At 64.0% G+C, this 115,343-nt stretch carries 102 protein-coding genes and 1 riboswitch (2 of these 103 running past the window's edge); of the genes, 58 read left to right on the forward strand and 44 right to left on the reverse strand.

The window, feature by feature from the left end; all coding sequences use genetic code 11:
• The 3 genes in view from AC1D08_RS06320 to AC1D08_RS06330 are tightly spaced (at most 16 nt apart) and all read left to right on the forward strand, a layout consistent with a single transcriptional unit that may run on beyond the window.
• Nucleotides 1–572: the 3' portion of a quaternary amine ABC transporter ATP-binding protein gene (locus tag AC1D08_RS06320; protein ID WP_457153779.1), read on the forward strand. Its footprint begins 508 nt before the window's first position; 572 of the gene's 1,080 nt are visible here — the last part of the coding sequence; the start codon falls outside the window, past its left edge; it ends in the stop codon at nt 570–572.
• A complete protein-coding gene (locus tag AC1D08_RS06325) occupies nt 569–2,551 on the forward strand; it encodes an ABC transporter permease (RefSeq protein WP_457153780.1) in 1,983 nt (660 codons plus the stop codon). Before AC1D08_RS06320 ends, AC1D08_RS06325 begins: the two co-directional genes overlap by 4 nt.
• A gap of 16 nt (nt 2,552–2,567) precedes the next feature.
• Nucleotides 2,568–3,374 (forward strand): hypothetical protein, encoded by an 807-nt coding sequence (locus AC1D08_RS06330; RefSeq protein WP_457153781.1) that lies wholly within the window; start codon nt 2,568–2,570, stop codon nt 3,372–3,374.
• A gap of 15 nt (nt 3,375–3,389) precedes the next feature.
• Here the strand turns inward: AC1D08_RS06330 and AC1D08_RS06335 are convergent, their stop codons facing one another.
• Nucleotides 3,390–4,748, reverse strand: a complete 1,359-nt coding sequence (locus AC1D08_RS06335) for an NAD(P)-binding domain-containing protein (RefSeq protein WP_477422766.1) — start codon at nt 4,746–4,748, stop codon at nt 3,390–3,392.
• Nucleotides 4,749–5,061: 313 nt separating this feature from the next.
• On the opposite strand from AC1D08_RS06335, the gene AC1D08_RS06340 reads away from it, so the two are divergent.
• A complete protein-coding gene (locus tag AC1D08_RS06340) occupies nt 5,062–5,787 on the forward strand; it encodes a helix-turn-helix domain-containing protein (RefSeq protein ID WP_457153361.1) in 726 nt (241 codons plus the stop codon).
• On the opposite strand, the gene AC1D08_RS06345 is transcribed toward AC1D08_RS06340, so the two are convergent.
• Genes AC1D08_RS06345 through AC1D08_RS06360 form a run of 4 tightly spaced genes read right to left on the reverse strand, consistent with a single transcriptional unit; the run spans nt 5,784 to nt 9,567 of the window.
• Nucleotides 5,784–6,824: a heme-dependent oxidative N-demethylase family protein gene (locus AC1D08_RS06345; RefSeq protein WP_457153360.1), complete on the reverse strand. Its 1,041-nt coding sequence runs from the start codon at nt 6,822–6,824 to the stop codon at nt 5,784–5,786. The two genes, AC1D08_RS06340 and AC1D08_RS06345, sit on opposite strands and share 4 nt — an antisense overlap.
• A 9-nt stretch (nt 6,825–6,833) precedes the next feature.
• Nucleotides 6,834–7,799 (reverse strand): PDR/VanB family oxidoreductase, encoded by a 966-nt coding sequence (locus AC1D08_RS06350; RefSeq protein WP_457153359.1) that lies wholly within the window; start codon nt 7,797–7,799, stop codon nt 6,834–6,836.
• Nucleotides 7,796–8,392, reverse strand: coding sequence for a dimethylamine monooxygenase subunit DmmA family protein (locus AC1D08_RS06355; protein WP_457153358.1), 597 nt, complete (start codon nt 8,390–8,392; stop codon nt 7,796–7,798). The genes AC1D08_RS06350 and AC1D08_RS06355 overlap by 4 nt, the downstream gene beginning before the upstream one ends.
• 41 nt (nt 8,393–8,433) lie before the next feature.
• On the reverse strand, nt 8,434–9,567 hold the full coding sequence (locus AC1D08_RS06360) for an aminomethyl transferase family protein (protein ID WP_457153357.1): 1,134 nt from the start codon (nt 9,565–9,567) through the stop codon (nt 8,434–8,436).
• 287 nt (nt 9,568–9,854) lie between these two features.
• On the opposite strand from AC1D08_RS06360, the gene AC1D08_RS06365 reads away from it, so the two are divergent.
• The 17 genes from AC1D08_RS06365 (at nt 9,855) to AC1D08_RS06445 (ending at nt 28,472) form a co-directional block, all read left to right on the forward strand.
• Nucleotides 9,855–10,142, forward strand: a complete 288-nt coding sequence (locus tag AC1D08_RS06365) for a hypothetical protein (RefSeq protein WP_095088227.1) — start codon at nt 9,855–9,857, stop codon at nt 10,140–10,142.
• A 13-nt stretch (nt 10,143–10,155) separates the two neighbouring features.
• Complete coding sequence (locus AC1D08_RS06370) at nt 10,156–10,533, forward strand: hypothetical protein (protein ID WP_095088224.1); 378 nt, start codon at nt 10,156–10,158, stop codon at nt 10,531–10,533.
• 32 nt (nt 10,534–10,565) lie between these two features.
• Nucleotides 10,566–10,727: a hypothetical protein gene (locus tag AC1D08_RS06375; RefSeq protein WP_095088222.1), complete on the forward strand. Its 162-nt coding sequence runs from the start codon at nt 10,566–10,568 to the stop codon at nt 10,725–10,727.
• 14 nt (nt 10,728–10,741) lie between these two features.
• The gene (locus AC1D08_RS06380; RefSeq protein ID WP_095088220.1) at nt 10,742–12,136 is read left to right on the forward strand and encodes an APC family permease; all 1,395 of its coding nucleotides are present in this window, start codon (nt 10,742–10,744) and stop codon (nt 12,134–12,136) included.
• Between the two features lie 45 nt (nt 12,137–12,181).
• The gene (locus tag AC1D08_RS06385; protein WP_457150335.1) at nt 12,182–12,871 is read left to right on the forward strand and encodes a hypothetical protein; all 690 of its coding nucleotides are present in this window, start codon (nt 12,182–12,184) and stop codon (nt 12,869–12,871) included.
• A complete protein-coding gene (locus AC1D08_RS06390) occupies nt 12,868–13,197 on the forward strand; it encodes a hypothetical protein (RefSeq protein ID WP_477413725.1) in 330 nt (109 codons plus the stop codon). The genes AC1D08_RS06385 and AC1D08_RS06390 overlap by 4 nt, the downstream gene beginning before the upstream one ends.
• Before the next feature lie 85 nt (nt 13,198–13,282).
• The gene (locus AC1D08_RS06395) at nt 13,283–14,179 is read left to right on the forward strand and encodes a class II glutamine amidotransferase (RefSeq protein ID WP_457150333.1); all 897 of its coding nucleotides are present in this window, start codon (nt 13,283–13,285) and stop codon (nt 14,177–14,179) included.
• Nucleotides 14,180–14,183: 4 nt separating this feature from the next.
• Nucleotides 14,184–14,915, forward strand: a complete 732-nt coding sequence (locus tag AC1D08_RS06400; RefSeq protein ID WP_095088211.1) for a GltB/FmdC/FwdC-like GXGXG domain-containing protein — start codon at nt 14,184–14,186, stop codon at nt 14,913–14,915.
• A gap of 6 nt (nt 14,916–14,921) precedes the next feature.
• Nucleotides 14,922–16,250, forward strand: a complete 1,329-nt coding sequence (locus tag AC1D08_RS06405) for an FMN-binding glutamate synthase family protein (RefSeq protein WP_027023053.1) — start codon at nt 14,922–14,924, stop codon at nt 16,248–16,250.
• Nucleotides 16,251–16,315: 65 nt separating this feature from the next.
• Nucleotides 16,316–17,623 carry a type III glutamate--ammonia ligase gene (gene glnT, locus AC1D08_RS06410; protein WP_457150331.1) on the forward strand — a complete coding sequence of 436 codons (1,308 nt, stop codon included), beginning with the start codon at nt 16,316–16,318 and terminating at the stop codon, nt 17,621–17,623.
• Nucleotides 17,624–17,658: 35 nt separating this feature from the next.
• Nucleotides 17,659–18,912 carry a sarcosine oxidase subunit beta family protein gene (locus tag AC1D08_RS06415; protein ID WP_457150330.1) on the forward strand — a complete coding sequence of 418 codons (1,254 nt, stop codon included), beginning with the start codon at nt 17,659–17,661 and terminating at the stop codon, nt 18,910–18,912.
• 14 nt (nt 18,913–18,926) lie between these two features.
• Nucleotides 18,927–19,202: a sarcosine oxidase subunit delta gene (locus tag AC1D08_RS06420; RefSeq protein WP_477422770.1), complete on the forward strand. Its 276-nt coding sequence runs from the start codon at nt 18,927–18,929 to the stop codon at nt 19,200–19,202.
• Nucleotides 19,203–19,443: 241 nt separating this feature from the next.
• Nucleotides 19,444–22,425 (forward strand): sarcosine oxidase subunit alpha, encoded by a 2,982-nt coding sequence (locus AC1D08_RS06425; RefSeq protein ID WP_457150328.1) that lies wholly within the window; start codon nt 19,444–19,446, stop codon nt 22,423–22,425.
• Nucleotides 22,418–23,047, forward strand: a complete 630-nt coding sequence (locus AC1D08_RS06430; RefSeq protein ID WP_457150327.1) for a sarcosine oxidase subunit gamma — start codon at nt 22,418–22,420, stop codon at nt 23,045–23,047. Before AC1D08_RS06425 ends, AC1D08_RS06430 begins: the two co-directional genes overlap by 8 nt.
• Nucleotides 23,048–23,176: 129 nt before the next feature.
• Entirely contained in the window at nt 23,177–25,546 is a 2,370-nt protein-coding gene (locus tag AC1D08_RS06435) for a DUF1989 domain-containing protein (protein WP_457150326.1), read from the forward strand.
• 168 nt (nt 25,547–25,714) lie between these two features.
• Nucleotides 25,715–26,044 carry a hypothetical protein gene (locus AC1D08_RS06440; protein ID WP_457150325.1) on the forward strand — a complete coding sequence of 110 codons (330 nt, stop codon included), beginning with the start codon at nt 25,715–25,717 and terminating at the stop codon, nt 26,042–26,044.
• A 718-nt stretch (nt 26,045–26,762) separates the two neighbouring features.
• Nucleotides 26,763–28,472, forward strand: coding sequence for an APC family permease (locus tag AC1D08_RS06445; protein ID WP_457150324.1), 1,710 nt, complete (start codon nt 26,763–26,765; stop codon nt 28,470–28,472).
• A gap of 66 nt (nt 28,473–28,538) precedes the next feature.
• On the opposite strand, the gene AC1D08_RS06450 is transcribed toward AC1D08_RS06445, so the two are convergent.
• The 4 genes from AC1D08_RS06450 to AC1D08_RS06465 all read right to left on the reverse strand — a co-directional run bounded on the left by AC1D08_RS06450 (nt 28,539) and on the right by AC1D08_RS06465 (nt 35,519).
• The gene (locus tag AC1D08_RS06450) at nt 28,539–31,685 is read right to left on the reverse strand and encodes an efflux RND transporter permease subunit (protein ID WP_477422773.1); all 3,147 of its coding nucleotides are present in this window, start codon (nt 31,683–31,685) and stop codon (nt 28,539–28,541) included.
• 204 nt (nt 31,686–31,889) lie between these two features.
• On the reverse strand, nt 31,890–33,029 hold the full coding sequence (locus tag AC1D08_RS06455; protein ID WP_457150322.1) for an efflux RND transporter periplasmic adaptor subunit: 1,140 nt from the start codon (nt 33,027–33,029) through the stop codon (nt 31,890–31,892).
• Nucleotides 33,030–33,082: 53 nt separating this feature from the next.
• Complete coding sequence (locus AC1D08_RS06460) at nt 33,083–33,691, reverse strand: TetR/AcrR family transcriptional regulator (RefSeq protein WP_457150321.1); 609 nt, start codon at nt 33,689–33,691, stop codon at nt 33,083–33,085.
• A 187-nt stretch (nt 33,692–33,878) separates the two neighbouring features.
• Nucleotides 33,879–35,519 (reverse strand): acyl-CoA synthetase, encoded by a 1,641-nt coding sequence (locus AC1D08_RS06465; protein ID WP_477422775.1) that lies wholly within the window; start codon nt 35,517–35,519, stop codon nt 33,879–33,881.
• Nucleotides 35,520–35,710: 191 nt separating this feature from the next.
• On the opposite strand from AC1D08_RS06465, the gene AC1D08_RS06470 reads away from it, so the two are divergent.
• Both AC1D08_RS06470 and AC1D08_RS06475 read left to right on the forward strand, forming a co-directional pair.
• The gene (locus AC1D08_RS06470) at nt 35,711–36,676 is read left to right on the forward strand and encodes a sugar-binding transcriptional regulator (protein WP_457150319.1); all 966 of its coding nucleotides are present in this window, start codon (nt 35,711–35,713) and stop codon (nt 36,674–36,676) included.
• Nucleotides 36,677–36,768: 92 nt separating this feature from the next.
• The gene (locus AC1D08_RS06475; protein ID WP_477422777.1) at nt 36,769–38,823 is read left to right on the forward strand and encodes a bifunctional aldolase/short-chain dehydrogenase; all 2,055 of its coding nucleotides are present in this window, start codon (nt 36,769–36,771) and stop codon (nt 38,821–38,823) included.
• A gap of 41 nt (nt 38,824–38,864) precedes the next feature.
• On the opposite strand, the gene AC1D08_RS06480 is transcribed toward AC1D08_RS06475, so the two are convergent.
• From AC1D08_RS06480 to AC1D08_RS06495, 4 genes are all read right to left on the reverse strand, one after another.
• A complete protein-coding gene (locus AC1D08_RS06480) occupies nt 38,865–39,713 on the reverse strand; it encodes an acyl-CoA thioester hydrolase/BAAT C-terminal domain-containing protein (RefSeq protein ID WP_457150318.1) in 849 nt (282 codons plus the stop codon).
• A 142-nt stretch (nt 39,714–39,855) separates the two neighbouring features.
• Complete coding sequence (locus AC1D08_RS06485; protein ID WP_457150317.1) at nt 39,856–40,908, reverse strand: substrate-binding domain-containing protein; 1,053 nt, start codon at nt 40,906–40,908, stop codon at nt 39,856–39,858.
• 47 nt (nt 40,909–40,955) lie between these two features.
• Nucleotides 40,956–41,951 carry an ABC transporter permease gene (locus AC1D08_RS06490; protein WP_095088174.1) on the reverse strand — a complete coding sequence of 332 codons (996 nt, stop codon included), beginning with the start codon at nt 41,949–41,951 and terminating at the stop codon, nt 40,956–40,958.
• Between the two features lie 79 nt (nt 41,952–42,030).
• The gene (locus AC1D08_RS06495) at nt 42,031–43,542 is read right to left on the reverse strand and encodes a sugar ABC transporter ATP-binding protein (protein WP_477422779.1); all 1,512 of its coding nucleotides are present in this window, start codon (nt 43,540–43,542) and stop codon (nt 42,031–42,033) included.
• A 135-nt stretch (nt 43,543–43,677) separates the two neighbouring features.
• On the opposite strand from AC1D08_RS06495, the gene mtnK reads away from it, so the two are divergent.
• Nucleotides 43,678–44,949 (forward strand): S-methyl-5-thioribose kinase, encoded by a 1,272-nt coding sequence (mtnK, locus tag AC1D08_RS06500; RefSeq protein WP_477422781.1) that lies wholly within the window; start codon nt 43,678–43,680, stop codon nt 44,947–44,949.
• A complete protein-coding gene (mtnA, locus tag AC1D08_RS06505) occupies nt 44,946–46,040 on the forward strand; it encodes an S-methyl-5-thioribose-1-phosphate isomerase (RefSeq protein ID WP_457154924.1) in 1,095 nt (364 codons plus the stop codon). Before mtnK ends, mtnA begins: the two co-directional genes overlap by 4 nt.
• A 122-nt stretch (nt 46,041–46,162) precedes the next feature.
• Here the strand turns inward: mtnA and AC1D08_RS06510 are convergent, their stop codons facing one another.
• Nucleotides 46,163–46,702 (reverse strand): Lrp/AsnC family transcriptional regulator, encoded by a 540-nt coding sequence (locus AC1D08_RS06510; RefSeq protein WP_477422783.1) that lies wholly within the window; start codon nt 46,700–46,702, stop codon nt 46,163–46,165.
• Between the two features lie 48 nt (nt 46,703–46,750).
• Here AC1D08_RS06510 and AC1D08_RS06515 point away from each other — a divergent pair, with 48 nt between their 5' ends.
• The 3 genes from AC1D08_RS06515 to fba all read left to right on the forward strand — a co-directional run bounded on the left by AC1D08_RS06515 (nt 46,751) and on the right by fba (nt 50,121).
• Nucleotides 46,751–47,926: an MFS transporter gene (locus AC1D08_RS06515; protein WP_457152213.1), complete on the forward strand. Its 1,176-nt coding sequence runs from the start codon at nt 46,751–46,753 to the stop codon at nt 47,924–47,926.
• 202 nt (nt 47,927–48,128) lie between these two features.
• A riboswitch (FMN riboswitch) is annotated at nt 48,129–48,343 on the forward strand.
• 76 nt (nt 48,344–48,419) lie between these two features.
• Nucleotides 48,420–48,893 carry a 6,7-dimethyl-8-ribityllumazine synthase gene (locus AC1D08_RS06520; RefSeq protein WP_111546962.1) on the forward strand — a complete coding sequence of 158 codons (474 nt, stop codon included), beginning with the start codon at nt 48,420–48,422 and terminating at the stop codon, nt 48,891–48,893.
• Between the two features lie 163 nt (nt 48,894–49,056).
• Complete coding sequence (gene fba, locus AC1D08_RS06525; RefSeq protein ID WP_477225929.1) at nt 49,057–50,121, forward strand: class II fructose-bisphosphate aldolase; 1,065 nt, start codon at nt 49,057–49,059, stop codon at nt 50,119–50,121.
• A gap of 65 nt (nt 50,122–50,186) precedes the next feature.
• Here the strand turns inward: fba and AC1D08_RS06530 are convergent, their stop codons facing one another.
• From AC1D08_RS06530 to ftsZ, 6 genes are all read right to left on the reverse strand, one after another.
• Entirely contained in the window at nt 50,187–51,410 is a 1,224-nt protein-coding gene (locus AC1D08_RS06530; protein WP_457152211.1) for a VWA domain-containing protein, read from the reverse strand.
• On the reverse strand, nt 51,403–53,652 hold the full coding sequence (locus tag AC1D08_RS06535; RefSeq protein WP_457152210.1) for a DUF5682 family protein: 2,250 nt from the start codon (nt 53,650–53,652) through the stop codon (nt 51,403–51,405). Before AC1D08_RS06535 ends, AC1D08_RS06530 begins: the two co-directional genes overlap by 8 nt.
• 4 nt (nt 53,653–53,656) lie before the next feature.
• On the reverse strand, nt 53,657–54,736 hold the full coding sequence (locus tag AC1D08_RS06540) for an ATP-binding protein (RefSeq protein ID WP_457152209.1): 1,080 nt from the start codon (nt 54,734–54,736) through the stop codon (nt 53,657–53,659).
• A 17-nt stretch (nt 54,737–54,753) separates the two neighbouring features.
• Nucleotides 54,754–56,193 carry a DUF5691 domain-containing protein gene (locus AC1D08_RS06545; RefSeq protein WP_477422785.1) on the reverse strand — a complete coding sequence of 480 codons (1,440 nt, stop codon included), beginning with the start codon at nt 56,191–56,193 and terminating at the stop codon, nt 54,754–54,756.
• Nucleotides 56,190–57,572: an SWIM zinc finger family protein gene (locus tag AC1D08_RS06550; protein WP_457152207.1), complete on the reverse strand. Its 1,383-nt coding sequence runs from the start codon at nt 57,570–57,572 to the stop codon at nt 56,190–56,192. The genes AC1D08_RS06545 and AC1D08_RS06550 overlap by 4 nt, the downstream gene beginning before the upstream one ends.
• A 192-nt stretch (nt 57,573–57,764) precedes the next feature.
• Entirely contained in the window at nt 57,765–58,802 is a 1,038-nt protein-coding gene (ftsZ, locus tag AC1D08_RS06555; protein ID WP_457152206.1) for a cell division protein FtsZ, read from the reverse strand.
• Nucleotides 58,803–59,175: 373 nt separating this feature from the next.
• On the opposite strand from ftsZ, the gene AC1D08_RS06560 reads away from it, so the two are divergent.
• Nucleotides 59,176–59,874 (forward strand): GntR family transcriptional regulator, encoded by a 699-nt coding sequence (locus tag AC1D08_RS06560; RefSeq protein ID WP_095081134.1) that lies wholly within the window; start codon nt 59,176–59,178, stop codon nt 59,872–59,874.
• Nucleotides 59,875–59,946: 72 nt separating this feature from the next.
• Here AC1D08_RS06560 and AC1D08_RS06565 read toward each other — a convergent pair whose 3' ends face one another.
• A complete protein-coding gene (locus AC1D08_RS06565; protein WP_477422787.1) occupies nt 59,947–60,759 on the reverse strand; it encodes a class I SAM-dependent methyltransferase in 813 nt (270 codons plus the stop codon).
• Between the two features lie 342 nt (nt 60,760–61,101).
• Between AC1D08_RS06565 and AC1D08_RS06570 the strand changes: the two genes are divergently transcribed.
• On the forward strand, nt 61,102–62,457 hold the full coding sequence (locus tag AC1D08_RS06570; protein ID WP_379016972.1) for a glutamine synthetase family protein: 1,356 nt from the start codon (nt 61,102–61,104) through the stop codon (nt 62,455–62,457).
• Between the two features lie 6 nt (nt 62,458–62,463).
• Here AC1D08_RS06570 and AC1D08_RS06575 read toward each other — a convergent pair whose 3' ends face one another.
• Entirely contained in the window at nt 62,464–63,324 is an 861-nt protein-coding gene (locus AC1D08_RS06575) for a MurR/RpiR family transcriptional regulator (RefSeq protein ID WP_477422789.1), read from the reverse strand.
• 131 nt (nt 63,325–63,455) lie between these two features.
• On the opposite strand from AC1D08_RS06575, the gene murA reads away from it, so the two are divergent.
• From murA to AC1D08_RS06620, 9 genes are all read left to right on the forward strand, one after another.
• Complete coding sequence (murA, locus tag AC1D08_RS06580; RefSeq protein WP_457152841.1) at nt 63,456–64,712, forward strand: UDP-N-acetylglucosamine 1-carboxyvinyltransferase; 1,257 nt, start codon at nt 63,456–63,458, stop codon at nt 64,710–64,712.
• Entirely contained in the window at nt 64,709–65,587 is an 879-nt protein-coding gene (locus AC1D08_RS06585; protein ID WP_457152840.1) for a glucosamine kinase nucleotide-binding domain-containing protein, read from the forward strand. The genes murA and AC1D08_RS06585 overlap by 4 nt, the downstream gene beginning before the upstream one ends.
• 180 nt (nt 65,588–65,767) lie before the next feature.
• A complete protein-coding gene (gene murQ, locus AC1D08_RS06590; RefSeq protein ID WP_457152839.1) occupies nt 65,768–66,706 on the forward strand; it encodes an N-acetylmuramic acid 6-phosphate etherase in 939 nt (312 codons plus the stop codon).
• A gap of 152 nt (nt 66,707–66,858) precedes the next feature.
• Nucleotides 66,859–68,379 carry an ABC transporter substrate-binding protein gene (locus AC1D08_RS06595; protein WP_457152838.1) on the forward strand — a complete coding sequence of 507 codons (1,521 nt, stop codon included), beginning with the start codon at nt 66,859–66,861 and terminating at the stop codon, nt 68,377–68,379.
• Between the two features lie 31 nt (nt 68,380–68,410).
• A complete protein-coding gene (locus tag AC1D08_RS06600) occupies nt 68,411–69,370 on the forward strand; it encodes an ABC transporter permease (RefSeq protein ID WP_457152837.1) in 960 nt (319 codons plus the stop codon).
• Nucleotides 69,370–70,209, forward strand: coding sequence for an ABC transporter permease (locus AC1D08_RS06605; protein ID WP_477422792.1), 840 nt, complete (start codon nt 69,370–69,372; stop codon nt 70,207–70,209). Before AC1D08_RS06600 ends, AC1D08_RS06605 begins: the two co-directional genes overlap by 1 nt.
• Nucleotides 70,206–71,954, forward strand: coding sequence for an ABC transporter ATP-binding protein (locus AC1D08_RS06610; protein WP_457152835.1), 1,749 nt, complete (start codon nt 70,206–70,208; stop codon nt 71,952–71,954). Before AC1D08_RS06605 ends, AC1D08_RS06610 begins: the two co-directional genes overlap by 4 nt.
• A gap of 229 nt (nt 71,955–72,183) precedes the next feature.
• A complete protein-coding gene (locus AC1D08_RS06615; protein ID WP_457151408.1) occupies nt 72,184–73,191 on the forward strand; it encodes a serine hydrolase domain-containing protein in 1,008 nt (335 codons plus the stop codon).
• 10 nt (nt 73,192–73,201) lie between these two features.
• Nucleotides 73,202–74,317: an anhydro-N-acetylmuramic acid kinase gene (locus AC1D08_RS06620; protein WP_477422795.1), complete on the forward strand. Its 1,116-nt coding sequence runs from the start codon at nt 73,202–73,204 to the stop codon at nt 74,315–74,317.
• Here AC1D08_RS06620 and AC1D08_RS06625 read toward each other — a convergent pair.
• The 3 genes from AC1D08_RS06625 to AC1D08_RS06635 all read right to left on the reverse strand — a co-directional run bounded on the left by AC1D08_RS06625 (nt 74,314) and on the right by AC1D08_RS06635 (nt 78,013).
• Complete coding sequence (locus tag AC1D08_RS06625; protein WP_457151410.1) at nt 74,314–74,736, reverse strand: GNAT family N-acetyltransferase; 423 nt, start codon at nt 74,734–74,736, stop codon at nt 74,314–74,316. The two genes, AC1D08_RS06620 and AC1D08_RS06625, sit on opposite strands and share 4 nt — an antisense overlap.
• A 68-nt stretch (nt 74,737–74,804) precedes the next feature.
• A complete protein-coding gene (locus AC1D08_RS06630) occupies nt 74,805–76,196 on the reverse strand; it encodes a sigma-54-dependent transcriptional regulator (RefSeq protein ID WP_457151411.1) in 1,392 nt (463 codons plus the stop codon).
• Nucleotides 76,193–78,013, reverse strand: coding sequence for a sensor histidine kinase (locus AC1D08_RS06635; RefSeq protein WP_457151412.1), 1,821 nt, complete (start codon nt 78,011–78,013; stop codon nt 76,193–76,195). Before AC1D08_RS06635 ends, AC1D08_RS06630 begins: the two co-directional genes overlap by 4 nt.
• Before the next feature lie 322 nt (nt 78,014–78,335).
• Between AC1D08_RS06635 and AC1D08_RS06640 the strand changes: the two genes are divergently transcribed.
• Nucleotides 78,336–79,664 carry a dicarboxylate/amino acid:cation symporter gene (locus tag AC1D08_RS06640; protein WP_477422796.1) on the forward strand — a complete coding sequence of 443 codons (1,329 nt, stop codon included), beginning with the start codon at nt 78,336–78,338 and terminating at the stop codon, nt 79,662–79,664.
• Nucleotides 79,665–79,738: 74 nt separating this feature from the next.
• On the opposite strand, the gene AC1D08_RS06645 is transcribed toward AC1D08_RS06640, so the two are convergent.
• Genes AC1D08_RS06645 through AC1D08_RS06690 form a run of 10 tightly spaced genes read right to left on the reverse strand, consistent with a single transcriptional unit; the run spans nt 79,739 to nt 89,243 of the window.
• A complete protein-coding gene (locus AC1D08_RS06645; RefSeq protein WP_457151414.1) occupies nt 79,739–80,833 on the reverse strand; it encodes an ABC transporter ATP-binding protein in 1,095 nt (364 codons plus the stop codon).
• Complete coding sequence (locus AC1D08_RS06650) at nt 80,826–81,848, reverse strand: ROK family protein (protein WP_457151415.1); 1,023 nt, start codon at nt 81,846–81,848, stop codon at nt 80,826–80,828. Before AC1D08_RS06650 ends, AC1D08_RS06645 begins: the two co-directional genes overlap by 8 nt.
• Nucleotides 81,845–82,567, reverse strand: a complete 723-nt coding sequence (locus tag AC1D08_RS06655) for a ribulose-phosphate 3-epimerase (RefSeq protein ID WP_457151416.1) — start codon at nt 82,565–82,567, stop codon at nt 81,845–81,847. Before AC1D08_RS06655 ends, AC1D08_RS06650 begins: the two co-directional genes overlap by 4 nt.
• Entirely contained in the window at nt 82,564–83,394 is an 831-nt protein-coding gene (locus AC1D08_RS06660) for an alpha/beta fold hydrolase (protein WP_457151417.1), read from the reverse strand. Before AC1D08_RS06660 ends, AC1D08_RS06655 begins: the two co-directional genes overlap by 4 nt.
• Nucleotides 83,394–84,212: a sugar phosphate isomerase/epimerase family protein gene (locus AC1D08_RS06665; protein ID WP_457151418.1), complete on the reverse strand. Its 819-nt coding sequence runs from the start codon at nt 84,210–84,212 to the stop codon at nt 83,394–83,396. Before AC1D08_RS06665 ends, AC1D08_RS06660 begins: the two co-directional genes overlap by 1 nt.
• Entirely contained in the window at nt 84,212–85,288 is a 1,077-nt protein-coding gene (locus AC1D08_RS06670) for a Gfo/Idh/MocA family protein (RefSeq protein WP_457151419.1), read from the reverse strand. The genes AC1D08_RS06665 and AC1D08_RS06670 overlap by 1 nt, the downstream gene beginning before the upstream one ends.
• 11 nt (nt 85,289–85,299) lie before the next feature.
• Complete coding sequence (locus tag AC1D08_RS06675) at nt 85,300–86,121, reverse strand: sugar phosphate isomerase/epimerase family protein (RefSeq protein WP_477422800.1); 822 nt, start codon at nt 86,119–86,121, stop codon at nt 85,300–85,302.
• Between the two features lie 5 nt (nt 86,122–86,126).
• A complete protein-coding gene (locus AC1D08_RS06680; protein WP_457151421.1) occupies nt 86,127–86,963 on the reverse strand; it encodes a carbohydrate ABC transporter permease in 837 nt (278 codons plus the stop codon).
• Complete coding sequence (locus AC1D08_RS06685) at nt 86,960–87,892, reverse strand: carbohydrate ABC transporter permease (RefSeq protein WP_477225902.1); 933 nt, start codon at nt 87,890–87,892, stop codon at nt 86,960–86,962. Before AC1D08_RS06685 ends, AC1D08_RS06680 begins: the two co-directional genes overlap by 4 nt.
• Nucleotides 87,893–87,896: 4 nt before the next feature.
• The gene (locus AC1D08_RS06690) at nt 87,897–89,243 is read right to left on the reverse strand and encodes an ABC transporter substrate-binding protein (protein WP_457151423.1); all 1,347 of its coding nucleotides are present in this window, start codon (nt 89,241–89,243) and stop codon (nt 87,897–87,899) included.
• A 187-nt stretch (nt 89,244–89,430) separates the two neighbouring features.
• On the opposite strand from AC1D08_RS06690, the gene AC1D08_RS06695 reads away from it, so the two are divergent.
• Nucleotides 89,431–90,567, forward strand: coding sequence for a Gfo/Idh/MocA family protein (locus AC1D08_RS06695; protein ID WP_457151424.1), 1,137 nt, complete (start codon nt 89,431–89,433; stop codon nt 90,565–90,567).
• 10 nt (nt 90,568–90,577) lie between these two features.
• On the forward strand, nt 90,578–91,546 hold the full coding sequence (locus AC1D08_RS06700) for an alpha/beta hydrolase (protein WP_477422802.1): 969 nt from the start codon (nt 90,578–90,580) through the stop codon (nt 91,544–91,546).
• Here the strand turns inward: AC1D08_RS06700 and AC1D08_RS06705 are convergent.
• Nucleotides 91,534–92,568, reverse strand: coding sequence for a LacI family DNA-binding transcriptional regulator (locus AC1D08_RS06705; protein WP_457154525.1), 1,035 nt, complete (start codon nt 92,566–92,568; stop codon nt 91,534–91,536). The two genes, AC1D08_RS06700 and AC1D08_RS06705, sit on opposite strands and share 13 nt — an antisense overlap.
• Before the next feature lie 426 nt (nt 92,569–92,994).
• Here AC1D08_RS06705 and rsgA point away from each other — a divergent pair, with 426 nt between their 5' ends.
• Complete coding sequence (gene rsgA, locus AC1D08_RS06710) at nt 92,995–94,005, forward strand: ribosome small subunit-dependent GTPase A (RefSeq protein ID WP_457154524.1); 1,011 nt, start codon at nt 92,995–92,997, stop codon at nt 94,003–94,005.
• 25 nt (nt 94,006–94,030) lie between these two features.
• Here rsgA and AC1D08_RS06715 read toward each other — a convergent pair whose 3' ends face one another.
• A complete protein-coding gene (locus tag AC1D08_RS06715) occupies nt 94,031–94,564 on the reverse strand; it encodes a sterol desaturase family protein (RefSeq protein ID WP_457154523.1) in 534 nt (177 codons plus the stop codon).
• A 189-nt stretch (nt 94,565–94,753) separates the two neighbouring features.
• On the opposite strand from AC1D08_RS06715, the gene AC1D08_RS06720 reads away from it, so the two are divergent.
• Nucleotides 94,754–95,224: an NUDIX hydrolase gene (locus AC1D08_RS06720; RefSeq protein ID WP_477422805.1), complete on the forward strand. Its 471-nt coding sequence runs from the start codon at nt 94,754–94,756 to the stop codon at nt 95,222–95,224.
• Nucleotides 95,225–95,518: 294 nt separating this feature from the next.
• Nucleotides 95,519–95,917, forward strand: a complete 399-nt coding sequence (locus AC1D08_RS06725) for a GFA family protein (RefSeq protein WP_095080944.1) — start codon at nt 95,519–95,521, stop codon at nt 95,915–95,917.
• On the opposite strand, the gene pobA is transcribed toward AC1D08_RS06725, so the two are convergent.
• The 6 genes from pobA to pcaD are packed head-to-tail and all read right to left on the reverse strand — an operon-like array spanning nt 95,914 to nt 100,719.
• The gene (gene pobA, locus AC1D08_RS06730) at nt 95,914–97,086 is read right to left on the reverse strand and encodes a 4-hydroxybenzoate 3-monooxygenase (protein ID WP_457150960.1); all 1,173 of its coding nucleotides are present in this window, start codon (nt 97,084–97,086) and stop codon (nt 95,914–95,916) included. The two genes, AC1D08_RS06725 and pobA, sit on opposite strands and share 4 nt — an antisense overlap.
• Entirely contained in the window at nt 97,086–98,138 is a 1,053-nt protein-coding gene (locus tag AC1D08_RS06735; RefSeq protein ID WP_457150961.1) for a 3-carboxy-cis,cis-muconate cycloisomerase, read from the reverse strand. The genes pobA and AC1D08_RS06735 overlap by 1 nt, the downstream gene beginning before the upstream one ends.
• Before the next feature lie 12 nt (nt 98,139–98,150).
• Nucleotides 98,151–98,765, reverse strand: coding sequence for a protocatechuate 3,4-dioxygenase subunit alpha (gene pcaG / locus AC1D08_RS06740; protein WP_457150962.1), 615 nt, complete (start codon nt 98,763–98,765; stop codon nt 98,151–98,153).
• Nucleotides 98,765–99,520, reverse strand: a complete 756-nt coding sequence (pcaH, locus tag AC1D08_RS06745) for a protocatechuate 3,4-dioxygenase subunit beta (RefSeq protein ID WP_457150963.1) — start codon at nt 99,518–99,520, stop codon at nt 98,765–98,767. Before pcaH ends, pcaG begins: the two co-directional genes overlap by 1 nt.
• Nucleotides 99,510–99,917 (reverse strand): 4-carboxymuconolactone decarboxylase, encoded by a 408-nt coding sequence (gene pcaC, locus AC1D08_RS06750; protein ID WP_095080935.1) that lies wholly within the window; start codon nt 99,915–99,917, stop codon nt 99,510–99,512. The genes pcaH and pcaC overlap by 11 nt, the downstream gene beginning before the upstream one ends.
• Nucleotides 99,910–100,719, reverse strand: coding sequence for a 3-oxoadipate enol-lactonase (gene pcaD, locus AC1D08_RS06755; protein WP_457150964.1), 810 nt, complete (start codon nt 100,717–100,719; stop codon nt 99,910–99,912). The genes pcaC and pcaD overlap by 8 nt, the downstream gene beginning before the upstream one ends.
• A gap of 93 nt (nt 100,720–100,812) precedes the next feature.
• On the opposite strand from pcaD, the gene pcaQ reads away from it, so the two are divergent.
• The 8 genes from pcaQ to AC1D08_RS06795 all read left to right on the forward strand — a co-directional run bounded on the left by pcaQ (nt 100,813) and on the right by AC1D08_RS06795 (nt 108,931).
• Complete coding sequence (gene pcaQ, locus AC1D08_RS06760; protein ID WP_457150965.1) at nt 100,813–101,730, forward strand: pca operon transcription factor PcaQ; 918 nt, start codon at nt 100,813–100,815, stop codon at nt 101,728–101,730.
• Between the two features lie 142 nt (nt 101,731–101,872).
• The gene (locus AC1D08_RS06765; protein WP_477422808.1) at nt 101,873–103,189 is read left to right on the forward strand and encodes an ABC transporter substrate-binding protein; all 1,317 of its coding nucleotides are present in this window, start codon (nt 101,873–101,875) and stop codon (nt 103,187–103,189) included.
• A gap of 21 nt (nt 103,190–103,210) precedes the next feature.
• Nucleotides 103,211–103,954, forward strand: coding sequence for an ABC transporter ATP-binding protein (locus tag AC1D08_RS06770; protein WP_457150978.1), 744 nt, complete (start codon nt 103,211–103,213; stop codon nt 103,952–103,954).
• Nucleotides 103,951–104,679: an ABC transporter ATP-binding protein gene (locus AC1D08_RS06775; RefSeq protein ID WP_457150967.1), complete on the forward strand. Its 729-nt coding sequence runs from the start codon at nt 103,951–103,953 to the stop codon at nt 104,677–104,679. Before AC1D08_RS06770 ends, AC1D08_RS06775 begins: the two co-directional genes overlap by 4 nt.
• The gene (locus tag AC1D08_RS06780; RefSeq protein ID WP_457150968.1) at nt 104,676–105,566 is read left to right on the forward strand and encodes a branched-chain amino acid ABC transporter permease; all 891 of its coding nucleotides are present in this window, start codon (nt 104,676–104,678) and stop codon (nt 105,564–105,566) included. The genes AC1D08_RS06775 and AC1D08_RS06780 overlap by 4 nt, the downstream gene beginning before the upstream one ends.
• Complete coding sequence (locus AC1D08_RS06785) at nt 105,563–106,621, forward strand: branched-chain amino acid ABC transporter permease (RefSeq protein WP_457150969.1); 1,059 nt, start codon at nt 105,563–105,565, stop codon at nt 106,619–106,621. Before AC1D08_RS06780 ends, AC1D08_RS06785 begins: the two co-directional genes overlap by 4 nt.
• A gap of 2 nt (nt 106,622–106,623) precedes the next feature.
• Entirely contained in the window at nt 106,624–107,409 is a 786-nt protein-coding gene (locus tag AC1D08_RS06790) for a coniferyl-alcohol dehydrogenase (RefSeq protein ID WP_457150979.1), read from the forward strand.
• Nucleotides 107,410–107,485: 76 nt separating this feature from the next.
• Nucleotides 107,486–108,931 (forward strand): aldehyde dehydrogenase, encoded by a 1,446-nt coding sequence (locus AC1D08_RS06795; RefSeq protein ID WP_457150970.1) that lies wholly within the window; start codon nt 107,486–107,488, stop codon nt 108,929–108,931.
• A gap of 29 nt (nt 108,932–108,960) precedes the next feature.
• Here AC1D08_RS06795 and AC1D08_RS06800 read toward each other — a convergent pair whose 3' ends face one another.
• The gene (locus tag AC1D08_RS06800; protein ID WP_457150971.1) at nt 108,961–109,878 is read right to left on the reverse strand and encodes an aldose 1-epimerase; all 918 of its coding nucleotides are present in this window, start codon (nt 109,876–109,878) and stop codon (nt 108,961–108,963) included.
• A 61-nt stretch (nt 109,879–109,939) separates the two neighbouring features.
• Between AC1D08_RS06800 and AC1D08_RS06805 the strand changes: the two genes are divergently transcribed.
• The 5 genes in view from AC1D08_RS06805 to AC1D08_RS06825 are tightly spaced (at most 52 nt apart) and all read left to right on the forward strand, a layout consistent with a single transcriptional unit that may run on beyond the window.
• A complete protein-coding gene (locus tag AC1D08_RS06805; protein WP_477225883.1) occupies nt 109,940–110,731 on the forward strand; it encodes a FadR/GntR family transcriptional regulator in 792 nt (263 codons plus the stop codon).
• The gene (locus AC1D08_RS06810; protein WP_477225882.1) at nt 110,728–112,455 is read left to right on the forward strand and encodes an IlvD/Edd family dehydratase; all 1,728 of its coding nucleotides are present in this window, start codon (nt 110,728–110,730) and stop codon (nt 112,453–112,455) included. Before AC1D08_RS06805 ends, AC1D08_RS06810 begins: the two co-directional genes overlap by 4 nt.
• Nucleotides 112,456–112,468: 13 nt before the next feature.
• On the forward strand, nt 112,469–113,245 hold the full coding sequence (locus AC1D08_RS06815) for an SDR family NAD(P)-dependent oxidoreductase (protein ID WP_457150974.1): 777 nt from the start codon (nt 112,469–112,471) through the stop codon (nt 113,243–113,245).
• 31 nt (nt 113,246–113,276) lie between these two features.
• Nucleotides 113,277–114,275 (forward strand): AraD1 family protein, encoded by a 999-nt coding sequence (gene araD1, locus AC1D08_RS06820; protein ID WP_457150975.1) that lies wholly within the window; start codon nt 113,277–113,279, stop codon nt 114,273–114,275.
• A gap of 52 nt (nt 114,276–114,327) precedes the next feature.
• On the forward strand, nt 114,328–115,343 hold the 5' portion of the coding sequence (locus tag AC1D08_RS06825) for an ABC transporter substrate-binding protein (protein WP_457150976.1). The gene runs 10 nt beyond the window's last position; 1,016 of the gene's 1,026 nt are visible here — the first part of the coding sequence; the start codon lies at nt 114,328–114,330; its stop codon lies beyond the right edge, outside the window.

The following is a 115,343-nucleotide window of genomic DNA, read 5'->3' on the forward strand; positions in this document are numbered from 1 at the left end:
GTGGCCGCGAACATTTCTACCCGCGCGAACTTTCCGGCGGCCAGCAGCAGCGTGTCGGCATCGCCCGCAGCCTGGCGACCAAACCGGAAATCTGGTTCCTCGATGAGCCGTTCTCGGCGCTCGACCCATTGATCCGCCGCGAGATGCAGGACGAGTTGATGAGGCTGCAGACCATGCTGCACAAGACCATCGTCTTCATCACCCATGATTTCGACGAAGCGATCCGGCTGGCCGACCGCATCGCCATCATGAAGGACGGCGAGGTCATCCAGATCGGCACGCCGGAAGAGCTGGTGGTCAACCCGGCGACCGACTATGTCGCCGAGTTCACCCGCGACGTCGACCGCGCCAAGGTGATCTCGGCGCGCAGCCTGATGCGGGCCTGCGACGGCACCGCGCATGGCGGCACCGTTGCGCCAGATGCCAAGATCGCAAGCTTTTCAGCGGAGATCGTATCCGCCGGCAAGCCGTTCGCGGTGGTCAACGGCACCGGCAAGCCGATCGGCGAGGTGACGCCGCAAGCGGTGATCGACCTGCTGGCCGGCATCGATCGCTCGAGGGCCGGCGCATGACGGTGACGGCTGGCGCCAGCGAGGCAAGGGCGCGTCCGGTTCAGGTCTGGCTGATCGTCTGGGCCTCGGCGCTTGCCGCCGTGCTTGTCGTGTTCCTGCTGCGGGACAGCCTGCCCTGGGCCGTCAATTATCCCGCCAGCGCAATCGTGCCGGTCGCCGACTGGGTCGGCGCCTTGATGGGCTGGATCAAGTCGAACCTGTCGTGGCTGACGCGCTCGATCACCGCGGTGCTGGGCGTGCCGCTCGACTTCGCACTCAACCTGCTGGCCAAGAATTTCAAGATCGGTCACGGTGCCGACGGCTATGTCTTGCCGCGCTTGTCCTGGGTCGGCGTCTGCGCCGCCGCCTTCCTTGCCGGGCATGCCGCCGGTGGCCGGAATCTCGGCATGCTGGTCGGCGGCTGTTTCCTCTACATCGCACTGTTCGGCCAATGGACCAGCGCCATGCTGACGCTGGCGCTGATCTCCATCGCCGTGCCGTTCTGCATCGTCACCGGCCTGTTCGCCGGCATCTGGGCGTGGCGCAAGCCATGGGCGGAAAGGCTCATCGTCTCCCCTGCCCTTGACCTGATGCAGACGATCCCGACCTTTGCCTATCTGATCCCGATGCTGCTCCTGTTCGGCAACAGCCCGGTTTCGGCGATGATCGCGACCGCCATCTTCGCCACGCCGCCTATGGTGCGGGCGACGATGCTTGGGCTGTCGCGGGTACCCTCCGAGATCGACGATTTCAGCGAGATGGCCGGCTGCACGGCGCGGCAGAAACTGTGGCGGGTGCTGTTGCCCTCGGCGCGGCCGACGCTGATGGTCGGCGTCAACCAGGTGATCATGCTGGCGCTGAACATGGTGATCATCGCTTCGATGATCGGCGCCGGCGGGCTCGGCTACGACGTGCTCTTGGCGCTACGCGCGCTGAAGGTCGGCGAGGCGATGGAAGCCGGTCTCGCCATCGTCGCGCTGGCGATCGCGCTCGACCGGCTGAGCCAGGCGATCGCGCACAAGCAGGCAATGGGCCATGTTCATCGGGAATTGAGCCCCAGCTTCTGGCGGCGCTATCCCAATTTGACGCTGGCTATCGCCATCCTTGTCGTCACCACGCTGCTCGGCCTGTTCGTGCCGGCCTTCGCGGCGGTGCCGAAGGCGATCACCTTCACCACCGCGCCGCTGTGGAAGGCAGCGGTGAACTGGATCACCATCAACTTCTTCGACACGATCGAGGCGTTTCGCGTGGCGCTGATCCTCAACGTGCTGAACCCGCTGCGCGCCTTCTGCGAAGGCTTTCCGTGGCTGGGCGCGGTGTGCCTGCTCGGCCTTGCCGGCTATCAGCTCTCCGGCCTGCGGCTCGCGGCCCTGGTTGCCGCACTCACCGCTTTCTGCGCCGTCACCGGGCTGTGGGAAAAGACCATGGCGACGGTCTATCTCTGCGGCATCTCGGCCTTCATCGCTTGCCTGATCGGCATCCCCATTGGCCTGATGGCCTCACGCAGCGACCGTTTCGAGAAGATCGTCACGCCGATCATCGACACGCTGCAAGTGCTGCCATCCTTCTGCTTCATCATCCCCGTGGTGATGCTGTTCCGGGTCGGCGACGTCACGGCGATGATCGCAACGGTCGCCTTCGCCGTAGTGCCGGCCATCCGTTACACCAATCACGGCATCCGCCAGGTGCCGCCAGCGCTGATCGAGGCGGCAAAAGTGTCGGGTTGCACGCCGCGCCAGACCTTCTTTCGCGTGCAGCTTCCGCTGGCGCTGCCCGAAATTATGCTGGGCGTGAATCAGACGATCCTGATGGCGCTGGCGATGATCATCATCTGCGCCATGGTTGGCACCCGCGACCTCGGCCAGGAAGTGTTCATCGCGCTGTCCAAGGCCGATTCCGGCCGCGGCATCGTCGCCGGCCTCGCCATCGCCTTCATCGGCATCGTCGCCGACCGGCTGTTCAACGCGTGGACGGCGAAGGCGCGGGCAAGGCTGGGTTAGTCCAATTTGGTGCCGAATGTCTGAGCCAGGCGATCCGCCCTTTACCGTCCTCGTTTTCGACATGGCCAGAACCGGCGAGCCGGACGGCGAACATCTCGTCCCGGGCTTCGGCACGCTGGAGGCGGCGACGGCCTATGCCGTCGCGCGGGTTCGCGCCTCGGTGGAGGAACTGCGCAAACCCGGCATCGCGGCCGCTGAGTTGCGCCAGCTCTGGCATCTCTACGGCGAAGACTGCTCGGTATTGAGCAATCCGGTGCGCGGCAGCGATCTTCTCGACGAGTTCATCGCAACGCCGGCGACGCCTGCCGAATGCGACTGGCAGGCGCTGGCGCCAAGGCTGCGCCGCTTCCACGCCACCCTGTTGATCTCCAACGACAATGACGAGTCGGTCTGGGCCGGAGGCTTTTTCCGCGAGCCGTACAGGCTGTCGGGGCAAGGCCTGCTCGACCGGTTCCGTGACGACGCCATCGCCGCCTTCAATCGCCAGCGCATCGTGCCGGCGGTGCCGACCAAAATCCTTGTCGCCAATCATTTCGAGCTTCCCGACCCGCCGCATCCGCCACTTGGCGACACACCGCCGCTGAGATCCTGGAAGATCGAGATCGAATTCGTCTGCCACGATGTGAAATTCGGCGCCAACGCCGACGGCATCTTCGCATGGCCAGAGGAGCCGGGCGGACCAACCCTCGCCGCCATGACATTCCTGCTGATGGCCGACACGCTGGCAGTGCGCGGCGATGGCCCCGACTTTGCCAACACCAGCGACGTGCTGTCGGTCAAGGTGACGGAGACCGACGCTCCGCCCGACTATCCGCTGGATTGAAGTCGGCGCGCCTTGCTACTCCGCCGCGACGCCTTTCACCTCGAGATAGCTCTCCATCGAATCATCCAGCGCCTGCAGCCAGGGTGTATGGTGCAGCGGCGCCATGGTGCCGGTCATCAGCGAGCGATAGGCGTGGTCGCGGAAGCTCATGATGTCTTCGCCCTTGTGGTGCTCCCACTCCATGAAGGTCTTGTTGACCGCCTCGACGTCGAAGCCGGGATAATCGGTCTGGTCCATCAATTCCTTGGTGTAGTCGCCCTGGAACCAGATCATCTGTTCGGCGTCCTCCAGCGTTTCCTCGCGCGCCCGCCATTTTGCGCCATGCGCGGCCATCGCCTCGGCCGACGGCAACTTGATACGGCCCATGATGACATCGCGGGCGAACCAGGCCTGCGCGTCGAACATGTTGAAGGTGTAGAACTGATCCTGCATGCCAATGAAGGACAGCTTCGGGTTCTTCTCCCAGACGACGCCCTCATAGAGCCCGTCCGGCCACATGCGGTTGGCGGTCTTGAGCTTCAGATCCTCGGTGAGGAAGGGGAAGGAGTGGAGATAGCCGGTGCACAGGATGATGGCATCGACATCCTTGGTGCTGCCGTCCTTGAAATGGGCGGTCTTGCCGACGACCTTTTGCAGCAGCGGCACCTCTTTCCAGTTCTCCGGCCATTTGAAACCCATCGGCTTCGAGCGGTAGCTGGAGGTGATCGATTTGGCGCCGTATTTGTAGCACTGCGAACCAATGTCCTCGGCCGAATAGGAGCGGCCGATGATCAGAATGTCCTTGCCCTTGAATTCCATCGCATCGCGGAAATCATGGCTGTGCAGGATGCGGCCGTTGAAGGTCGAAAATCCCTCGAAATAGGGCACGTTGGGCACCGAGAAATGCCCGGAGGCGACGACGACATTGTCGAACTCTTCCGAATAGGTGATGTCGTTGGTGCGGGCATGCGCAGTGACGGTGAATTTCTTCGTCGTCTCGGAGAAGGTCACCATGCGCACCGGGCTGTTGAAGCGCACCCATTTGCGCACGCCGGATTTCTCGACGCGGCCCTTGATGTAATCCCACAGCACGGCGCGCGGAGGATAGGAGCCGATCGGCCGGCCGAAATGCTCCTCGAACGTGTAGTCGGCGAATTCCAGGCATTCCTTCGGTCCGTTCGACCAGAGGTAGCGGTACATCGAGCCGTGCACGGGATCGCCATGCTCGTCGAGGCCGGTGCGCCAGGTGTAGTTCCACAGGCCGCCCCAGTCGGACTGCTTTTCGAAGCAGACGATCTCGGGAATGTCGGCGCCCTTGTCGGCGGCCGACTTGAAGGCCCTGAGCTGTGCCAGGCCGGACGGCCCGGCTCCGATAACGGCAACGCGACTTTTCATTGCAGGCCTCCCGATCTGATTTCGACTTTTTGTTTGACGCAATCCCGGACGGAAAACCGTTTCACACTTTTCCTGGAATTGCTCTTACGAAACAAATTTCACTCACAGGACAGTAATTGGCCCGTTCGTGCTGTCAACAGTTCCTGTGTCGAAACAGCGTTTCGGCTGTGAGGATTTCGCGCAAAACCTCGCGCGACCAAACACCGGATGGGTGCATGCGCCTTCAGGCGACTTGCCGTCGCGGTTGCGCTCATGTATCGGCACCTGACATGTTCACCTAGAGTGAAATAAATCCGCAGAGTCCGAGGGCGACATGGCCAACAAGATTTCCGATCCCAACCCTGGTGCCGGCCCTGCCGGCGCAAAGGCCAAGCCGCTGCCCAAGGTTTCGTCGGACGGCAAGACCATCCGGGCGCCGCTGACGCAGAACCCGCACGCCATTCGCGACACCCGCGAAAAAGTGCTGGAGGTCGCGATCGGCCGCGAGGTACGGGCGTTCCGCAAGAAGCTCGGCATCACCGTCGCCGATCTGGCGGTCGCCACCGACATTTCGCTGGGCATGCTGTCCAAGATCGAGAACGGCATCACCTCGCCGTCGCTGACCACCTTGCAGGCGCTGTCGCGGGCGCTCGGCGTTCCGGTCACCGCCTTCTTCCGCCGCTTCGAGGAGGAGCGCAGCGCCGTCTTCGTCAAGGCCGGCGAAGGGCTCGACGTCGAACGTCGTGGCACGCGCGCCGGTCACCAGTACAATCTGCTCGGCCATATCGGCTCCAACACCAGCGGCGTCGTCGTCGAACCCTATTTGATCACGCTGACCGAGGATTCGGACGTCTTCCCGACCTTCCAGCATGAGGGCATGGAGTTTCTCTATATGCTCGAAGGCGAGGTCGTCTACCGGCACGGCAGCAACCTCTATCCGATGAAGCCCGGCGACAGCCTGTTCTTCGACGCGGACGCGCCGCACGGGCCCGAACAGCTAACGCAGCTGCCGATGCGCTACCTCTCGATCATTTGCTATCCGCAGAACAGCGCGGGTTAGTCCGGCCCGAAGCCTGGCGATGTCGGGCTGCCGTCGTCGAGCTTCGACAGCCACTCGACCAGCGTCGGGCGATAGCGCGTCAGGCCCTTGTAGTTGGCGAGTTCGTCCGGAAGGTCTCGGATGACGCGGTGCAGGCGGCGTGCCCATTTCGGCTGCGTCACCAGTTCGTCCATCTTGATCAGATAGCAGCGAATCGGAAAGACGATGCCGTTCGAGCGCGGCAGCCGCCAGAAACTCTGCAGCTCGACGCGCAGGTGCACCTTGTCGCCGACATTCTCCGGCGTCACCGTGGTCCGGTCCGGACCCCATTTGTGATAATTTTCCGGGCTGGTATCGAGGCGCGGATTGATGGTCATCGTCCAGTTTAGGCGCCGCGCCGGCTTGCCTTGCTGGATGTTGGTGAGGAATTTCAGCGCCCGGGTGAAAATCCCCTTTTCATGCGCCAGCGGCACCGGCGCGTGCCACTCGAAGAAGTTCATGCCGATGTCGAAATCGAGCGACCAGTCGGCCTGGGTGGTGACCATGCCGGCATCCATCCACAGATTGCCGTCGCGCTGGTCGAGGATGCAGAAATCGCCTTGGCTCTGCCGGGTGATGTACTCCATCGGCCCGTAGGGCAGCGTCGAGGTGTCGCCGAAAGTGAAGGTGTCGTCGATGCCGAGCGGCCGGTTGATCCAGCGCCAGCGATCGCCGTCGCGGGTCAGCGTGAAATGCTCGGGATAACCCAGCGCCTGCTGCTCCATCAGGAGCTCCAGCAGGTCCCAGCCGGCCAGCGTCATGTGTGGCAGCGACTGGCAGCGCAGCGGATCCTCGGCCAGCACCAGCGCGCGGTCCTGCATCTCGGCGACATAGTGCTCGTCGACGTCGATCAGGTTTTCCAGCACGCTGCCCTTGGGTCCGACGACATGCGGCTCGATGTTGACCGCATACATGTAGGCGTCTTCGTGGAACGGGAACGGGAACCGCCGAATGTGCTCCGGGCTGTTCTTGAAGGTGAAATCGTCGCGGAACGTTTCCTTGCGAAAAGTGATTCCCAAGCTCGCCTCCTATCTTTCCAACACCAGCGACCGGCCCTCGAAGCGCGACACGCACGGCATGATCTTGCAGCCCGAGCGGTGGTCTTCCTCACTCAGCCAGTGGTCGTTGTGGATGAACTTGCCGTCATACGAGATGACATTGGTTTCGCACTGGCCGCAGACGCCGCCACGGCAGAGATAGGGCGGATCGACGCCGGCCGCCTCGATCGCTTCGAGCAGGCTCTGCTGTTCGTCGACCCTGATCGTCTTGCCAGTTACGGCAAGCGTCACGTCGAACGGCAGGCCGGGCTGGGGCGCCGCGAAATGCTCGAAATGCACGGTTTCGGACGGCCAGCCCAGGGTGGCTGCGCGCTCACGCACCCAGTTGATCATGCCGGCCGGACCGCAGACATAGAGATGCGTGCCGAGCGGTTGCGACGACAACAGCCGGTCGAGCTCGATGCGCTCGTCAAGGTCGTCATGATAGAGCCTGACCCGTCGGTCGTAGCGCTCGCGCAGCACATCGGCATAGGTGCCGAGCGAAGCGGTGCGGCAGGTGTAGTGCAGTTCGAAATTGCCGCCTTCCGCCGCCAGCTGCGCGGTCTGCGCCATGAACGGCGTGATGCCGATGCCGCCCGCCAGCATCAGGTGCTTTCTGGCGCGCAGGTCGAGCGAGAACAAATTGACCGGATAGCTGACCACCATTTCATGGCCAGGCCGGACATTCCTGTGCATGAACAGCGAGCCGCCGCGGCCGACATCGTCGCGGCGCACGCTGATCGTGTATTCGCGCGTGTCGAGCGGCGAGCCCATCAGCGAATAGGGATTGAGCCGGGTGCGCTCGCCGTCGCGCATCTCGACCACGACATGGGCGCCCCCGGAAAAGGTCGGCAAGAGCTGGCCGTCGCGGCGGCGGAAATGGAAGCGGGTGACCAGCTCATTGACCGGCACCACATCGCTGACCACGACATCGAGTTTTGTCGTTCCGGTGCTCATCGAAAAATCTCCTCCATCGGAGGAATCTCGCTGCGATCCTCAGCGTTGATGCAGACACCCTGGAACGCCGCGATGCGCCTGGAATAATGGTCGCGCACCAGAAGCAGCAGGCCGCAATGCGCGCAGGTCGCCGGCTGCGTCGTCACGTTCTCGGTGATACCCTTGCAATGCACGCACTGCATGCGCCGTGCCAGCGAGCCGCGATGCTCGGTCTGGATCGAGGTGTGATCGATGCCGGCTTCAAGGGCGGCCTGCATCGCCTGGCCGATCAGGCCTTCGGTGCCGGAGAGATAGAGGCGCAGGCCCATATGCGCATTGGCCAGCGTCTGCCTGAGCCGCGGCAGCAGGCTGGCAAAGGACGGCGCCTCATGAAACTGCGCCGGCTTCAGCGCTTCGAGCGCTGCGGCGTGCTTGCCGTCAGGGCCAGGGATGAAGACGATTTCGGCGCCGTCGAAAAACCCTGGCGGGGTCCGCTCGGCCATCTCCGCTATCGCCAGCGCGCCCTCCGCATCCGCCACGAAAAGATGGTGCTTGCCGGGCTGTGGAGACAGCGTTCCGTAAACGGGCCGGCTGATGATGCTTTTGGCTGCCATTTAAGTCTTCGTGCCTCGAACCCCTCGCTGTTGACTATGCCTCAACCTTTGGCCGTGCGCTTGGTCTTCTTGGGATCGTCGAAGGGGAGCGGCTGCGCCGTCGCCTTGATCGAACCGCTTTTGTTGCGAATCTCGAGCTTGGTGTCCTTGACCGCGCAGTCGACGTCGAGCCGGGCGATGCCCATCGACTTCTTCACCAGCGGCGAATACATCGCGCAGGTCACCACGCCGACCTTCTTGCCGTCGCGATAGACCGGCGCGCCCTCGTCGGCCGGCTCCTTGCCGTCGAGCAGAACGCCATAAATCTTGAAGCGTTCCTTGCCCTTGAGGCGGTAATGCTCCTCGGCGCCACGGAAGCCAGTCTTGCCGGGGCTGACGGTGAAGTCGAGGCCGAGCTCCCACAGCGTGTCGCCGGGACCTTCATTGTCGAACGGGTATTTCTGCGAATTGTCGTAGGGATAGAACAAGAGGTAGCTCTCGACGCGCAGCATATCGAGCGTGGTGAAGCGGCACGGAATGATGCCGGCGCTCTTGCCCTCGTCGAGAATCCTGTCCCAGATCGTGCCGGCATCCTGGCCACGGCAGAAGATCTCGTAGCCGCGCTCGCCGGTGTAGCCGGTGCGTGAAATCATCACCGGAAAGCCGAACAGCTGCGTCTGCATGTGATGGAAATAGTTGAGATCGCGAATAGCAGGCACATGCTTGGCCAGATAATCGACGGCGGTCGGTCCCTGCAGCGACAGGTCATGCAGATTGTCATCGAAGCGCAAGGAGACGTCGCGCCCGACGGAAGCGCGCTGCAACTCCTCATGGCCGGTGCCGGAGCCATGCACGACCATCCAGGAATTCGGTCCGGTGCGGTAGAGGATGCAGTCGTCGGTGAACTTTCCCGCCTCGTTCAGCATGCAGGCATAGGCCGACTTGCCGGGATAGATCTTCTCGACGTCACGCGTGGTGGCCAAATCGATCAGGTGCGAGGCGTGTGGCCCGGTGATGTGGACCTTCTTGAGGCCCGAAACATCCATCAGCCCGGCCTTGGTGCGGATGGCGACGTACTCTTCGTCGGCGTCCTTGTCGTAGGTCCAGGCAGTCCCCATGCCGCTCCAGTCTTCGAGCTTCGAACCAAGGGCGCGATGGCGATCCGCCAGGGTCGAAAATCTCCAGGATGCCGTCATCCGCTCGTCCTCCGTTTCGAAAAATCGTTTGCTGTTCCCTGCCCCCTGCACAGTGGCGGGGGCTTTGGCCGAATATTGACCGCAAACATTCGAGCGCCGCAATACCCATAAGCAATTAATTTCATTGTCAGGCAAAATCCGTCGCACGAAGCAAACGGTTAACCCAACGTAAAATCGGCTTGACAATTGCGGAAATCGGACGGAATTTATGAAAAAAATTTCACTCTCTTGAAAGAGGGCGACGCGCGGTGGATTCGGAACCGTGCGTCGGAAAAAGGGGAAAACCGATGTCAGACATGCAGCAGCGCATTGAAGCGCTGTACCGTTCCGACGTGCGCGGATCCGTGCTCCTGATCGTCTGCCTGTGGGCGACGATCCTCTTCGTCCTCCTCATGACGTGGCCATACATCCCCGATAGCGGCATCAAGGTCGTCGTCGCGATCGCGGCGGCCGCCGTGCTGATCTTCAACACGGCCGCCATCCTGGCGATGGTCAAGCACTACAAGGAAGACAAGGACTTCATCTACGGGCTCGACATCAAGAACGCCGACGCGTTCCGCAACCGCAAGTCCTGAAGGGGTACAAGATATGTCGCGCTACAAACCGCCGGAGCAGAGCAAGGCCGGACAGATTTTCGATATCGTCGTCGTTGTCGTCGCCATCTTCGTCGCCCTGTGGCTGCCGCTGAAACTCGGGCTGGCGGGTGCGGCGAAATCGATCGACGCACTCGATACCAAGACCTGGGAGGCGCTCGGCCAGAACGCGACCATGGCCTCGATCTGGGAAAAGCTCGGCTACACGCCCGAGACCGCGCACGACATCATCCGGAACCGCTTCCACTATGTCATCGACTGGCCGACGCTGATCATCATGGCCGCGGTGCTTATCGGTTATTTCGTCTTCCTGTTCCGCGCCTCCGACCGCGAATATCGCGAAGTCATCAACGAAAAGTTCGACGACAAGTAAAAACTTTCCACGCACAATCGGGGGACACGATCATGTGGATGGCACTCTCCTACGCATGCTGGGGCATCTCGATCGTGCTTGCCCTGTGGATGCTCTACGACTGGTTCAAGGTCGACACGACCTTCTCAGAAGAGGTGCTGACCTCGTCGCGCGAAGGCGAATTGGAAGCCGTTTCCGAAAAACACCGGATTTGAGTGGGGATTGAACAATGACGATCACACTTGAACCGGTAATCCACGGGGACAGGGTCTCACTGCTGCGCGTGCTCGGCCCGGCCCATGTCTGGGCGCTCGGAGTCGGCATCGTGCTGGTCGGCGAATTCACCGGCTGGAATTTCGCCGCCGACAAGGGCGGCGCACTCGCCGCGCTGATCGTCTGCTGGCTCGTCGGACTGCTCTACACCTCGGTCGCGATGATCGATTCCGAAGTGACATCGACCGTCGCCGCCGCCGGCGGCCAGTATGCGCAGGCAAAGCACATTGTCGGGCCGCTGATGGCCTTCAATGTCGCCCTGTTCCTGGTCTTTGCCTACACCATGCTCGAAGTGTCCGACGCGATCCTGCTCGGCGACACCATCGTCGCCAAGGCGGGGGTCGAAGGGCTCACCCACAATTCCTTCATCGCCGCCACCATCGTGGTGCTGGCTTGGCTGAACTATCGCGGCGTGCTGATGACGCTCAACGTCAACTTCGTCATCACCGCAATCGCCTACATCTCGATCGTCATCCTGTTTTTCTCGGTCAGCCCGTGGACGCAGGGCGCCGTGCTGAAGCTCAACGAACTGGTCACACCCGACAACGCCCTGCCCTATGGCTGGATCGGCGTCATCGCCGCCTTCCAGTTCGGCATCTGGTACTATCTCGGCATCGAGGGCACGACGCAGGCGGCCGAGGAAGTGCGCTCGCCTGCGCGCTCGCTGCCCTACGGCACGATGGCCGGCATGATCACGCTTTTGATCGCCGCCGCCATGACCTGGTATGTCTGCGCCTCGATGATGCCGTGGGAATATCTGGGCATCACCTATTACCCGCTGTGGGACGCCGGCAAGCTGACCGGCAGCCCGTTGCTTGAGAACCTGTTGTTCATCGCGACGCTGCTTGCCGCGCTGGCCTCCGCCAATGGCTGCATCAACGATGCGGCGCGCGCCTGGTTCTCGCTCGGCCGCGACCGCTACCTGCCGACATGGTTCTCGGCCGTGCATCCGAAATACCGCACGCCCTATCGCTCGATCCTGTTCCTGCTGCCGATCGCGCTGGCCTTCGCCTTCATCGCCGACCTCAACCAGGCGATCACTTTCTCGATCCTGTCGGGTGTGCTGCAATACACGTTCATGAGCATCAACATCGTCATGTTCAGGAAGAAATGGCCGCTCGGCTCGATCCGCCGCGGCTATACGCATCCGTTCCATCCTCTGCCGGCGATCGTGCTGTTCTGCCTGTGCGTGGTGACCTTCTTCGCCATCTTCCTCGGCTTCGGCTCACAGCTGATCGCCATGGTCGCCTTCTATTTCCTGATCTCGCTATGGTTCCATTTCTACCGCTACAAATTCGTGCGGCGTGGCGATCAGTTCACCATGCCGTGGCCGAAGCCGCAGGGTTATTGATGGGAGTAGGCCCGTCCGGATCCTGGACGGGCCTGGCATGACAAAATGTCCGAGGTGACGTCAGCACTCTTTGCCGGAGCAATTGTCCTGGCCCTCGTCCTTCATCTTGCCTGGCTGGCGCGCGCCAGCCGCAACAGGGCGTCAGTGGCGCTCGCCATCGAGCATGCCAGCGTTCGTACCGTCATTGCCGACGCTGCCGATGTTTCGGACGGCACCGCCGGTGTCATCACATGGGAAGGTTCCTGGAACGGCCGACGCGTCCAGGTGCGCACGATCGTCGATACGCTGGCAACACGAAAACTTCCGGCACGCTGGCTGAGCGTCTCGATCACCGAGCCCGTGTCGGTGCCCGGCACCTTCGACATGATGATGCGGCCGGGCTCGCCGACGACCTTCTCCAATTTCGATCATCTCGACCATACGCTGCCGAAGGCTCCGGGATTTCCAGCCGAGGCAGTGCTGCGCACCGATCGCAGGGGCGCGCGTTTTCCCCAAGGCATCATCGCCAGCCATGTCGAGATCTTCTCCGAAGGGCGCGCCAAGGAACTGCTGATCACACCCAAGGGCATACGCATCGTCTGGCTGCTGGCCGAGGCCGAGCGGGCACGCTACGGCGTGTTCCGGCAAGCCGAATTTGGGGATGCCACACTTGACCCAGTGCTGATCGAAAGACTGCTGGTGTCGGTGTCGGCACTTCGCGACGCCATCAACAAAAGCGATCGGCAGGCCGCATGACCAGTTCCGTCACTGTACCCGCCCCTCCCAACCCGTATCTGGTGCTCGGCGCGGCAATCGTTCTGCCGGCGAGCGGACACGTCATTCTGGGCGTGCCGGTGCGCGGCCTGCAATTTCTTTTCTTCATGGTGATCCTGGCATGGGTCACCGCCAAGATCGCACCGCCGGACGCCAGCTTTGTCGGCCGTCATGCCGGCGGCTTCCTGATTTATGCGTTGTCGATCCTCGACGCCTACAGGATAGCCCGCATCCGCACCGCCAAATGGGTTCACAAGGTCCGACGAGACAATGATGGCGCGCAGACCGGCATTGAGAAACATACGTAACTGGAGGAATATTTTTTTCATACGATTGAATTCAGGGGACTCATTCGGTACATCATCTCAGAGCTGCAAACACCGGGAGGCTGACATGTGTGGAATTGTCGGACTGTTTTTGAAGGACAAGTCGCTGGAACCCCAGCTTGGCTCGATGCTGTCGCAGATGCTGATCTCGCTCAGCGATCGGGGTCCGGACAGCGCCGGCATCGCCATCTATGGCGCGCCTTCCAGGAATGAGGCCAAGATCACCATCCAGTCGGCCAAGCCGGAACGCGATTTCCGCGGCCTCGATGCCGAACTCGCCAAGGCCATCGGCACGCCAGTGACGATCACTGTCAAATCGACCCATGCGGTCGTCAGGACCACGCCTGACAAGATCGACGAGGCGCGCGAGGCGATCCAGGCGCTGCGCCCCGACATCCGCATCATGGGCGCCGGCGACGTGGTCGAAATCTACAAGGAGGTCGGCCTGCCCGAGGCGGTGGTCGACCGCTTCGACGTCCGCAGCATGACCGGCACGCATGGCATCGGCCATACCCGCATGGCGACGGAATCTGCGGTGACGACGATGGGCGCGCATCCGTTCTCGACCGGGGCCGACCAGTGCCTGGTGCACAATGGTTCGCTGTCCAACCACAACAATGTCCGCCGCGAACTGATCCGCGAAGGCATGACCTTCGAGACCGAAAACGACACCGAGGTCGCAGCCGCCTATCTCTCCTCGCAGATGGCGCATGGCAAGAATCTCGGCGAAGCGCTGGAGGGCACGCTCTCCGACCTCGACGGCTTCTTCACCTTTGTCGTCGGCACCAAGAACGGCTTTGGCGTGGTGCGCGATCCGATCGCCTGCAAGCCCGCCGTGATGGCCGAGACCGACCAGTATGTCGCCTTCGGCTCGGAGTATCGTGCGCTGACCAAACTGCCCGGCATAGACAATGCGAGGGTCTGGGAACCCGAGCCCGCAACCGTCTATTTCTGGGAGCATTGAGTTCATGCCGGCAACCAAACTTTCAAAGACGGCGGCGCACGACCACGCTTCCCGGGTCTTCGACCTCGACCAGATGTCGTTGCGCGAGCTCAACCAGGCGCTGCATAATCTGGCGCCCGGCTCGAATGAAACGGCGTGGGAAGTGCTGAACCCGAAAGGCAATCATTCGGTCGCCGTCGGCGTCGACCAGCCTGTTACCATCGATGTGCGCGGCAGCGTCGGCTATTATTGCGGCGGCATGAATTCCGGCAGCGCCATCACTGTGCATGGCTCGGCCGGGCCCGGCGTCGGCGAGAACATGATGTCGGGTTCGATCACCGTGAAGGGCGATGCCAGCCAGTATGCCGGCGCCACCGGCAAGGGTGGCCTGCTGGTCATCGAAGGCAATGCCTCGTCGCGTTGCGGCATTTCGATGAAGGGCATCGACATCGTCGTGCACGGCAATATCGGCCACATGTCGGCCTTCATGGCGCAGTCCGGCAATCTGGTGGTGCTGGGCGATGCGGGCGATGCGCTGGGCGATTCCATCTACGAGGCGCGACTGTTCGTGCGCGGAAAGGTCGACAGCCTCGGTGCCGACTGCATCGCCAAGGAGATGCGGGCCGAACACCTGGAGTTGCTGCAAGGCCTGCTCGACCGTGCCGGCGTCACCGGCGTCAAGCCGTCGGACTTCAAACGCTACGGCTCGGCGCGCACACTCTACAATTTCAATATCGACAACGCCGACGCGTATTGAGGCAGCATGACCTACAGGAACCCGCCGACGACGCCGCGCAAATCCGCGACCTTCGACGACTACACGCTTTCTGAAATCCGCCGCGCCGCGGCGACGGGGATCTACGATATCCGTGGCGCCGGCGCCAAGCGCAAGCTGCCGCATTTCGACGACCTGCTGTTCCTCGGTGCTTCGATTTCGCGCTATCCACTGGAAGGCTATCGCGAGCGCTGCGACACCAGCGTCGTGCTCGGTTCACGCCATGCCAAGAAGCCGATCGAACTCAAGATCCCGATCACCGTCGCCGGCATGAGCTTCGGCTCGCTGTCCGGCCCGGCCAAGGAAGCGCTCGGACGCGGCGCGACCCTGTCGGGCACCTCGACCACCACAGGCGATGGCGGCATGACCGAGGAAGAGCGCGGCCATTCGAAGACGTTGGTCTACCAATACCTGCCATCGCGCTACGGCATGAACCTGCGCGACCTGCGCCGTGCCGATGCCATCGAAGTCGTCGTCGGCCAGGGCGCCAAGCCCGGCGGCGGCGGCATGCTGCTCGGCCAGAAGATTTCCGACCGCGTCGCCGAAATGCGCACGCTGCCGAAAGGCATCGACCAGCGCTCGGCCTCGCGCCATCCCGACTGGACCGGGCCCGACGATCTCGAGATCAAGATCCTCGAACTGCGCGAAATCACCGACTGGGAAAAGCCGATCTACGTCAAGGTCGGCGGCGCCCGCCCCTATTACGATACGGCGCTTGCCGTGAAAGCCGGCGCCGATGTCGTCGTCGTCGACGGCATGCAGGGCGGCACGGCGGCCACGCAGGAAGTGTTCATCGAAAATGTCGGCCAGCCGACGCTTGCCTGCATCAGGCCGGCGGTGCAGGCACTGCAGGATCTCGGCATGCACCGCAAGGTGCAGCTGATCGTCTCCGGCGGCATCCGCAACGGCGCCGATGTCGCCAAGGCGCTGGCGCTGGGCGTCGATGCGGTCTCGATCGGCACGGCTGCCCTTGTCGCGCTCGGCGACAACGACCCACGCTGGGAGGCCGAGTACAACGAGCTCGGCACCACGGCGGGCGCCTATGACGACTGGCACGAGGGCCGCGACCCGGCCGGCATCACCACGCAGGACCCGGAACTGATGAAGCGCGTCGACCCGGTCGCCGCCGGGCGCCGGCTGGCGAACTACCTCAAGGTGATGACACTGGAAGCTCAGACTATCGCCCGCGCGTGCGGCAAGAACAGCCTGCACAATCTCGAACCCGAGGACCTTGTCGCGCTGACGATCGAGGCCGCCGCCATGGCCGGCGTGCCGCTGGCCGGCACCAACTGGATACCGGGGAAGAACGGCTTCTGATCAACGAAGGGCCGAAGCCCACACGCTCTGGGGCCACCAATCGACAAAAAAATGGGGAAACTTCCGTGACAGCTGATCTTGCAGACTTCGCAAGGGCGAAAAACGTCAAATATTTCATGATTTCCTACACCGACCTGTTCGGTGGCCAGCGCGCCAAGCTGGTGCCGGCGCAGGCCATCGCCGACATGCAGAAGGACGGCGCCGGCTTTGCCGGGTTCGCCACATGGCTTGATCTCACGCCGGCCCATCCCGATATGCTGGCGGTGCCGGATCCGGATTCGGTGATCCAGCTGCCGTGGAAACCGGAAGTTGCCTGGGTCGCCGCCAATTGCATCATGGACGACAAGGAGGTCGACCAGGCACCGCGCAACACGTTAAAGCGACTGATCGCCGAGGCGGCCAGCGACGGCATGCACGTCAAGACCGGCGTCGAGGCCGAGTTCTTCCTGATCTCGCCGGACGGCAAGACGATCTCCGACGAATATGACACCGCGTCGAAGCCCTGCTACGACCAGCAAGCGGTGATGCGCCGCTATGACGTGATTGCCGAGATCTGCGACCATATGCTGGCGCTCGGCTGGGGCGCCTACCAGAACGACCACGAGGATGCCAACGGCCAGTTCGAGATGAACTGGGCCTTCGACGATGCGCTGGCGACCGCCGACAAGCATTCCTTCTTCAAATTCATGGTCAAGTCGATCGCGGAAAAGCATGGCCTGCGCGCGACATTCATGCCGAAGCCCTTCCAGGGCCTGACCGGCAATGGCTGCCATGCGCACATCTCGGTGTGGGACAAGGCCGGCAAGACCAACGTCTTTGCCGACAATGCGATGGAACTCGGCCTGTCGGCCAAGGGCAAGAATTTCCTCGGCGGCATCATGAAGCATGCATCCGCGCTTGCTGCGATCACCAACCCGACGGTCAATTCCTACAAGCGCATCAACGCACCGCGCACCATTTCGGGCGCGACCTGGGCGCCGAACACGGTGACCTGGACCGGCAACAACCGCACCCACATGGTGCGCGTGCCCGGCCCCGGCCGTTTCGAACTGCGCCTGCCCGACGGCGCGGCAAACCCCTATCTCCTGCAGGCGGTCATCATCGCCGCCGGCCTCGACGGCATCCGCTCGAAGGCCGACCCCGGCAAGCGCTACGACATCGACATGTACCAGCACGGTCACACCGTGAAGGGCGCGCCGAAGCTGCCGCTCAACCTGCTCGACGCGCTGCGCGAGTTCGACAAGGACAAATCGCTGAAGGCGGCGCTGGGTGAGGAATTCTCGTCGGCCTACCTAAAGCTGAAGCACCAGGAATGGAATTCCTATGCTTCGCACTTCACGCAATGGGAGCGCGACCACACGTTGGATATCTAACTCCCAGCGAATGCGAGCGACCTCGGAATGAACTGATGAAATACTCGATCTTCTCGCTCGCCCGCGCCGCCCTGTCCGGCCACAAGAACTGGCAGCGCACCTGGCGCGACGCCACGCCGAAGGATCGCTACGACGTGGTGATCATCGGCGGCGGCGGCCATGGCCTGGCCACCGCATGGTTTCTCGCCAGCGAGTACGGCATCAAGAATGTCGCCGTGCTGGAAAAGGGCTGGATCGGCTCCGGCAATGCCGGCCGCAACACCACCATCATCCGCTCCAATTATGGCCTGCCCGGCAACACCGGCTTCTACGAACTGTCGATGAAGCTGTGGGAACGGATGGAGCAGGACCTCAACTACAACACGATGGTCAGCCAGCGCGGCGTCATCAACCTCTACCATTCCGACGCACAGCGCGACGCCTATGCGCGGCGCGGCAACACCATGCGCATCAATGGCATCGATGCCGAACTGCTCGACCTCGCCGCGGTCAAGAAGATGATCCCGTTCCTGAACTTCGACAATGCGCGCTTTCCCGTGCAAGGCGGGCTCTTGCAGCGGCGTGGCGGCACGGCGCGCCACGATGCCGTGGTCTGGGGCTATGCCCATGCGGCGAGCGCGCTCGGCGTCGACATCATCCAGAACTGCGAGGTGACCGGCTTTACCCGCGACGCCAACGGCAAGGTGACCGGCGTCGAGACCTCGCGCGGCAAGATCGGCGCCGGCAAGGTCGGCATGGCGGTCGCCGGCAGTTCCTCGCGCGTCGCGGCGATGGCGGGCCTGCGCCTGCCGATCGAAAGCCATGTGCTGCAGGCCTTCGTCTCCGAAGCGATCAAGCCGCTGATCCCCGGTGTCATGACCTTCGGTGCCGGCCATTTCTACGTCAGCCAGTCGGACAAGGGCGGGCTGGTCTTCGGCGGCGACATCGACGGCTACAATTCCTACGCCCAGCGCGGCAACATGCCTGTGATGGAGGATGTCTGCGAGGGCGGCATGGCGCTGATGCCGATGATCGGCCGCGTGCGCCTGCTGCGCCAGTGGGGTGGCATCATGGACATGTCGATGGACGGCTCGCCGATCATCGACAAGACGCCGATCGACGGGCTCTACCTCAACGCCGGCTGGTGCTATGGCGGCTTCAAGGCGACGCCGGGATCGGGCTTTGTCTTTGCCCATCTGCTGGCTCGCGACACGCCGCACGAAGAAGCCGCACGGTTCCGCCTCGACCGCTTCCGGACTGGTGCGATGATCGACGAAAAGGGCCAGGGCGCCCAACCGAACCTGCACTGAGGACGGACGGAACCATGCGCATTGTCTGTCCCTTCTGCGGCGAACGCGAACTCGGCGAATTCACCTATCTGGGCGACGCCAAGCCGGTGCGGCCGGTGGCCGGCGCCTCGGAAGACGAGGTCTTCGACTACGTCTATCTGCGCGACAATGTCGCCGGCGAGACCAGCGAATACTGGTACCATGGCGGCGGCTGCCGGACCTGGCTGAAGATCGGCCGCAACACGCTGACGCACGAGATTTCTTCGGTTGAGCCGGCGGGGGGCGCCGGTGCTAGGCAGGCCGCGAAATGAATTCTTCTGTTCAGGTCAGCGCCGCCCCTCACCTGCCTGCCGGCATCCTCTCCCCGTATAGCGACGGGGAGAGGAAGGCTGGCCGCAACCTCGGCGCCCTTTCTGCAACGTCGATGATTGGCGAAATCTTCGGCGGCGGCGTCCTTCTCCCCGTGACTATATGGGGAGAAGTGCCCGGCAGAGCGATGAGGGGCAGCGCAACCCCCTCGCGTTTCATCGAACTCACGGAAGGCCGGCACTCGTGACGTTCAGCCAATCCCATCGCCTCACGTCCGGCGGCCTGATCGACCGCTCCGCGCCGCTGAATTTTCGTTTCGACGGCAAGACGTTCTCCGGCTTCCAGGGCGACACGCTCGCCTCGGCGCTGATCGCCAATGGCGTCAAGCTTGTCGGCCGCTCGTTCAAATACCATCGCCCGCGCGGCATCCTCACCGCTGGCTCGGAAGAGCCGAACGCGCTGGTCGAATTGCGCACCGGCGCGCGGCGCGAACCGAACACCAAGGCGACCACGGCCGAGCTCTATGAAGGGCTAGAGGCCGCTAGCCAGAACCGCTGGCCATCGCTGCGCCACGATGTGATGTCGGTCAACCAGCTGTTCGCGCCGATCTTCGTCGCCGGCTTCTACTACAAGACCTTCATGTGGCCGGCGAAATTCTGGGAAGCGATCTACGAACCGGCGATCCGCCGCGCCGCCGGACTTGGCCGCGCCGCGGGCGTCGCCGATCCCGACCATTACGACAAGGCGTGGGCGCATTGCGATGTGCTGATCGGCGGCTCGGGCCCGGCCGGACTGGCCGCGGCCTTGGCAGCCGGACGCTCGGGTGCCCGTGTCATCCTGTGCGAGGAGGATTTTTCGCCGGGCGGCCGCCTGCTGGCGGATGGCGGCACGATCGATGGCCTGCCGGCAGCGGAATGGCTTTCGCGGACGCTGGCTGAGCTTGCTACCCTGCCAGACGTCCGCATCATGACCCGCACGACGCTGTTCGGGGTCTATGACGGCGGCACCTATGGCGCCATCGAGCGGGTCAACGACCATCTGCCCTCGCCGCCGGAGCATCAGGTGCGCCAGCGGCTGTGGCGGATCGTGGCCAGGCGCTGCGTGGTCGCGGCCGGCGCCATCGAACGGCCGATCGTCTTTGCCGGCAACGACACGCCTGGCGTGATGATGGCTTCCGCCATGCGGACCTACGTCGCGCGCTACGCGGCAGCGCCGGCCAAACGCATCGCGCTGTTCACCAACAATGAGGATGGCTGGCGCACGGTCGAGATCGCACTCGGCGCCGGGTTGCAGATCGCGGCGGTCATCGACGCGCGGCCTGACGTATCGCCCGCCCATCGTTCGCTGGCGTCCAAGGGCGGCTTCCCGGTGCTGCACGGTTCGGTCAGTGGGGTCGATGGCGGCAAGGATGGCGTCAGGAAGATCGCTGCGTCACTCACCGGTGGCGCGCGCGCCGAGGTCGAAGCCGACGGGCTTGCCGTTTCCGGCGGCTGGAACCCGGCTGTCGGGCTGACCTCCTATCATCGCGGCCGGCCGAAATGGCTGGATAACATCGCCGCCTTCGTGCCGAATGGCGCGCCTCCCGGAATGGTGGCCGTGGGCGCCGCCAACGGTGCCTTCGGGCTCGGCGCCTGCTTGGCTCAGGGCTTTGCCGCGGGTAGCGCAGCCGCGCATGACACCGGGCACGGCGGCAAGGCAGGCACCGCCCCTGTCGCCGACGACGAGGCGTTCTCGCTCAAGCCGCTCTGGCACGTTGCCGGCAAGGGCAAGGCCTTTGTCGACTACCAGCACGACGTCACCGCCTCCGACATCGAACTGGCGCAGCGCGAAGGCTTTGAATCGGTCGAGCATCTGAAGCGATACACAACGCTCGGCATGGCGACCGACCAGGGCAAGACCTCCAATGTCGCCGGTCTCGCCATCATGGCCGCGGTCAGCGGCCGGTCCATTCCCGAGACCGGCACGACGATCTACCGCCCTCCTTACGTGCCCGTCGCGATCGGCGCCTTTGCCGGCCATCATCGCGACGAGACGTTCCATGCGACGCGGCTGACACCGTCGCATCACTGGGCCGCCGAACAAGGTGCTGTTTTCGTCGACACCGGGCTGTGGAAGCGCGCGCAGTGGTATCCGCGCGCCGGCGAGAAGGACTGGCTGGAATCGGTGACCCGCGAGGTCAAGGCGGTGCGCGGCGGCGTCGGCTTCTGCGATGTCTCGACGCTCGGCAAGATCGACGTGCACGGCCCGGATGCCGGCGCTTTCCTGGACCGCGTCTATGTCAACACCTTCTCCAATCTCGCCGTCGGCAAGGCCCGCTACGGATTGATGCTGCGCGAGGACGGCATGGTCTATGACGACGGCACCACGTCGCGGCTGGCCGAGGATCATTATTTCCTGACCACCACGACGGCCAAGGCCGGACTGGTGATGCAGCATCTCGAATTCTGCCGGCAGGTGCTGTTTCCCGAACTCGACGTGCAACTGACTTCGGTCTCGGACCAGTGGGCACAGTTCTCGATCGCCGGGCCGAAGACCCGTGACCTGCTCAAGGAGATTGTCGATCCGGCGGAAGACCTTTCCAATGAAGGTTTCCCGTTCATGGGCGCGCGCGAAGTCCGCTTGCGCGGCGGCATCAAGGCGCGGCTGTTCCGCATCTCGTTCTCCGGCGAGATGGCGTTCGAGATTTCGGTGCCGGCACGCTTTGGCGATGCCATGGCGCGCAATCTGATGCTGGCCGGCGCGCCATTCGGCGTCACGCCTTACGGCACCGAGGCGCTCGGCGTTATGCGGGTTGAAAAGGGTCACATCGCCGGACCGGAACTGAGCGGTACGACGACGGCGGCGGATCTTGGTCTCGGCAAGATGATGTCGACCAAAAAGGATTTCATTGGCCGCGTCATGGCCGGGCGCGAGGCGCTGGTTGCACCGGACCGTCAGGTCGTGGTCGGCATCAAGCCGGTCGACAAGGCGCGCAGGCTGCGCTCCGGCGCGCATATCATTCCGAAGGGGCAGACACCTGGCCCGGGCAACGACCAGGGCTATGTCACCTCGGTCTGCTTCTCGCCGACAGCAGACCAATGGATCGGGCTCGGCCTGGTCGAGCGCGGCCGCGAACGCATCGGCGAGATCGTCCATGCACATGATCCGTTGCGCGGCGAGGACTATGACGTCGAACTGTGCAATCCCGTCTTCTACGATCCGGATGGAGGGCGCCAGCGTGGCTGAGTTTTCCTGGTCTTCCCGCAGTCCGCTCGAGCATGCGCTTGCCCCAGGCGCGCATGGCGCACGCGGCATCGAGGCCGGCGTCTCGCTGACGGAAATCCGCAATTTCGACCTGATCCAGGTGATGGCGCGGCGCGGCAAAGCGGCCGAACTGGCGCGGGTGGCCAACGGCCGTTTCGGCGTGGCGGCTCCCAATGCGCCCACGGTGGTACAGGCTCAAGACGCCACGCTGATCTGGTCCGGGCCGGATCAGTTCTTCGTCCTGTCTAAGGGCGGCAAGCACACGATGGACACGCTGGCGCCGGCATTGTCCGGCCCTGCCTCCCTGTCCGACCAGTCGCATGCGCGCGCCCTGGTCCGCATTTCCGGGGCCAAGGCCCGCACCGTGCTGGCCAAGCTGTCGTCGATCGATCTTCACCCGTCGGCTTTCCCGATTGGCGCCGCCGCCGCAACTTCGATCGATCACACCAGCGTCACGCTCTGGCGCGGCGGCGACCGGCCGGATGGGCAGGCCGTGTTCAACCTGCTGGTGTTTGCGACCTTCGCCGGAAGCCTGTGGCACACGATGCTCGACGCGGCGGCTGAGTACCGCGTGACGATCGCGCATTCGGAGGAGTTGGCGTAGCGCGGAACAGACAAGAAGGGCCACGTTCGCTTGCCAAATCCGGCCTTGCCGCCTATTCTTCCTGCTAAAATAATTTCACGTACAGGCAAACTTGTTTCTCGAACCGATGTCTCGAAACGCAAGGCTGAGATGAGCCAGTCGCCCTACCCTGCCGTTGCTGCCGGACCACCACGGCCGAGCCTCATCCTGAGGCCCGGCCAGATCGCGCTGCCGCCGGGCATGGAGCGCTATACCATCCAGGGCAACGGCGCCGTTCTCATCGAAGTCGAAGCCGGCGATACACTGACCGTGCGCAATGTCGAAGGCGGCCAGGCCTGCGAGCTGCTGGCGTGGGACAGGAGCGGCGTGACCGACCCCGGCATTTTTGGCGAAACGTCGAACAGCAATGCTGCCGGCATCAAGGCGCTTTTGGCCGAGGGTGACGACAGTCTGGGCGCATTGCGGCGCGGGCTTGCGCGGCGGCAGGTGCAGTTGGATCAGGCCAAGGCAGTGCGTGTTTTCGGTGGCACCACGCCGGCCGGCACCGAGCAGGGTTTCAATATCGTGCGCGACGGCGCGATGGTCATCGCCGCGCCCGGTGGGCCGATGCTTGTCGATGGCCACGACACGGCGACGCCGCTCAGCGTCATCGTCCGACGCGCCACGATCCGTCCGGCGGCGAAGTCGCAATTGGCCGACCCGCTCGCCGATCCGGTGCTCGACCTGCGCGTCAACTCGGCGACGGCGGAATCCTACTTCGTCAAGGCCGGCGACTATCTGCAGATCATCGACGTCGACGGGCGCCAATGCACCGACTTCCAGTGCTTTTCGGCACGCAAGCTGGATAAGGGTCGCGACCATCCGCTCGACGTGACGACGACCCGCACGCTGATGGGCGCGAGCTATCCGATGCCCGGCCTGCATTCGAAATACTACGACCAGGACATGGAGCCGCTGGTCGAGGTCGTGCAGGACACGTGCGGCCGGCATGACGCCTTCGCGCTCGCCTGCGCGGCCAAATATTACGACGACATCGGCTATCCCGGCCACACCAACTGCTCGGAGAATTTCAATCGCGCGCTGTCGGACAAGGGCGTCACGCCACGTGCCGGCTGGATGGCGATCAACTTCTTCTTCAATACGGCGATCGACGCGCATGGCGTCATGGTGTCGGACGAGCCGTGGTCGCGGCCGGGCGACTATGTGCTGCTCAAGGCGCTGACCGACATCGTCTGCGTTTCCTCGGCCTGCCCCGACGACACGACGCCGGCCAATGGCTGGAACCTGACCGACATCCATGTGCGCACCTATTCCGGCCAGCACAAATTTTCGCGAGCGATCGCCAGACGCATGACGCCTGATTCGGAACCGAAAATGACCCGCGAGACCTCCTTTCATTCGAGCTTTGCCAAGCACACCCGCAACTTCGTCGAGTACAGGGGCTACTGGCTGGCCAATTCCTTCGCCAGGCAAGGGCCCATCGACGAATACTGGGCCTGCCGGCAGGCCGCGGTCATCATGGACCTGTCGCCGCTGCGCAAGTTCGAGGTCACCGGGCCGGACTCGGAGGCGCTGCTGCAATACACGCTGACCCGCGACGTCAAGAAGCTTGGCGTCGGCCAGGTCGTCTATTCCGCCATGTGCTACGAGCATGGCGGCATGATCGATGACGGCACGCTGCTGCGGCTCGGGAGGGACAATTTCCGCTGGGTCGGCGGCGACGATCTGTCCGGCGAATGGCTGCGCGAAACGGCGAAAAAGCTCGGCCTCAACGTCCTGGTCCGCTCGTCGACCGACCAGATGCACAATATCGCCGTGCAGGGCCCGAAAAGCCGCGACATCCTGAGGGAGGTTATCTGGACCTCACCGCTGCAGCCGTCGATCGACGAGCTCGAATGGTTCCGTTTCGCCGTCGCCCGCATCGGTGGGGGCAACGGCATCCCGGTCGTCGTCTCGCGCACCGGCTACACCGGCGAGCTCGGCTACGAGATCTGGTGCCATCCGCGTGACGCCGAAAAAGTGTTCGACGCCATCTGGGAGGCCGGCCAGCCGCACGGGCTGAAGCCGATGGGGCTGCAGGCGCTCGACATGGTGCGCATCGAGGCCGGGCTGATCTTCGCCGGCTACGAGTTTTCGGACCAGACCGACCCGTTCGAGGCCGGCATCGGCTTCACCGTGCCGCTGAAGAGCAAGACCGACGACTTCATCGGCCGCGAGGCGTTGATCCGGCGCAAGGAAAACCCGCAGACAAAACTGGTCGGCCTCGACATCGACGCCAATGTCGATGTCGGCCATGGCGATTGCGTGCATGTCGGCCGCGCCCAGATCGGCGTGGTCACGTCAGGCATGCGCTCGCCGGTGCTGAACAAGAATATCGCGCTGGCGCGGCTCGACGTCACCCACGCTGCGATCGGCACCGAGGTCGAGATCGGCAAGCTCGACGGCCACGCCAAACGGCTGCCGGCGCGGGTCGTCGCCTTTGCCCATTACGATCCGCAGAAGACCAAACCGCGCTCCTGACCGCGCTTCACTCACAAGACATTGAAAGCTGCGCCGGGCAGTCTGAGCGATCGCCGTGGTTGGGGGTTGTGGGTCAGTTGAAGGAAGCCGAGACGCGGCCCTTGCAAAAGGCGTCTTGGAGAATAGGGCGGCATTGGACATATTGTTTCGTCATGCTAATTCAGTTAGATGTTTTTTCTGATCTTGTCTTTTGTAGCAGTCGCCATCCCGTATGGCCTTGAACGACTTTATTTTGCGAGAAACTTTGGGTTCTTTGCAGTTCTATTCTGGCTGTTTGTCTTTCAATTTGGCGTTTTATTCGGCTGTGAAATCATCCTTGAAAATCACCTAGGCCAATCGTTGCCCAATTGGGTTAGAACACTCGGCTTTGCGATTGGAGCATTCGCCTACATGACGATTGGCATGACGTCTTTCGCTGCCGTCGTAGCCGCATTGGGATTCGGGACAGTGATCGCAGCCAGCTGGTTCTTGAGAAAGCTAGGGGAAAATTCAAACTGAGACATTCCCGGACGTCGGCGTGTCTAAGACGCTCTGGTCGACGGAAGACCTTTGCGAGAAAGTGGACGCAGTTGCGCGAAGCCAGGCAAGCGCGGCCCTTACAAAAAGGGAATGGTCAACGCTAATGCCGACGCAGGAAGCTAGCGATGGGGAGTGGAAGCGCTGCGACGAGTGCCGCAGCAATTATCGTGCTTCGTCCTCCGCAATGGCATTTCTTTGTCCCGAGTGCGCTCACGTTATCTATGGATATGAAAACTGCCACCACGAGTTCGACGGAACTCGCTGCAAGCTTTGCGGTTGGAATGGTCGACGTTCGCGCTACGTGCGATCCCTGCTTGGAAATGGCGACTAGTCGTCGTCATTTCAAACTGAGAGACACTACCCGATCGACAAGTGCCGGCAGTTGTGCTGTCGATTTGGGGATGGTGCTGGTTTGCGCCGCGACCCGCCTCAGGCGGGTTTTTCATTTCAGGCCCCTGGTCCTTCTTTCGAACAATCCCGCCCACAGCAGTGCGAAGCTGACATGTTTCGCAAGCGTTTTGTGCATGGTTTCACAAAACGCTTGACGTGCAAGCGCGCCGGATCAATCTTCACTGCTAAGAAAAAAATGCGACTGAGTGGAAACACCGGCAGCCGCCCAAAGCGTGCGTCGATGACGAAGCCGCGCGAAGTCGCGGCCGTCACGGACGGGGAATATCAAAAAGGGGAACCCAAACACATGAGCACGATAAGCACTACGATGGAGCCGCTTGCCGAGAGCAAGCTGCACCGGAATATCGACTGGCGCGGCGCCTTCTGGGTGGCCAGCGGAGTCCCTGCCCTTGTCCTGTTTTCGATCGGCGGCATTGCCGGCACGACCGGCACGCTGGCTTTCGCGATCTGGATCGCCTCCATGATCATGGGCTTCCTGCAATCCTTCACCTATGCCGAGATCGCCGGCCTGTTCCCGAACAAGTCGGGCGGCGCCTCGATCTATGGCGCCACCGCCTGGCTGCGCTATTCCAAGTTCATCGCGCCGCTGTCGGTGTGGTGCAACTGGTTCGCCTGGTCGCCGGTGCTGTCGCTCGGCTGCTCGATCGCCGCCGCCTATATCCTCAACGCGCTGGCGCCAGTGCCGTTGTTCACGGAAACCTCGCCCGATGTCGTCGCCTATATCGCGGCCCATGCCGGCACCAGCGCCGCCGATGCGATCACGGCGGTGACCGCTGCCGCGACGCCGGCGATCCGCAACTGGACGCTGTACAGCCACACGCTGGGCCCGGTCTCCTTCACCTTCAATGCCACCTTCTTCATCGGCGCGGTGCTGATGCTGATCATCTTCTCGATCCAGCATCGCGGCATTCTGGGCACCGCCAATGTGCAGAAATATATCGGCCTGCTGGTCATCATCCCGATGCTGATCGTCGGCGTCGTGCCGATTTTCACTGGCCAGATCAACTGGGCGAATTTTTCGCCGCTGGTGCCGCTGGCGGCCGCCTACGCGCCGGAGCCCGGCGCCTGGAACATCGCCGGCTGGACGCTCGTGCTCGGCGGCATGTTCATCGCCGCCTGGTCGACCTACGGTTTCGAGACCGCCGTCTGCTACACCTCCGAATTCAAGAACCCCGGCACCGACACGTTCAAGGCCATCTTCTATTCCGGCCTGCTCTGCATGCTGCTGTTCATCCTGGTGCCGTTCACCTTCCAGGGCGTGCTCGGCTTGAACGGCATGCTGGCCACGCCGATCGTCGACGGCTCCGGTGTCGCCGATGCGCTGGCCGGGATGGTCGGTGGCGGAGCGCTGATCCACAGCCTGCTGGTGATGCTGATGATCCTGGCTCTGGTGCTGTGCATCATGACGGCGATGGCGGGTTCTTCGCGCACGCTCTACCAGGGCTCGGTCGACGGCTGGCTGCCGCGCTATCTCAGCCACGTCAACGAGCATGGCGCACCGACGCGGGCCATGTGGACCGACCTTTGCTTCAACCTGATCGTGCTGGCCATCGCCTCGGCCGACGCGACGAGCTTCTTCTTCATCCTCGCCGTGTCAAACTGCGGCTACATCATCTTCAACTTCCTCAACCTCAACGCCGGCTGGATCCATCGCATCGACAACGGCCATATCGCGCGGCCATGGAAGGCGCCGAGCTGGCTGCTCGGGGTCGGCGCCATCTTCGCCTATGTCAACGCGATCTTCATGGGCGCCGGCGCCAAGGTCTGGAACCCGATGGCACTGTGGGCCGGACTAATCACCGCGGCCTTTATCATCCCGGTGTTCTGTTTCCGCCACTACATCCAGGACGGCGGCAAGTTCCCCGACCATATGCTGGCCGACCTCGGCATGAGTTCGTCCGATCTGGCGGTCAAGAAGGCGGGCATGCTGCCCTACCTGACACTGGTCGCGGGCGTGGTGGTGATGCTGCTCGCCAACTGGTATTTCGTCATCTGACCTCGGAAATGAAAAGGATCGGGCGCGCTTCGGCGCGCCCGATCCTTTTCGGCTGGCGTAGTCGATCTATTCGGCGGCCAGCGCCAGTTGTGGCTTCTCGGCTTCCGGGATCAGGTCCAGATCGTCGATCCGCCCCTCCACCCCGTGCTTCTTGGGCTCGCGGCCGAAGAACAGGGCGTAGCCCGCCGGCAGTACCAGGATTGTCAGCACGGTGGCAACCAGGATGCCGCCCATCATCGCGTAGGCGAGCGGCCCCCAGAACACGGCCCGCGAGATCGGGATCAGCGCCAGCACCGCCGTCAAGGCGGTCAGCGTGATCGGCCGGAAACGGCGCACGGCCGAGCCGATGATCGCTTCGGATCGCTCCATGCCCGCCGCTATGTCCTGGTCGATCTGGTCGACCAGAATGATCGAGTTGCGCATGATGATGCCGAGCAGCGCGATGACGCCGAGGATGGCGACGAAGCCGAACGGCGCGCCGCTGATCAGAAGGGCCGCGGCAGCACCGATGATGCCGAGCGGGCCGGTCGCCAGCACCAGCATCGCCTTGCCGAAATTCTGCAGCTGGATCATCAGGAGCACGACGATGATGGCCAGCATGATCGGCGCCTTGGCGGCGATCGAAGCCTGGCTTTCGGCCGAATCCTCGGCACCGCCCTGGATCTCGATCTTGTAGCCAGGTGCCAGCCCATCGCGCAGACCCTGCATGTCCTTGTACAACTTGGTGACGACGTCGTTGGACTGCACGCCGTCGGGCAGCGTTGCCCGCACGCTGATGGTCGGCAAGCGGTTACGCCGCCATTCGATGCCTTGCTCCAGCACCGGCACCACCTTGGCGACCTGCGACAGCGGCACGAAGCCGCCGAAATCGGTCGGGATATAGACGGAGTCGACCGAAGACAGCAGGCTGCGGCTGGCATCCGGCTCGCGGGCGACGATGGAGACCGTCTCCTCGCCGTCGCGGAAGTCGTCGAGCGGCGCGCCGGACATGGTCGCCTGCAGCATCTGGCGGATGCGCTGCGAGGTCACGCCAAGCGCACGGGCGCGATCCTGGTCGATGACCAGCTTCATCGCCGGCACCGGTTCGAGCCAATCGTCATGGACGGCGCCAAGCAGCGGATCTTCGCGGAACTTGGCCTTCACCTGGTCGGCGATGCGGCGCACCTCCTGGCGGTCCGGGCCCATGACACGCATCTGCACCGGCCAGCCGGTCGGCGGGCCGAGGAACAGGCGGTCGACCTTGGCGCGGATCGACGGGAAGTCCTCGGCCAGGACGGTGCGCAGCTTGACGATCAGCCGTTCGCGGGCCGGCTCGTCATTGGCCATCACCAGAAGCTGGGCGAAGTTCGGATTGCTCAACTGCTGGTCGAGCGGCAGGAAGAAGCGCGGCGCGCCTTCGCCGATATAGGTGGCGATGAAACGCTTGTCCTTGTCGTCCATCATCTTGGCTTCAAGCGCCTTGGCCTGCACCTCGACTTCCTTGATGCTGGTGCCCTCCGGCAGCCAGAGATCGACGAGGATTTCCGGCCGCGACGATTGTGGGAAGAAGTTCTGCGGGATGAACTGGAACGCCCACAGGCTGGTGCCGAAGGTTACCAGGGTCATGACAAGCACGATGACGCGGTGGCGCACGGCCCAGCCGACGGTCGAGCGCAGCCGGCGATAAAAGCGCGTGTCGAAGACATCATGGTGGCTGCCGGCATGCTTGCGCTGCTTGAGGATCATGTAGCCGAGCCACGGCGTGAAATAGACCGCGACGAACCACGAGACGATCAACGCGATGCCGACGACATAAAACAGCGTGCGCACATATTCGCCGGCCGTCGAGGCGGCGAAGCCGACCGGGATGAAGCCGGCGGTGGTGATGAGCGTGCCGGTCAGCATCGGGAAGGCGGTCGAGGAATAGGCGAAGCTCGCCGCCTCGATCTTGACCAGCCCCTCCTCCAGCTTGCGCTCCATCATCTCGACGACGATCATGGCGTCGTCGACGAGCAGGCCGAGCGCGATGATCAGCGCGCCGAGCGAGATGCGCTGCAGGTCGATGCCGAGTTCGTACATGATGGCGAAAGTGGCGGCCAGCACCAGTGGAATCGCGATGGCGATGACCAGGCCGGAACGCCAGCCGATCGACAGGAACGAGACGACGAGCACGATCAGCAGCGCTTCGCCGAGCGCGTGCATGAATTCGGCAACCGCATCGGTGACGACGCCCGGCTGGTCAGAGATCTGGTCGACCGAAACGCCATAGGGCAGCGCCTCTTCAAAGCGCTTGTAGGTTGCCTCGACCTCCTTGCCGACATCGGTGACCTTGAAGCCCTTGGCCATGACGACGCCAAGCTGCACGCTGTCATGACCGTTGAAGCGGTATTTGCGCTGGAAAGGATCTTCCAGCCCGGACGTCACCGTGGCGATGTCGCCGAGCCGGGTGACCTGGCCGCCGGCGCGCACGCGCAGGTTGCGGATATCCTCGACCTTGCTGACGTCGCCCTCGACCGAAATGCGCACCGAGTTGGTGCCGGTATCGACGGAGCCGGCCGGGTCGACATTGTTCTGTCCCTTGATCGCGTTCTGCAGATCGGTCAGCGTCAGGCCGCGTTCGGAGAGCGCCTTGGAGGAGATGTCGATATAGAGCTTTTCCGGCTGGTCGCCGATGATGACGGCCTTCTCGACGCCGGGCGTGGTCAAAAGCATGTCGCGCGCCTGGATGGCGAACTTCTTCAGCTCGGGATAGCTGAAGCCATCGCCGCTGATCGAATGCAGCGTGATGAAGGTGTCACCGAATTCATCGTTGAAATACGGTCCGAGCAGGCCTTGCGGCAGGTCGCCAGCAATATCGCCGACCTTCTTGCGCACCTGATAGAAGGCGTCCGCCACCTCGGCGGCGTTGGTGTCGCCCTTGATCTGGACCGTGATGATGGCGCTGCCGGCGCGCGTGAACGAGCGCACGAAATCGAGGTGCGGCGTTTCCTGCAGCTTGCGTTCGATCTTGTTGACGACCTGGTCTTCCATCTCCTGGATCGAGGAGCCGGGCCAGATCGCCTGGACGACCATCACGCGGAAGGTGAAATCGGGATCTTCCTTCTGGCCCATGCGCATCAGGCCGAGCGCACCGGCAATGATGATCAGGCCGAACAGGAACCGGGCAATGGAGGGATGGCCGATTGCCCAGCGCGACAGGTTGAAGGGCCGCTTCTCGTCCGTGGAATTGGTCATCGATGCAGGTCCATCTAGCTAGCGCAACAAGATCGAGGTTCGGTGGCGGCTTCCGGGCGGCAAGGCTCTCCGAGCGGAGAACACTCATCGCGGTTGGGGACGCGAAAATCGATGCGCGGGGGGTCACATCAATCGAGCGCCTCGGTTCGAGCGTTTGCCGCCCGGAAACCAGCGGCTGCAGGAACGCGCAGCCGGTGTCTGTCGTCAGCGCACCTGTTTGGTGTCGCTGTCTCCCGCAGATGCGGATTGCACGGTATCGCCGGTGAGTTTCACCTTCAGGTTCTCGGTCATGAACTGCGTGCCGGCAGCGACCACGACATCGCCGGCCTTCAATCCGTCGGCGACCCGCACGCCATCGGCGGCGAACTTGGCGACCTTGACCGGTCGGGCGTGGACGGTGTCGGCGCCGCGATCGACGGTCCAGACGATCGACTGGCTGTCTTGCTTGGCCAGCGCGCTCAGCGGGATCGAAACGAGCTGCCGCTCATTGGCCGCCGATGCTTCGATGCTGGCTGTCATGCCGAGCAGCACGCGCGGATCGTTGGGCAGGCTGACGCGGACGGCAAAGGTGCGCGACTGCGGATCGGCGCTGCCGGCGACTTCGCGGACCTTGCCCTCGAGCGCGAGTGCGTCGTCGGACCAGAAGCCCGCCTTTACGACCTTGCCCGGCTTGAACTCAGCGATTTCCATTTCCGGAACCGCGATCAGCACTTCCTTTTCGCCGTCGACCGCGACGGTGACAACCGGCGTGCCGGAGCCAACCACCTGGCCGACATCGGCGCTGACGGCGGTGACGATGCCGTCCCTGTCGGCCTTGAGGTCGGTGTAGCCGGCCTGGTTCTTGGCCTGGTCGAGCGACGAGCGAGCGGAATCGCGGGTGGCGACCGCCTGGTCATAGCTCAGCGTCGCCTGTTCGAGCTGCGATTTCGGTGCAAAATTCTTGGCAAAAAGCTGCTCTGCACGCTTGCGGGCAAGCTCGACCGTCTCGACCTGCCGCTCGGCGGCATCAAGCGCTGCCTGAGCGCTTTTAACCGAAAGGTCGTAATCGATGGGATCGATGCGGGCGAGCACATCGCCTGAAGCCACATGCTGGCCGATGTCGACAAGGCGCTCCGTGATCTTGCCGTTGACCCGGAACGCCAGGGCGCTTTCGGTGCGGGCCCGCACCGAACCGGAGTAGGAGAGCGTGCGGGTGTCATGCGCCTGGGCGATCTCGACGACCTTGACCGGGCGGATGATGTCCTTGACCTCGGCTTTCTCCTGCGAGCAGCCGGCAAGCCCGAGCGTCGCCACGATCAGGCCGGCGACCGGCAGCTTGCGAAGGATGGAACGGGACAAAGACATCTTGCTACTCCGACTGGGAGATGAATGGTCGACACCGGCACCAGAGTGCGGCGCTATTTCAAGGCCTTGACTGCATAGTCGATGAGGTCGTCGGGCATCGCCCGATTGGTCTTGGCCAGACACTGCGCCACCATCTGCGGATGGCACAGGATGACTGTGGCGGCGCCGAAGCAGCGCGAGGCGATCACCGGATCCTGCTCCCTGAACTCACCGGCCTCGATGCCATCGCGGATGACCTCCGCGAACAGATCGTGGATGCTGTCGACGTGCTTGTCGATGACGCCCCAATCGCGTTCGAGCGCGACGATCACCATTTCATGGACCTTCTGCTCGTCGAGCATGACCTCCATCGTCATCTTGTACTGCGCATGCACGTAGCGCCGAAGCCGCTCCTCGGCGCTGATCGGCAGGTGGCAGATCTCGTAGGCCATCTTGTAGCTGGCACCGAGCATCCTGCCGCAGACGGCCTGGTGGATTTCGACCTTGGTGGCGAAGAAGCGGTAGATATTGGCCGGCGACATGCCGAGTTCACGGGCGATGTCGGCGACATTGGTCTTGCCGTAACCGTAGTGCCGGAACAGGCGCTCGGCGCAGTCGAGAATGCGCGTCACATTCTCCTGTCGGGCGACGTCGGCGGCGACTATGTTGGCGGCTTCGGACATGGCTCTCTTTGTTTACGACTGACGAATTTCAATTTTCGTCATTCGTAAATCGAAATGGCCGACCTGTCAACGCGAAATCGATATACGCGTACGATTGGTGACAGCTGGTGACATCCAACAGACGTCACCAGGCGGCCCGAGGATTCGGACCATTGAAAATAATTTCGCGAGAGGGCTGCCCGAGACGTCAGGCGACCTTGGCCATTTCCCGCAGCCGGAACTTCTGGATCTTGCCGGTCGAGGTCTTGGGGATTTCGGCGAAGATCACCGCCTTCGGCACCTTGAAGCGGGCAAGCAGTGCGCGGCAGTGCTCGATGATCTCGGCCTCGGTCGCCGCCTTGCCGGGCTTCAACTCGACATAGGCGACCGGCACCTCGCCCCATTTGTCATCAGCCCTGGCGACGACGCCGCAAGAGGCAACAGAGGGGTGCTTGTAGAGCGCATCCTCGACCTCGATCGAGGAGATGTTCTCGCCGCCCGAGATGATGATGTCCTTGGAACGGTCCTTGAGCTGGATATAGCCGTCGGCATGCATGACTCCGAGATCGCCGGAGTGGAACCAGCCGCCGGCAAAGGCTTCGTCGCTCGCCTTGCGGTTCTTGAGATAGCCCTTCATGACGATGTTGCCGCGGAACATCACCTCGCCGATGGTCTCGCCATCCGCCGGCGTCGTCCGCATCGTCTGGGGATCCATGACGGTCAGGCCTTCGAGCGCTGCATAGCGCACACCCTGCCGCGCCTTCTTGACACTGCGCTCGCCCTTTTCGAGATTGTCCCAGGCGCCGTGCCATTCGTTGACGACCGCCGGGCCATAGGTTTCGGTCAATCCGTAGAGATGGGTGACGGCAAAGCCGGCATCGGCCATGCCCGACAACACGGCCTCCGGTGGCGGGGCAGCCGCGGTGTTGAAGGTGACGGTCTGCGCGAATTCGCGCTTGTCCTCGTCCTTCGCATTGATCAGCACCGACATGACGACCGGCGCGCCGCACAGATGGGTGACGCCGTGGTCGGCAATCGCATCGTAGATCGGCTTCGGCCGCACCCAGCGCAGGCAGACATGGGTGCCGGCCTGGACGGCGAGCGTCCATGGAAAGCACCAGCCATTGCAGTGGAACATCGGCAGCGTCCAAAGATAGACGGCGTGCTTGGCCATGCCGGCATGGATGGTGTTGGTGTAGGCCATGAGGGCAGCACCCCGGTGGTGGTAGACGACGCCCTTCGGATTGCCAGTGGTGCCGGAGGTGTAGTTAAGCGAAATGGCGTCCCACTCATCGTCGGGCATCGACCAGGCGAAGTCCTCGTCGCCGCTTGCGATGAAATCCTCGTAGTCTGATGTGCCTATGCGCTCGCCCTTCGGATACGGCGCGTCGGCGGCGTAGTCGGGATCGTCATAGTCGATGACCAGCGGCTTGACCTTGGCCAGTTCCAGGGCCTGCTTGACGACGCTGGAGAACTCGCGATCGACGATCAGTATCTTGCTCTCGGCATGATCGAGCTGGAAGGCGATGACGGCGGCATCGAGGCGGGTGTTGAGTGAGTGCAGCACCGCCCTGGTCATCGGCACGCCGAAATGCGCTTCCAGCATCGGCGGCGTGTTGGACAGCATGACGGTGACGGTGTCGCCCTTGCCGATGCCGCGCTTCTGAAGGGCCGAGCCAAGCTTCAACGACCGGCGCCAGAAGGTGCGATAGTCGATGCGCTGGCGGCCATGGATGATGGCGACATGGTCGGGATAGGTCTTTGCCGCGCGCTCCAGATAGGTGAGCGGCGTCAGCGGCTGGTGGTTGGCCGCGTTCTTGTCGAGATCCTGTTCGTAAGGATTGCCCATCCCGTCCTCCCCGAGTTTCTTCTTTGAGATGTTCTAATCACAGGCTCGGGCCGCGTCACCACCAACGATGCCGCGATAGAGCGCATTTGGCACAATGATGATCTAGATTCAGCGGATGAAAAGGCATCGTATACCTTGGCCTGGTTTGACTTTTGTCGAAGGCCGTGAATAATGTCAGCCGAGGAGACGGCATGGCGATCCGACCGGCAGAACAGCTCATCCACAAGGCCGCCTGGCTCTACTACGCCCATGGCCTGCGACAGGACCAGGTGGCGAGCCAGCTTAACATTTCCCGTGCCTCGGTCGCCATGTATCTGCGCAAGGCGCGCGAGACCGGCATCGTCAACATCTCGACCTCGACCCAGCTTTTCACCGACGATGTGCTCGCGCGCAAGCTCGAGGATGCGCTAGGCCTCGACGCCGTCTGGATCGCGCCGGAGAACGACCATATCGCCGATCCGTCGACGGAAATCGCCGTGCTGGCGGCAAGCGTCTTTCTCGAACTGGTCAAGAAGGGCGACCGCATCGGCGTCGCCTGGGGCCGCACCGTCTACATGATCGCCGATATCATGTCCTATGCCGACCTGCAGGATGTCACCGTGGTGCAGCTCTGCGGCAATCTCGGCGCGCCCTATTCCTACCGGCCAGACCAATGCACGATGGAAATCGCGCGGCGGCTCAACGCCAAGGGCCTCAACTTCTACGCCCCGCTGGTGCTGTCGACGGAAGAGCTGGCGCGCGCGTTGCGCGCCGAACCAGTGATCCGCGAGCAATTGTCGGGCGTCGGTGAATGCGATTTGGCGCTGTACTCGGTCGGTGCTGTCGACGCCGACAGCCATCTGGTCAAATGCGGTGCGCTGACATCAGGCGAAATGGCGGAGCTGCGCAGCCGAGGTGCTGCCGGCGTCATTGCCGGGCAGATCATCGACGCTGACGGCAAGGTGCTCGACTGCAGCTACAACCGCCGGGTGATCTCGGCCGAGCTTGCCTCGCTGCGCGCCATCGCCAGGCGCCTGATGGTCGTGCAGGAGGACAGCAAGTTCGAACCGCTGCTTGCGGCGATCGCCGGCGGACTTTGCACGCATTTGGTGGTCGGCGCGCGCATGGCGCAGAGGCTGCTGGATCACGCGGCTGCCACGACAGAAAAGGCCTCCTAGGAAAACACATATTTCCGCCGCCGGCGCATTGTCATCAAAGCGTCGCGGCATTCCTGTTTCACCATCAAAGACAACAACCGGACGAAGCGAACATGAAGAACCTGTGGAACGACGACGCAGCCGAAAAACTCGTTGCCGACTATGCAAAAAAGGGTGTCGGCCGCGACCTGGCGCTGCGCGTCTACACGACGCGGCTGCTGGGCGGCGAGCCACGGCTGGTCCTGCATGGCGGCGGCAACACGTCGTGCAAGACGACGGCGACCGATCTCGTCGGCGACCAGTGGGACGTGCTGTGCGTCAAGGGCAGCGGCTGGGACATGGGTGTCATCGAGCCGCAGGGCCTGCCGGCGGTCAAGCTGAAGCCGCTGCTCAAGGCCCGCACACTGAACAGATTGGCCGACGAGGACATGGTTGCCCTGCAACGCGCCAACCTCATCGACCCGTCCTCGCCCAACCCTTCGGTGGAGACGCTGCTGCATGCCTTCCTGCCGCATAAATTCGTCGACCACACGCATTCGACCGCCATCCTGGCTATCGTCGACCAGGAGGACAGCAAACGGCTGGTGGAGACGGTGTTCGGTGCGAGGATGGGTTATGTGCCCTACATCATGCCCGGCTTCGACCTCGCCAAGGCGGCGGCCGACATCTTTGACGCCGATCCGTCGGTCGAGGGCCTGATCCTCGACAAGCATGGCATCTTCACCTTCGGCGACGACGCCAGGCAGGCCTACGACCGGATGATCCACTATGTGAATGTCGCCGAGGAGTACGTCGCTAGGAATGCCAAGCCGACAGCGGCAAAGGCAGCATTGCCGGCAAAGCTCGCGACACCGGCGGCTATCGCACCGACGCTGCGGGGGGCTGTGGCCGTAGCACGCGGCGAAGGCCGTTTCGACCGCATGATCAGCGACTTCCGCACCTCGGAGGCGATCGTCGATTTCATCAATTCAGCTGAGATCGCCGACTATGCCGGGCGCGGCGTGTCGACGCCCGATCTGTCGATCCGCATCAAGACCGGGCCGATGGCACTGCCGGCGCCCGATGCCGACAAGGTCGGCGACTACAAGGCCGTGATCAAGGATCACGTCCAAGCCTTCGCCAGGGACTACCGCGCCTATTTCGAAACCAATGATGCGCTCGACGACGTCAAGCGCACCATGCTCGACCAGATGCCGCGCCTGACGCTAGTGCCGGGCCTCGGCATGTTCGGCCATGGCCGCACGCTGAAGGATGCGAAGATCGCTTCGGATGTCGGCGAGATGTGGATCGAGGCGGTGCGCGGCGCCGAGGCGGTCGGCCGGTTTCATCCGCTCTCCAAGGCCGACCTGTTCCCGCTCGAATACTGGTCGCTGGAACAGGCCAAGCTCGCTTCCAACAAGCCGAAGCCGCTGACCGGCCAGGTGGTGCTGATCACCGGCGGTGCCGGCGCGATCGGTGCGGCGACGGCCAGGCTGTTCGCCGACAACGGCGCCCATGCCGTTGTTGTCGATCTCGATGCCGAAAAGGCAGCCGAGGCGGCGAAGAAGGCCGGCAACAACTCGATCGGCTTCGCCGCTGACATCACCGACCCGGCACAGGTGCGTGCCGCCTTCGACAAGGCGGTCGCCGTCTTCGGCGGCGTCGACATCGTGGTTTCCAATGCCGGTGCTGCCTGGGAAGGCCGGATCGGCGAGCTCGACGATGCGCTTTTGCGCAGGAGTTTCGAGCTTAATTTCTTCGCCCACCAGTCGGTGGCGCAGAATGCCGTGCGCATCATGCTCGAACAGGGAACCGGCGGCGTCCTTCTGTTCAACACCTCCAAGCAGGCGGTCAATCCCGGTCCGAAGTTCGGCGCCTATGGCGTGCCGAAGGCGGCGACGCTGTTCCTGTCCAGGCAGTACGCGCTCGACTATGGCGCGTATGGCATCCGTTCGAACGCCGTCAACGCCGACCGCATCCGCTCGGGTCTTTTGACCGACGCCATGATTGCCAGCCGCTCCGGCGCTCGCGGCGTCTCGGAGAAGGACTACATGTCCGGCAATCTGCTCGGCCAGGAAGTGACGGCGCAGGACGTGGCGCAGGCCTTCCTGCACCACGCACTGGCTGATCGCACCACCGCCGATGTGACGACGGTCGACGGCGGCAACATCGCGGCGGCGATGCGGTAGGCGGAAGCGATCGAAACAGGCATGCAGGCATCCGTGAACTGCTACCACAGCAGCTCACGGATGCCTTCCCAAGCCTTTTTGCCCAGCTCTGAATCGGCCTCGTCGTTGCCGCCGTGCGCATGTAATGCGGATCGTGGTGTATTTTCGCCTGGCAACAGGATGCGGTGACCCGCATCCGGCGACGAAACGAGATGCGTGACCTTGCCTGCTTCGCCGCACCGCCGGGCGATATCTGTCGCGAACGATAGGGAGGGCCACAGCGCATCGTCGCCACCCGCGACAAGCAGAACCTCGGCTGACGCGGTCTCAACGGGGATGGCTGCCGCTTTTGCCTCCCGCTCAAAGGTTTTCAGGCAGCGTTCGAAAAGCCCCCTGTAAGCGACCAGGCCATCCACATGCTCTGGTGTCCAGTCTGGATCTGTCGGCACAAACGGCAGGGGAATACCGTTGAGCGACCATGAGGATCGTTCAGGCCAGCTGACGCCATCCCGGCCCGCACCGATATTTCCCCAAACCACGGATGATGGGCCGATAGCGACCACGGCGTTGATCCGCTGGTCGTGGACCGCCGCGAGCAATGAAGCCTCGGCACCCTTGGATGTGCCGACATAGACGATGCGACGGCAACCTGTTTCAAGGAGACAGTCGGTTGCGGCAAAGAACGTTTCGAGGGGAACCTCGCAGATTCCGGGAACCTGGCCCTCACCGCCAAACCATTGCAGCGCCAGGGCTGACTGACCCTCGTTTGCAAAGAGCCTCGCGCGCCCAACATCGACACGGCCACTCGATCCACCCAACACCACGACGCCCGTGGTAGCCCGCGTGCATCGAAACAATCTTCCGGTGACAGTGCCGGACAGGTTTTCCTCGACTACCGCCTGCGCTTCCATCCTGAACCGACACTTTCGCGGCTGATTTTTCCAGCATCGCAAAACCGGCGTTTTCGGCAAGCCGGTTGTGCCAGGACCTTCGACAAAAAAGCCGCCTGCAACAAGCTGCTGCAGGCGGCTAGCGGTTCCAAGTTTGCGAAAACTACTTGGCGTTCGGGTTCGGCATCCAGGCCGGCATCGCGACATCGGCATGGGCGAACTGCGGCAGCTTGGCCGAGAGGTCCTCCATGTTCTTGATGTCCTTGTCGACGAGGTCCTTCTGGGTGATCAGCGTCGGCGGCACGACGACGTTGTGGCCGGGGTCTTCGCCGGCGAGCAGCTGTGCCAGCGCGCGCACCGAGACCTGGCCGACGACGGCCGGATTGGTGGCGGCGGTTGCCGCCCAGGCGCTGTCGGGCTCACGCATCGCGGCAATATCCGACGTCGAGATGTCGGCCGAGTAGATCTTGATGCCCTTGTTCAATCCCGCCTCGTCGACGGCGATCTTCACGCCCTTGGCGAATTCGTCATAGGGGGCAAACATCACCTTGATGTCGGGGTGGGCCGACAGCACAGAACGCGCCTGGTTGGCGACGGAGTTGGCGATCGGATTGTCGAGCGTGCCGAACATCGCGACTTCGCTGATGCCGGCATGCTTCTTCTTGACGTCGACCCAGGTCTCGTTGCGGCGGTCGAGCGGCGCGATGCCGGCGACATAGACATAGCCGGCCTTCCAGCTCTCGCCATTGTCCTTGACCGCCTGCTCGAGAGCGAGGCGCGCGAGGTCGCGGTCGGACTGTTCGACCTGCGGGATCTTAGGGTTTTCGACATTGACGTCGAAAGCCACCACCTTGATGCCGGCGTCGACCGCGCGCTGGGCGGCGTCCTTCATCGATTCCGTCAGGCCGTGCTGGATGATGATTCCCTGCACGCCAAGCGCTATGGCCTGGTCGACCATGTCGGACTGAAGGGCGGCGTCCTGGCGGCTGTCGAGCACGCGCAGGTCGATGCCGAGCGCCTTCGACTGCGCCTCGACGCCCGAGAGATAGGCCTGGAAGAAGTCGCCGGTCGAGAGATAGCGCACCAGCGCGATCTTGACGCCGGGCTTGTCGAAAGGCGCCGGCTTGTCCGCGGCCAGTGCCGGGAACTGCATCAGCATGGTCGCCCCGGCCAGCCCGAGTGCCACCTTCCCCAGAAGTCTTCTCGTAATGTTCACCTTGTTTCCTCCACTCTTGTTGAACCCAAATCCTATCCGGTCGAAAGCTATCTCCTGCCCCTGCCCGAAAGGGCAAAGGTGAAGACAAGGGCGACGACCAGAACCACGCCCTTGACGAAATCCTGCGTGTAGTAAGGCGCGTTCATCATCGTCAGGCCTTGCAGCAAGATGCCGACGAACAGCGCGCCGACGGCAGTGCCGAAGGCGTTCGGCTTGGCGGCGCCAAGCACCGCGTAGCCGATGAGCGCCGCGGCGACAGCGTCAAGCAGCAGATTATTACCCGAGGCGATGTCGCCGCGTCCAAGTCGGGCGGCGAGCAAAATGCCGCCGATCGAGGCAAAAACTCCTGAAATAACGTAGGCCCAGATCTTGTATGCCTTGACAGGCGCGCCGGCGAGTTCGGCGGCACGTTCATTGCTGCCGACCGCATACATCATGCGCCCGAAACGCGTGTATTCGAGGAAGAACCAGATCAGCACGGCGAGCACGAGCAGCACCACCACCGACACCGGAATGAGGTTCGGGATGAAGAAATCGAAGCGGTGGCGGCCGAGCGCCAGGAACGCGTCGCTGAACTTGCCATTGGCGACCGAACCGTCCGGCATGGTCATGCCGGTGGCGATCGAACGGCCCTCGGTCGGGATGCGTTGCAGGCCGACCAGCAGGAACATCATGCCGAGCGTCGCCAGGAGATCGGGCACGCGCATATAGACGATCAGCCAGCCATTGATCAGGCCGACAATGGCGCCGATGAGCAGGCAGACGACGACCGCGACGAGAGCGTTCTGCTCCAGCACCACCATGACATAGGCCGCCGCCATCATGGCTGATGTGGCAACCGAGCCGATCGACAGGTCAAAGCCGCCGACGACGAGCGTGGCGGTGACGCCGAGTGCCAGCACGCCGGTGATGGCGACCGACTGGAAGATGAAGACGGCACTTTGCGGCGAAACGAAACCGTCGGCGGCGATCGCGAAATAGGCGATCAAACCGAACAAAAGCACGATGAAGCCGTAGCGAATGGCATGGTCTCGCAACGTCATTCAGCGCCCTCGCGCGCCGCTGCGATTTCTACCCAACTCGAACCCATGGTCTCTCCATTCCAATTCCTTGCCGCCACGCTCAGGCGGCGCTGTGCAGCGGTCCGCCCGCGACCTCGGCCAGCAGGCGATCGAGATCGACATCGGCATTGCGATGCTCGCCGACGATGGTTTGTTCGGACATCACCAGGATGCGGTCGGCCGTCTCCAACGCCTCGTCGAGCTCGGTGACGAACAGCAGCGTGGCGCGGCCGTTTGCACTTGCCCTGAGCTTGGCGGCAATGTCGCGCCGGGCCGAAATGTCGACGCCCTGGAACGGCTCATCCAGAATGAACAGTCCGGCATCCTGCGCCATCCAGCGGGCGACCATCACCTTCTGCTGGTTGCCGCCGGAAAGTGCCGCCATCTCGTCCTTCTCGGAGCGGCAGACGATGCCCAGTTCCTCGACCTGGCGGCGCGCGGTGCTGCGTTCCAGGCGGCGCCTGAGAACACCGAGGCGCGACATGCGCTTGTGGAACGGCAGGCTGATATTTTCCTGGATATTGAAGCCGCTGACGATGCCGTTCTCGCCGCGGTCCTTGGCGACGAGGAACACGCCGGCGGCGATAGCCTCGCCTGTTGTTTCAGGCGCATAGGGCTTGCCGTTCAGCACCATGGTGCCACCGAGCGGCTTGCGCACGCCAAACAGCGTCTCGGCCAGCGCCGTCTTGCCAACGCCGACGAGGCCGGTGATGGCAACGACCTCGCCGTCGCCGAGCGTCAGCGAGATCGGCCTGGCGCCTTGCGCTATGCGCAGCCCTTCGATCGTCAGGATCGCCTTGGCTGAATTCCTGACGACGATCTGGTCGAGGTGGATTTTGCGCCCGAGCATGGCGTTGACGGCGCCTTCATAATCGAGCGGTTTCTTGTCGAAGACGCCAGAGATGACGCCGTCGCGCATCGAGACGATACGATCGGCAAGCCGCCGGATGTCCGACATCCGGTGAGAGATGTAGAGGATGGCGACGCCCTGCTCGCGCAGCCTGTCGATCAGCGCAAACAGCCGATCAGCTTCGGCGCTGGACAGCGACGAGGTCGGCTCGTCGAGGATCAGCACTTTCGGCTGATGCGCCAAAGCGCGGGCTATCGCCACCATCTGGCGATCGGCCAGCGAAAGATCGCTGACGCGCGCTTTGAGATCGATGGCCAGCCCCATGCGGTCGGCGACGGCCTTTGCCTGGCGACGCACGCGCGCCGGATTGAACAGGAACGAAGCGCCGCTGCCGCTCAAGCGGTCGAGGGTCAAATTGGTGGCGACATCGAGATCGGCGACGACACCGTCATTGATGTTCTGGTGCACGGTGACGATGCCGGCGCGGATCGCCTCTGCCGGCGTGTTCGGCGCGAAGGCCTGTCCGGCGAGGCCCATCGTGCCGTCGCCGCGCTCATAGACGCCGCTGATGATCTTGACGAGGGTGGATTTGCCGGCGCCATTGGCGCCCATCAGCACCGTCACTTCGCCGGCATGCAGCTCCAGCGAGACGCCGCCAAGCACCTCGTTCTGGCCAAAGGATTTCCTCAGCCCCTCTGCGCGGAACACGGCATTGCCGACCATGCGTTCCTCCCTGACATGACGCTATGGGCTACATCGGCAATTGTCAACACGATTGACAATTGCCAGATCGCTTCCTAGCTTGGCCCGACCGCCATGCCTCCGTTATGTTCGGAGTGCATATGCGGGAGGATGACGATGACTGGAAAATCGCAGTTCGAAGCACTGTCGGTCGAGACGCTTTCGAGCCGTCTTGGCGACAACGAGGCGTTGCGCGCGCGGATCGGCAAGGACACGAGCGCCTGGAAGGTCCGCGAGGTCGGCGACGGCAATCTGAACCTGGTGTTCATCGTCGAAGGCGCCAGCGGTGCAGCGGTGGTAAAGCAGGCCCTGCCCTATGTCCGCCTGGTCGGCGACAGCTGGCCACTGCCGCTGAAGCGCTCGTTCTTCGAATACCATGCGCTGACCCGGCAAGAGGCGCGCGCGCCGGGCTCGGTGCCGGCGATCTACCATTTCGATGAAGGCCAGGCGCTGATCATCATGGAATATCTGTCGCCGCACATCATCCTGCGGCGGGCGCTGATCGAAGGCCAGCAGCTGCCGAACATTGCGAGGGATATCGGCCTGTTCATGGCCCGCACCCTGTTTCGCGGCTCCGACCTGCATATGGCAGCCAAGGACCGCAAGGCCGACCTGGCGCTGTTCGCCGACAATGTCGAACTCTGCGACATCACCGAGAACCTGGTGTTCTCGGACCCCTATTTCGACGCCAGGATGAACCGGCACACCTCGCCGCAGCTCGACGACCTCGTCGCAGAGCTGCGCGCCGACCGCGACCTCAAGGTCGAGGCGCAGCGGCTGAAGCACATATTCGCCGCCAATGCCGAAACGCTGCTGCATGGCGACCTGCATTCCGGCTCGATCATGGTCACCGACACGCAGACGCGGATGATCGACCCCGAATTCGCCTTTTACGGCCCGATGGCGTTCGATGTCGGCATGCTGCTCGCCAATTTCTGGATGTCCTTCTTCTCGCAGCGGGGACACGAGCAGAGCGGCAAGCGCGACGCCATGCGCGCCTATCTGCTCGCGGTGACCGTCGAGACTTGGGTCGTGTTCCGCGCCGAGTTCTCGCATCTGTGGCGCACCGAGCGCACCGGCATGCTCTACCAGAAAAGCCTGTTCGAGGATCAGGGCGACAGGCTCGGCGCCGAACAGGCGCTCGACCATGTGCTGCACCAGATCTGGACCGACCTGCTCGGCTTTGCCGGCATCGAGGTCCACCGGCGTATCCTCGGCCTCGCCCACAATGCCGATTTCGAGACCATTGCCGACGAGGATCTGCGCGCCAGTTGTGAGGCCAAGGCGCTGAAATTCGGCCGCCACCTCGCCGTCAACCGGCGGCAGATCCACAGCATCGACGAGGTCAACCACCTGGCCGCGCTGATTGAACAGGAGAGCAGCATTTGAACGTCGGCGACCGCCACTATCGCACCATCTGGCTGAGCAACGACGGGCGTTCGGTGGAGATCATCGACCAGCGCTGGCTGCCGCATGATTTCCGTGTCGAGAAGATCGACACCGTCACCGGCATCGCCACAGCGATCCGCGACATGTGGGTGCGCGGCGCGCCGCTGATTGGCGTTACCGCGGCCTATGGCGTCGCCATGCAGATGGCGGACGATCCATCGGATGACGCACTTGATGCGGTCTGGGAGACTTTGCACGAGACGCGGCCGACGGCGATCAATCTGCGCTGGGCGCTGGACGAGATGCGGCGCTTCCTCAGGCCGCTGCCAACAGAACAACGGGCCGAAGCCGCCTATCGGCGGGCCAGGGAAATCGCCGACGAGGATGTCGGCCTCAACCGCGCCATCGGCGAGAACGGTCTCGCCATTATCAGGGCGATCGCGGCGCGCAAGCCGAAGGGCGAACCGGTCAACATCCTGACCCATTGCAATGCCGGCTGGCTGGCGACCGTCGACTACGGCACCGCCACGGCGCCGATCTATCTGGCAACCGAGGCCGGCATTCCGGTCCACGTCTATGTCGACGAGACGCGGCCGCGCAACCAGGGCGCCCAGCTGACCGCATGGGAGATGGCCGGCCATGGCGTGCCGCACACGCTGATCGTCGACAATGCCGGTGGCCATCTGATGCAGCGTGGCGAAATCGACATGGTCATCGTCGGCACCGACCGCACCACCGCCGACGGCGATGTCTGCAACAAGATCGGCACCTATCTCAAGGCACTTGCCGCCGCCGACAATCATGTGCCGTTCTATGTCGCGCTGCCGTCGCCGACCATCGACTGGACGGTGCATGACGGGCTGGCCGATATCCCGATCGAGCAGCGCTCGGCCGACGAGGTTTCGCTGGTCTGGGGCAAGACCTCTGCCGGCGAGATCGCCCAGGTGCGCATCTCGCCCGAGACGACACCCGCGGCGAACCCGGCCTTCGACGTGACGCCGGCGCGGCTGGTGACCGGCCTGATCACCGAACGCGGCGTCGCCAAGGCATCGCGCGAGGGCCTGAAGGCGATGTTTCCCGAGCGCGGCTAGAGCAATCCAGGAAAAGTGTGAAACGGTTTTCCGTCCGGAATTGCGTCAAAACAATGAGTTAGAGCAGGTTGCCGGTTCCGTGAACCGGTGAACTGCTCTAAGACCCGGCTTCGAACGCAACGCTAATAAAGCGGCTTGCTCATGTGCTTGGGCGTCGGCCACGTCGCGGTCACGCCCGGCTGTACCGGCCGCTCGAGATAGGTCGACAGCACCACGTAGCTGCGCGTCGAGGTGACGCCCGGCGTTTCGTAGAGGCGTGACAGCAGGCCTTCGAGTGCTCTGGTGTCTTCGGTGCGGACCTTGAGCAGCATGCAGGTGTCACCGGCGACGGTGTGGATTTCCTCGACTTCCGGATACTGTGAAACCGCCATCAGTTCCGGTGTCTTTCCCCAGCCCTTGGTGTCGATGTGGACGAAAGCCAGCAGCGGCTTGCGCACCGCGTGGGGATCGATGATTGCCGCGGTGTTGCGGATGGCGCCGCTGCGCCGCAGCCGCTTGACGCGTTCGTGCGCCGCCGGCGGTGAAAGCCCCACGCGATCACCGAGCTCGGCATAACTGACCGTCGCGTCATCGACCAGGACACCTAATATTTTTCGGTCAATTGAGTCGAGCTCACGGGCGGCAGACCTGTTCTGCGGAATGCCATCTGTTTCTTCGTCCATGCTGAACTCTCCGGTTGCCGCAGAATTTAATGCGGTCATTATGGTCATATGTCGAACGCTGATCAAGTTGCACCATTGGCCGCGAACGCCCGGGCGCCCATCCCGGCGCTCGCTTATCTTTTGACCGGATGCATCGCCGTGATCGGCTCGAATTCGCTTGTGCTGGGCCCGATCGCACCGGCCGTGGCCGCGTCGTTTGCGACCAGCGTACCGGTGGTCATGATCGCGGCTGCCGTGTTCGGCCTCGGCACCTCCGCAAGCGCCCTGTTCCTGGCACGCTACATCGACCGGGTTGGCGCCCGCCGGATGTTGCAGGGCGCATTGCTTTTGCTGGCGATAGCGCTCGTCGCCAGCGCGGCTGCACCGACGGTGATGATGCTGGTCGCGGCACAATTGCTCGCCGGCATTGCTGCCGGTATCGCCATGCCGGCGATCTATGCCAGTTCCGCGGCCATCGCGCCGCCTGGCCGGGAAAGCGGCACGATCGGCGTCGTGCTGACCGGATGGACGCTGAGCATGGTCGCCGGCGTTTCGCTGTCGGCCGTGCTTGCCGATCTCGTGCATTGGCGCGCCGTTTTCGCCGCGGTCGCGCTGCTGGCAACGCTTGCCTTGGCCGGTCTTACAGTGTCGTCACTGAGCGACGCCAGGAAAAGCGGCCCGGCGCCGACGCCGCTGGAGGCGCTCGGCATTCCCGGCATCGTGCCGCTGCTCATCGCCTGTGCCGCCTTCATGACAGCCTTCTACGGCGTCTATGGCTATCTCGGTGATCACCTGCACAGCGGATTGGGGAGACCGGTCAGCGCCAACGGATGGGCAGCACTTGCCTATGGCATCGGCTTCGGCACGGCTGCTCTCCTCGACGGCGTCATCGATCGCCTGGGCGCCCGTCGCGTCATGCCATTTGCCTATCTTCTTGTCGCCGTCGTCTATGTCGCCATGGCCGCGACGTGTGGCAGTTTCGGCCTGACCATCGCCATGGTGGCGGTCTGGGGGCTTGCCAATCATTTTGGACTTAACGTCCTGGTGATGCGCCTGTCGGCGCTCGATCCTTCGCGGCGCGGCACGATCATGGGCTTGAACAGCGCGGTGACCTATCTGGCGGTGTTTGTCGGCACCACCGGCTTCGGCCCGCTCTATTCCAGCTTCGGTTTCGCCACCTGCGCGACGGTTGCGGCATTGCTCATGCTGGTTGCCGCTTCGGCGGCGGCGTGGCGCACGCGATAAAGCGGTTCATCGTTTCGCGGAAACGCCGAACCGCTCTATCTCTTCCGTTTTTGACGCAATTCCCAAGGGAAAACGCTATGCGCTTTTCCCGGGAAAACCGCTTCACACTTTTCCTGGAATTTGCTCCAGTTGACAGACTGTATTGGCCATCCGTCTTTCACACGATTGACAGCGGCGCCCTGCCCTTTCATACAAACGGCGTTAATGTTCTCAGGGCGGGGTGAAAGTCCCCACCGGCGGTAAGGGTTTCGGCCCAAGCCCGCGAGCGCTTTCCGGTCCACGCTCAATGCGTGGATTCTTAAGTGCTAGAGCGTCCCTTACGCGTCCAAGAGGACGCGTGGCGCTCTAGTGGAGAGGTCAGCAGATCCGGTGTGATTCCGGAGCCGACGGTTAGAGTCCGGATGGAAGAGAACGAACGGAACACGGACCGTCTCGGCGGGCCGGATTTCGTATCGTGCGTCCTGATTCTGGTTCGAAACGGAAGGATGGACCCATGAATCAGCATTCCCACAAAGACTATGAAACGACCCGCATCGCCGTTATTCGCGCGCGCTGGCATGCCGACATCGTCGACCAGTGCGTGCAGGCCTTCGAAGCGGAACTGGCTGACATCGGCGGCGAGCGCTTCGCGGTCGATGTCTTCGACGTGCCCGGCGCCTACGAAATTCCGCTGCACGCCAAGACCCTGGCTGGGACCGGCCGCTATGCCGCGATCCTCGGCACGGCCTTCGTCGTCAATGGCGGCATCTACCGGCACGAGTTCGTCGCCAGCGCCGTCATCGACGGCATGATGAATGTGCAGCTGTCGACCGGCGTGCCGGTGCTGTCGGCGGTGCTCACCCCGCACAACTACCACGACAGCGCCGAGCATCACCGCTTCTTCTTCGAGCACTTCACCGTCAAGGGCAAGGAGGCGGCCAATGCCTGCGTGCAGATCCTGGCGGCGCGGGAATTGATCGCGGCCTGAGATCGCCAAAACGCCCGGATTTCAGCCCTGCAACAAGAATTGCGACCGACAGGACCGCAGAAGGTTGCGGTTGGCCTGAAATCCGGCCAGAAGCATCAGGGGCCGACCGGCGACCGGCCGGCCCGCGACGTTGCGCTTGAAACCAGATACGGGAGACTATTGGGTGGCTCGCATAACACTGAGACAATTGCTCGACCACGCAGCCGAATACGGCTACGGCGTGCCCGCTTTCAACATGAACAATATGGAACAGGGCCTCGCCATCATGGAGGCCGCCGAGGAGACCAAGTCGCCGGTCATCCTGCAGGCGAGCCGTGGTGCTCGCGCCTACGCCAATGACGTCGTGCTGGCCAAGCTGATCGACGCGCTGGTCGAAATCCACCCCGACATCCCGGTCTGCATGCATCTCGACCACGGCAACAACGAAGCCACCTGCGTCACCGCGATCCAGTACGGCTTCACCTCCGTGATGATGGACGGATCGCTGAAGGAGGACGGCAAGACGCCGGCCGACTATGCCTACAATTCCGGCATCACCCGGCGCGTCGTCGACATGGCGCATTGGGGCGGTGTTTCCGTCGAAGGCGAGATCGGAGTGCTTGGCTCACTGGAGAGCGGTGGGGGCGAGCAGGAAGACGGCCACGGCGTCGAAGGCGAGATCAGCCACGACCAGCTTCTGACCGACCCGGAACAGGCGGTGGAGTTCGTCAAACACACCCATGTCGATGCGCTGGCGGTTGCCATGGGCACCAGCCATGGCGCCTACAAATTCTCGCGCAAGCCGGACGGCGCGGTGCTGGCCATGAACGTCATCGAGGAGATCCACCGCAGGCTGCCCAACATGCATCTGGTCATGCACGGCTCGTCGTCGGTGCCCGAGGATCTGCAGGAGATCATCAACAAATATGGCGGCCAGATGAAGCCGACCTGGGGCGTGCCGGTCGAGGAGATCCAGCGCGGCATCAAGCACGGCGTGCGCAAGATCAACATCGACACCGACAACCGCATGGCGCTGACCGGCGCGATCCGCAAGGTGCTGACCGAGAATCCGAGCGAGTTCGATCCGCGCAAGTACCTGACGCCGGCCATGGCGGCGATGCGGAAGCTCTGCAAGGAGCGCTTCGAACAGTTCGGCACCGCCGGCAATGCGCAGAAGATCAAGCCGCTGCCGGTGGCCGAAATGGCCAAGCGCTACAAGTCGGGCAGTCTCGACCCGAAATTCGGCTGAGCTCGATCAACCATCCAGAGCCGCCAAGCACATGCTGGCGGCTCTGGTGGCTGTTGTGTTGTGCTTCATTCCGGCGTCTCTGCCTCGGCGCGGACAAGCTTGATGTCGGCGCCGGCCGCCCATGCGCCGATATCCTCGCGGCGCAATGCCGCCGCCATCAGGTCTGGAAACAGATCCGGCGTGCAGGCAAAGACCGGGATGCCGAGCGCGGCAACGGAGCCTGCCATCTTGGGGTCGTAACCGGGCCTGCCCTGGTCGGTCAGCGCCAGCAGCACCACGACATTGACGCCGGATCGAACAAGTGCTGCCAGCCGCTGCAGCAATTCCTGGCCGTTGCCGCCCTCATAAAGGTCGGTGATCAGCACCATGTGCGACTTGGTCGGCCGTTCGATGCGCTCCGCGCAATAGGCGACGGCCTGGTTGATGTCGGTGCCGCCGCCAAGCTGCACGCCGAACAGGACTTCGACGGGATCGCTGAGTTCCTCGGTGAGATCGACGATGGCCGTGTCGAAGCAGACGAGCTTGGTCCGCACGACGGGTAACGAGGCCATCACCGCGGCAAAAATCGAGGCGTAGATCACCGAGCTTGCCATCGAGCCGGATTGGTCGACGCACAGCACAACCTCGTCCAGGTCGACCAGCCTTCGCTGTTTGCGCATGAAGCCGACCAGCTTCTCCGGCACGATGGTTTTATGCTCGGGCTGGTAGTGGCGAAGGTTGGCCGAGATGGTCCGCGGCCAGTCGATGTCGCGCTGGCGTGGCCGATTGGTGCGCTGCGATCGGTCGACCGCGCCGCGTATCGCCTCGGCCGTCTTCTGCTCCAACCGCTGCATCAGCTTGGCGACGATATCGGCGATGATCGTACGCGCGATGTCCTTGGTCTTGGCCGGCATGACCGAGCGCAGCGAAATCAGGTCGGCAACGAGATTGACGTCCGCCTCGATCGCCTTGAGGAACTCGGGCTCCATCAGCATCTGCTTCAGGTTGAGGCGTTCGAAGGCATCCTTCTGGACGATCTGCACGACCTGCGCGGGAAAGAACGACCTGATATCGCCCATCCACTGTGCCACCCGCGGCGCCGAACGGCCGAGCCCGCCGCGGCGCTTGCGCGGATCGGCAGCCGCTTCGCCGGCGCCATCGCCATAGAGCGCATCGAGCGCCGCAGAAAGCCGCTTGTCCGTGTCGGAAAGCGAAGTCGACTTCTCGTCATCGGCGCCGATCGCCAGGCGCCAGCGGCGCTCGCGTCCGTCATCGCTGGCGGGTTCGTTCATTTCGGCCGCGTCATCCATTGCCGTCACCGCTCGTCAGCAAGGGTCCAAGCCGTTCCAGGTGCCGGCGCCAGGCCAAGTCGCCATCCGGCGTCGGTGTCAGTCCGGCAGGCAGGCGTGCGGCGCGGCCGAGCACCGCTTCGATCAGCCGCCGCCGCTCCATCGAGTCCAGATGCGAGAAGACCCGGCGCAGCAGCGGCAGATGCGCAATGAAGGCATCTTCGTCGAGGGATTGGAGCCAGGCATCGACCGCTCCGCGCAGGGCCTCGTCATAGATGAGCCGTTGACTGGCGGTGCTGAAGAAGCCTTCGAAGAACCCTGCGGCCTCCATGACCGGCGTTCCCGGCGACAGGCGCCGTGCGATCAGGCCCGCCGCGGCGTCGGCGGACAGATGGCCGGCTTCGTAGAGCAGATGCGCGGCGCAGCCTGCCACCAGCGCCGTCGATCGCGATCCATCGAGCACCGCAGCCAGTCCGTTGCGCCAGGCATCCAGCACGTCTTCCCCAGGTTCGACCAGCCTGATCGCTTCGTCGGCCTTGCGCATCGCGCCAACCAGCGTCGTCGAAGCCTGGTCATCGAGGTCGCGGGCGGCATAGGCGAGTGCTATCCCGCCTTCGATGATCAGCCGTTCCAGCAGACCGGACAGGCGGGCCGTTTCCGTCTTGCGCGCCTCGCCATAGCGGATGATGCCGGCGAGCGGCGGCACCGATGCCAGAATTTCCAGGCACTCGCTGCTGTGCGCCGCGCGTTCCTCCAATGCCACGAGACCGGCGGTCGACGCCTCGGACAGGTTTGCCGTGATGGCGCCCTGAACCAGTCCCGCCAGCGCGTCGAGAGAGGTCGACGCGCCGATCATCTGGATCAGCCGGCCATTGGCGGCCTTCTCGATTGTCGGCCCATAGATCAGGTTCTCGACCAGGCGAACGGCATATTCCGGCTCCCACGAGAGCGTCCATCGCTCGCGGAACGTGCCGCGGCTGCGTCCGCTGTCGGTCAACTTGCCCCAATGCACGCCAAGCACGTTCAGCCGGTGCAGCAATGTCGAACGAAACAGCCCGCTTTCGCTGCGCAAATCGATCGAGAGTTCGCGCTCGAGCGCCTCAGGCTTCAGCCGCGCCGCCTTCTGGTTGCGCTGCAGATCCTCGATCAGCGGCGCCATTGGCGTGTCGGGCGGAATTTCACCGACATCGGCGCCCAGCAGCAGCTCGGCTTCGACCAGCGCCCAAAGCAGCGCTTCGCCGTTGAACAGGGCGGCGATCGCGGCATCGCGCAATTCCTCGAAACCAGGCTTTGGCCGCTCACGGATCGCGGCCAGCGCACGCGCCAGCCGTTCGGCTTCGATCAGCGAAGCGGTCGAGACCATATGTCCCTTGCCTCTCAGCACCGCCGCGATCATTGCGAGCCACAAGGTTGCCGCGTCGTGGCGGCCGCGCGTGCGCCACAGATGCTTGCACCAGCCGGGCGCGACGACACCAGCGCCATAGCCGAAGCCCAGGGCCAGGCGTGGCCCCGTCCATGGCGCCCAGGTCATCGTGCTCTTGCGCCGGGCGAGCCCCTTGAGAAGGGCCTGGTCCTCTTTCTGCGGTCGCGTCACTTGCAAGGCAGGCACATGCCAGGCGCCGCAAACGACTGCGATCGGCCCCTCGAATTCCTTGCGCGCGGCGGTGATTTCAAGCCGCATATGCGCTTCACGCCTGGCCTCGAATTCGGCTAGCGGGCCCTCGCCGTCGCGTAGCGTCGTCATGGCATCGGAAATCGCGGCAAAGATGGGACCTGGCTGCGGGTTCTGCTCGATGATATCGGACCACCAGCTCTCGCCATCTTCATAGCCGGCGGCTTGCGCCAGTGTGCCGATCGGGTCACGCAAATGCTGAGCCGTCTCGTTGTCGGCGCCGGGTTCCGCTTCATCGGCATCGGCATCCTCAGCATCATCAACCGCCGCAACCCGGGCCGATGACGGCAGGTCGATGAACCGCAAGGCCGCGTTGTTGGCGACAGCCCACAGGGCCGCCTGGTATTCCGGCGAGAACTCGGCGAAGGGCCAGAAGCTGGTCGAGGCCGGATCGTCTTCCGGATAGCAGAGCAGCGCCACCGGCGGCTGCATTTCGGGCCGGGCAAGCAGCGGCAGCAGCGCGGAGGCATCGGCCGGCCCTTCGATTAGCACGGCGACCGGTTTCAAGTCCTGCAACGCCTGCACCAGGCTGTCGGCGGAGCCGGGCCCGTGATGGCGTATGCCGAAATAGGAAACGTCGCTCAACGCCATGGCGTCAGATCGCCGCGTTCAAGGCCGCGTAGTAGCCGGCATAGTCCGGCCGCTTCTTGAGCACTGTTTCCAGATATTCTTCCAGCACCAGCTTGTCCTGCACCGGATCCTTCACGATCGCGCCGACCAGGCTCGCAGCCAGGCCTTCGGCGCCGAGCTTGCCGCTGTCGAACCAGGCCGCCTGGCTGAGGCCGCCAACCATGGTGGCGATGGCCTCCGCCGTGGACAGCGAACCGGACGGTGTCTTCAACGTCACCTTGCCATCGGCGGTGGCACCGGAGCGCAATTCGCGGAAGATGGTCAGGACGCGGGCGATCTCCTCGCCGACATTCTTCGGCACCGGCAGGTCGAGGCCGCCGGCCATCTCGCCGACCCGCTTCGAGACTATCGCCACTTCTTCCGCCATATCCTCGGGCAACGGCAGCACGACGACATTGAAGCGGCGCTTCAATGCCGATGACAGCTCGTTGACGCCCTTGTCACGGTTGTTCGCCGTGGCGATGATGTTGAAACCGCGCTGCGCGTAGATCGACGTGTTGAGTTCCGGGATCGGCATCATCTTTTCGGACAGCACGGTGATCAGCGTGTCCTGCACGTCAGAGCCCATGCGCGTCAGTTCCTCGAGGCGGCAGAGCTTGCCGTCCTGCATGGCTCGGTAAAGCGGCGTCGGCACCAGCGCCTCATGGCTCGGGCCCTTGGCCAGAAGCTGCGCGTAGTTCCAGCCATAGCGGATCTGGTTCTCGTCGGTGCCGGCCGTGCATTGCACGATCAATGTCGAGTCGCCCATGATGGCGGCGGCGAGATGCTCCGACACCCAGGATTTGGCTGTGCCCGGCACGCCGAGCAGCAACAGCGCCCGGTCGGTGGCGAGCGTCGCCACGGCGGTCTCCATCAGCCGGCGGCGGCCGACATATTTTGGCGTTATCAGCGTCCCGTCGTCGGCCTTTCCGCCGAGCAGATAGGTGAGAACCGCCTTGGGCGAAAGGCTCCATCCGGCGGGCTTTTGCCGGTCGTCATTGCGCGAGAGGGCCTGCAACTCGGCGGCGTAGGCCTGCTCGACCGGAAGACGGATGACTGCGTTCATTTGCTGCTCCCGAGTGATCATGTGTCGATTCCAGGCCCGTCCAGTGCCGCATTGAGGCGCAGGAGACCGAGCGATGGCGCCGCCGGCGCCATGCCGGCCGCAACGACATCCCCGATCAATTTTTCTGCCGTCGCCGCTGTCGCCAGAAAGCCCAAATTTTCCAGTGTCTGGTCGGCGCTGCGCTTCACCGGCTCGTCGTTTCCCGCAACAGCGGAACGCAATGCCGGGAGCGTCTGGCCATTTGTCAGGTCGTCCCATTCCAGCCAGCCTGCTTCGACGCCTTCGACCTGGGTGAGCGCGTGAAGATCGTACGTGTCTTTCAGGATTTGTCTGATCAAGACGCGCTTCCTGCCGCTGTCCAGGCGCGCCATGAGATGGAGGACGAGAAGCGCCGACTTGCCGCCTTCGGCGACAAGTGCGTCCGCCAAATGCGCCACCGCCGCCTCGCCGCCGGACACCGAGACCATTCGAACGAAAAAGAGATCCGCCTTGTCGTCGACGCCGAATTGCCATGCCCCGACGAAATCGGACTCGGTGACGCCGAAGCGGGCAGCGAGATCTCCCAGGTAGCAGGTCGCAAACAAATCGACGCGACGGCTTTCTTGACTGGGCGACTTGAGCTTTGCCGGTGCGTAGTTGGTGCGGCGGCGGAAAAAGCCGGATTTGCCTTCCGAGATGAAGGCGGCGAGCTCGGCCGCCAGATCTTCCGGCCCGCCATCGCCTGGGTTGCCTTGCTCTCCCAATCTTGCCAGCAGCCGGCCAGCCACTTCGCGCACCCTGCCGGAGCGATCGGCGAAGAGGCTCTTCAGGAACGGCGTATCGTCGGTGCTCAAACCGACGCCCATGAGTTCGATGAGTGAGGACCTGACTTCCGCCGGCTCATTTGATCCCTTGGCCTCGATCAGTTGCCTGGCCAAAGCCGGAGCGGTGCGGCGCATATCGGTCAGTGCGGTACGGCGCGCAGCAGGATAAAAATCGTCCCAGGTTTGCGCGGTCAGTTGCTCCCTGCGGGATTGTTTTTCGCCATCCACACCTGCCTGCCAGTCGACCCAGGGGGCATAAACACCCGGAACCTCCCGATACGACGCCGCGGGCATCCAATCCATTGGGTGCAGAACAAAACCCCGGCTGGCGACGAGCGTCGCCACGCGTGTCTTGAACCTCGCGTCAGCTGCATGCTTCAGCGCCGCTCGCAAAAGCGGCCGCTGGCGCTCCGGCAGCATCGGCATGGCAAGTTCAGGCAGTGGCGGGCGTTGTTTCAGCATCTTCGGCGCGGCCGGCCGCAAGGCAATGTCGAGGGCCTTCGCAGCGATCGCCAGTAGCCGGCGCTCGCGCTCGTCGGGATTTGCGTTGGCGGCGATCGCCTTCCAAGAATCCGGAGCCAGGTCGAACGCGGTTCCGCCGGTGATCCAGCAATCGCGCATGGCCGCGAGCCCGGTCAGCTCGATCTCGTTCATGACAGATCAAGCCTCCCGAAGCCGCTTTGTGCCGCCAGCAACTCAAGCCGGCTGCCGTTCCAAAGTGCGGCCGTTGCCTTGAGGTCCAGCCCAAGCAGCGTTGGATTGACAGTGTCGGCGATCGGCAAGGCGATGCCGTGCGGATCGCCGGCGGCCTGCCACCAGGCCGCACCCCGATCGTCCAGCAGGATCGCTCCAGGCGGCAGCATGACAGGAGAATCGGTAGTCCAAGGCGCAGTGTCCTGGCGAGCACCATGGTCCGCGAGCGGATCGGATACGCCAAAGCTGAAGGCCGGCCAATCACCGGAGGCCATGTCTCCCTTGCGGTCCGCCACCAATGCGCGCAGCGGCTGCCGCGCAGGATAAAAGACCAACCTGGCCTCGAAACGGTCGCCAGATGTGAAGGCGTGGGATCGGCGACCGGCGGAAGCCGGAAAAAAGTCGAGCAGCAGGGCGAATTGCGGGGTGGTGCTGTTGAGGTCGAGCAGCCAGGTCGAATGGCTGACAAGACCGTCACGGCGTGACTCGATCTTCTCGCCAAGCACTTCCCAGATGCTTTCGATCTGGGTCGCATCGGGATTGGCCAGCACCTGTTCGCGACTTTCGGAGGTCGATACCAGCCGCTTCAATTCCGGGTCGTCGGGTGCCGATTGCCAGGCTTTGGCCAGCAGAACGAGCTGGCCAAGTTCGCGGATCGCCATATCCGGCCGTTCCTCGCTGCGCACTGCCATCAGCCGTGACGGTATCTCGTCGATGCGGCCGGCAAGTGCCGTCGCCTTCATGTCGACCAACCGCGCGGCAATCCGGCGGCAACGATCGCTGCTGTTGTCGACAAAGCCGGCAAGGCCAAGCCGCAACTGGTCGGCGATCCATTGATCGAGTTCATCCAGTCCTGCCGACACGGCGGATCGCGTGTCTTCAGCCCGCTTGCGCTGCGCTGCCTCGCGGCGCTCAACCGCGGCCGCGTCCTCGACGACAGAGCTTTCGTCGCGCGCGGCTTCGCCGATGCTCTTGCCTCCCACACCTTGTGTCGGTTCCACAGGTTGCGACGTGGTCTTCCTGCGGCGGCTCAGCCAATCGTTGACCCATTCCGGCGTCGAGCCGGCCGCGGCAAAGCTGGCCGGCGTGGTGGCGGCGATCCACATCAGCGCCAAAGTGTGCTTGCAGGGAAATTTCCGCGACGGGCAGGTGCATTTGTAACCATGGTCGCCGGTGTCGACGACCACACGGTAGGGATTGGAGCCGGAACCCTGGCATTCCCCCCAGATGAGAGCCAGCTCTTCGTTCTTTTCGAGCCGGGGCCAGTTCGATTGCTTGGTCAACTTGGAAGCGGCGCTCAACGACGCCTGGTCGGGCGCGAGCGCCTCGATGGTTTTCAAGTCAAATTCCAAGCCGCGCCTCTCGTCGCTCGAACGAATGCCGGTTGCCAGTATAGATGGCCGTCTGTGAAGGATTCTTGTAGCAGCAGAGGGATAGAGACCGATACAGCGGGCCGCAAGTGCGCTGAGCAAAGCCGGTACGCAGGCCACAGCGTTGTCAGGCACCCTTTGCCAGGAAGTGCGCAGAGATGGCTACTGAAGCGTCCGCGCCGGCGGCTGGCCGACATGGCCCCGGGCGATGCCGGCATCGGCGTCCTCTGCCCCAAAGGCGCGATCGAGCCCGGTCGCCACCACAGAAACCCTGAAGCGGCCTTCCATGCTCTTGTCGAAGATGGCGCCGACGATGATGTCGGCGTCCTCATAGACCTCTTCGCGGATGCGGGTAGCGGCCTCGTCGACCTCGAACAGGGTCATGTCCCTACCGCCCGATATCGAGACCAGGACACCCTTGGCGCCCTTCATCGACACTTCGTCCAGCAATGGGTTGGCGATCGCGGCTTCCGCCGCCTTCATCGCCCGGCCGTCGCCGGAGGCCTCGCCGGTTCCCATCATGGCGCGGCCCATGTCGCGCATCACCGATTTGACATCGGCGAAGTCGAGATTGATCAGGCCTTCCTTGACGATGAGATCGGTGATGCAGCTGACGCCGGAATAAAGCACGCGGTCGGCAATGACGAACGCATCGGCGAAGGTGGTCTTGGCATCGGCGATCCGGAACAGGTTCTGGTTCGGGATGACGATCACCGTGTCGGCGCTTTCGCGCAGCCGCTCGATGCCCTCTTCGGCCATCTGCATGCGGCGCCTGCCCTCGAAAGCGAAAGGCTTGGTGACGACGCCCACCGTCAGGATGCCGGCCTTGCGCGCCGCCTGGGCAATGATCGGAGCAGCGCCGGTTCCCGTGCCGCCGCCCATCCCGGCGGTGACGAAACACATATGCGTGCCGGCCAGATGATCCATGATCTCGTCGAGCGATTCCTCGGCCGCGGCGCGGCCGATCTCGGGAAGCGATCCGGCGCCCAACCCTTCGGTGACATGCGCGCCAAGCTGGATCAGCCGCGTTGCCTTCGACATGGTCAGCGCCTGCGCGTCGGTGTTGGCGGCGATGAATTCGGTCCCCTGAAGCTGCTCCGCGATCATGTTGTTGACGGCGTTGCCGCCGCCACCGCCGACGCCGATAACGGTGATCTTGGGTCTCATTTCGGAGATTTCGGGCTTCTTGCACTCGGCCATGCCTGTTTCTCCTTCGCCAATTGCGCGCGCTTCACGACCCATCCGCAGACTGCCTGGGGAGATTGCAATCGAGCGGCATGACGCGAATCAGTCCGTTCGGATGGGTACCTCAAAAAGCCAGAGAGCGGCCAGAGGTGCAAGTGCAAGCAAGGTCAAGTTTTGTGATGATGGTTTTGCACACCGTGGCATGGACGCCGGCAGCCAAGGCCCCGGCTGTGCCGACACGGCTTGCGGCGCTGCGATCGGTGCGTCTATCATGCCGGCTGAGAAGTCGCTGACTTCGGCGTTCTCGCCGCGTTCGGCCAACCAAGACTATCTGCGGCTGATGTCGTCAGGGTCAATTTCAGAACGAATGAAGTAGCGCCCCCCGCCAATGGCCGACAAAACACAATTCGGGTTGACCGCCGTCGACACCGTCCCCTTGCATGAGAAGGTCTATCTGGAGCTTGTCAGAGCCTTGATGTCCGGCCAGTTCTTGCCCGGCCAGAAGCTGACATCGCGCAAGCTCGCCAAGGAACTCGGCACCAGCGACATGCCGGTGCGCAGTGCCTTCATGCGGCTGCAGGCGCTGCGGGCGCTGAGCCCGATGCCGAACGGCAGCGTGGAAGTGCCAGTCATTTCGGCAGAGCGATTTTCGCAGTTGACCGCCGTGCGGACGATCCTCGAAGGCTCTGCGACCGAATTTGCGACAAAGCTCATCAACGGCAACAACCTGCGGACGATCCGACGCCACTCCACCGACCTGACTTTGGCGGCCCGCAAGGGCGATATCGATGACTATCTGCGGAAGAACTACGACTTCAAATTCTCGATCTATCGCCATTGCGGCAACGAGCAGATGATCTTCCTGATCGAAACCGTCTGGATGCAGGTCGGCCCTTTTCTGAGGAACCTGGCCATGGGGTTCGAGGACGATCTCGCCTCCATTCTCGACATCGACTATCACGAGGAGGTCGTCGCGGCGATCGAGGCCCAGGACGGGGAGCGCGCGCGCACGGCCATCGTTCGCGACATCGACGAGGGCGCCACGCATATTCTCCAGCAGGCCCGGTTTCCGGAGCCGAGAGCCTAGAGCGGTTCACCGTTTCACGGAAACGCCGAACCGCTCTATCTCTTTGTTTTGACGCAATTCCGGACGGAAAAGCTAGACCACGGCCATGATCACGTGGGCCTGAATTTTGGCGGCAATCTCGCCGCGGCCATGTCTGTCCGCAATCGCGGAGGCCGCGCAGTCGGTTGCAGCTTCCAGTTCTCCCACGCCCCTGGCCTCGATTTCGTTGCGAAGAGGAGTTCCCTGACAATAAGCAACGGCCGCATGGCGCGGCGAGGATGCACGGCTCTGTTCGGCCCTCGTCTCGATCATCACACGGGAGAAGCCCGCGTCCTCCAACTCGCTACGGATCAGGGCCGTATCGTGGTAGCCGTGTGGCGTGCGTGCCATAAAGCGCGGCGGATCGTTCGGAAACATCCTTGCGAGAGCATTCGTCACATCATTGGCAAATACATTCTCCTCGAGGCGATCCCATACGTTGAATAGAAAATGACCTCCGGGCTTCAGGACCCGCTTTGCTTCGCGGTAGCCAGACGGGCGGTCGGGAAAGAACATCGCGCCGAACTGACAACAAACGAGGTCGAAGGCCGCATCTTCGAACGGCAGCGCCAAAGCGTCCGCCTGGCGCCATTCGATGCGCCTGTCGGGAGCTTGTTGCGAAGCGGCGTAGTCGAGCATCGGCTGGTTGAGGTCGGTGACGACATAGCTTGCGCTTGTGGACAGTTTTGGCGCCAATGCGCGGGTGACAACCCCGGTGCCCGCGGCGATCTCCAATACGGCACTTGGCGATAGGGACGCTGCTCGTCGAGCAAGATCCGCGGCGAACGGCTCGAAAATCAACGGCACCATATAGCGGTCGTAGTTTTCCGGAATCGAGCCCGCGAACACCTTGTCCGTTTCTGACATCACCACCACCCGCCATCATTCAGAAGCGCGCGAGACTAGCACATAATTGTCGGCCTGGTCGCTTTTGACCGAGAGGCTCCAACAGCATATGCAGCTATGTCGGCGGAGAGCCGCGGCAGTTCTAATGCCCCCTTGGCTTTCCGCTCTCTTGCCTCTATGTTGCGATCGCAGATCGCGCAATTGGTTTTGAAATGCCTCCCGATATCCCGGCTAGTGACTTGAAAAAATAAGAAAAACGCCTGGCAATGGTCAGGTTTCGTTTTCGAAAACTCACGAGCTATTTTTACCAGGGACAGTGTAGCCGATCAGGCTGCGGCACCTTCAAAAACCAGAGGTTACAAATTGAGCGATGCAATTGCGGACGTTTTGAACTGGCTTGAAAGCAGGAACGACATCCAGAGCCTGAGGGCGGCTGTGTGCGACCTCAACGGCGTCATGCGCGGCAAGCGCATCCCGGTCGAGCAGGCGCGCAAGGCGCTCGAAGGCAAGCTGCGCATGCCTTACTCCCTGATCGGCCTCGACATCTGGGGCGAAGACATCGAAGGCAACACGCTGGTTTTCTCGACAGGCGACGCCGACGGGCTTTGCCAATGGACAGGACGCGGCATTCTCCCCGTGGCCTGGACGGCGCATCCGACGGCGCTTGTCCCGCTCTGGCTCGCCGACGAAACCGGCGCGCCGTATCTTGGCGATCCACGGCGGGCGCTGGCCCGCATTCTCGATCGCTACAAGGCCTTGGGATTGACCCCGGTCGCGGCGACGGAACTCGAATTCTACCTCGTCGATCCGCAGTCGCAGCGGCCCGTCGGGCCCGTCTCGCCGGTCACCGGGCGCCGTCTCGATTCCGATGCGGCGCTGTCGATCGATGAGATCGACGACTTCGAATCTTTCATCCACGACGTCTACGAGGCCTGCCGAACGCAAGGCATTCCCGTCGACACGGCTATTGCCGAAAATGGCGTCGGCCAGTTCGAGATCAATCTGAACCACGTCGCCGACGCCCTGCGGGCGGCTGACGATGCCGTATTGTTCAAGCGCACGGTGAAGGGCATCGCCCGCAAGCACGGCTTTGCCGCCTGTTTCATGGCCAAGCCCTATGGCGACCGCGCCGGCAACGGCTTTCACGTCCACTTCAGCCTGACCGACGCCGAGGGGCGCAATGTCTTCGACGACGGCACGGATCAGGGCTCGGAAATTATGCGCCATGCGGTCGGCGGCCTGCTCGCGGCGATGGCCGAGAGCACGCTTGTGTTCGCCCCGCACTTCAATTCATACCGCCGGCTGCGTCCGAGATCCTATGCGCCGACCGCCGTGGCCTGGGGCTACGAGAACCGCATGGTCGCGATCCGCATTCCCGGCGGCCCGACCGGCGCGCGTCGCATCGAGCATCGCGTTTCGGGAGCGGATGCCAATCCCTATCTGGTGCTTGCCGCCATATTGGGCGCCGCACTGATCGGCATTGAAAGGCAGATGTCGCCTGGCGATCCGACCGGGAGCGACGGGCAAGGGCTTGTGCCGGCCAAGCTGCCGCCGGACTGGGCATCGGCGATCGCCAGTTTTGAGAGCGGAACACATGTGGCCGAGATCTTTCCAGCGATCCTGCGCGACTCCTTTGTCGCTTGCAAACGCCAGGAGTTGAATACGTTCGCCCTCAATGTCAGCGACTTCGAGATCGAGACCTATCTGGAAAGCGTTTGAAGCATTTTACGAGGACAGCTCGGCCTTCAGCACCGAGACCGCCACTTCGCTGTTGTGGACATACTCGTTGGCGTCCGGCTGCCTCTGCACCAGCAGGATGAACAGAAGGTCGGTCAGCGCCAACTGTGCGTCGCGCGCGGTGATGGAGGATGAGCGCGCACGCTCCTCGTCGGCGATGGTGTAAAGGCAGATGTCGGAGACCCGGCTCAGCGGATTGTCGTGGACGCCGGTGACGGCGATCACCATCGTGCCGCGCTTGCGGGCCAGCTCGGCGATGCGCAAGGTTTCGATGCTGGCGCCGGAATAGGAAAGCGCGAACAGCACATCGCCTGGCCCGAGCGTCGAGACATTGGCCATCTGGACGTGGCTGTCGCTGTCGTGCAGGACATTGCGGCCGAGCTTCATCAGCTTGTAGGAGAAATCGCGCGCCACCAGCGAAGAAGCGCCGACGCCGACCAGATGGATGCGGCGCGCGCCGTCCAGCAATTCCAGCGTCCTGGAGATGATCCGCTCGGTGTTGGCGGCGACGGTCCGCTGTATCGACAGAAGCTTGCTGCCGACCAGCTTCTTTAGGATGACCTGGTAGCTGTCGCCGACCTCGATCGAGCCATGGATGACGCCGGCCGGCACCTGCCATTCCTGCGCCTTGGCCTCGCTGACGGCGAGCTTGAGCTCCTGATAGCTGGCATAGCCGAGTTTCTGGCTGAACTTGACGACGCTCGACTGGCTGCGACCGATCTCGGCCGCAAGTGCGGCCGTCGACAGACGCAGCATCTGGTCGGGATTGTCGACGATGTACCGGCCGATCTCACGATCGCCAGGCGCCATGCCGTCGAGCTTCGCATTGATCCTATTCAGAACGGACACGAGATTCCCTTACGCTTTTCAGGTCGGCAAGCCGCACAGCGTGCCACGATAGGAATAAAATATTCCAATTCTGATTGACAGCCAAGAACGCACAATTAATTCTCGAACCTCATCACACAAGGTTTCGGCGCATGGACAGATTGCGGATCGTCGGCGGACAGAGACTGGAAGGCGCGGTCACCATATCCGGCGCCAAGAACGCCGCCCTGCCGCAGATCGCGGCCGCCCTGCTGAGCCCCCACCCGCTCGAACTGACCAACCTGCCTGATGTGACCGACGTCGAAAACATGCTCGGCGTGGTGCGGCTGCACGGCGCGGAAGTGACGAGGTCAGCGCATACCGCGACGATCGACACCAGTGCCGCCGTTTCCAAGGAGACGTCCTACGACACGGTGCGAAAGATGCGGGCGACCGTGCTTGTCCTTGCGCCGCTGCTGGCCCGGTTCGGCCATGCACGGGTTTCGCTGCCGGGCGGCTGCGCGATCGGCGCGCGGCCGGTCGACATGCATGTTGCCGCACTCGCGGCACTCGGCGCCAGGATCGCCATCGAGAATGGCTCCATCGTCGCATCGGTGCCGAACGGGCTGACCGGGACGCGCATCGTCTTGAGTTCGCCGTCGGTCGGGGCAACGGAAACCGCGATGATGGCGGCGGCCACGGCCAAGGGCGAAACCGAAATCCTCAACGCGGCGCGCGAGCCCGAAGTGGCGGACCTCGCCGCTTGCCTCAATGCCATGGGTGCGCGTATCGAGGGCGCCGGCACGCACCGCATCCTGATCGCGGGCGACACGAGCTGGCATGCCGCCCGGCACGACATCATCCCGGACCGGATCGAGGCCGGCACCTATGCCATCGCCGCGGCCATCACCGGTGGCCAGCTGGAACTGACCCATGCACGGCTCGAGCATATGGCCTCGGTGGTGCAATTGCTGGAAGCAACCGGCGTCAGCGTCTGGCCGGGCGACCGCGGGCTCATCGTGTCACGCGACCGGCCGTTGAAGGCTGTCGACGTCACGACGGAACCTTATCCGGGGTTTCCAACCGATCTCCAGGCGCAGTTCATGGCGCTGATGTGTTGCGCCGAGGGAGCATCGCTGCTGCGTGAAACCATCTTCGAGAACCGCTTCATGCATGTTCCCGAACTGATGCGGCTCGGCGCCAACATCAAGCTGCAGGGAACCACGGCGCTGGTGCGTGGTGGCGCGAAGCTGCATGGCGCACCGGTGATGGCCACCGACCTGCGCGCTTCGGTGTCGCTGGTGCTGGCGGCGCTGGTGTGCGAGGGCGAGACGACCATCAACCGCGTCTATCACCTCGACCGCGGCTATGAGCAACTGGACCGCAAGCTTCGGTTGTGCGGCGCCGACATCGAGCGGTTGAGCGCATGAGCAGTGCGGATTATTTTCTCGGCGTCGATGGCGGCGGGACCGGGTGTCGCGCCCGCATCGAGGACGCGGACGGGACCGTGCTGGGACAAGGCCTGTCGGGCCCGGCGACCACGCGGCTCGGCATCGACGCGGCCTGGGCCTCCATCGCGAAAGCCTTTGGCGCGGCGATCGAAGAGACAGGCTTCGGACCCGCCGAGACAGCCAGGATCCGCGCCGGCATCGGCCTTGCCGGCATCGGCCGCAAGGGTGCGCTGGAGGCGTTGCGGGCGATCGCGCATCCGTTTGCCAGCATCGATTTCGTCAGCGATGGCGTCGGCGCTTGCCTTGGCGCGCATTCCGGCCAGGACGGCGCCATCGTCATTGCCGGCACCGGCTCGATCGGCCTCGGCTTTGTCGGAGGCCGCGACCTGCGTGTCGGCGGTTACGGCTTTCCGATCTCCGACGAAGGCAGCGGCGCCGACCTTGGACTGAAAGCCGTGCAGCTGGCATTGCGCGCCCATGACGGACGGCACGAGCGGACGGCGCTGCTGGCGGAGGTGATGCAGCGCTTCGAGGGCGACCCGATGGCAGCCGTCGCCTGGATGGACCGCGCCAGCGCCACGGACTATGCGGCGCTGGCGCCGATGGTGATGCGCCATGCCGACCAGGGCGATCCGGCCGGGCGGCGCATCGTGCAAGGCGCGGCCGAACAGATCGACACGCTGGTGCGGGTGCTGTTCGAACAAGGCGCGCCGCGCGTCACCTTGCTGGGCGGCCTGTCCAGTGCGCTCGAGCCCTGGCTCTCCCCCGATGTCCGGCGCCGCCTGAAGCCCGCTGACGGCGACGCCGTCTCGGGCGCGATCATCCTCGCCAAGCGGTCCTGCAACGGGCGATAGCGCCCTGCCCCATTTGGAATAATATATTCCATATTCCTGTTGACGTCGCGAATATCAAATTCTAAAAAGTTAACAAACGAAAACAGGGTAGCAGCAAACGGACACAGCGTCCGTGTGCGCTGGCGCCGGTCGGGAGCTCTGCTCAACGCCGGCCATGCAGCACGATTTGAAAGCACTGGAATGACCGAACAAGGGTTGATGTCCGAGCTGGACCGGCTGATTTCCGAGGGCCGCAACCCAAGGACAATGGACATTGACCTGCTGCCGACCATCGATGTGCTGCGCAAGATCAATGACGAGGACGAGGCTGTCCCTGCGGCTGTCGAAAAGGTCGTGCCGGAAATCGCCGCCGCGGTAGACCGCATCGTGCTTGCCTTCCAGAAAGGCGCGCGGCTGATCTACATGGGCGCCGGCACCAGCGGCCGGCTCGGCGTTCTCGACGCCTCGGAGTGTCCGCCGACCTTCGGCGTCCCCGAAGGCATGGTCGTCGGCCTGATCGCCGGCGGTCCCGACGCCCTGGTGCGGTCGACGGAAGGCGCCGAGGACGATCCTAAAATGGGCGCGAGGGCGCTGCAGGAGATCGGGCTCACATCAGACGACGTTGTGGTCGGCATCGCCGTCAGCGGGCGCACGCCCTATGTCATCGGCGGATTGAGCTATGCCAGGCAAGTTGGCGCGGCGACGGTCGCCCTGTCCTGCAATCCAGCCTCGACCATTGCCGGCATCGCCGACATTGCCATCTCGCCGGTTGTTGGGGCGGAAGTGCTCACTGGATCGACCCGGCTGAAATCGGGAACCGCGCAGAAGCTGGTGCTCAACATGCTGACCACCGCCAGCATGATCCGCATCGGCAAGAGCTACCAGAACCTGATGGTCGACCTCAACCCGTCCAACAAGAAGCTGGTCGCCAGGGCAACCAGGATCGTCATGCAGACGACCGGTTGCGCGGCGCAGCAAGCCAAACAAGCGCTCGCCCAGACCGGCAATGATGTGAAGCTGGCGATCCTGATGACGATCACCGGGTTGGGCGTCGAGGAGGCGCGCGTGGCTCTCGGCAAGGCCGGGGGCTTCCTGCGAAAGGCAATCAGCGACACGACGGGAAAGCCGCATGGGACATGACGGCAAAGCCGCATGAGACATGACGGCAAAGCCGCATGGGACAAGACGGCGTGAAGCCGCATAGACTGGGCCGATACTCCAAAGCATGTGTGTCTTGGAAGCGGTCCGCAGAAACTGCAAGGCATCGAGTTCAATCATAATGGGAGACGAGAATGGTTCACTTCACAAGAAAGCTGCTGTCGGGCATCACGCTGGCCGCGATGCTCGGCGTGGCTGCGGTTTCAACGCAGGCGAATGCAGCGACGCTGCATATGGCCTGGTCGCAGGACGCCACCGGGCTTGATCCGCACAAGCAGACGGCCTTTTCGTCGCTGCGGCTGCTGGAGCTGATCTATGAGCCACTGGTGCGGGTCGACGCCAGCCTGCAGATCATCCCCGCTATTGCCACCTCCTGGGAATTCTCCAAGGACGGCAAGGAGCTGACCTTCAAGCTCGATCCCAAGGCGAAATTCCAGGACGGCACAGCGGTGACCTCGGCCGACGTCAAGGCATCGTTCGAGCGCATCCTCGACGAGAAGACGGGCGCGGCCGCCCGCGCCAACTTCCTGTCGATCGCCAGCATCGACACGCCCGATGCGACGACCGTCGTGTTTCATCTGTCGCAGCCCGACGTGCCGATCCTGACGGCGATGAGCGACGTCAACGCGGCCATCGTTCCGGCAAGCGAGATCAAGGCCGGCTCGATCGGCACAAAGGCGGTCGGCTCGGGCCCCTTCAAGCTCGACAAGTGGGACCCCAATGCCAAAGAAGTGCTGAGCGCCAACAAGGATTGGGCCGGCGGCCCGACCGGCGTCGACGGCATCGAGATCAGTGTGCTTCCCGATGAAGCCGCGATCCTGGCCGCCATGCGTACCAAGCAGATCGATTTCGCGCTGCTCAACGACCCGCTTGTCGCCACGCTGGTGCCGAAGGAGGCCAGCCTGCAGCTGAACCGCGTGCCGGTGCTAGCCTATCACGTGCTGCAGCTCAATCCGTCACGCAAGCCGATGACCGAGCTCAAGGTACGCCAGGCCATGTCCTGCGCCATCGACCGGCAGGAGGTGCTCGACACCGCTTCGCTCGGCGAAGGCAAGGTCACCGGCCCGTTGACCATCCCGGCTCTAGCGACCGATCCGAGCCAGCTGTTCTGCTACAAGCGCGATCTCGAAAAGGCCAAGAAGCTGATGGCGGAAGCCGGCTATGCCGACGGCTTTTCGGCGACGGTGATCGGTGCCACCGGCGAGCCGCCGACGGCGGCGGCGGAAGCCCAGGTCATCCAGTCGCAGCTGGCCGAGATCGGCGTCAAGCTCGACATCAAGATGATGGAGCTCAACGTCTATGTCGACGCCTGGCTAAAGGGCGACTTCGACATGGCGATCGCCCTCAACGGCGGCCGTGCCGACCCCTACACCATGTACAACCGCTACTGGACCAAGGCAGGCAATTTGCAGAAGGTGGCCAACTACATCGACGACACGCTCGACAGCCAGATGCAGAAGGGCCGCGCCGAGACCGATCCGGCGGCGCGCAAGGCGATCTTCGCCGAGTTCGAGAAGCACCTCGCCGAGATGTCGCCGTGGATCTGGCTCTACACCTCGTACAGCTATACGGCGCAGCAGAAGAACATCGCCGGGTTCGTACCGACGCCGACGGGCACGCTGTTCAGCCTGAGCAAGGTGACCATCCAGCAGTAGCCGGCGGCCTTGGACGAGAGGACTTCTTCGCGTGAATTATCTGATGCGACGACTGGCGACGTTTCCTCTCGTCCTGCTTGGCGTGTCCATCCTGGTCTTCGTTGCGATCCGGATGGTGCCGGGCGATTCGATCACGGCAATGCTGGGCACCGAGGCGGGCCTGCTGACGCCGGCGCAGCGTGACTCGCTCGCCGCCTATTTCGGCATCGACCAGCCCTGGTTCGTCCAGTACTGGCGCTGGATAGGCGGCATCCTGCACGGCAATCTCGGCATCTCGGTCACCTATGGCCGGCCGGTGCTCGACGTCATCGTCGAGCGCTTCCCGCTGACGCTCGAGCTGGCCATCCTGTCGATGATCATCGCGCTTGCGGTTGGCATGCCTGCCGGGATCTTTGCCGCCACGCACAATGAGAAACTGTCCGATCTCGGGGTGCGCATCGTCGCCATGCTCGGCCAGTCGACACCGAGCTTCGTGCTTGGCCTGCTGATCATCTACACGCTGTCGGCCGGCTTCGGCGTGCTGCCGGCGATGGGCGAATTCGCGCCGCTCTGGCAGGATCCCTTGCGCAATCTCAGCCAGCTGATCCTGCCTGCCATCACGCTCGGTTTCGCCTTCGCAGCCTCGGTCACCCGCATATCGCGTTCGGCCATGCTCGACGTGCTGAGCGACGACTATGTGCGAACTGCGCGCAGCAAGGGCGCCTCGGCGCGCAGCGTCATCTGGCGGCATGCGCTGCCCAATGCGCTGATCCCCGTCGTCACCCTGAGCGGCATCGAGTTCGGCTATCTCCTCGGCGGCGCCGTCATCGTCGAGCAGATCTACGCTCTGCCCGGTCTTGGGCGCATGGTACTGGATGCGATCCAGCAGCGCGACTATGCGCTGGTGCAAGGCGCCGTGCTGTTCATCGCCTTCAACTTCATGATCGTCAATCTCCTGGTCGACCTCGCCTATGTCGCGCTCGATCCGCGCATACGGCTGGGAGAGCCTTGATGCGCATCCTGCGCGCCATCTTCGGACATGGCAGCGGCCGCATCGGCGGCATCATCGTCGGCGTCTATCTGTTGGTCGCCATCCTCGGCATGCTGGGGCTGACGCCGCACAATCCCATCACGCAGTACCGGGTCGACCGGCTACATGCACCCAACGGCGCCTACTGGATGGGTACCGACCTGTTCGGCCGCGACGTCGCCAGCCGGCTGATGGCGGGCGTCGGGCAGTCGTTCACGGTCGCCTTCTTCTCGGTCGCCTTCGCGACCCTTGCCGGCACCATTCTTGGGCTGGCCGCCGCCTGGCTCGGCCGCCGCTGGGACGGCCTGCTGATGCGGATCATGGATGTGCTGCTGGCCTTTCCGGCAATCCTTTTGGCGCTGCTCATCGTCACGGTCGCCGGGCCGGGCACATGGACCAGCGTCGTTGCCATCGGCATCGTCTACACGCCGATCTTCACCCGCGTCGTGCGCGGCCCCGCTTTGTCGCTCAAGGCGCGCGAATTCGTCGACGCCGCGCGCACCTTCGGCAGCAGTTCGAGCTACATCGTGACCCGCCATCTGCTGCTCAACCTGGTGGCGCCGTTGACCGTCCAGGTGACGCTGGCGCTGGCCTGGGCGCTGCTGACGGAAGCCGGCTTGAGTTTCCTGGGGCTCGGCACGCAGCCGCCCGCCGCCTCGCTCGGCCTGATGCTGAGCGACAGCCGCAATCTGATGGAGACCGCGCCGTGGCTGATGATCTTCCCCGGTCTGGCGATCATGATCAGTATCCTCGGCTTCAACCTGCTTGGTGATGCCTTGCGCGACATCCTCGACCCGAAGATGCGGAGGGCGCGGGCATGACCCCGCTGCTGTCCGTATCGGATCTGCGCGTCGGCTTCGGCCGCAAGCCGCAAGCCAATGAGGTGGTGCGCGGCGTCAGTTTCGACCTTGCCGACGGAGAGACACTGGCCATTGTCGGCGAAAGCGGCTCGGGCAAATCCGTCACCGCCTTGTCGATCAACCGTCTCATCGATTTCGGCGGCGGCCGCATCACTGGCGGTGCGATGAAGCTGAGGCGGGCCGATGGCAGCGTCTTCGACCTGATGAGCGCCACTGAACCGCAACTGACCGGCATTCGCGGCGCCGAGATCGGCATGATCTTCCAGGAGCCGATGACCTCGCTCAATCCGGTGCTGACCATCGGCAGGCAGATCGAGGAATCGTTTCGGCTGCACGGTGGGCTGACCGGCCGGCAAGCCACAGCGGCAGCCAAGGATGCGCTCGACCGCGTGCGCATTCCCGACGCCGCGCGGCGGCTGAAATACACGCCAAACCAGCTGTCCGGGGGAATGCTGCAGCGGGTGATGATCGCCATTGCGCTGGCCTGCAATCCGCGCCTGCTCATCGCCGACGAGCCGACGACGGCGCTCGACGTCACGGTGCAGGCGCAGATCATGGCGCTGCTGGCCGAGTTGAAGCGGGAAACCGGCATGTCGATGATCTTCATTACCCACGACATCGGCCTGGTCGCCGGCATCGCCGACAGGGTGATGGTGATGCAGAACGGGCAGGCCGTTGAGCAAGGCGAGTTGAACCAGATCCTCGATCGTCCGCGGCATCCCTACACGCAGCATCTGCTGCAGGACGTGCCGCATTTCGCCAATGGCAGCGCGACGCGCGCCGACGGGCAGCGCGACACGGCTGCAAGCAAGGAACCGGCCTTGAAGGTGGATAACCTGGTTGTACGATTTCCCCTCAAGAGCAGCTTCTTCAGCCGCGCCACAGGCGCGGTGCATGCCGTCGATGGCGTCGATTTCGACCTGATGCCCGGCGAGACGCTGGCCATTGTCGGCGAGAGCGGTTCGGGCAAGTCGACCACCGCGCGCGCCGTCCTCGGGCTGGTGCGCTCAACACGCGGCAGCTTCTCGGTAGGCGCCCGAAAAGCTTCGGCAGAGCAGAGCGCCCTGCCCGTGCAAATGGTGTTCCAGAACCCCTATGCCTCGCTCAATCCAAGGCTCAGCATCGAGAGCATCCTGGCCGAGCCGGTGATCGCCACCGGCGGCCGGGTGAATGCCGAGACGCGGGCCAGGATGGCAACCCTGCTGGAGCGCGTCGGCCTGCCGAAGAACAGCCTTGAACGCTACCCCCACGAATTCTCCGGCGGCCAGCGGCAAAGGCTGTGCATCGCCCGCGCGTTGATGCTCAACCCTTCTGTGGTCGTTCTCGATGAAGCGGTGTCGGCGCTCGATGTTTCGGTGCAGGCCAAGGTGCTGGAGTTGCTGGTCGACCTGCAGCGCGAGTTCGGGCTGGCCTATCTGTTCATCTCGCACGACATGGCCGTCGTCGAGCGGATCGCGCATCGGATCGCCGTCATCTATGCCGGCCAGATCGTCGAGATCGGCGACGCGACCTCGGTGCTGTCGAAGCCGCAGCATTCCTATACGAAGAAGCTCATCGCCGCCGTTCCGACCATCGACCGGCGCCACGAACATTTCGAACTCGACACCCGCCAGGTCCCCTCGCTGGTGCGCCCGCAGGGGTTCGAGCCGGCGCCGGCGAGATGGGAGCAGTTTGGGGCTGATCATATGGCGAGGGCGGAGGCGTGATGGATTGTGCCCGGAAATACGCGAGATCTGCGGGACAGCACCCCCCTCTGTCCTGCCGGACATCTCCCCCGCAAGGGGGGAGATCGGATGTCGCATCGGCCTTCGCCAATCTCCAAAGTCTGAAGGCTGACGGCACGCACGAACTGCCAATCTCCCCCCTTGCGGGGGAGATGCCCGGCAGGGCAGAGGGGGGTGGGACGGAACGCTGCCTTTCAGATGGAGGCTCGTGTTGAGCACCCTCGCCCAGCTCTTCGATCGCGCGTTCGCACCGCTGAAAGCCGCCGTCGCCGCCAAGCGCATCCCCGGCGGCGTCCTAGGCATTGTCGACAAAAATGGCGAACGCGTCGTCAGGTCGGTCGGCTCCGCTCAGCTCGTGCCGAAGACGCGCCCAATGCAGGAGCAAACATGGTTCGACCTGGCGTCCTTGAGCAAGGTCATCTTCACCACACCGCGCATCCTGGCGCTGGCCGAAAACGGCGTCATCGATCTCGATGCGCCGCTGATCTCCGCTCTGCCGGATCTTCGCCAGTATGATGCACAGGCCTGGGAGCGGAAGGTGACGTTCCGCCAGTGTCTAGGCCACCAGACGCCGTTTCCCGCCGTCGAGCCGATTTATACCTATGGGCGCGATCCCGAGCTTCTGCGCGCCTTCATCCTGCAGCGCGAATGGCGCGCCCGCGACCCGATCTATTCCGACATCAACTTCATCCTGCTCGGCTTTGCGCTGGAGCGGCTGTCGGGAAAAAAAATCCGGAACATGGATCCCGGCCCGGGCTTCGCTTTTTCCGCCGAGCCGGATGCGTCAGCCGCGACCGAAGACTGCACCTGGCGCCATCGCGTTTTGTCCGGCGAGGTCCACGATGACAATTGCGCGGCGCTGCAAGGTGCCGGACATGCCGGCCTGTTTGGAACAGCCGCGTCCGTCCTCGATTTCGCGCAGGGGCTATTGGACGGCACGGGTGCGTTCGAGCGTTCGATCGAGCTGATGCGCGCGCCCTTGTCCGCAACCCGCACGCATGGCTGGGAGCGCCCCTACGAGGGCTGGTCCGGCGGGGCCTTGTGCAGGCCGGGAACCATCGGCCACACCGGCTTTACCGGCACTGGACTGTGGATCGACTTCGACAGAGGCAAGGCCTGGACCTTGCTCACCAACCGGATCCATCCGACACGTCATTTCGACAGCGGCATCGCTCCGCTTCGGCAGGCGGTCGGAGATCTTGTCAACGAGGATTGTTAGGGAGGTGACCATGGAACCAATCTGGGCCGTCGGGCTGATGACCGGCACCGTGCTTGACGGCAACATCGACGTGGCCCTGATCAAGACCGACGGCGAGCGGATCGATGATTTCGGCACATATCGGCTGATGCCCTATCCCCCGTCGATCCGCTCGCTGCTCGAAGAGACACTGAACGAGGCTAGAGCCTGGAATTTCACCGGGCCGGAGCCGGCGATCTTTCGCAAGGCGGAAGAAGCCCTGACGCGAGCCCAGTCGGCGGCGGTCAAGGAACTCGTCGAAGGTTATGGGATGACGATGGCCGATATCGGCGTCGTCGGCTTTCATGGCCAGACCGTGCTGCATCGCGCGCCGCAGGTGGGCCGGCTCGGCCAGACCCGGCAGCTCGGCGACGGCGAATTGATGCACGCCCTGTTGGGCACCAAGGTCGCCTATGACTTCCGCTCAGCCGACATGCGCGCCGGCGGGCAAGGCGCGCCGTTGGCCGCTGCCTATCACACCGCTTTGATGCGCAGCGCCGGCGCCAGCGGCGACGTGGCGGTGCTTAATCTCGGCGGCGTCGCCAACATCACCTGGTGGGATGGTGCCGACAACGTTGTCGCCTTCGATACCGGACCGGCCAATGCGCCATTGAACGATTTCATCAAATCGAAAGGGCTCGGCGACATGGACCGCGACGGCGCGCTTGGCCGGGCGGGAGCGGTCGATGAGGCACGGCTGGCCAAGCTGCTGCAGCACCCTTATCTGACCAAGCCCTACCCGAAATCGCTGGACCGTTTCGACTTCGGCGCCGCGATGGCGGACGGCATGAATGCCGAGGATGGCGCAGCCCTTCTGACCGCCTTCACCGCTGCCGCCGTCGGCAAGGCACTCGACCTGTTGCCGCGCCGGCCGAAAAAACTCGTGGTCAGCGGCGGTGGCCGCCACAATCCGACAATGATGGCGATGCTCGCCAGCCGCGCCGGCGTCGAGGTGGTGCAGGCCGAAAGCCTTGGCTGGAGCGGCGACGCGGTGGAGGCGGAGTGCTTTGCCTTCCTCGCGGTCCGCGTGCTGAGGGGTCTGCCGATCAGCTTCCCCAGCACGACCGGCGCACCGCAGCCGATGCGCGGCGGACGGCTGGCCGGTTAAACCAGCGTCTTCCGCAGGAAGATGCGGCTGCGGCCGACAGGGAAATCGGCAAGCGTTCCGAAGGGCTGATAGCCCTGGCGCTGATAGACCTTGGCGGCGTGCGGATTGAAGGTGTCGATCCAGGCATTCCGACAGCCGCGCGCCACCGCTTCCTGCTCGGCCGCATCCAGCATGTTGCCGGCCATCTGCTGACCGCGCAGCCTTTCATCGACCCACAGCCACTGCACGTAAAGCCAGCCCCAGGCGGTGTAGCCCGAGATGCCGGCGACGACCGTGCCGTCCTCGTCGCGCAAGAACACGGCCAGGGCCTTTCTTTCGGAAGCACCAACATCGCCGTCGTTGAACGCCGTCAGCCGTTCGGCGAGAAAGGTGAGTTCTTCCGGCGAGGGATTTGCCGTCGTTTCAAGTGTCGTCTTCATGGCCTTTTCCGAGATGCGCAGCTGGATACAAAGGCAGCGTTACGAGGGGCATGGCGCTTGTGCAATGTCTATATCTGGCTCCGAACAGGGTGCGTATCCGCATCGCCGCCATTGCGAAACTCGGACGCTGCAATGCCGTAGCGCTTGAGCTTGTCGTAGAAGGTCTTGCGCGGCACGCCGAGTGCGTCGATGGCGCTGCGCACATCGCCGCCGTGGTCGCGCAGCGCGTCGCGGATGAGTTGCGCCTCGTAGTGGCCGACCCGTTCGGGCAGCGTGGCCGCCGGCTCCGGCAACTGCGCGGGAACCGTTTTCGTATCGTCGTCCGGACCGAGGCCGAGCGCGACGCGATCGGCAAAATGTGCAAGCTCGCGCACATTGCCCGGCCATGCATGCGACTGGAGATGATCGCTGACCGCCGCGTTGACCCCGGCGACCGGCCGGCCGAACCGTTCCGCGGCCTTGCCGAGGAAGTGGCCGAACAGCATTGGGATGTCGCCGCGCCGCTCGCGCAACGGCGGAATGCGCAACGTCACCACGTTGAGGCGGAAATAGAGATCCTCGCGAAAGTCGCCGCGCTGGTCCTGCCGTCCGAGATCCACCTTGGTCGCCGCGACGACCCGGAGGTCGACGCGCCGGGTCTCGTTCGAGCCAAGCGGGGTGACGCTGCGCGTTTCGAGCACACGCAGCAGCTTGACCTGAAGGGCCGGCGGCATGGATTCGATCTCGTCGAGGAACAACGTGCCGCCGCTGGAGTGCTCGATGCGGCCGATCCGTCGCCGCTGCGCGCCGGTGAACGCGCCCGCCTCGTGGCCGAACAGCTCGCTCTCTATGACGGTCTCCGGCAGCGCACCGCAATTCAGCGCCACGAAGGGCTTTGCGCGCCGCCGCCCCCATCGGTGTAGGAGGTCGGCCACCACCTCCTTGCCGGTTCCGGTCTCCCCTTCCACCAGCACGTCGACGTCCATGTCGGCGATCTGCCGCAAGGTCTCGCGCAACCGCCGGATGGCTGGCGCTTCGCCGATCAGCGGCAGGCCGTCGGCAGCCTGCGCCGCGGCTTCTCGCAGCCGCCGGTTCTCCATCACCAGCCGCCGCTTCTCCGATGCCCGTCTGAGTGCCTCGACGAGGCGGTCACTGGCATAGGGTTTCGGGATGAAATCATAGACACCATCCTTGAGCGCTGCCACCGCGAGATCGACGTCGCCATGCCCGGTGACCAGGATCACCGGTATGTCGGGGTCGATCGCCTTGACGCGATCGAACAGCTGCAGCCCGTTCATGCCCGGCATGCGGATGTCGCTGACGACCACGCCCTCGAAATTCCTGTCGACGACGGCAAGCGCCGCCTCGGCCGCGTCGAGCGCGACCACCGCGAAGCCGGCAAGCTCGAACAATTGCGTGGTGGCGTGAAGCAGGTCCGCATCGTCCTCGACGAGCGCCACCAGCCCTGATGCGTCTGTCATTCAATTCGCCTCAAGTCGATGGTGAAGGATGCGCCGCCGGCGCTGCCGGGATCGAGCCGGAGCGTACCGCCCAATTCCTGGGCGATCTCCTGCGAGATCACCAGTCCGAGGCCAAGCCCCTTCTCCTTGGTGGTCTGGAACGGCATGAACAGATTGCCGGCCGCCTCCGGACCGAGGCCAGGGCCGTTGTCGCGCACCGAAATCAGCACCCTGTCGTCGCGCTCGGCGATGTCGATCTCGATGCGGGGATCGGGCTGGTCCTTCATCGCGTCCAGCGCATTCTGCAACAGGTTGACGAGGATCTGCTCGAGCCGGATGCGGCTGGCCATGACCACCGGCGACGCGTTGCCGCGCGGCTTGACGATGGTCACGCCGGAATCACGGATGCGTCCCGACAGCAGCGACAGCGCGCCGTCGATCGCCTCGCGCACCGGCAATGGCGAGGCGGCGACGCCTGGCCGCCGGGCAAAGGTGCGCAAGGTGCTGGTGATCGCGCCGATGCGCTCGGTCATTGATACGATCGATGTCAGATTGCCGCTGACCGGCTCGGTCTTGCCGGCGTCGAGAAAGCGGCCGGCGTTCTCGGCATAGGTGCGGATGGCGGCAACAGGCTGGTTGATCTCGTGCGCCACGCCGGCGGCGATCTGGCCGAGGATGGAAAGCCGGTTGGCCTGGGCGAGATCGTCACGCAGCCGGCGGACCTTGGCTTCGGCGTTCTCACGCTCGGCGATTTCGCCGGCAAGTGCGGTGTTGGAGCGCGTCAGCTCGGCCGTCCGGGTGCTGACCCGGCTCTCCAGTTCGGCATTCATGCGCGCCAGCGCTTCCTGCCGCAGCCGGCGGGCGCGCCTGCGCCGGGTGAGCACGAAGGCAAGCAGGCCCATGAGCAGCAACCCGAGCAGCGTGGTCAGGCGCGCCGTGTTGGCGGCGGACGACAAAGCCGCGTCGGCGGGCGTCAGCAGCCACAGACGCCAGCCGGGCACCGCACCGGGCAGGTCCTGCACCACTTCAACGAACTGGCGCGGCTTTCCGGAGCTGTCGATTGTCGCCAGGCCGTCACCGGCACCGCGTCGCAACGGCAGCGGTTCGAAGCCGGCATCGGCCAGTTGAAGCTGCTCGCGGGCAGCAGTAGCATCCGCGGCCGAGAGTGGCGCCAGGGCATGAAACCGCCACTCGGGCTGGCTGGTGGCCAGCACCACGCCGCGTTCGTCGGTGACGAAAACAAGAAAGCCGCTGGAGCGCCAATTGGCTTCGACGCCGTCGAGCTCGACCTTCAGCACCGCAACACCAAGCGGCTTGGAGCCGTCGTCGACGCGGCTGGCAAGGTAAAGACCCGGCCGGCCACTGATCGTGCCGAGGCCATATTGGCTGGCAGCACCCTTGGCCATCGCCTCCTGGAAATAATGGCGAAAATTATAGTCGATGCCGACAAAGCTCGTCGGCTCGCCGGCATTGCTGGCGGCGATTGCGATGCCGGCCGTGTCGATGACATAGATGGCGGACGCCGATGCATCGCCGGCAATTGCCCTGAGCTTGTCGTTGAGGGCTGCTTCTTGCATCTTTCCGGCCCGGCGCAGCGCCCCGCGCACCGCATCGTCGCGCGCCAGCACCAATGGAACCAGGCGCTGCTTTTCGATTTCGCCGGTCAGGGTTCCCGCCGCCAGTGGCAGGGCGGCAAGTGCTCCGTCGCGCAGATTGTCGGCCGCCTGGCCGGTGGCGATGCGACCGGCGATGGCGATCGCGCCTGCCAGAACCGCAAGAGCGACGACCACGACACGCCAGCGGCCATCGCGCAGCCGGGCCACCGCTTCGCGCAGCAATTCACGGCCGGCCGCGGATCCCCTATCGATGCCTACTTGCGACGTCTGCCCTCTCCCTTTTCCTCGCGGCCCGTTTTTTCCCCGCAGCCTTGCGGCCCAGTGTAATGCGAAATTCCGCCCAGGCAAACGCTGCCTGTGCGGAAATCCGCACAGGCATTCGCGGCAAAGCGCCGGACAACCGCCGAAATCCAGGGATTCCGGCCTTTCACCGATCTGGCACAGCGCTTGCAAAAGTCTTTGCAGCGGCGCGCGACCGGAGCGCCGCGATGGGAGAAGTCACGCAGGGCGGTGCATTTCCGCCCATCCGGCAAGGGAGAGTTCGATGCACATCGCAGACCAATCAGGCGCGCCTTCCGCGCAGCGCAAGCCTTTCTATGCCCAACTCTACGTGCAGGTGCTCGTCGCGATCACCGTCGGCATCCTGCTCGGTCACTTCTATCCGTCGATCGGCGAGAGCATGAAGCCGCTCGGCGACGCCTTCATCAAGCTGGTCAAGATGATCATCGCCCCGGTCATCTTCCTGACCGTGGCGACCGGCATCGCCGGCATGAGCGACCTGCAGAAGGTCGGACGTGTCGCCGGCAAGGCGATGCTCTACTTCCTCACCTTCTCGACGCTGGCGCTGATCATCGGCCTTGTCGTGGCCAATGTCGTCCAGCCGGGCGCCGGCTTCAACATCGACCCGGCGACCCTCGACGCCTCGACCGTCAACACCTATGCCGCCAAGGCGCATGACCAGTCGGTCACCGGCTTCCTGATGAACATCATCCCGACGACGATCGTCGGCGCCTTCGCCGACGGCGACATCCTGCAGGTGCTGTTCTTCTCGGTGCTGTTCGGCATTTCGCTGGCGCTGGTCGGCGACAAGGGCACGCCGGTCCTCAACTTCCTGCAGGCCCTGACGACGCCGATCTTCAAGCTGGTCAGCGTGCTGATGAAGGCCGCGCCGATCGGTGCTTTCGGCGCCATGGCGTTCACCATCGGCAAATACGGCATCGGCGCGGTCATCAACCTCGCCATGCTGGTCGGCACCTTCTATGTGACCTCGCTGCTGTTCGTGTTCGTCGTGCTGGGTGCGGTCTGCCGCTACAATGGGTTCTCCATCCTGTCCTTGATCCGCTACATCAAGGAAGAGCTGCTGCTGGTGCTGGGCACGTCCTCGTCGGAAGCCGCCCTGCCCTCGCTGATGGAAAAGATGGAGAAGGCCGGCGCCAAGCGCTCGGTGGTCGGTCTGGTCATCCCGACCGGCTATTCCTTCAACCTCGACGGCACCAACATCTACATGACGCTGGCGGCGCTGTTCATCGCTCAGGCGACCAACATCCATTTGTCGATCGGCGACCAGATCCTGCTGCTGCTGGTTGCGATGCTCTCCTCCAAGGGCGCCGCCGGCATCACCGGAGCCGGGTTTATCACCCTGGCCGCCACACTGTCGGTCGTTCCGGCGGTGCCCGTCGCCGGCATGGCGCTGATCCTCGGTGTCGACCGCTTCATGTCGGAGTGCCGGGCGCTGACCAACTTCGTCGGCAATGCAGTCGCCACGCTGGTGGTGGCACGCTGGGAAGGCGAACTCGATGAAGCCCAGCTCGCCAGGGCATTGGCGGGCACGGCCGACGACAGCCTGCCGGCTGATCTCGTTCCCGCCGAGTAATCCGAGCGCTTCAACACCAATCAGCGGCCGGAAGCCCATGGCTTCCGGCCGCTGCCGTACAGGTGACAACGATGTCAGGCGGTTTTGCGCAGCGGTGCCAGCGCCTTGCCGTCGGCGGCGAAGAGATGGCAGCGGGAGGGATCGGCCTGCATGGCGATGGGGCTGTGCAGCGGTGTCGTGTCGATGCCCTCGGTCTGCACGACCAGCCTCGTCTTCTCGCCGATGTCGGCATGCAGGATGGTCAGGCCGCCCAGCCGTTCGGCCAGCACCGCCTCGCCCTTGAACTGGCCCGCATCCGCGATGCGGATATGTTCCGGCCGGATGCCGAGCAGCAGCTCGCTGTCTTGTGCGAGCGCGCCCGCCTCGACCGGAACGACCAGGCTGGATCCGCCCGGCAGGGCAACGGCAACGCCATCCGCGTTGGCGGACAGAACCCTGACCGGCAGCATGTTCATCTTCGGCGAGCCGATGAAGCCGGCGACGAAGACATTGGCTGGCCTGGCATAGAGGTCGAGCGGCGTGCCAACCTGTTCGATCGTGCCGCCATTGAGGACGACGATCTTGTCGGCCATGGTCATCGCCTCGGTCTGGTCGTGCGTGACATAGACGATGGTGGCGGCGAGCCGTTCGTGCAGCTGCATCAGTTCCAGCCGCATGTTGACGCGCAGTGCCGCGTCGAGGTTCGACAGCGGTTCGTCGAACAGGAACACCTTCGGCTGGCGCACGATCGCGCGGCCGATGGCGACACGCTGGCGCTGGCCGCCGGACAGCTCCTTCGGCCGCCGCTCGAGCAGATGCGACAATTGCAGCACCTCGGCCGCCGCCTTGACCTTGGCGTCACGCTCGACGACCGGCAGCCCGGCGATCTTCAGCGCAAAACCCATGTTTTCGGCGACCGTCATATGCGGATACAGCGCATAGGACTGAAACACCATGGCGAGGCCGCGCTCGGAAGGATCGATCTCATTGATGCGCGCGCCATCGAGCATCAGCTCGCCGGAGGTGATCTTCTCGAGACCGGCGATCATGCGCAGCAGCGTCGACTTCCCGCAGCCCGACGGGCCGACGAAGACGACGAACTCGCGGTCGCCGACATCGAGATCGACGCCCTTGATCACCTCGGCATTGCCATAGGATTTGCGCACGCCGCGCAGCTTGAGCTCAGCCATTGAAGTCCCTCCTCGCATCCGGATATGTGCTTGGACCGACAGGCATGCGTGCCGCCAGCGTACCTCCGTCATCGAACAGGACAAGGCTGGCAGCACCAACCAGCCCGGCGTGGCGGCCGAGTTGGGCCTGAACGACCGGCACGTCGCGATAGGCACGCATGGCCCGCTGCCTGATGGTTGCCTCGATGGCAGGTGCCATGAGGTCGAGGCCATTGGCAATGCCGCCGCCGACGACCAGCACGTCAGGCGAATACAGATGCAAAAGATTGGTGAAGCCGATGCCCAGCCATCGGGCCTCCTCCTCCAGCAGGGCCAAGGCAAGCTCGTCCAGCAGCCGTGCCGCCTCGACCACGTGACGGCCGGTCACTTCACCGTTGCCCGAGAGGCGCCGCAGCGCCGAGCCATCAAAGGGTGCTGTCGCGGCGTTGGCACGGCGGCCGAGCGCGGTGCCCGAGGCAATGGCCTCGAAGCAGCCGACGACACCGCACATGCAGCGCTCGCCTTCATTGGTGATGGTCATGTGGCCGATCTCGGCGGCAAGGCCACGGCGGCCATGCAGGATGCGCCCGTCGACGACGACGCCGCCGCCGATGCCGGTGGAAACCGTGACGAAGACCAGCGAGCGGGCGCCGTGACCGGCGCCGAAGCGCCATTCGCCGAGTGCGGCGGCATTGGCGTCGTTCTCCAGCCGCACCGGCAGGCCGAGCCGCCGTTCGAGGATATCGGCAAGCGGCACGTCCAGCCAGCCGGCGAGTGTCGGCGGTCCGACGGCGATGCCGGCCAGCGGATCGAGCGGTCCCGGCGCGCCGACGCCGACGCCGACGATGGCGAGCGCCGGCGCCTCGTCGTGGATGGTCGCGGCCAGCGCCTCGATCTGGCCGATCACCACGTCGGGGCCAGCCTGCGCCTGTGTCGGCACCGCGGCGAATGCCAGGATCTTGCCGTCACGGTCGACCAGGGCGGCACGAAGCTCGGTGCCACCAAGATCGATCGCAAGGGCGGCTTCGTTGCTCATGCCGCGACCTTCAGGCCGTGCAGCCAGCCGATGCGGCCGGCCAGGTCCCTGTCGCCGAAGGCGAGCGAGCCGAGGACCACGGTTTCGGCACCGGCGGCACGCAGCAACGGCACCGTCTCGTGGCGAATACCGCCATCGGCGGCAAGAACCACGGCCGCCTCACGGCCGGCCTCTCTCAGGATGGCGCGGGCAGCGCCCAGCCTGCCGCAGGCCTCGTCCGACAGGCTCTGCCCCTTGACGCCGATTGCCGTTCCGAGAAGCGTGACGAAGGCGACCTCGGAGACGAAAGGCGTCACCGTCTCGACCGGCGTCTCCAGCCTGAGCACCACGCCGGCTTCGGCACCGAGTTCGCGTGCCAGCCGGACGGCGCGCAATCCCGCCTCACCGTTCTCGGCATGGACGCTGATCATGTCGGCGCCGGCCTCGATGAACTGGCGCGTCTGCGACTCGACTACAGCCGCATCGACCATCAGATGAACATGGATGGGTCTGGCCGTCAGCCGAGCGATGCGGGCGACGAGATCGGGAAAGAACAGGAAGGAGGGGGCGAAATGACCGTCCGCCACATCGATGTGGTGAAGGTCGACATAGGGCTCGATGCGCTTCAGATCGCTCTCGAAATTGACGAGGTCGGCGGACCACAACGAGAATTCAGCGATCATGCGATCGCGCGGCAGTGCGGCGATGGCGGCCTGGCCTGAGAGAGGTTTCGAGATCATGACTGGTCCTGGTTGTTGAAACGATCCTCGAGGAAGCCCGCGATAGCGGCGCGGACCTCGGCGAAATGACGATCCTTGTCGGTGGCCTTCGGCGTCACCTCGGCAAAGGCGGCGTTTGGGATGGCGTCGGCGAGGAAGCGGGCGGTCGCCAGCGGATGGATGAGATCGACGCCGCTGCCGATGACCAGCGTGGGGATAGCGAGATTGCCGGCAGCCGGCCGCGTGACGCCAGGCCCATCGTTGGCGATCGCCTGCATCACCTCGACGAAGACAGCCGCATTTTCGCGCTCGAAGAAACCCAGCAGGGAAGCAAGATTGTCCGGTGCTTCGCTGCGAAACCGGGCCGCTGTCGCGGAGGCCGCGAAGGCGTTGCGCGCGTCCTCCAGCGGGCGATCGCGGATGAGCTTCGCCACCTCCGAAAAGGGCCGCATGTTCTGCGGCGCCGCATCGAAGACCCAGGCAGGGCGCACCAGCACCAAACCCAGGACACGGTCCGCGTGATGGCTTGCAAGCCTGAGCGCGATCGCCGCGCCCATCGAGACGCCGCCGGCGACGAAGCGGTCGAGCCCGGCCGCGTCGGCGGCGGCCAGCACATCGTCGGCAAACATGGCGATCGAAAAGGGCCGCCTGGAGCCGGCGCCTGAGCCGCCGTGTGCGCGGCATTCGACGGTCAGCCGGCGGTATGACCGACTGTCGGGAAAATTCTGCGCCACCTGCGCCGCATCACCGCCGAGACCATGCTGGAAGATGACCGGAAACCCCCGCCCGGTATCGAAGACACAAAGCGCCGCATCGTCGCGAAGCATGACCGTCGGCGCGGTGTCCATCAGAGGAGCCTCCGCAGGAAGGCCGCGACGCCGGGGGCTTCGCCGGCGGACAGCCCGTGGGTGACGAGCGCCCCGTCGAAGCCCACCGCCTTCAGCCGCGCGATGAAATCCGGGAAGTCGACGATGCCTTGGCCGGCGCTGGCAAAACGGCCGTCACCATAGCGGTCCTTGGCGTGCGCCATGGCAATGTGGCCGGCCGCTTCGCCGATCGCGGCGGCGACAATGGTACGCGCTTCGCCGGGCGTCGCATGTTCGAACAGGTTTGCCGGATCAAGCACGATCTTCAGGCGCTTCGATCCCATCTCGGCGATCAGCGTGGTGGCATCCTTCGCCGAGGTGACGATGTTGGCCTGCTCGGGCTCGATGCCGAGATCGACGCCGGCGGCTTCTGCCAGCGCCAGCGCCTTCGCCATCTCGGTGGCCATGTCGGACCAGGCCGCCGGATCGGCATTGTCGGGATGGTACGCCCATTGGTCGGCGGCGTTGCGCGAGCCGGTGCAGAGCGTGACCAGGGGAATGCCCAGGGCAGCAGCAGCCTCGATGACGACGGCAAGGCGCTTGAGGCCATCGTCGCGGACGGCCTTGTCGGGATGCGCCATGTTGTAGGTGCCCGAAAGTGCCGCGAGCGAAACACCGCTCGATTGCGCGGCGGCGCGGATCGCCGCGATGGCGTCCGCCGGCACGGCATCCGGCATTGACGGCAGGCCGGCGCAGGCGAGGTTGAACTGCGTGGTCTCATAGCCAGCGTGCCGCACGGCCGCCAGCACGGCGGCTGGCTCGGCGCCTGGAAAGGTCTTGGCGAAAATGCCGAGACGCATCACACCGCCTCCGAAACCGAGGCGAGCTCGACCCGCTCACCTGATACCACCGAGCGCGCGATGGCGACCATGGCGCGGATCGACGCGATGCCGTCCTCGACATTGGCGCCGCGCATCGGCGCGCCGTCCAGCACCGTTTCGGCAAGAGCTTCCAGTTGGCGCCGGAAGAAATGGCCGTCAGCGCCGAGCGGCTTGTGGGCGGTGGCCGACTTCTCGTGAAAGATCTCGACCTCGCTGGCGCGGAAGTACCAGGGGTTGAAGGTCTTGGCGATGACAGAGCCGTTCTCGCCATAGAGCTGGAAACCTTCGTGCCAATCCATCCGCACGGCAACGGTGAGATCGAGATGGCCGAGCGCGCCGCTGGCGAATTCGGTCTCGACGAACCAGCAATAGGCGCCGAAACGCTCGTTGAGGCGGGCGCGCACGGCGACGATATCGCCGCACAGGAAGCGCGCCGTGTCGACGAGATGCGAGCCGTGCGCCAGCATGAAATACTGCCTGAGATCAGCCTTCGGATTGCCGCTCGGTTTCCTCGCCAGTTTGCTGGTGACGGGCAGCGGCTGGATGGCATCGGTGTTGGTGTAGCGATGGGTGGAATCGCAGTACCAGGCCTTCAGCGCCAGCACCTCGCCGATCTCGTCGCGGACGAAATCGCGCGCCGCCTCCAGCGCGGGATCGAAGCGCTTCATGTGGCCGACCTGCAGGACCTTGCCGGAGCGCCTGACCGCCTCGGCCAGCGCCTCGCCCTCTTCCACCGAGGTGCCGATCGGCTTTTCGCACAGCACATGCTTGCCGGCATCGAGCGCCTTGATCGACATCGGCACATGGTAGGCGTCGGAGGTGGCGACGATCACCGCTTCCAGTTCGGGATCGGCGAGCATCGCGTCATAGTCGGCATACATTTTCCGCGGTTCGTAGGTGGCACCCATGCGGGCGAGGAGGTCGGGTGCCGCGTCGCAGATGGCGTAGAGATCAGCATTGCTGGCCTTGGCGCAGGATTGCAGATGCGCAAACTGCGCGATGGGGCCGCAACCGAGCACGCCGACCCTGAGGCGTCTGTCCTGTTTCTTAATCATCGTCTCGTTCTTCAGGCGCCGTAGCTGCGCATTGTTTGGCGGTTGGTCTTGACCGCGCCGGCGGGGTCGGCGGCGGCGGTGTCGGATTCCTCTTCGAGCACCAGCCAGCCGGTGAAACGCGGTGCGGTGCCGGCGATCTCGATGACCGCCGGGGTGTCGCAGACGCCTTGGCCGAGCATGGCCCAGTTGCCCTTGGCGTCGACGTCCTTGAGATGGATGTAGCGGATGCGGTCGCGGAAGGTGCGCAGCGTATCCAGCATGTCCTTGTGGCCGCGCAGGATATGGCCGGTATCCGGCACCCAACCGACCAGGTCGGGGTCGAGCAAGGCAAAGATCGTGTCGTAGTCGGCGCGGTCGAAGAGCAGCGTGTTGTGGTGCGAACTCGGATGCAGCGCGACATCCACACCGGCCTTGCGGCCGATCTCGGCGGCGCGATTGTAGAATTCGGCCGATATGGCGGACTTATCTTCGCGCGGACCGTCGGAGACGACCGTCGCCGAGCCGATTGAGACCAGTGCGCCGGGAAAGTTCGCGGCAAACCCTGTCCAGCGCCGGGCGGCTTCGAGGTCGCTTTCCAGCGCCTCTTTCAACGTGAAACCGCTCTTCGAGCCAAAGGCAAAGGAGACGAGGGAGAGGCCTCGGGCATCGAGCGCAGCAGCGAATTCGGCCGGGCTGTCGGCATAGCGGCCGATCATGGTGTCGGTGATCTCGATGCCGGCGTAGCCGCCGTCTTCTATCGCCTTCAACAGATCGTCGGGACCGCCAGTCCAGCCCTTGCCCAGCATTTCCCAGGTGAAGGTCTGGCAGCCGACCTTGAGCTTCGTCGTCGTCATGTCATTCATTCCTTGACGCCGCCCTGGGTCAGTCCTTCGATGATGTGGCGCTGGAAGAACAGCACCAGGAGGATCAAGGGCACGGTCACCACGGCGGAGGCCGCGGCGATGTCTCCCCAGGGGACGTAATAGAGGTTGGTGAAGTTGGCGATGCCGACCGGTATCGTCTGCCGGTCGATGTTGGAGGTGAAGGCGAGCGCGAACAGGAATTCGTTCCACGCGGTGATGAAGGCGAGCAGGCCGGTGGTCACCAGGCTCGGCAGCGACATCGGCAGGATAATGCGCCAGAGCAGGCCGGGCACGCTGACGCCGTCCATGCGCGCCGCCTCGTCGATCTCGCGCGGCAGCGTCTCGAAATAGCCGAACAACACCCAGGTCACCAGCGGCAGGCCGAGTGCCAGGTAGGTGATGATCAGCGCCGTGTAGGTGTCGAGCAGGCCGAGATTGGTGGCGACCAGATAGAGCGGGCCGACCAGCGCGATCTGCGGGAACATCGACACAGAAAGGATGACCATCAGAATGCCGAAGCGGCCCTTGATGTTGAGCCGCGACAGCGCGAAGGCGGCCAGCGAGCCGACGAACAGGCAGAGGAACGTCGTCGCCAGGGAGACCACCAGCGAGTTCCAGACGTAGCGGTGAAGCTGCTTCTCGACAAAGGCGTTGTAGTAGTGCTCCAGCGTGAAGGGATCCGGGATCAGCGACGGCGAGCCTGACGTCAGCGCCTTGTCAAGCTGGAACGAGGTCGAGAACTGCCAGATGAACGGACCGCCCGACCAGACGAGGATCAGCAAGGCGCCGAGATAGATGGCGAAGGTCTGCAGCGGCGAGCGCGTGTCGTTCACTGCGCTCTCCTGATCTGGCGGACGAGGTACAGGCAGAACACCAGCGCGATGATGCCCTCGGTGACGAACATCGCCGTCGAGACGGCCGAGCCGTAGCCGAACTGCAGCGTCGAAAAGAGCACCTTGTAGGACAGCGTCGACAGCGTTTCAGTCGAATCGGCCGGGCCACCGCCGGTCAGCACGTAGACGAGGTCAAAGACGCGGAAGGCGTCGAGCGCGCGGAACAGGCCGGCGATCAGCAAGGTCGGCATCAACAGCGGCAGGCGGATGTACCAGAAGGTGATCCAACCCTTGGCGCCATCCATGCGCGCCGCCTCGATCAGCGAATTGGGCACGGTCTGCAACCCGGTCAGAAGCAGCAGCGCCATGAACGGCGTCGTCTTCCAGACATCGGCGATGATGATGGTGATCATCGCCGTGTCGGTGGAGCCGTACCAGTTGATGTTCTGGTCGATCAGCCCGGCATGCAGGAGGATGTAGTTGATGATGCCGTTCTGGCCGTCGAACAGCCAGCCGAACATCTTGGAGGTGACGACGGTGGGCATCGCCCACGGCACTAGCATGGCCGCGCGGACGAGCCCCCGCCCCTTGAAGGCTTCGCACAGGATGAGCGCCATGCCGAGCCCGATCACCGTCTCCAGCACGGTCGAAGCGGTGGTGAACCAGATCGTGTGCCACCACGCATTCCAGAACTGCGGGTCGCCCCACAGCTCGACATAGTTGGAGAAGCCGGTGAAATCCTGTTCCTGCGTGATCAGCGAGGTGTTGGTGAGCGACAGGTAGAGCCCGTTGACGATCGGGTAGAAGGAGACCGACGCCAGCGACACGAAGGCCGGCGTCAGCAGGAGCAAGGCCCACAAGGCGCCCGGAAGCGCCTTGCCGAGACGCCGCGGCCGGCCGACACTGGGAATGGTGGCCGCCGCGGACATTGGTTCAGCCTACGATCTTGTCGATTTGCGCCGCCGTCGCGTCCATCTCGGCCTGGACATTACCGGAGACCAGCGCCTTGGAGATGCCGGACTGCAAGGCAAGCGTCACTTTCGCGTATTCAGGCGTGATCGGCCGCGCCGTGGCGCCGGTGAAGACTTTCTCCAGGCTGGCCATGAACGGCTGTTCCTTCTTGATCTGTGCGTCCTGGAACAGCGCCGGCCGCGTCGGTGCGAGGCCGAAGTTCAGCGCGATGCGGTGCTGGACCTCGGTCGACGACAGCCAGGTCAAGAGCTCGATCGCGGCTTCGCGCTGCTTCGAGTTGGCATTGACGCCGAGCTGGTAGCCGCCGAGGCAGGCCGAGCTCTTGCCGCCGGGGAACGACGGCAGCGGCGCGACGCCGACCTTGTCGACCACCTGGGAAGCCTTGGCGTCCTGGGCAATCGGGTAGACATACGACCAGTTGCGCATGAACATCGCCTTGCCCGAGGTAAAGGGCTGACGCGACGGTTCCTCGTCCCAGGACAGCACGTCCTTCGGGCTGATCTTGTTGGTGGCGAGGGTGTCGTGCAGGAACTGGATCGCCTCTACCGCGCCCTTCTGGTTGATCAGCGACGACTTGCCGTCAGGCGCCAGGATGGCGCCGTTGTTGGAGGTGATGATCTCGACCGCGTCGCAGACCAGCACCTCGGCCTGTTTGCCCTGCCAGAGATAGCCGTAATCGATGTCGCCGGCCTTCTGCGCGGCGGCGGCAATGGTCGCCATGTCGGCCCAGCTTTCCGGCACCTTGCCGCCATGCTTTTCCAGCACGTCCTTGCGGTAATAGAACATGCCCGAATCCATGAACCAGGGAAGGGCGGTGAGCTTGCCGCCATAGGTACAGGCATCGAGGGTCCCAGTGAAGTAGGCGCTGCGCTTGTCGGCCGGGAAATACTCGTCCAGCGGCAGCGCCCATCCGGCGGCGGCAAAGCCGGCGATCCAGATCACGTCCTGGCTGAAGACATCGGGCGTGCCGGTGCGGCGGGCGAGCTGCTGCACGAGGCCCTGGTAGACCTCGGTCGAGGAGCTCGGGGGCGGCAGTTCGATGTTCTTGACCAGGATGCGGTCCTGCGATTCGTTGAAGGCCTTGATCAGGTCGCCAAAGGTCTCCTTGCCGAAGAAGGCGGCGCTGGCGAAGCTGATCTCGGCCCGGCTCTGGGCGCGAGCCCGGCCAATGCCGAGCGACGTCCCTACCCCGAAAGCCGCCGCGCCGAGAAGGCCGGCGGAACCGATGAGAAATTGCCGGCGATCGGCGATGGTGACATGCCCAATCGACTTGGAACCGCTGCGCGGCCCCTTCCTTGACTCGTCCATTTGTAGTCCTCCCAGAGTTGACGGCAGCCACTCCCGCCCGTCCAACTTCGCACATGATTCATAAAAAATTGTCGCGCGTCAAGATTTAAACTGCATAATGGTGCATCAATATGCTTATGACGTGGGCGAAGGATGGCCACGTGAACGAAGAATCGCCGATCCTGACGGACGGACGCCGACTGGAGGAATGATGGAAAAGCTTGGTGTAGGGGTCATAGGTTGCGGCAACATCGCCATGACCTACATGCGCAACGCAGCACTTTTTGCAGGCGTGGAGTTGAAGGCCTGCGCCGACATCTCGGCGGACGCGGCCGCCCTGCGGGCCCGCGAATACGGCATCAGGGCGATGGGCGTCGATGCCCTGCTTGCCGATCCCGAAATCGGCCTGGTTCTCAACCTCACCATTCCCGCCGTGCATTTCGACGTCACCATGTCGGCCCTTTCGGCCGGCAAGCACGTCTTCACCGAAAAGCCGCTTGCCACCTCGGCCGCCGACGGACAACGGCTAGTCAGCGAGGCGAAGTCGCGCGGCCTGCTGCTTGGCTCGGCGCCCGACACCTTCCTCGGCGCTGCCGGACGCCGCGCGCGCCGGCTGATGGACGCCGGCGCCATCGGCCGTCCGGTCACCGGCACCGCCTTCATGATGGGCCGCGGCATGGAGCACTGGCACCCCAACCCGCAATTCTACTACCAGCCTGGCGGCGGCCCGGTGTTCGACATGGGCCCCTATTATCTGACCATGCTGGTCAACCTGCTTGGCCCGGTCGAGCGTGTCATGGCAATGGCGACGCGCGGTCAGGAGGAAAGGCTGATCACCGCCGACGGACCGTTCAAGAACACCACATTCAAGGTCGGCACGCCGACCAACGTGCTATCGCTGCTTGAATTCCGCTCCGGTGCGACGGTCACCTTCGGCGCCTCGTGGGACGTCTTTCGCCACTCCAACCATCCGATCGAGCTGCACGGCACGGAGGGCTCGCTGCGCCTGCCCGACCCCGACACTTTCGGCGGCACCGTGTCGCTGTCCGAGCGCGGCGCCGACTGGAAGGACTTTGCCAGCGAAGGCGACCTCTACGGCGCCCGCAACTGGCCCTATGCGGCGCCCGACCGCGCCAATTACCGCATGCTCGGCGTCGCCGATCTGGCCCGTTCGCTTCAAACTGGTAACACGCCACGCGCCTCCGGCAACCTCGCGCTGCATGTGCTTGAGATCATGGAGGCGATCCTGCGTTCCGGCGAGGGCCAGGGCTCGGTGATGGTCGCGGGCGACGTCACTCAGCCGTCTCTGCTGACCGAAGAAGAGGCAAGCGACCTGCTTGCCTGAGGATATGACGATGACACTCGACCCCGATGCACTGCACGTCCTCGAAATCGGCCGCGCGGCTGGCGGAGAGCCGTTCGAGAATGGGGACGTGGCGGCGGCGCGGGCCGCCTACAACGCTTCGTTCCCGACACTGCAGGGCGAGCGCGAACCGGTCGCTGCGACCTTGGAAAAGCGGATCGAAGGGCCGAACGGCCCTATCTCGGTCCGCATCCATCGCGGCCTCGGCGCACCACAAAGCGGGGCGCCGGCGCTGCTCTACCTGTATGGCGGCGGTTGGGTCGTCGGCAATCTCGATTCGCATGACGAGATCTGCCGCTGGCTGGCCAATCTCGGCGGCGCCGTCATTGTCTGTCCCGACTATCGCCTGGCACCAGACCACAAATTTCCCGCCGGGCTGGAGGATTGCCTGGCAACACTGCGTTTCATGACGCAGAACGCCGCCGCTCTGGGCATCGACCCATCCCGCATCGGCGTTGCCGGCGACAGCGCCGGCGGCAATCTCGCCGCCGTGCTGGCGCTGCTTTCTCGCGATGGGCTGGCGCCATCCCTCGCCGCGCAGATCCTGATCTATCCAAACACCGATGCGCGGCAGATGGCCGACAGCTACCGGCGTTTCGGCGACGGCTTCGGGCTGACGGCAACCACCATGGCATGGTTCCGCGACCACTATGTGCGAACGCCTGACGACATCCTGGACTGGCGCGTCTCGCCCTTGCTGGCGCCAGATCTCACAGGCGTCGCGCCGGCTTTCGTCGCACTTGCCGGCTGCGACATCCTTGCCGACGAAGGCGAAGCCTATGCCGAACGCCTGCAAGCCGCAGGTGTCCCACTGGTCCTGCGGCAATGGCCGGGCAAGATCCACGGCTTCGTCTCGATGGGACGCCATATCCCCGCCGCGCGGCAAACGGTGGCCGAGGCGGTGGCGGCCTGGCGCCAGTTCGAGAACGATTCGCCGACGCCCGCCGCTCAGGCCGACTGACGCATCACCAGGGTCGCGCCGAGCTTGACCCTCTGTGCCATGCCCTGCTTGGGCGGTTCGGCCTCGTCCAGCAGGGCCAGCAGGATCTCGACGCTGCGGCCGGCCATGGCGGCGAAATCCTGTGCCATGGTGGTTAGCGCCGGACAGGTGTAGCGGCTCAGCGGATGATCGTCATGCGCGGCAACGCGCAGATCGCAGTCAGGTCTGCGGCCGATCTTCAGTCCGCGCGAGAACGCGGCCGCCATCACGCCGAAGGCGAGACGATCGTTCGCACACAGGATGGTGCGGCCGGGCAGACCGCCAACATCGAGTGTCTTTTCCATCCATTCATGGCCGATGCGCTCGAAGTCCCAGGTGTAGTCGCGCGCCGCGTCGATGACGACCGGTTCCAAACCGGCGACTTTCATCGTCGCGATGTAGCTTTGCAGCCGCTCTCCCGAATTGTGGTTGACATGCGGAATGTCGACATAGACAGGCGGTTCTCCGGACCGGTTGAGATAGTCGACCATGGTCGACGTGCTCTGGTGGTTGTCGTTACCGACGAAGGGCGTGTCACCCTCGATATAGGTGTCGAAATAGACGATCGGAATGTCCTGCCCCAACTTGTCGAAAACACTCCGATCGGAGGCCAGGCCGAGCGGCGCGATGATCGCGCCGGCGACCTTCAGTGACAGCAGCGTCCTGACCGACTCCGCCTCCAGCTTCTGCGAGCCATGCGAAGAAATGACGATCGGCCAATAGCCCTCGTCGCGGCAGCGAAATTCGATGCGGCTGACCATCTCGGCATAGAACGGATCCGTGATCGTCGGTACGACGATGCCGATGTTGCGGGTGCGCTTGCGGTTGAGATTGCGGGCGAAAAGGTTCGGCTGATAGTCCGAGGAACGCAACGCGGCTTCGATGCGCGCCCGCGTGGCCGGCTTCACGCTCGCCGGATCGTCAAAATATTTCGACAGCGTCGGCCGGGACACGCCACATGCCCGGGCAAAATCATCCATCGTGCGGTGCGTCTTCTCCGCCATCGAACGTCAGGTCCCTCTTGCCCACACCCGCCGATCGGAACGATCCGCCCGTCACCAGTCATGCGGCCGTTGTCCGAGGGCGGCAATGCTTGGCCGAACTTATTCAGTCAATTTTCACAGTTTCCAGTACAGCGCAAAAACATTACGAGCGTCAATTTATTTGTTGACGATATGAAAAATGACATTCCTCGATCAGAACGAAGCCTCCCGTCGTGCGGCGGGATCCCAGATCGCCGTGTGACGGGATAGGTTCCGACTAGATGCTTGCCGCGCGGGCCATCGGCAAGGCCCGCCTTGCCAAATGCCGCCGTGCCGCCCATACACGGCAGGGCAATCGCCCCCGCCCCGTTCACGCCCCACCTGCCAGGGATCCTGTCCGATGTCTGCGACGCCGTACCCCCGGTCAAAGCCGTGACGGATCCCTCCATGCCATCTCTCGCCAGCCTGGGCTGGACGGATTTTTTCGGCGACCAGCTCGAGCCCGGCGAAGCCAATCTCGTCCCTGCGCGGATCGCCACGGTCCATCGCGACCGCCTGACCGGCCTGTCCCAGGCAGGGCCAATCGATCTCACGCTGCCGGCGCAGGCGAACACCGGCGACTATGCCGTCGGCGACTGGGTGCTCGTCGACGCGCATGACCGGCTTGTGCAGCGCCGCCTGACCCGCAAGACGGTGCTGGAACGCCGCACCCAGGGCGGCAGGGTGCCGCAGCTGGCAGCGGCCAACGTCGACACGCTGTTCATCGTCACCTCATGCAATGCCGACTTCAATCCAGCCCGGCTCGAGCGCTATCTGGCGCTGGCCAACGAGGCCGGAACGACGCCGGTGATCCTGTTGACCAAGGCCGATACCGCCGCCGACGCCGAGGCGTATCAGCGGCAGGCTGCCGCGCTGCAGCGCGGCCTGGCGGTGGTGACGCTGAACCCGCGCACATCGGATGCGGCAACCGCGCTCGTCGCCTGGTGCGGTGCCGGCCAGACGGTCGCGCTGGTCGGTTCCTCCGGCGTCGGCAAATCGACGCTGGTCAACACGCTGGCCGGATCGGCCCAGCGCTTGCCGCAACAGACCGGAGACATCCGCGAACACGACGCCAAGGGCCGCCACACCACCACGTCGCGGTCGCTACACGCCATTGCCGGTGGCGGCTGGGTGATCGACACGCCGGGAATGCGGACGCTGCAGGTCAGCGACGTCGCCTACGGCATCGACACGCTGTTTGCCGAAATCACCGAGCTCGCGCCGCTCTGCAAGTTCCGCGACTGCACACACGTGCATGAACCGGGCTGCGCGGTGCAGGCTGCCTTGAAGGCAGGCACGCTCGATCCGGAGCGTCTTGCCCGCTGGCGGAAACTGTCCGACGAAAACCAGAGCAACACGCCGGTTCAGAGCGGACCTCGCGGAGCCAAATCCCTAGGCGGTCGCGCAAAAAGGCGTTGAACGACCGAGGCACGTGCCCCTGGCTTCAGAGCCGCGCCGTGCCGAAAACACGATCCCAGAATATGGACGTGACACCGAAATTGACCGTTTCGTCGACATGATGATGCACGGCGTGACGGCGCTTGAGTGTGTAGAGATAACTCGGATGGGAGGGGTGCCAATGATGGATCATGTGATGGACGCTGATGTACCAGAGGTAGCCCAGCATCAGTCCGCAACTTACCGCGCTTGCGGCGGCGAAACCTGAAATCATCCAGACCGGGAAAAACGCGACCAGCGCATGCACTCCCAGACTGAGCCAGGTCGGCGTGCCCACCGAACTGCGCTCTTCGACATGGTGACGATCATGCAGGTCCTTGATGTAGGGGATGCGGTGCAGGACGAACCTGTGCAGGACGTATTCGGTCAACGTCCAGAGCAAGAGGCAGGCGACGACAGTGACTATCCAGCCCGGCGCATTGTCTTCGCCGGCCTCGATCAACCCGGCCACTGCCAGCACGGCGATCACCAGCGGATACACCACGAAGTCGCTGTAGTAGCCAATAAGACCGAGTTGCATCGTCACGCCTCATCTAGCCTTCGAGCCGCCAAATAAGCCATGGTCAGATTGCCGGACTAGCGGGTGAGGAGCAATGCAGTCGCACCTGACATAGCGTCGCAATCATTCGGCGCAAGGTCGGCGCCCATGATCCAGGGGAATCGGTGGACCGCCGCCTTCACAACCAGCTTTACAAACGGACATTAAAAAATGGCAAAACGTAGTGCGGGGCTGCTGATCCACAGTCGAAACAGGGGCGATCTCAGGGTGCTTCTGGTTCATCCGGGCGGACCGTTCTGGGCGAAGAAGGACGATGGTGCGTGGTCGATACCGAAGGGCCTCGTCGATGAGAACGAGGACGAGTTGTCGGCGGCGCGACGCGAGACCGAGGAAGAGCTCGGCATCAAGATCGATGGTCCCTTCACGCGGCTCGGCGACTACAGGCAGCCGGGTGGAAAGATCGTCATGGCGTGGTCCGTCGAGGCGCGTATCGACATCGATGTGGCAGCCATCAGGAGCAACACCTTCACCATGGAATGGCCGCCAAGGTCGGGATCAATGAAGGAATTCCCGGAAGTCGACAGGGCCGGCTGGTTCACCTTGCCCGAGGCCGAGGTCAAGATCCTCAAGGGGCAGCGGCCGATGCTGTCGGATCTTGCCAGGCAAAAAGACGCTGAATGAAGATCGCCGGCGATGCGGCCCATATAGCGCGCCGCGCTTTGAGGCTATGTTTTATGCATGTCGTTGTCCCAAGACCGGGACCACTTTTGGGCGACATGCATCAGGCCGCGGACTCATAAAGGCGAAGCGCCAATCTGATGGCCGCCAAGGCCAAAACAACTCCCCGCGCACGCGAGAACAATCACTAGCGCCGAATGTCGCAATTGAGCGCCAGCTCGGCGTATCTCATGGCGACTCTCTTACTGCTCCCGGTACAAATTATTGGTCAGGTCAGTTGACTCAAGGAGAATTTGCATGCGCGGTCATTGCTTATGTGGCGCTATTGCTTTCGAAGTCGATGGCCCGGCACAAGCATGCGTGAGCTGTCATTGTGAAAGTTGTCGGCGCCAATGTTCTGCGCCGATGACCACCTACATTGGCGTCTTGGACAGCCAATGGCGATGGCTGGGCAAGCCACCGAAGGTATTCAACTCTTCTCCCGGTGTGGAAAGAACATTTTGCGATGAATGTGGCTCGCCGCTGTCCTTCCGCTCAAAGAACATGTCCGGTGTAATGCATTTTTTTGCCGCAGCGATGGAGGAGCCGGAAAAATTTGCACCCACACTGCATGTCGCTTTTGAGGAGAAGCTCCCTTGGTTGAAACTCGCCGACGGCCTGCCGACACGGTTTGGGCCTGACTATACGAAAAACTAGTAAGGCAGGCCCACATAGTTCTCGGCGAGCGCAGTCGACGCTGCACGCGAGTGTACGAGGTAGTCGAGCTCGGCCTCCTGGATGCGCTGACCGAAATCGCCGGTGTCGGGAAAGCGGTGCAGGATCGTCGTCATCCACCAGGAAAAGCGCACCGCCTTCCAGACCCGTGCCAGCGCCTTGCCTGAATAGGCATCGATGCCGGCCATCGATTTGTCACGGTAGAAGTCGCGCAAACCGGCAAACAAGTAGCGTACATCGCTGGCGGCGAGATTGAGGCCCTTGGCGCCGGTCGGCGGCACAATGTGGGCGGCGTCCCCGACCAGGAACAGCCGGCCGAAACGCAGCGGCTCGGCAACGAAGGAGCGCAGCGGCGCGATCGACTTCTCGAAGGATGGGCCGGTGACGACGCTTGCCGCCGTCTGCTCCGGCAGGCGGCGGCGCAACTCGTCCCAGAAGCGGTCGTCCGACCACGCCTCGACGCGGTCGCCCTCGGGGCACTGGACATAGTAGCGGCTGCGATGCGTCGAGCGCATCGAGCACAGCGCAAAACCCCGCTCATGGTTGGCGTAGACCAGTTCGTGGTCGGCCGGCGGCACTTCGGCCAGCACGCCGAGCCAACCGAACGGATAGTGGCGCTCGAAGGTCTTCAGCGCGCGCTCAGGCACCGATTTGCGGCTGACGCCGTGATAGCCGTCACAGCCTGCAATAAAATCGCACTCGATGCGATGGGTGACGCCGTCCTTGTCATAGGTGGTAAAAGGCGCCTTGCCGTCGAAATCGTGCAGCGTGACGTTTGCCGCCTCGTAGATCGTGGTCAGTCCTGCCGCATCGCGCTTGTCCATCAGATCATGCGTCACTTCGGTCTGGCCGTAGACGGTGACATGCCTGCCGCCGGTCAGCGCCTCGATGTCGATGCGGTGCAGACGTCCGTCGAAGGCGAGCGAGATGCCGGAATGCGGCAGCCCTTCGGCGTGCAGCCGTGCCGCGGCACCCGCTTCCTCCAGCAACTCGACGGTACCCTGTTCGAGCACACCGGCGCGCACGCGGCCGAGCACATGCTCGCGGCTGGCGCGCTCCAGAATGACCGTCTCGATGCCGATCGTGCCGAGAAGCTGGCCAAGCAGCAGGCCGGACGGTCCGGACCCGACAATGAGGATCTGCGTGCGCATCAGCGTCCCAGGCTTTCGACCTGCCCGGCCAGTTCGGCGGTAAGGCGCAGCGACGCGGCTGTCGCCACCACCATCTGCGGCAGCAGCAGCCATTCCAGCGTCCAGGCAGCACCGGAGCGCTCCTGCTCATGCACCAGCGCCTGATGTATGCCGGAAAGCTGCGTGGCGTTGAAACGGGCAAGCGCCACCAGCGCCTCGGCCTTTACCGGATTCTGCTTGTGCGGCATGGCCGACGAGCCGCCACCGCCAGAGATTTCGATGTCGGCGCCGCCTTGCGCCATCAAGGCGATGTCCTGGCCAAACTTGCCGAGGCTGCCCGTCACCAGCGACAACCAGCCGGCGAAATCGGCGAGCGAATCGCGCTGGCTATGCCATTGCGGCGCATCGGCAAGGCCAAGCTTTGCCGCGAGGGCCGCGCGCACCGCCGGCCCCTTGTCATCCAACTTTTCCAGCGTGCCGGCCGCGCCGCCGAACTGCACCACCAACAGGCGCCTCGACTGTTCCACCAGCCTCTCCTGGTGTCGTTGCAGCGGCGCCCGCCATGCTGCCACGCGATTCGATACCCGGATGGGAATAGCGTTCTGCATGCGGGTGATCCCGGTCAGCGCCCTGCCCCCAAAACGCTCTTCGAGCGAGGCGAGGCGCATGCCGGTTTCGGTCAACAGCAGGCCAAGATGTTCGACGATGGATTTGAGCCGAAGCATCAGGCCGGTGTCGATGACATCCTGACTGGTCGCGCCGAAATGAACGGAGGCACCATGCGGTTCGCCGACCGCCGCCCTGATCTGGCGCACCAGTTCCGGCACGATGACGCCGTCCCTGGCGACACCGGCGCGCAGCAAGGCGGTGTCGGGCCGGAATGTGCTGAGCACAGCCACGATGGCTGCTGCCGCCTCCCCCGTGATCAGTCCGTTTTCCGCCTCCACTTCCGCCAGCGCGCGCTCGAAGGCCAGCATCGCCTCGATTTCCGCCTCGACGGAAAAAAGCCGGCTCGCTTCCTCGTCGCCGAGAAGAGCGGAGAGCAATGGATGGTCGAAGGGCGAAACGGTCATGGCGCGGGCCTCCTAGCTGTCGAAGAAGACCGTTTCCTTCTCCCCCTGGAGATGGACGTCGAAGACATAAATATCGCCGGTGCGCTCGGCGATCAGCGTCGGCACGCGGATGCGGTGCTCGATGCGCGCCAGGATCGGATCCTGCGCATTGGCCTTCTCCTCGTCGGAAAAATAGAGCCGTGTGTGCAGGCCGAGATTGATGCCACGGGCGACGATCCAGAGCGTGATATGCGGCGCCATCAGGCGGCCATCGGCGAAAGGCACGCGACCCGGCTTGATGGTGTCGAACGTGCACCGGCCGGTGTCCATGTCTGTCGGGCAGCGGCCCCAGCCGAAAAAGTTCGGATCGGCCGTGCCGCGCAGTTCCGCCGGCGAATTGTATAGCCCGTCGGCATCCGCCTGCCAGATCTCGATCAGCGCGTCCTTGAGCGGCGTGCCGGTGCCGTCGAGCACGCGGATGCGCAGGCCGATGCGCTCGCCCCTGGTCTTATCATTGACCATGGCGGCGCCAAGATCGCTCGGGTAGACGCCGCCGATGCCGCAGAAATTCGGCGTCAGCCCGATATGGACGTAGGGTCCCGCGGTTTGCGAGGGGCTTTCCCTGAGCCGGTCGAGCGACTGGGCCATCAATTGCCCTCCAGCCTGTTTTCGAACAGCGAGGAGCGGCGCCCGCGCAGCACGATGTCGAACTTGTAGGCGCGCGCGTCGAAGGGGATAGTCGATTGCATGTCGAGCGCAGCGATCAGCGTTTCGATCGCTGCCTTGTCGGGAATGCCGCGCGCGATGGGGCAGTGCCAGATCAGCGGGTCGCCCTCGAAATACATCTGCGTGATCAGCCGTTGCGCGAAGCCATGGCCGAAGACCGAAAAATGGATGTGCGATGGCCGCCAGTCGTTCGGCCCGTTCGGCCAGGGATAGGGACCGGGCTTGACGGTGCGAAAGGCATAGCCGCCATCCTCACTCGTGATGGCGCGGCCGCAGCCGCCGAAGTTCGGGTCGAGCGGCGCCAGGTAGCCGTCCTTCTTGTGGCGGTAGCGGCCGCCGGCATTGGCCTGCCAGAATTCGAGCAGTGCGCCGGGCACGCCAACGCCACGTTCGTCGAGCACCCGCCCATGGACGATGATGCGCTCGCCGATGGCGCTCTCGCCGGGTCTGGCGAAATTGTGGATCAGGTCGGCGTCGAGTTCGCCGAGTATGGCGTGACCGAAGAGCGGGCCGGCAATCTCCGAAAGCGTGTTGTCGAAGGCGAGCAGTGCCTTCTGCGGCGAACGCAGTACGGAAGTCTTGTAGTTCGGCGTCAGCGCCGGCGGATGCCATGTCCGGTCGCGCTGGAAGAAGGCGCCTGTCTCGGGCCTCCGGTTCGATCCGGACTCAGCGGGCATTCTTGGCTCCGTCCATTTCCGAAAACACGTCCTTGGCGATCTTGAAGGCACGGTTGGCGGCCGGCACGCCGGCATAGATGGCGACATGCAGGAACGCTTCGCAGATGTCGTCACGCGAGGCACCGGTGTTGGCGGTGGCGCGCACATGCATGGCGACCTCCTCATCATGGCCGAGTGCTGCCAGCAGCGCCAGCGTGACGATCGAGCGCTCGCGCTTGGTGAAGCCCGGCCGTGCCCACACCGTCCCCCAGGCGGCCTCGGTGATCAGCTCCTGGAAAGGCTGGTCGAAACCGGTGGCGGCGACCTCGGCCCGGTCGACATGCGGATCGCCGAGCACGGACCGCCGTACGCCAAGGCCCGTGCGATATCTGGCGGTGTTGCCGGGGACTTCATCCATGGGTTTCGGCTCCAAGGGCAAGCGATGCGATAAAATGGCGGATCAGGGCGACAAGTGCTTCGGGCTGTTCGACACAGGGAATATGTCCGGCGTCGCGGATGATCTCGAAGCGCGCGCCAGGAATGAGAGCGGCCAGCGAGCGGACAAGATCGGGAGGCGTCGAGCCGTCCTGATCACCGGCGATGCAAAGCGTCGGTACGGAGATACGGCGCGCGGCCTCGGTGAAATCGGCGTCGCGAACGGCCGCGCATGTCCCGAGATAGCCGGCGAGCGCCTGCCTGGTCAGCATGTTCCAGTAGCCGTCGAGCTCGGCTGAACGCGTTGCGTGGAAGCTGGGGGTGAACCACACTTTGAGCACACCATCGGCAATCTCCTGGATCCCTTTGCTTTCGACCGTTGCGATGCGCGTGTTCCAGCTGTCCGTCGTGCCGATCTTGTGGGCCGTGTCGCATAGGATCATGGCCTCGATGATCTCGGGTCGCCGGGCATAGAGGCCTTGCGCGACCATGCCGCCCACCGACAGGCCGCACAGTACGACCTTCTCCAACCCGAAATGATCGAGGAGCGCCGAGAGATCGTCGACATGATCGTCGATCGACCAGATGTCGCCGATGTCGGACAGGCCGTGGCCGCGCTTGTCATAGACCAGCAAGGGCATTTCCCCATCAAGAGCCGAGACAATTTCGTCCCAGATCCGGAAGTCGGTGCCGAGCGAATTGATGAACACGATCGGGCGCGCACTGCCGTTCGCCCTGACGTGACGGTGATGCAGCGTGATGCCGCCAATGGTGACGAATGGCACGATTTCGATCCTCCATCTCCACATTGCACAAGGCATTTGGTTCGGTAAAATGATATTTTGCGCCGTTTCATTAACTTAGGGGTTATCAAATCCATGTCCGAGAGCCGCATCCGGTTCCGTCACCTGCAGGCATTCCTGGAAGTTGCACGGCAAGGAAGCGTGGCGCGAGCGGCCGGTTTGCTGCATGTCAGCCCACCGGCGGTGACCAAGACGTTGCGCGAACTGGAAGAGGCGCTCGGCGTCGCGGTGGTCGAACGCGATGGCCGCGGCATCAGGCTGACGCGCATCGGCGAGATCTTCCTTCGCCATGCCGGCACGGCGATCACGGCGCTCAAGCAAGGCGTCGATTCCGTTCGGCAGGATGGGGCGGTCAACCGGCACCCGATCCGCATCGGCGCGCTGCCGACGGTGTCGGCGCGGGTGATGCCGCTTGCCATGACCCTGTTCCTCAAGGAGGGCACCGGGGCGGCGATCAAGATCGTCACCGGCGAGAACGCGGTGCTGCTCGAACAATTGCGCACCGGCGCGCTCGATCTCGTTGTCGGGCGGCTGGCAGCGCCGGAGAACATGACCGGCTTCTTCTTCGAGCACCTCTACTCCGAACAGGTGCTGTTCGTGGTGCGAGCGGGACATCCGCTGCTTGATCCCGAGCGGGACGTGTTCGCGCGCCTCGACGAATTCCCGATGCTGATGCCGACGCGGGAATCCGTCATCCGTCCCTTCGTCGACCGGCTGTTCATCACCAACGGCATGACCGCGCCGGCAACCGAGATCGAAACCGTCTCGGACTCGTTCGGTCGCGCCTTCCTGCGGCAGAGCAATGCCGTCTGGATCATTTCGGCCGGCGTCGTTGCCAATGAACTGGGCAGCGGTGCCTTCGTCGCCTTGCCGGTCAACACCGAGGAAACCAAGGGCCCGGTCGGCCTGACGATGCGGACGGACACGGCGCCCTCGCCGGCCTTCTCCATCCTGCTGCAGACCATCCGCGAAGCGGCAAGGCAATGCAGCTGACGTCTCGGACATTCCAACCGGACGTCGTCTCGGCCGGGCAGTTTCCTAACCCAGGGGTTAATGAAACACCGCAAAATATCATTTTACCGAACCAAACCGGTGGTGCACTGTGACGATGGAGGAGCCACAGAGGGAGGAAAATATGACCCACGCCATTGGCAGCAGATCCACAATTCCGGGCCTATCGCGACGCCAGTTCATCGCCACATCGATTGCCGGCGGCACGGCGCTCGCGCTTGGCGGCCGCGGCGCCTTTGCTCAAGCAGGCGACACGCTCAAGGTCGGCTTCGTCAGTCCGCGCACTGGGCCGCTCGCCGGTTTCGGCCAGACCGACGGCTACGTGCTCGACCTGGCCCGCAAGGCGCTGGCCGGCGGCCTCGACCTGGGCGGCAAGAAGTACAACGTCGAAATCCTCGACCAGGATACGCAGTCCGACCCGTCGCGCGCTGGCCAGTTGGCCAAGGACCTGATCAACAACCAGGCCATCGACCTGATGCTGGCGGTGTCGACGCCCGAGGTGATCAACCCGGTGGCCGACGCCTGCGAAGCCGCAGGGGTGCCGTGCCTGTCGACAGTCATGCCTTGGGAGGCCTGGTACTTCGGCCGCGGCGCCAAGCCCGGCGCGCCCTCGCCGTTCAAATGGACCTATCATTTCGGCTTCGGCGTCGGCGAGTTCTTCAAGACCTACATCTCGCAGTGGAACCTGATCGAGACCAACAAAAAGGTCGGCGTCATGTATCCGAACGACGCCGACGGCAACGCCATCCGCGCCAATCTGGCGCCACTGCTGGCCAAGCAGGGGTTCACCATCGTCGATCCCGGCGCCTATGAAACCGGCACCACCGACTATTCCTCGCAGATCGCGCTGTTCAAACAGGAAGGCGTCGAGATCTTCAATTCCTTCCCGATCCCGCCGGACTTCGCGGCGTTCTGGCGACAGGCGGCACAGCAAGGGCTGATCAAGCAGATCAAGATCTGCCAGGTCGCCAAGACCGGGTTGTTCCCCTCGGATATCGAAGCGCTAGGCGATCTCGGCATGAAGATTTCGAGTGCCGCCTACTGGCACAAGGCATTCCCCTACAAGTCGCCGCTGACCGGCGTTTCGGGAACCGAGCTGGCCGACGGCTACGAGGCGGCGAGCGGCAAGCAGTGGACGCAGCAGCTTGGCGCCTCGATGTCGCTGCTCGACGCCGGCTTCGAAGCGCTGAAGGCAAGCAGCGACGCCAAGGACAAGGCCGCGGTGGCCAAGGCGCTGAGCCAGCTCAAGACCGAGACGATGATCGGCAAGGTCGACTTCACCAGCGGCCCGGTGGCCAATGTCTCGCCCGGCCCGATCATCGGCACGCAATGGGTGGCCGCCAAGGAAGGAGCCAAGTTCCCGCTCGACTATGTCGTGACCGAGAATGCAACGGACCCGAAAGTGCCCATCGAAGCCAAGCTTGTGCCTTACAACGGCTGATGGACCGCTGACGAGGATCGCCTGGTGACCCATCCGCAACAACAGGCGATCCTCGCCGCCGCCGCTATCCACAAGCGCTTCGGCGCACTCGTGGTGCTGGATGCCGTCGACTTCACCATGGCCGCCGACGAGGCGGTCGGCATTGTCGGCCCGAACGGTGCAGGCAAGACGACGCTGCTCAGCGTGCTTGCCGGAGCTTTTCCACCAAGCTCGGGCACTGTCAGCTTCAGGGGTGGCGATGTGACCGCACTGCCGGCGACGCAGCGCTGCCGGCTCGGCCTGGTGCGCACGCACCAGGTGCCAAAGCCGTTCAGCGGTATGACCACCTTCGAGAATGTCTTCGTCGCCGCCTCGCACGGCGCCGGTCTCGGCCGCGACGAGGCCTATGAAGAGGCGCTCGGCTCGCTGAAACTGTGCGGCATGCTGGGCGTCGCCAACCGGCGCGCCGAAACGCTCGGGCTGCTCGACCGCAAGCGGCTGGAACTGGCAAGGGCGCTTGCCGCAAGACCGAGGCTGCTGCTGCTCGATGAGATCGGCGGCGGACTGACCGATGGCGAAGCCGGCGAACTTGTCGACACGATCAAGGAATTGCGCCGGCGCAAGATCGGCATCGTCTGGATCGAGCACATCGTGCATATCCTGCTGCAGGTGGCCGAGCGGCTGATCTGCATGGATGCCGGCAAGATCATCGCCGATGGCGAGCCGCAAGCGGTGATGGCCGACCCCGAGGTCGTGCGTGCCTATCTCGGCGGAGGCCCGAAATGAGCCTGCTGTCGGTCGAGAACTTGGTTGTCCGGCACGGCCTGCTGCAGGCGGTGCGCGGCGTGAGCTTGACCGTCGAACGCGGCGAGACGCTGGCGCTGGTCGGTGCCAATGGCGCCGGCAAGACGACGCTACTCCGGGCCATCGCCGGGGCGCATCAGCCGGCCGCCGGCCGCGTGCTGCTCGACGGCGCCGATCTCACCAGCGTGCCGTCGCACAGGCGCGTCGGCATGGGCATCGCGCTGGTGCCGGAGGGACGCAAACTGTTTGTGCAGATGACGGTCGAGGAGAACCTCCTGCTCGGCAGGACCGTCGGCCGGCCGGGCGACTGGAGCGTCGACAAGGTGCTCGAGATGTTCCCCAACCTCAAGCCGCGCCGCCATACCAAGACGGGCCACCTTTCGGGCGGCGAGCAGCAGGCGACGGCGATCGGCCGGGCCTTGATGAGCAACCCGGAACTGCTGCTGCTCGACGAGGTTTCGCTCGGTCTGTCGCCGCTGATCGTCGACCGTGTCTACGCCGCGTTGCAAGGGCTGATCGCTTCGGGCACGACGATCATCTTGGTCGAACAGGACCTCAACCGGGCGCTCGCTGTATCCAACAGGGTGATCTGCATGCTCGAAGGGCGTGTCGCGCTCGAAGGAGCAAGCAAGGAGGTTTCGCGCGACGAGGTGACGAAGGCCTATTTCGGCCTGCCCCGGAAAAGCACCGGGAGCGTTCCCGCATGAGCAACCAGATCATCCAGGGCATCCTACTCGGCGGCTACTACGCGCTGATCGCCTGCGGCCTGTCGTTCATGTTTTCGGTGATGCGCATCATCAACCTCGCCCATGGCAGCCTTGCCGTGTTTTCCGCCTATGCGCTGTGGTTGCTGGCCTCGCGATTCAACGTCTCGCCCTTTGTCGGCCTGCTCATCGTGCTGCCATTGATGGCGGCGATCGGCTGGGCGCTGCAGCGCTTCCTGCTCGAACGCAGCGCGCGCGGTGGAGCCCTGCTGCCGATCCTTACGACGTTCGGCCTGGCCATCGTCATCGACAATCTGCTGTTCGAGCAGTTCGGCGCCGACACGCGTTCGCTGGCGCCCTATATCGGCAGCCTGTCCTATGATTCCTGGGAATGGCCAGGCAGCATATATGTCGGCAAGCTCGCGGTGATAATGTTCGCCACCGCAATTGTCCTGCTCGGCGGGCTGCAATTGTTCCTCACGCACACCAGGCTTGGCCGCTCGATTCGCGCCACCTCGGAAGACCCCGATACGGCCGGCCTGGTCGGTGTCGACGCCCGCCGCGCCAACGCCATTGCCGCGGCCATCGCCATGGTCACGGTCGGTCTTGCCGGCGCGTTCCTGGGCATGCGCGCCACCTTCGATCCCTATGCCGGGGCGCCGCAATTGCTGTTCGCTTTCGAGGCGGCGGTGATCGGTGGCGCCGGTTCGCTGTGGGGAACGCTGATTGGTGGCATCGTGCTGGCGCTTGCGCAGACGCTTGGCGCGCAAGTGCATCCGCAGGGGTTCCTGATCGGCGGCCACGCTGTCTTTCTCGTCGTCCTTTTTGTGCGGCTGTCCACGTCCGGCCTCGGCCTGCGCGGCCTGCTGCGCCTCGGGAAGACGTCATGAGCACTCTCGCCACCATGCCTGTCATCGAGCGCGGCACGGCGACGTCGCGGATCGCCGCGATGGCCGTCGCCGTCATCATCGCGTTGCTGGCGATCGCGCCGCAGTTCCTGTCGGCCGGCGCGGTCGACCGCATGACCGCACTGTTCATCTATGTAATCCTGGCGGCGATGTGGAATGCGCTGGCCGGCTTCGGCGGCCTGGTCTCGGTCGGCCAGCAGGTGTTCTTCGGGCTCGGCGCCTATTTCGCCATCCGGCTGGCCGATGCGGGCCTCAACCCGTTCCTGGCGCTGTTCGCCTCGGGCCTTGTCGTTGGCGTGGTGTCTATCCCGCTCTCGCTGGTCATGCTGCGGCTGAGAAATGGCGAATTCGCCATCGGCATGTGGGTGATCGCCGCGCTGACGCATCTGCTGGTCAATCTCGACCGGCTGGTGCAGGGCGAAACCGGCACCTCGCTGATCTCGCTGAATGTCTACGACGCCGGCACGAGGCGAGCGACGATCTACTGGCTGGCGCTGGCCTCGATGACCGCGCTGCTTGCCATCCTGTTTGGTCTGCTGCGCGGCAGCACCGGTGCCGCGATCCGCGCGATACGGGACAATGAGGACGCCGCCGCCTCGGTCGGCGTGCGCGTCACCGGCACCAAGCGGCTGCTGTTCGTGCTCGCTGCCTTCGGCATCGGCATTGCCGGTGCGCTGTGGCTGGCGACCTCCATCACCTTCCAGCCGAAGACCTACTTCAACGTGCAATGGACCGCCTACATGATCTTCATGGTGCTGGTTGGCGGCATCGGCACTTTCGAGGGCGCTATTCTCGGCGCGTTGGTGTTCTTCCTCATCGAGACATGGTTCGGCGGCACCGGCGTCTGGTACCTGGTCGGGCTCGGCGCCACGGCTGTGGTCTTCTCACTTTTCCTGCCGCGCGGCCTGTGGGGGACGATCGAGGAGCGCTTTGGGCTTCGCCTGCTGCCGGTCGGTTATCGCGTCAGGCTCGCAGCTGCCTCCGCAGATGACGACGCGACGCCACAACAAACCACGAAGCATCAGGAAAAGGCATGACCATGCTCTTCGGCAAGACCATCCTTGTCACCGGCGTCGCTTCCGGCATTGGGGCGCGCACCACGGAACTCGCCGGCCAGCTCGGCGCCGATGTGATCGGCGTCGATGTGCGTGAGCCGGCTGCCGCGGTTGGCAGCTTCGTCAAGGCCGACATCTCTAGCAAGGCTGGTGTCGACGATCTCATCGCGCGTCTGCCGCAGCGTATCGACGCACTCTGCAATGTCGCTGGCCTCTCCGGCAACACCGGTGCGGCGGCGACACTGGCCGTCAATTTCTTCGGGCTGCGGGCGCTTTCGGAAGGACTTGTGCCAAAACTTCGCGAAGGCGGCGCCATCGTCAACGTCGCCTCGATCGCCGGCTATGGCTGGCGCGCCCATCTCAATCGCGCCGCCTCGATGGTCGGCATCGAAGGTTTTCCCGATGTCGCCGAGGTGGTCTGCGACCACGCAGTCAGGAACGAGGAAGGCTATCCCGTCTCCAAGGAACTGCTGCTGCTATGGACCTTCCGTGCGGCGCACCAGGATCTGTTCAAACGCCGCGGCATCCGCGTCAATGCGGTAAGCCCTGGCCCGGTCGAGACACCGATCCTCAAACAGTTCCGCACCGTGCTCGGCGACGCCCGCGTCGACAGCGACATTGCCAGGGTCGGACGGGCTGGCACAGCGGGCGATATCGCACCGGTAGTCTTGTTCCTGTGCTCGGACGGCGCGCGCTGGATCAACGGCGCCAACGTGCCGGTCGATGGTGGCCTCGAAGCATCGATCAACGCCGAAATGTTCGGATTCTAGACCATGATCCTGAAAAGCGGGAACCGGTTTTCGGAAAAGATCATGGGCAAACAAGAATAGAGGGATGGAGACAGTCATGGACATCGGACTTCTGATCGATGGCGACGAACGGGCTGCCTCAGGTGCGGCGTCCTACGAGCGCATGGACCCGTTCACCGGCAGGCTGGCGACACGCGCCGCCGCGGCCAGCATTGCTGACGCCAACGCCGCGGTAGAGGCCGCAGCGGCCGCCTTTCCGGCCTGGTCGAAGACCGGGCCCGGTGAGCGCCGCGCCTTGCTGAGCAAAGCGGCCGACGTCATGGCCTCGAAGGTCGGCGAGTTTACCAAGCTGATGATGGAAGAGACCGGCGCGACCGGCCCGTGGGCCGGCTTCAACGTCATGCTGGCGGCCAACATGCTGCGCGAGGCGGCGGCGATGACGACGCAGATTTCGGGCGAGATCATCCCATCCGACAAGCCGGGCACGCTGGCCATGGCGATCCGCCAGCCGGCTGGCGTGTGCCTCGGCATCGCGCCGTGGAATGCGCCGGTCATTCTCGGCACCCGCGCCATCGCCATGCCGATCGTCTGCGGCAACACGGTGGTGCTGAAAGCTTCCGAAATGTGCCCCGGCACACACCGGCTGATCGGCCAGGTGCTGGTCGAGGCCGGCCTGCCGAAGGGCGTCATCAATGTCGTCACCAACGATCCGAAGGACGCCGCCGGCATTGTCGAGGCGCTGGTCGCGCATCCTGCAGTCAAGCGCGTCAACTTCACCGGCTCGACCAAGGTGGGCAGGATCATCGCCGAACTCGCTGGACGGCACCTGAAGCCGGCGCTGTTCGAACTCGGCGGCAAGGCGCCGTTGCTGGTGCTGGACGATGCCGACATCGACGCGGCCGTCAACGCCGCCACCTTCGGCGCGTTCATGCATCAGGGCCAGATCTGCATGTCGACCGAGCGTCTGATCGTCGACGAAAAGGTCGCCGATGAATTCGTTTCCAAGCTCGCGGCACGCGCGTCGCAACTGCCGGCGGGCGATCCACGCGGCCATGTCGTACTGGGCTCCCTGATCAGCAGCCAAGCGGCCGACAAGATGGAGGAACTCATCACCGATGCCGTCGCCAAGGGCGCCAGGCTCGTGGCCGGCGGCAAGCGCAGTGGCACCGTGGTGGAAGCGACATTGCTCGACCACGTCACGCCGGCCATGCGCGTCTATGCCGAAGAATCCTTCGGGCCGGTCAAGCCGGTGATCCGGGTCAAGGGCGAGGACGAGGCCGTGCGTGTCGCCAACGACACCGAATACGGCCTGTCGTCAGCCGTCTTCAGCCGCGACATCAAGCGTGCCATGGCGGTCGCCGCGCGCATCGAAGCCGGCATCTGCCATATCAATGGCCCAACCGTCGGCGACGAGGCACAAATGCCGTTCGGCGGCGTCAAGGGCTCGGGCTATGGCCGTTTCGGCGGCAAGGCATCGATCGCCGAGTTCACCGATTTGCGCTGGGTGACGATCGAGGATCCGGGCCAGCATTATCCGTTCTGAACCGACCCCTTTGGACGGTTCGACTTCGGTCAGGCCGCCTGTGAGGGCGTGAAGCGAACACTGGCGGATCGCATCTGGCCGGGCGCCAGCACGATGCGGCCGGTGTCGATGCCCGCGTCGCGGTTGAAGGCATCGGTGATGTTGGTGACCGGCTCGGCGCAAAAGAGCGGCTCGCCGGGCGGCGTGTAGAGTACGAGGAAATCGAGCGGCATCTCGGCCTCGATCTCCAGTTGCCGTCCATGTTCCGGCCAGCAAATCCGGGCCCGGCGCGTCCATCCGGTGAAGACGGTATCGAAGTCCGTCTCGGACACATCGAAGCCCGTGGTGGGGTTGGCACCGGCCGGCGGCAGGACGTGGCGGGTTGGCAAGATGTCCGCATCGGTCTCCCACATGCCGGACACCGGCGCCTGGACATGCGTCCACGGCGTCGATGGGAAATAAGGATGCAGGCCGAACCCGGCCGGCATCGGCGTGTCCGAGAGATTGCGCAGCGAAATGGTGATGCCCAGACTGCCATCGGCCAGCGAGATGACTTGCTCGGCCTCGTAGCTCCATGGCCAGGAGTCGGCGGCGTGGCGATAGCGCAAGACGACAGCGCTGGGTTCGTGTCGCCCGACTGTCCATGGCCGACGCCAGCCATGGCCGTGCTCATGATGCGGGTCATCGGGGCTTGTCGGCAGTGTGACGGTACGACCAGCGAAGGCGAAGCGACCACCCCTTATGCGATTGGAATAGGGAACCAGCGGGAAGCAGGCCATGGCGCCGGCATCGCGGCGGCTGATCGCCGCCTGATCGGCCGGGCGTAGCAAGTCCACGACAGAGCCGTCTTGCCGCCAGCGATACGACGCTACCGCACCGCCGGCGGCCGGAGCAATCTCCGCCGTCGCAATGCCGTCGCTGATCGAAAGCAGTTGCTGCCCCACAACGGCTGCTGAATTCTTTGTCATCGGCATGTCCCCATCCCTTGACTCCAATCGCCACGGCTATAAGACATATCATATGAATAGTATGAAGAATAAGAAATCTTTTAGCACGGCGCGGACTTCGCGAGTCGCCGTCGCGGTTTCCAGCGGCTCCACGGCACTGCATGCGACGGTTGTCGAGCAGATCGGGTTGCGCATCGTGCAGGGCGATTTCCTGCCCGGCGAGGCACTGCCCAATGCGGACGATTCCAGCGAGATGCTGGGGGTCAGCCGCACGGTGCTGCGCGAGGCGATCAAGGTGCTGGCCGGCAAGGGGCTTGTCGAATCGCGGCCGAAGACCGGCACAAGGGTGCGTCCCCGCTCCGACTGGAACTTCCTCGACCCGGACGTCCTGTCGTGGCGTTACGCCAGAGGTGTCAGCGCCGACGATGTGCGGGCGCTGTTCGAACTGCGCCGGGCCATCGAGCCGATGTCGGCCGCACTCGCCGCGCAGCGCGCCACGCCGGCGCAGATCGCCGAGATCAACGCCGCGCTCGCCGAAATGGAAGCCGTTGTCGACGACGGCGACCGCTTCGCCAAGCCTGACCTGCTTTTCCACCAGACCATTCTGCGCATGACGGGCAACGAGCTGATCGGCTCGCTCGCTGCACTGGTCGAAACCGCGCTGGTGATGAGCTTCCGCCTCTCCAACGACAATCCGGAAGGACAGCGCCACTCTTTGCCGCTGCACCGGGAAGTGGCTGAGAAGATCGCCGCGCGCGATGCCGCCGGCGCGCAAAAGGCGCTGCTGGTGCTCATCGACGATGCCGAGGAAGACGTGCGCCGCAGTGTCGAGAACCGCAACAGGCGCCGCGCCAATCGGGAGCTGGCTTCGTGACCGAGACCAAACGCAAGCTGCGGTCCGAGGCCTGGTTCGGCGGCGAAGGCAAGAATGCCTTCATGCACCGCAGCTGGATGAAGAACCAAGGCATTCCCGCCGACGCTTTCGACGGCCGCCCGGTGATCGGCATCTGCAACACCTGGTCGGAACTGACACCATGCAACGCGCATCTGCGCGCCCTGGCCGACCACGTCAAACGTGGCGTCTATGAAGCCGGCGGCCTGCCGCTGGAATTTCCGGTCATGTCATTGGGCGAGAGCAACATGCGCCCCACCGCCATGCTGTTTCGCAATCTGGTCAGCATGGATGTCGAGGAATCCATCCGCGGCAATCCTATCGACGGCGTCATCCTGCTGGTCGGCTGCGACAAGACCACGCCTGCGCTGCTCATGGGTGCTGCATCATGCAATCTGCCGACCATCACCGTTTCCGGCGGACCGATGCTCAACGGCAAGTTCCGCGGACAAGATATTGGCTCGGGCACGCATGTCTGGAAATTCGCCGAAGAGGTGAAGGCCGGCCGCATGCCGGTCGCCGATTTCCTGGCCGCCGAACAGGGCCAGAGCCGGTCGGCGGGCAGCTGCATGACAATGGGCACGGCTTCGACCATGGCCAGCATGGTGGAGGCGCTCGGCATCGGCATGCCGGACAATGCCGCGATCCCGGCGGTGGATTCACGCCGTGGCGTGCTCGCCCAGATGGCCGGACGCCAGATCGTCGAGCTGGTCCGCAAGGATGTGACGATCGCGCAGATTCTCACCAGGCAAGCGTTCGAGAACGCTATTCGCGTCAATGGCGCAATCGGCGGCTCGACCAATGCAGTGCTGCACCTGATCGCCATCGCCAACCGTGTAGGCGTCGATCTCAGCCTCGATGACTGGGACCGCCTTGGCCGCGACGTTCCGACCATTGTCGATTTGATGCCATCGGGCCGGTTCCTGATGGAAGATTTCTACTATGCCGGGGGGCTGGCTGCGGTCATGGCGTCGCTTGATGAAGTGGGGCTTCTTCATCGCGACGCCATGACCGTCAGCAACAAGACCATTGGCGAGTTGATCGACGGCGCGCCCAACTACAACACCGAGGTCATCCGCCCGCTGAGCGACCCGCTGACCAGGGAAGGCGGCATCTCGATCCTGCGTGGCAATCTGGCGCCCAACGGGGCGGTCATCAAACCGTCGGCGGCAACGCCCGAGCTGATGCAGCATCGCGGCAAGGCGATCGTCTTCGAAAACATCGAGCACTACTACGCCCGCATCGACGATCCGGAGCTGGATATCGACGCCTCTTCAGTGATGGTGCTGAAGAACTGCGGACCGCGTGGCTACCCCGGGATGGCCGAGGTCGGCAACATGCCGCTGCCGGCCAAGCTGCTGAAGCAAGGCGTCTCCGACATGGTGCGCATCTCGGACGCGCGCATGAGCGGCACCGCCTACGGCACCGTGGTGCTGCATGTGGCACCGGAAGCAGCGGCCGGCGGGGCGCTGGCGCTGGTGCGCGATGGCGATCTCATCGAGCTGGACGTGGCCGGCCGGCGCCTGGAGCTTTTGGTGTCGGACGAGGAACTGGCTATCCGCCGACACAACTGGCAGCCGCCGACGCCGCCCGAAGGCGGCTACCAGAGCCTCTATGTCGAGCGCGTCCTGCAGGCCGACAAGGGCTGCGATTTCGACTTTCTCGTCGGTCGGCGCGATGCCGGCATCCCCCGGCATTCCCACTAGAGAGGCGCGCGCGATGGATGAAATCGGCGGCTACGCCACGTACCCCAGCCTCAAAGGCCGCAGCGTCTTCATAACCGGCGGTGGCAGCGGCATCGGCGAAAGCCTGGTGCGCCATTTCTGCGCGCAAGGCAGCCGCGTTGCCTTTGTCGATCGGGCCGAGGAGCCGTCCCGGCGCCTGGTCGACGCGATCGCGGCTGATGGACATCGTGCGCCGCTGTTCATTGCCTGCGACCTGCGCAACGTCGAGCAACTGCAGGCCGCAACGGTGCAAGCGATGCAGCACAACGGCCCGATCCAGGTTCTGTGCAACAATGCCGGCAACGATGATCGCCATCAAACCAGTGACGTGACGGTCGCCTATTGGGACGACCGCATGGCGGTCAATCTGCGCCACCAGTTCTTTGCGGCGCAAGCGGTGCGGCCGCAGATGAGCTCGCTGGGCGGCGGATCGATCATCAATTTCGGTTCCATCACCTGGATGGTCGGCGATCCCGATTGCCCCGCTTATGTGACGGCCAAGGCGGCGGTTTACGGCATGACGCGGGCGCTGGCCCGCGAGCTTGGTCCCGAGCGCATCCGCGTCAACTGCATGGTGCCTGGCTGGGTGATGACAGAGCGCCAGATGCGCTTGTGGCTGAACCCGGCCGGAGAGCGGCAGATCGAGGAGCGACAGTGCCTGCCCGACCGGCTGCAGCCCTCCGATATAGCGCGCATGGCGCTGTTCCTCGCCGCCGACGACAGCCGCATGTGCACAAGCCAGCAATTCATCGTCGATGCGGGCTGGGTGTGACCCGCACGGCTTCAAGGGAAGAAGGTACCTCATGCGTCTTGTTCAGTTCAGAATGCCCGATGGCAACAGGCGGGTTGGCCGCGTCTCCGACGACGGCAATCACCTGCACCCGCTCGAAAAGACCAGCACCGTGCTGGAACTGGCCGAAGCGGCAATTGCTGAGGGCGTTTCCATCGCCGCACTTGTCGAGAAGCGGAGGGGCACTGCAACGGTCGACTATGACGAGCTGTTGCGCGACGGCCGCGTGCTGGCCCCGGTCGACCATCCGGAACCGGCGCGCTTCCTGGTCACCGGCACGGGCCTGACCCATACCGGCAGCGCCGCGGCACGCGACAAGATGCATGTGCTTACGCATGGCGAGGACGCCGAGGAATCCGATTCACTGAAGATCTTCCGCATGGGTCTCGAGGGCGGCAAACCCGCCGCCGGGCAGATCGGAATCCAGCCCGAATGGTTCTTCAAGGGCGTCGGCACCTGCGTCGTGCCGCCCGGCGCTGCGCTGCCGATGCCGGCCTTCGCGCGCGCCGGCGCGGAAGAGGCCGAGATCGTCGGGCTCTATCTCAATGGGCCGGATGGCCGCCCCTATCGCATCGGCTATGCGCTCGGCAACGAATACTCCGACCATGTCACGGAAGCCGAGAACTACCTCTATCTTGCCCATTCAAAACTCCGCTCCTGCTCGATCGGCCCGGAGCTTTTGATCGGCGACCTGCCCGATGAAGTGCGCGGCCGTTCCCGCATCCTGCGCGACGGCGCCGTCGTCTGGGAGCAGGAGTTCCTGTCGGGCGAGGCGCACATGTCGCACTCGATCGCCAATCTCGAACATTTCCATTTCCGCTACCCGATGCACCGCAGAGCAGGCGACCTGCATGCCTACTTCTTCGGCGCGGCGGTGATGAGCTACGCCTCCGGCATCAAGACGGCTTCCGGCGACGAGTATGAAATCCAGGCACAGACATTCGGAAAGCCACTGCGCAACCGGATGGAGTCGGTGCCGGACGAGGGACTGGTCGCCGTCACCCAGCTGTGACGGCAAAGGTCCGGAAACTGCGGTCCACCAGAACGACAATGGGAGATTAAAAATGGGACTGAAAAAACTGTTTCTAAGAATGGCGGCAATCGGCCTCGGCATCGGCCTGATGACATCGGCAGCCTTGGCCGCGAACCTTCGGGTTCTGGCCTGGGACGGCTACGCCGACCCGGACTGGGTCAAGGATTTCACCGCGGCAACCGGCGTCGGCGTCGATGTCGTCTTCATCGGCAGCGATGACGAGATCTGGGCCAAGATCAAGGGCAGCGAAGGGCAGGACTTCGACGTCTTCGCCGTCAACACGGCCCAGTTGCAGCGCTACATCAAGGCCGATCTGGTGTCGCCGATCGACGTGACGAAGCTGGCCAACCAGAAAGAGGTGCTGCCGCGCTTCCGCGATCTCACGGCGGTGAGCGGCGTCACCAAGGACGGCAAGGTCTATGGCATTCCGTTCTGCTTCGACTCGATCGGCCTGATCTACGACACCGACAAGGTCAAGCCGGCACCGACATCGATGTCGGTCCTGTGGGACCCGGCCTACAAAGGCAAAGTCCTGGCCTATGACAATGGCGAGCACAATTTCTCGTTCACCGCGCTGACGCTCGGCTACAAGGATCCGTTCAATCTGAATGAAGAACAGATGGCGGCGGTCAAGGCCAAGTTGGTCGAACTCAAGCGCAATGTGCTGAGCTTCTACACCACCGCCGACGAGGCGCAGCAGATCTATCAGAACAATGACGTGGCACTGATCTGGGCCAATTATGGCCAGCAGCAGGTCAAGGCACTGCAGAAGATCGGCGCCCATGTCGCCTACGTCAATCCGAGCGAAGGCGCGCTTGCCTGGCTCGACAACTGGGTCATCTCCAAGGGCGTCCGCGACAATGCGGCGGCCGAGAAATGGATCGACTTTATGCTGAGCAAGAAGGTCAGCGGCGAGCTTTCCGAGCGCACTGGTTTCGGCAACACGGTGACGGAGACCGGCAGCGCCGGCGGCAACGACAAGCTGGTCTGGCTCAACAATGTCGAGGATCCGCTGAAGCGGTCGGACATGTGGAACGAGATCAAGGC

It is taken from the genome of Mesorhizobium sp. P2_E6 (assembly GCF_056403835.1).

Coding starts and splice junctions, on each gene's coding strand:
- araD1 (WP_457150975.1), top strand. CDS start 113,277: ATGCGTCTTGTTCAGTTCAGAATGCCCGATGGCAACAGGCGGGTTGGC.
- AC1D08_RS06585 (WP_457152840.1), top strand. CDS start 64,709: ATGAGCAGTGCGGATTATTTTCTCGGCGTCGATGGCGGCGGGACCGGG.
- pcaG (WP_457150962.1), bottom strand. CDS start 98,765: ATGGCCCAGTCGCTCGACCGGCTCAGGGAAAGCCCCTCGCAAACCGCG.
- AC1D08_RS06460 (WP_457150321.1), bottom strand. CDS start 33,691: ATGTCCGAAGCCGCCAACATAGTCGCCGCCGACGTCGCCCGACAGGAG.
- AC1D08_RS06695 (WP_457151424.1), top strand. CDS start 89,431: ATGATGGAAAAGCTTGGTGTAGGGGTCATAGGTTGCGGCAACATCGCC.
- AC1D08_RS06645 (WP_457151414.1), bottom strand. CDS start 80,833: ATGGCTGAGCTCAAGCTGCGCGGCGTGCGCAAATCCTATGGCAATGCC.
- AC1D08_RS06790 (WP_457150979.1), top strand. CDS start 106,624: ATGCTCTTCGGCAAGACCATCCTTGTCACCGGCGTCGCTTCCGGCATT.
- AC1D08_RS06360 (WP_457153357.1), bottom strand. CDS start 9,567: ATGACGGCATCCTGGAGATTTTCGACCCTGGCGGATCGCCATCGCGCC.
- pcaQ (WP_457150965.1), top strand. CDS start 100,813: ATGTCCGAGAGCCGCATCCGGTTCCGTCACCTGCAGGCATTCCTGGAA.
- AC1D08_RS06385 (WP_457150335.1), top strand. CDS start 12,182: ATGTCCGAGGTGACGTCAGCACTCTTTGCCGGAGCAATTGTCCTGGCC.
- AC1D08_RS06800 (WP_457150971.1), bottom strand. CDS start 109,878: ATGACAAAGAATTCAGCAGCCGTTGTGGGGCAGCAACTGCTTTCGATC.
- ftsZ (WP_457152206.1), bottom strand. CDS start 58,802: ATGGCCGAGTGCAAGAAGCCCGAAATCTCCGAAATGAGACCCAAGATC.
- AC1D08_RS06705 (WP_457154525.1), bottom strand. CDS start 92,568: ATGGCGGAGAAGACGCACCGCACGATGGATGATTTTGCCCGGGCATGT.
- AC1D08_RS06560 (WP_095081134.1), top strand. CDS start 59,176: ATGGCCGACAAAACACAATTCGGGTTGACCGCCGTCGACACCGTCCCC.
- AC1D08_RS06515 (WP_457152213.1), top strand. CDS start 46,751: ATGTCGAACGCTGATCAAGTTGCACCATTGGCCGCGAACGCCCGGGCG.
- AC1D08_RS06465 (WP_477422775.1), bottom strand. CDS start 35,519: ATGGGCAATCCTTACGAACAGGATCTCGACAAGAACGCGGCCAACCAC.
- AC1D08_RS06655 (WP_457151416.1), bottom strand. CDS start 82,567: ATGATCTCGAAACCTCTCTCAGGCCAGGCCGCCATCGCCGCACTGCCG.
- AC1D08_RS06650 (WP_457151415.1), bottom strand. CDS start 81,848: ATGAGCAACGAAGCCGCCCTTGCGATCGATCTTGGTGGCACCGAGCTT.
- AC1D08_RS06520 (WP_111546962.1), top strand. CDS start 48,420: ATGAATCAGCATTCCCACAAAGACTATGAAACGACCCGCATCGCCGTT.
- AC1D08_RS06405 (WP_027023053.1), top strand. CDS start 14,922: ATGACCTACAGGAACCCGCCGACGACGCCGCGCAAATCCGCGACCTTC.
- AC1D08_RS06490 (WP_095088174.1), bottom strand. CDS start 41,951: ATGACGTTGCGAGACCATGCCATTCGCTACGGCTTCATCGTGCTTTTG.
- AC1D08_RS06795 (WP_457150970.1), top strand. CDS start 107,486: ATGGACATCGGACTTCTGATCGATGGCGACGAACGGGCTGCCTCAGGT.
- AC1D08_RS06595 (WP_457152838.1), top strand. CDS start 66,859: ATGGTTCACTTCACAAGAAAGCTGCTGTCGGGCATCACGCTGGCCGCG.
- AC1D08_RS06395 (WP_457150333.1), top strand. CDS start 13,283: ATGTGTGGAATTGTCGGACTGTTTTTGAAGGACAAGTCGCTGGAACCC.
- AC1D08_RS06340 (WP_457153361.1), top strand. CDS start 5,062: ATGGCCAACAAGATTTCCGATCCCAACCCTGGTGCCGGCCCTGCCGGC.
- AC1D08_RS06380 (WP_095088220.1), top strand. CDS start 10,742: ATGACGATCACACTTGAACCGGTAATCCACGGGGACAGGGTCTCACTG.
- AC1D08_RS06785 (WP_457150969.1), top strand. CDS start 105,563: ATGAGCACTCTCGCCACCATGCCTGTCATCGAGCGCGGCACGGCGACG.
- AC1D08_RS06330 (WP_457153781.1), top strand. CDS start 2,568: ATGTCTGAGCCAGGCGATCCGCCCTTTACCGTCCTCGTTTTCGACATG.
- pcaC (WP_095080935.1), bottom strand. CDS start 99,917: ATGGATGAAGTCCCCGGCAACACCGCCAGATATCGCACGGGCCTTGGC.
- AC1D08_RS06805 (WP_477225883.1), top strand. CDS start 109,940: ATGAAGAATAAGAAATCTTTTAGCACGGCGCGGACTTCGCGAGTCGCC.
- AC1D08_RS06670 (WP_457151419.1), bottom strand. CDS start 85,288: ATGATTAAGAAACAGGACAGACGCCTCAGGGTCGGCGTGCTCGGTTGC.
- AC1D08_RS06535 (WP_457152210.1), bottom strand. CDS start 53,652: ATGGCGTTGAGCGACGTTTCCTATTTCGGCATACGCCATCACGGGCCC.
- AC1D08_RS06390 (WP_477413725.1), top strand. CDS start 12,868: ATGACCAGTTCCGTCACTGTACCCGCCCCTCCCAACCCGTATCTGGTG.
- AC1D08_RS06355 (WP_457153358.1), bottom strand. CDS start 8,392: ATGGCAGCCAAAAGCATCATCAGCCGGCCCGTTTACGGAACGCTGTCT.
- AC1D08_RS06685 (WP_477225902.1), bottom strand. CDS start 87,892: ATGTCCGCGGCGGCCACCATTCCCAGTGTCGGCCGGCCGCGGCGTCTC.
- AC1D08_RS06720 (WP_477422805.1), top strand. CDS start 94,754: ATGGCAAAACGTAGTGCGGGGCTGCTGATCCACAGTCGAAACAGGGGC.
- AC1D08_RS06660 (WP_457151417.1), bottom strand. CDS start 83,394: ATGGACACCGCGCCGACGGTCATGCTTCGCGACGATGCGGCGCTTTGT.
- AC1D08_RS06565 (WP_477422787.1), bottom strand. CDS start 60,759: ATGTCAGAAACGGACAAGGTGTTCGCGGGCTCGATTCCGGAAAACTAC.
- AC1D08_RS06540 (WP_457152209.1), bottom strand. CDS start 54,736: ATGAACGCAGTCATCCGTCTTCCGGTCGAGCAGGCCTACGCCGCCGAG.
- AC1D08_RS06625 (WP_457151410.1), bottom strand. CDS start 74,736: ATGAAGACGACACTTGAAACGACGGCAAATCCCTCGCCGGAAGAACTC.
- rsgA (WP_457154524.1), top strand. CDS start 92,995: ATGCCATCTCTCGCCAGCCTGGGCTGGACGGATTTTTTCGGCGACCAG.
- murA (WP_457152841.1), top strand. CDS start 63,456: ATGGACAGATTGCGGATCGTCGGCGGACAGAGACTGGAAGGCGCGGTC.
- AC1D08_RS06455 (WP_457150322.1), bottom strand. CDS start 33,029: ATGTCTTTGTCCCGTTCCATCCTTCGCAAGCTGCCGGTCGCCGGCCTG.
- AC1D08_RS06610 (WP_457152835.1), top strand. CDS start 70,206: ATGACCCCGCTGCTGTCCGTATCGGATCTGCGCGTCGGCTTCGGCCGC.
- AC1D08_RS06675 (WP_477422800.1), bottom strand. CDS start 86,121: ATGACGACGACGAAGCTCAAGGTCGGCTGCCAGACCTTCACCTGGGAA.
- AC1D08_RS06325 (WP_457153780.1), top strand. CDS start 569: ATGACGGTGACGGCTGGCGCCAGCGAGGCAAGGGCGCGTCCGGTTCAG.
- AC1D08_RS06495 (WP_477422779.1), bottom strand. CDS start 43,542: ATGGTCGGCAATGCCGTGTTCCGCGCAGAGGGGCTGAGGAAATCCTTT.
- AC1D08_RS06415 (WP_457150330.1), top strand. CDS start 17,659: ATGAAATACTCGATCTTCTCGCTCGCCCGCGCCGCCCTGTCCGGCCAC.
- AC1D08_RS06775 (WP_457150967.1), top strand. CDS start 103,951: ATGAGCCTGCTGTCGGTCGAGAACTTGGTTGTCCGGCACGGCCTGCTG.
- AC1D08_RS06765 (WP_477422808.1), top strand. CDS start 101,873: ATGACCCACGCCATTGGCAGCAGATCCACAATTCCGGGCCTATCGCGA.
- AC1D08_RS06735 (WP_457150961.1), bottom strand. CDS start 98,138: ATGACCGTTTCGCCCTTCGACCATCCATTGCTCTCCGCTCTTCTCGGC.
- AC1D08_RS06780 (WP_457150968.1), top strand. CDS start 104,676: ATGAGCAACCAGATCATCCAGGGCATCCTACTCGGCGGCTACTACGCG.
- AC1D08_RS06665 (WP_457151418.1), bottom strand. CDS start 84,212: ATGCGTCTCGGCATTTTCGCCAAGACCTTTCCAGGCGCCGAGCCAGCC.
- AC1D08_RS06630 (WP_457151411.1), bottom strand. CDS start 76,196: ATGACAGACGCATCAGGGCTGGTGGCGCTCGTCGAGGACGATGCGGAC.
- AC1D08_RS06510 (WP_477422783.1), bottom strand. CDS start 46,702: ATGGACGAAGAAACAGATGGCATTCCGCAGAACAGGTCTGCCGCCCGT.
- AC1D08_RS06480 (WP_457150318.1), bottom strand. CDS start 39,713: ATGGAAGCGCAGGCGGTAGTCGAGGAAAACCTGTCCGGCACTGTCACC.
- AC1D08_RS06440 (WP_457150325.1), top strand. CDS start 25,715: ATGTTTTTTCTGATCTTGTCTTTTGTAGCAGTCGCCATCCCGTATGGC.
- AC1D08_RS06545 (WP_477422785.1), bottom strand. CDS start 56,193: ATGAACGAGATCGAGCTGACCGGGCTCGCGGCCATGCGCGATTGCTGG.
- AC1D08_RS06445 (WP_457150324.1), top strand. CDS start 26,763: ATGAGCACGATAAGCACTACGATGGAGCCGCTTGCCGAGAGCAAGCTG.
- AC1D08_RS06725 (WP_095080944.1), top strand. CDS start 95,519: ATGCGCGGTCATTGCTTATGTGGCGCTATTGCTTTCGAAGTCGATGGC.
- AC1D08_RS06400 (WP_095088211.1), top strand. CDS start 14,184: ATGCCGGCAACCAAACTTTCAAAGACGGCGGCGCACGACCACGCTTCC.
- AC1D08_RS06530 (WP_457152211.1), bottom strand. CDS start 51,410: ATGGATGACGCGGCCGAAATGAACGAACCCGCCAGCGATGACGGACGC.
- AC1D08_RS06605 (WP_477422792.1), top strand. CDS start 69,370: ATGCGCATCCTGCGCGCCATCTTCGGACATGGCAGCGGCCGCATCGGC.
- murQ (WP_457152839.1), top strand. CDS start 65,768: ATGACCGAACAAGGGTTGATGTCCGAGCTGGACCGGCTGATTTCCGAG.
- AC1D08_RS06335 (WP_477422766.1), bottom strand. CDS start 4,748: ATGAAAAGTCGCGTTGCCGTTATCGGAGCCGGGCCGTCCGGCCTGGCA.
- AC1D08_RS06420 (WP_477422770.1), top strand. CDS start 18,927: ATGCGCATTGTCTGTCCCTTCTGCGGCGAACGCGAACTCGGCGAATTC.
- AC1D08_RS06365 (WP_095088227.1), top strand. CDS start 9,855: ATGTCAGACATGCAGCAGCGCATTGAAGCGCTGTACCGTTCCGACGTG.
- AC1D08_RS06700 (WP_477422802.1), top strand. CDS start 90,578: ATGACACTCGACCCCGATGCACTGCACGTCCTCGAAATCGGCCGCGCG.
- AC1D08_RS06470 (WP_457150319.1), top strand. CDS start 35,711: ATGGCGATCCGACCGGCAGAACAGCTCATCCACAAGGCCGCCTGGCTC.
- AC1D08_RS06620 (WP_477422795.1), top strand. CDS start 73,202: ATGGAACCAATCTGGGCCGTCGGGCTGATGACCGGCACCGTGCTTGAC.
- AC1D08_RS06435 (WP_457150326.1), top strand. CDS start 23,177: ATGAGCCAGTCGCCCTACCCTGCCGTTGCTGCCGGACCACCACGGCCG.
- AC1D08_RS06715 (WP_457154523.1), bottom strand. CDS start 94,564: ATGCAACTCGGTCTTATTGGCTACTACAGCGACTTCGTGGTGTATCCG.
- AC1D08_RS06475 (WP_477422777.1), top strand. CDS start 36,769: ATGAAGAACCTGTGGAACGACGACGCAGCCGAAAAACTCGTTGCCGAC.
- AC1D08_RS06815 (WP_457150974.1), top strand. CDS start 112,469: ATGGATGAAATCGGCGGCTACGCCACGTACCCCAGCCTCAAAGGCCGC.
- AC1D08_RS06450 (WP_477422773.1), bottom strand. CDS start 31,685: ATGACCAATTCCACGGACGAGAAGCGGCCCTTCAACCTGTCGCGCTGG.
- AC1D08_RS06370 (WP_095088224.1), top strand. CDS start 10,156: ATGTCGCGCTACAAACCGCCGGAGCAGAGCAAGGCCGGACAGATTTTC.
- pobA (WP_457150960.1), bottom strand. CDS start 97,086: ATGCGCACGCAGATCCTCATTGTCGGGTCCGGACCGTCCGGCCTGCTG.
- pcaH (WP_457150963.1), bottom strand. CDS start 99,520: ATGCCCGCTGAGTCCGGATCGAACCGGAGGCCCGAGACAGGCGCCTTC.
- AC1D08_RS06350 (WP_457153359.1), bottom strand. CDS start 7,799: ATGAGCACCGGAACGACAAAACTCGATGTCGTGGTCAGCGATGTGGTG.
- AC1D08_RS06640 (WP_477422796.1), top strand. CDS start 78,336: ATGCACATCGCAGACCAATCAGGCGCGCCTTCCGCGCAGCGCAAGCCT.
- AC1D08_RS06690 (WP_457151423.1), bottom strand. CDS start 89,243: ATGGACGAGTCAAGGAAGGGGCCGCGCAGCGGTTCCAAGTCGATTGGG.
- AC1D08_RS06375 (WP_095088222.1), top strand. CDS start 10,566: ATGTGGATGGCACTCTCCTACGCATGCTGGGGCATCTCGATCGTGCTT.
- mtnK (WP_477422781.1), top strand. CDS start 43,678: ATGACTGGAAAATCGCAGTTCGAAGCACTGTCGGTCGAGACGCTTTCG.